The 114,058-nt window shown below is 72.3% G+C and carries 101 protein-coding genes and 1 pseudogene (1 of these 102 cut by a window edge); 47 read left to right on the top strand and 55 right to left on the bottom strand.

From position 1 onward, the window contains the following. Positions 1-234, top strand: the end of a protein-coding gene (hypD, locus tag ACZ404_RS08830) for a hydrogenase formation protein HypD (protein ID WP_468437410.1). The gene continues 912 nt to the left of window position 1, outside the view; 234 of the gene's 1,146 nt are visible here — the last part of the coding sequence; its start codon lies beyond the left edge, outside the window; the stop codon is at positions 232-234. Beyond that, the gene (gene hypE, locus ACZ404_RS08825) at positions 227-1,303 is read left to right on the top strand and encodes a hydrogenase expression/formation protein HypE (protein ID WP_468437408.1); all 1,077 of its coding nucleotides are present in this window, start codon (positions 227-229) and stop codon (positions 1,301-1,303) included. Before hypD ends, hypE begins: the two co-directional genes overlap by 8 nt. Positions 1,304-1,368: 65 nt before the next feature. Here hypE and hypA read toward each other — a convergent pair whose 3' ends face one another. The 9 genes from hypA to ACZ404_RS08780 are packed head-to-tail and all read right to left on the bottom strand — an operon-like array spanning position 1,369 to position 8,724. Next, the gene (hypA, locus tag ACZ404_RS08820) at positions 1,369-1,716 is read right to left on the bottom strand and encodes a hydrogenase maturation nickel metallochaperone HypA (protein WP_468437406.1); all 348 of its coding nucleotides are present in this window, start codon (positions 1,714-1,716) and stop codon (positions 1,369-1,371) included. 7 nt (positions 1,717-1,723) lie between these two features. After that, a complete protein-coding gene (locus tag ACZ404_RS08815; RefSeq protein ID WP_468437404.1) occupies positions 1,724-1,936 on the bottom strand; it encodes a hypothetical protein in 213 nt (70 codons plus the stop codon). An 11-nt stretch (positions 1,937-1,947) separates the two neighbouring features. Next, positions 1,948-2,154, bottom strand: coding sequence for a hypothetical protein (locus ACZ404_RS08810; RefSeq protein ID WP_468437402.1), 207 nt, complete (start codon positions 2,152-2,154; stop codon positions 1,948-1,950). Between the two features lie 21 nt (positions 2,155-2,175). Then, positions 2,176-2,772, bottom strand: a complete 597-nt coding sequence (locus ACZ404_RS08805) for a DUF5947 family protein (RefSeq protein WP_468437400.1) — start codon at positions 2,770-2,772, stop codon at positions 2,176-2,178. Then, the gene (locus tag ACZ404_RS08800; RefSeq protein ID WP_468437398.1) at positions 2,769-3,332 is read right to left on the bottom strand and encodes a NifU family protein; all 564 of its coding nucleotides are present in this window, start codon (positions 3,330-3,332) and stop codon (positions 2,769-2,771) included. The genes ACZ404_RS08805 and ACZ404_RS08800 overlap by 4 nt, the downstream gene beginning before the upstream one ends. Then, positions 3,325-5,118 (bottom strand): nickel-dependent hydrogenase large subunit, encoded by a 1,794-nt coding sequence (locus ACZ404_RS08795; RefSeq protein ID WP_468437396.1) that lies wholly within the window; start codon positions 5,116-5,118, stop codon positions 3,325-3,327. The genes ACZ404_RS08800 and ACZ404_RS08795 overlap by 8 nt, the downstream gene beginning before the upstream one ends. Before the next feature lie 60 nt (positions 5,119-5,178). Further along, a complete protein-coding gene (locus ACZ404_RS08790) occupies positions 5,179-6,267 on the bottom strand; it encodes an NADH-quinone oxidoreductase subunit B family protein (protein WP_468437394.1) in 1,089 nt (362 codons plus the stop codon). Next, the gene (locus ACZ404_RS08785) at positions 6,264-6,809 is read right to left on the bottom strand and encodes a hemerythrin domain-containing protein (protein ID WP_468437392.1); all 546 of its coding nucleotides are present in this window, start codon (positions 6,807-6,809) and stop codon (positions 6,264-6,266) included. The genes ACZ404_RS08790 and ACZ404_RS08785 overlap by 4 nt, the downstream gene beginning before the upstream one ends. Further along, entirely contained in the window at positions 6,796-8,724 is a 1,929-nt protein-coding gene (locus tag ACZ404_RS08780; protein WP_468437390.1) for a hypothetical protein, read from the bottom strand. Before ACZ404_RS08780 ends, ACZ404_RS08785 begins: the two co-directional genes overlap by 14 nt. Positions 8,725-8,990: 266 nt before the next feature. Here ACZ404_RS08780 and ACZ404_RS08775 point away from each other — a divergent pair, with 266 nt between their 5' ends. Continuing rightward, complete coding sequence (locus ACZ404_RS08775; protein ID WP_468437388.1) at positions 8,991-9,959, top strand: extracellular catalytic domain type 1 short-chain-length polyhydroxyalkanoate depolymerase; 969 nt, start codon at positions 8,991-8,993, stop codon at positions 9,957-9,959. A gap of 12 nt (positions 9,960-9,971) precedes the next feature. Here the strand turns inward: ACZ404_RS08775 and ACZ404_RS08770 are convergent, their stop codons facing one another. Then, entirely contained in the window at positions 9,972-10,622 is a 651-nt protein-coding gene (locus ACZ404_RS08770) for a DedA family protein (RefSeq protein WP_468438128.1), read from the bottom strand. Positions 10,623-10,874: 252 nt separating this feature from the next. On the opposite strand from ACZ404_RS08770, the gene ACZ404_RS08765 reads away from it, so the two are divergent. Then, on the top strand, positions 10,875-12,437 hold the full coding sequence (locus ACZ404_RS08765) for a hypothetical protein (RefSeq protein ID WP_468437387.1): 1,563 nt from the start codon (positions 10,875-10,877) through the stop codon (positions 12,435-12,437). 149 nt (positions 12,438-12,586) lie between these two features. On the opposite strand, the gene ACZ404_RS08760 is transcribed toward ACZ404_RS08765, so the two are convergent. The 14 genes from ACZ404_RS08760 to ACZ404_RS08695 form a co-directional block, all read right to left on the bottom strand. Next, positions 12,587-13,384 carry an enoyl-CoA hydratase/isomerase family protein gene (locus tag ACZ404_RS08760; RefSeq protein WP_468437385.1) on the bottom strand — a complete coding sequence of 266 codons (798 nt, stop codon included), beginning with the start codon at positions 13,382-13,384 and terminating at the stop codon, positions 12,587-12,589. Continuing rightward, on the bottom strand, positions 13,381-14,628 hold the full coding sequence (locus ACZ404_RS08755; RefSeq protein WP_468437383.1) for a cytochrome P450: 1,248 nt from the start codon (positions 14,626-14,628) through the stop codon (positions 13,381-13,383). Before ACZ404_RS08755 ends, ACZ404_RS08760 begins: the two co-directional genes overlap by 4 nt. Before the next feature lie 95 nt (positions 14,629-14,723). After that, positions 14,724-16,085 (bottom strand): cytochrome P450 family protein, encoded by a 1,362-nt coding sequence (locus ACZ404_RS08750; protein WP_468437381.1) that lies wholly within the window; start codon positions 16,083-16,085, stop codon positions 14,724-14,726. A 13-nt stretch (positions 16,086-16,098) separates the two neighbouring features. Further along, positions 16,099-16,659 carry a GTP-binding protein gene (locus ACZ404_RS08745; protein WP_468437379.1) on the bottom strand — a complete coding sequence of 187 codons (561 nt, stop codon included), beginning with the start codon at positions 16,657-16,659 and terminating at the stop codon, positions 16,099-16,101. Positions 16,660-16,662: 3 nt separating this feature from the next. After that, positions 16,663-17,046 (bottom strand): DUF742 domain-containing protein, encoded by a 384-nt coding sequence (locus ACZ404_RS08740; protein ID WP_468437377.1) that lies wholly within the window; start codon positions 17,044-17,046, stop codon positions 16,663-16,665. After that, the gene (locus tag ACZ404_RS08735; RefSeq protein WP_468437375.1) at positions 17,043-17,888 is read right to left on the bottom strand and encodes a roadblock/LC7 domain-containing protein; all 846 of its coding nucleotides are present in this window, start codon (positions 17,886-17,888) and stop codon (positions 17,043-17,045) included. Before ACZ404_RS08735 ends, ACZ404_RS08740 begins: the two co-directional genes overlap by 4 nt. Continuing rightward, positions 17,885-19,066: an ATP-binding protein gene (locus ACZ404_RS08730; protein WP_468437373.1), complete on the bottom strand. Its 1,182-nt coding sequence runs from the start codon at positions 19,064-19,066 to the stop codon at positions 17,885-17,887. Before ACZ404_RS08730 ends, ACZ404_RS08735 begins: the two co-directional genes overlap by 4 nt. A gap of 389 nt (positions 19,067-19,455) precedes the next feature. Further along, positions 19,456-19,731, bottom strand: coding sequence for a DUF4190 domain-containing protein (locus ACZ404_RS08725; protein ID WP_468437371.1), 276 nt, complete (start codon positions 19,729-19,731; stop codon positions 19,456-19,458). A 3-nt stretch (positions 19,732-19,734) separates the two neighbouring features. Further along, entirely contained in the window at positions 19,735-19,947 is a 213-nt protein-coding gene (locus tag ACZ404_RS08720; RefSeq protein WP_468437369.1) for a hypothetical protein, read from the bottom strand. Positions 19,948-20,293: 346 nt separating this feature from the next. Further along, positions 20,294-20,494 carry a response regulator transcription factor gene (locus ACZ404_RS08715; RefSeq protein ID WP_468437367.1) on the bottom strand — a complete coding sequence of 67 codons (201 nt, stop codon included), beginning with the start codon at positions 20,492-20,494 and terminating at the stop codon, positions 20,294-20,296. Positions 20,495-20,635: 141 nt separating this feature from the next. Further along, entirely contained in the window at positions 20,636-21,328 is a 693-nt protein-coding gene (locus ACZ404_RS08710) for a GAF and ANTAR domain-containing protein (RefSeq protein WP_468437365.1), read from the bottom strand. Between the two features lie 104 nt (positions 21,329-21,432). Beyond that, complete coding sequence (locus ACZ404_RS08705) at positions 21,433-22,107, bottom strand: DUF6215 domain-containing protein (RefSeq protein ID WP_468437363.1); 675 nt, start codon at positions 22,105-22,107, stop codon at positions 21,433-21,435. 86 nt (positions 22,108-22,193) lie between these two features. Further along, positions 22,194-23,672 (bottom strand): glutamate-cysteine ligase family protein, encoded by a 1,479-nt coding sequence (locus ACZ404_RS08700; protein ID WP_468437361.1) that lies wholly within the window; start codon positions 23,670-23,672, stop codon positions 22,194-22,196. A gap of 85 nt (positions 23,673-23,757) precedes the next feature. Next, positions 23,758-25,824 carry a SpoIIE family protein phosphatase gene (locus ACZ404_RS08695; RefSeq protein WP_468437359.1) on the bottom strand — a complete coding sequence of 689 codons (2,067 nt, stop codon included), beginning with the start codon at positions 25,822-25,824 and terminating at the stop codon, positions 23,758-23,760. Between the two features lie 174 nt (positions 25,825-25,998). On the opposite strand from ACZ404_RS08695, the gene ACZ404_RS08690 reads away from it, so the two are divergent. Then, complete coding sequence (locus ACZ404_RS08690) at positions 25,999-28,473, top strand: SpoIIE family protein phosphatase (RefSeq protein ID WP_468437357.1); 2,475 nt, start codon at positions 25,999-26,001, stop codon at positions 28,471-28,473. A gap of 322 nt (positions 28,474-28,795) precedes the next feature. Here the strand turns inward: ACZ404_RS08690 and ACZ404_RS08685 are convergent, their stop codons facing one another. Continuing rightward, the gene (locus ACZ404_RS08685) at positions 28,796-29,617 is read right to left on the bottom strand and encodes an NAD(P)H-binding protein (RefSeq protein WP_468437355.1); all 822 of its coding nucleotides are present in this window, start codon (positions 29,615-29,617) and stop codon (positions 28,796-28,798) included. An 84-nt stretch (positions 29,618-29,701) separates the two neighbouring features. Between ACZ404_RS08685 and ACZ404_RS08680 the strand changes: the two genes are divergently transcribed. Further along, positions 29,702-30,280, top strand: coding sequence for a TetR/AcrR family transcriptional regulator (locus ACZ404_RS08680; protein ID WP_468437353.1), 579 nt, complete (start codon positions 29,702-29,704; stop codon positions 30,278-30,280). 3 nt (positions 30,281-30,283) lie between these two features. Here the strand turns inward: ACZ404_RS08680 and ACZ404_RS08675 are convergent, their stop codons facing one another. Beyond that, positions 30,284-32,140, bottom strand: a complete 1,857-nt coding sequence (locus ACZ404_RS08675; RefSeq protein ID WP_468437351.1) for an acyl-CoA dehydrogenase family protein — start codon at positions 32,138-32,140, stop codon at positions 30,284-30,286. 396 nt (positions 32,141-32,536) lie between these two features. Between ACZ404_RS08675 and ACZ404_RS08670 the strand changes: the two genes are divergently transcribed. The 6 genes from ACZ404_RS08670 to ACZ404_RS08645 all read left to right on the top strand — a co-directional run bounded on the left by ACZ404_RS08670 (position 32,537) and on the right by ACZ404_RS08645 (position 37,899). Then, complete coding sequence (locus tag ACZ404_RS08670) at positions 32,537-33,220, top strand: ScbR family autoregulator-binding transcription factor (RefSeq protein WP_468437349.1); 684 nt, start codon at positions 32,537-32,539, stop codon at positions 33,218-33,220. A gap of 117 nt (positions 33,221-33,337) precedes the next feature. Continuing rightward, complete coding sequence (locus tag ACZ404_RS08665; RefSeq protein WP_468437347.1) at positions 33,338-34,576, top strand: cytochrome P450 family protein; 1,239 nt, start codon at positions 33,338-33,340, stop codon at positions 34,574-34,576. A 259-nt stretch (positions 34,577-34,835) separates the two neighbouring features. Continuing rightward, the gene (locus tag ACZ404_RS08660) at positions 34,836-35,465 is read left to right on the top strand and encodes a ScbR family autoregulator-binding transcription factor (protein WP_468437345.1); all 630 of its coding nucleotides are present in this window, start codon (positions 34,836-34,838) and stop codon (positions 35,463-35,465) included. Positions 35,466-35,562: 97 nt separating this feature from the next. Further along, complete coding sequence (locus ACZ404_RS08655; protein ID WP_468437343.1) at positions 35,563-36,267, top strand: sigma factor-like helix-turn-helix DNA-binding protein; 705 nt, start codon at positions 35,563-35,565, stop codon at positions 36,265-36,267. Between the two features lie 105 nt (positions 36,268-36,372). Then, positions 36,373-36,771, top strand: coding sequence for an ACT domain-containing protein (locus ACZ404_RS08650; protein WP_468437341.1), 399 nt, complete (start codon positions 36,373-36,375; stop codon positions 36,769-36,771). Positions 36,772-36,828: 57 nt separating this feature from the next. After that, the gene (locus tag ACZ404_RS08645) at positions 36,829-37,899 is read left to right on the top strand and encodes a YihY/virulence factor BrkB family protein (protein WP_468437339.1); all 1,071 of its coding nucleotides are present in this window, start codon (positions 36,829-36,831) and stop codon (positions 37,897-37,899) included. Between the two features lie 28 nt (positions 37,900-37,927). Here the strand turns inward: ACZ404_RS08645 and ACZ404_RS08640 are convergent, their stop codons facing one another. Beyond that, on the bottom strand, positions 37,928-39,154 hold the full coding sequence (locus tag ACZ404_RS08640) for a cytochrome P450 (protein ID WP_468437337.1): 1,227 nt from the start codon (positions 39,152-39,154) through the stop codon (positions 37,928-37,930). 214 nt (positions 39,155-39,368) lie between these two features. Between ACZ404_RS08640 and ACZ404_RS08635 the strand changes: the two genes are divergently transcribed. After that, a complete protein-coding gene (locus ACZ404_RS08635) occupies positions 39,369-40,730 on the top strand; it encodes a tannase/feruloyl esterase family alpha/beta hydrolase (RefSeq protein ID WP_468437335.1) in 1,362 nt (453 codons plus the stop codon). Here ACZ404_RS08635 and ACZ404_RS08630 read toward each other — a convergent pair. Beyond that, the gene (locus ACZ404_RS08630; RefSeq protein ID WP_468437333.1) at positions 40,708-42,294 is read right to left on the bottom strand and encodes a glycerol-3-phosphate dehydrogenase/oxidase; all 1,587 of its coding nucleotides are present in this window, start codon (positions 42,292-42,294) and stop codon (positions 40,708-40,710) included. The genes ACZ404_RS08635 and ACZ404_RS08630 overlap by 23 nt on opposite strands. After that, positions 42,291-42,890: a TetR/AcrR family transcriptional regulator gene (locus ACZ404_RS08625; RefSeq protein ID WP_468437332.1), complete on the bottom strand. Its 600-nt coding sequence runs from the start codon at positions 42,888-42,890 to the stop codon at positions 42,291-42,293. Before ACZ404_RS08625 ends, ACZ404_RS08630 begins: the two co-directional genes overlap by 4 nt. 83 nt (positions 42,891-42,973) lie before the next feature. Between ACZ404_RS08625 and ACZ404_RS08620 the strand changes: the two genes are divergently transcribed. Beyond that, positions 42,974-44,566, top strand: a complete 1,593-nt coding sequence (locus tag ACZ404_RS08620) for an FAD-binding oxidoreductase (protein ID WP_468437330.1) — start codon at positions 42,974-42,976, stop codon at positions 44,564-44,566. Positions 44,567-44,599: 33 nt separating this feature from the next. Further along, entirely contained in the window at positions 44,600-45,499 is a 900-nt protein-coding gene (locus tag ACZ404_RS08615; RefSeq protein WP_468437328.1) for a YegS/Rv2252/BmrU family lipid kinase, read from the top strand. A 15-nt stretch (positions 45,500-45,514) separates the two neighbouring features. On the opposite strand, the gene ACZ404_RS08610 is transcribed toward ACZ404_RS08615, so the two are convergent. Further along, on the bottom strand, positions 45,515-45,739 hold the full coding sequence (locus tag ACZ404_RS08610; protein WP_468437326.1) for a hypothetical protein: 225 nt from the start codon (positions 45,737-45,739) through the stop codon (positions 45,515-45,517). Positions 45,740-46,214: 475 nt separating this feature from the next. On the opposite strand from ACZ404_RS08610, the gene ACZ404_RS08605 reads away from it, so the two are divergent. Together ACZ404_RS08605 and ACZ404_RS08600 are read left to right on the top strand one after the other, a co-directional pair. After that, positions 46,215-46,703, top strand: coding sequence for an MSMEG_6728 family protein (locus ACZ404_RS08605; protein ID WP_468437324.1), 489 nt, complete (start codon positions 46,215-46,217; stop codon positions 46,701-46,703). A gap of 41 nt (positions 46,704-46,744) precedes the next feature. After that, complete coding sequence (locus ACZ404_RS08600) at positions 46,745-47,599, top strand: oxygenase MpaB family protein (RefSeq protein ID WP_468437323.1); 855 nt, start codon at positions 46,745-46,747, stop codon at positions 47,597-47,599. 7 nt (positions 47,600-47,606) lie between these two features. Here the strand turns inward: ACZ404_RS08600 and ACZ404_RS08595 are convergent, their stop codons facing one another. Further along, positions 47,607-48,386 carry a DUF1206 domain-containing protein gene (locus ACZ404_RS08595; RefSeq protein ID WP_468437321.1) on the bottom strand — a complete coding sequence of 260 codons (780 nt, stop codon included), beginning with the start codon at positions 48,384-48,386 and terminating at the stop codon, positions 47,607-47,609. 128 nt (positions 48,387-48,514) lie between these two features. Further along, on the bottom strand, positions 48,515-48,928 hold the full coding sequence (locus tag ACZ404_RS08590) for an SRPBCC family protein (RefSeq protein ID WP_468437319.1): 414 nt from the start codon (positions 48,926-48,928) through the stop codon (positions 48,515-48,517). Positions 48,929-49,572: 644 nt separating this feature from the next. Between ACZ404_RS08590 and ACZ404_RS08585 the strand changes: the two are divergent. The 4 genes and pseudogenes from ACZ404_RS08585 to ACZ404_RS08570 form a co-directional block, all read left to right on the top strand. After that, positions 49,573-49,968 (top strand): annotated as a pseudogene (locus tag ACZ404_RS08585) (peroxidase family protein); the annotation flags it as partial. A 13-nt stretch (positions 49,969-49,981) separates the two neighbouring features. After that, the gene (locus ACZ404_RS08580; RefSeq protein WP_468437316.1) at positions 49,982-51,355 is read left to right on the top strand and encodes a hypothetical protein; all 1,374 of its coding nucleotides are present in this window, start codon (positions 49,982-49,984) and stop codon (positions 51,353-51,355) included. A 44-nt stretch (positions 51,356-51,399) separates the two neighbouring features. Beyond that, positions 51,400-53,124, top strand: a complete 1,725-nt coding sequence (locus ACZ404_RS08575; protein WP_468437315.1) for a thiamine pyrophosphate-binding protein — start codon at positions 51,400-51,402, stop codon at positions 53,122-53,124. A gap of 11 nt (positions 53,125-53,135) precedes the next feature. Further along, complete coding sequence (locus ACZ404_RS08570; protein ID WP_468437313.1) at positions 53,136-54,845, top strand: thiamine pyrophosphate-binding protein; 1,710 nt, start codon at positions 53,136-53,138, stop codon at positions 54,843-54,845. On the opposite strand, the gene ACZ404_RS08565 is transcribed toward ACZ404_RS08570, so the two are convergent. Then, positions 54,776-55,342 (bottom strand): hypothetical protein, encoded by a 567-nt coding sequence (locus ACZ404_RS08565; protein ID WP_468437311.1) that lies wholly within the window; start codon positions 55,340-55,342, stop codon positions 54,776-54,778. The two genes, ACZ404_RS08570 and ACZ404_RS08565, sit on opposite strands and share 70 nt — an antisense overlap. Before the next feature lie 533 nt (positions 55,343-55,875). On the opposite strand from ACZ404_RS08565, the gene ACZ404_RS08560 reads away from it, so the two are divergent. After that, complete coding sequence (locus tag ACZ404_RS08560; RefSeq protein ID WP_468437309.1) at positions 55,876-57,576, top strand: LCP family protein; 1,701 nt, start codon at positions 55,876-55,878, stop codon at positions 57,574-57,576. 26 nt (positions 57,577-57,602) lie between these two features. Here the strand turns inward: ACZ404_RS08560 and ACZ404_RS08555 are convergent, their stop codons facing one another. The 4 genes from ACZ404_RS08555 to ACZ404_RS08540 form a co-directional block, all read right to left on the bottom strand. Then, positions 57,603-60,086 carry an ATP-binding protein gene (locus tag ACZ404_RS08555; protein WP_468437307.1) on the bottom strand — a complete coding sequence of 828 codons (2,484 nt, stop codon included), beginning with the start codon at positions 60,084-60,086 and terminating at the stop codon, positions 57,603-57,605. Positions 60,087-60,199: 113 nt separating this feature from the next. Then, a complete protein-coding gene (locus tag ACZ404_RS08550; protein ID WP_468437305.1) occupies positions 60,200-60,979 on the bottom strand; it encodes an intradiol ring-cleavage dioxygenase in 780 nt (259 codons plus the stop codon). A gap of 97 nt (positions 60,980-61,076) precedes the next feature. After that, on the bottom strand, positions 61,077-61,910 hold the full coding sequence (locus ACZ404_RS08545; protein WP_468437303.1) for a CAP domain-containing protein: 834 nt from the start codon (positions 61,908-61,910) through the stop codon (positions 61,077-61,079). Between the two features lie 452 nt (positions 61,911-62,362). After that, positions 62,363-62,917: a TetR/AcrR family transcriptional regulator gene (locus tag ACZ404_RS08540; RefSeq protein ID WP_468437301.1), complete on the bottom strand. Its 555-nt coding sequence runs from the start codon at positions 62,915-62,917 to the stop codon at positions 62,363-62,365. A gap of 388 nt (positions 62,918-63,305) precedes the next feature. On the opposite strand from ACZ404_RS08540, the gene ACZ404_RS08535 reads away from it, so the two are divergent. Next, positions 63,306-64,157, top strand: a complete 852-nt coding sequence (locus tag ACZ404_RS08535; protein WP_468437299.1) for an SGNH/GDSL hydrolase family protein — start codon at positions 63,306-63,308, stop codon at positions 64,155-64,157. Between the two features lie 41 nt (positions 64,158-64,198). Here ACZ404_RS08535 and ACZ404_RS08530 read toward each other — a convergent pair whose 3' ends face one another. Together ACZ404_RS08530 and ACZ404_RS08525 are read right to left on the bottom strand one after the other, a co-directional pair. Continuing rightward, a complete protein-coding gene (locus tag ACZ404_RS08530; RefSeq protein WP_468437297.1) occupies positions 64,199-64,372 on the bottom strand; it encodes a hypothetical protein in 174 nt (57 codons plus the stop codon). A 34-nt stretch (positions 64,373-64,406) separates the two neighbouring features. Beyond that, positions 64,407-64,763, bottom strand: a complete 357-nt coding sequence (locus ACZ404_RS08525; protein WP_468437295.1) for a PRC-barrel domain-containing protein — start codon at positions 64,761-64,763, stop codon at positions 64,407-64,409. A 147-nt stretch (positions 64,764-64,910) separates the two neighbouring features. Here ACZ404_RS08525 and ACZ404_RS08520 point away from each other — a divergent pair, with 147 nt between their 5' ends. Both ACZ404_RS08520 and ACZ404_RS08515 read left to right on the top strand, forming a co-directional pair. Next, on the top strand, positions 64,911-65,117 hold the full coding sequence (locus ACZ404_RS08520; protein WP_468437293.1) for a hypothetical protein: 207 nt from the start codon (positions 64,911-64,913) through the stop codon (positions 65,115-65,117). A 142-nt stretch (positions 65,118-65,259) separates the two neighbouring features. Next, a complete protein-coding gene (locus ACZ404_RS08515; protein ID WP_468437291.1) occupies positions 65,260-66,711 on the top strand; it encodes a WGR domain-containing protein in 1,452 nt (483 codons plus the stop codon). A gap of 26 nt (positions 66,712-66,737) precedes the next feature. Here the strand turns inward: ACZ404_RS08515 and gap are convergent, their stop codons facing one another. Continuing rightward, positions 66,738-67,736, bottom strand: coding sequence for a type I glyceraldehyde-3-phosphate dehydrogenase (gene gap / locus ACZ404_RS08510; RefSeq protein WP_468437289.1), 999 nt, complete (start codon positions 67,734-67,736; stop codon positions 66,738-66,740). A 105-nt stretch (positions 67,737-67,841) separates the two neighbouring features. Further along, complete coding sequence (locus ACZ404_RS08505) at positions 67,842-68,798, bottom strand: GlxA family transcriptional regulator (RefSeq protein ID WP_468437287.1); 957 nt, start codon at positions 68,796-68,798, stop codon at positions 67,842-67,844. 85 nt (positions 68,799-68,883) lie between these two features. Here ACZ404_RS08505 and ACZ404_RS08500 point away from each other — a divergent pair, with 85 nt between their 5' ends. From ACZ404_RS08500 to ACZ404_RS08475, 6 genes are all read left to right on the top strand, one after another. Beyond that, a complete protein-coding gene (locus tag ACZ404_RS08500) occupies positions 68,884-69,750 on the top strand; it encodes a class II glutamine amidotransferase (protein ID WP_468437285.1) in 867 nt (288 codons plus the stop codon). A gap of 155 nt (positions 69,751-69,905) precedes the next feature. Further along, on the top strand, positions 69,906-70,862 hold the full coding sequence (locus ACZ404_RS08495) for a hypothetical protein (protein ID WP_468437283.1): 957 nt from the start codon (positions 69,906-69,908) through the stop codon (positions 70,860-70,862). Between the two features lie 57 nt (positions 70,863-70,919). Beyond that, positions 70,920-71,555, top strand: coding sequence for a hypothetical protein (locus tag ACZ404_RS08490; protein ID WP_468437281.1), 636 nt, complete (start codon positions 70,920-70,922; stop codon positions 71,553-71,555). Positions 71,556-71,580: 25 nt separating this feature from the next. Further along, positions 71,581-71,952, top strand: a complete 372-nt coding sequence (locus tag ACZ404_RS08485) for a PP2C family protein-serine/threonine phosphatase (RefSeq protein WP_468438126.1) — start codon at positions 71,581-71,583, stop codon at positions 71,950-71,952. Positions 71,953-72,023: 71 nt separating this feature from the next. Beyond that, the gene (locus tag ACZ404_RS08480; RefSeq protein WP_468437279.1) at positions 72,024-74,804 is read left to right on the top strand and encodes a SpoIIE family protein phosphatase; all 2,781 of its coding nucleotides are present in this window, start codon (positions 72,024-72,026) and stop codon (positions 74,802-74,804) included. Between the two features lie 197 nt (positions 74,805-75,001). Beyond that, complete coding sequence (locus tag ACZ404_RS08475; protein ID WP_468437277.1) at positions 75,002-76,156, top strand: glutathione-independent formaldehyde dehydrogenase; 1,155 nt, start codon at positions 75,002-75,004, stop codon at positions 76,154-76,156. Between the two features lie 48 nt (positions 76,157-76,204). Here ACZ404_RS08475 and ACZ404_RS08470 read toward each other — a convergent pair whose 3' ends face one another. The 5 genes from ACZ404_RS08470 to ACZ404_RS08450 all read right to left on the bottom strand — a co-directional run bounded on the left by ACZ404_RS08470 (position 76,205) and on the right by ACZ404_RS08450 (position 84,289). After that, entirely contained in the window at positions 76,205-77,617 is a 1,413-nt protein-coding gene (locus ACZ404_RS08470) for an FAD-binding oxidoreductase (RefSeq protein WP_468437275.1), read from the bottom strand. 64 nt (positions 77,618-77,681) lie between these two features. Next, complete coding sequence (locus ACZ404_RS08465) at positions 77,682-80,903, bottom strand: BTAD domain-containing putative transcriptional regulator (protein ID WP_468437273.1); 3,222 nt, start codon at positions 80,901-80,903, stop codon at positions 77,682-77,684. A 67-nt stretch (positions 80,904-80,970) separates the two neighbouring features. Further along, on the bottom strand, positions 80,971-82,140 hold the full coding sequence (locus ACZ404_RS08460) for a PP2C family protein-serine/threonine phosphatase (RefSeq protein ID WP_468437271.1): 1,170 nt from the start codon (positions 82,138-82,140) through the stop codon (positions 80,971-80,973). A 230-nt stretch (positions 82,141-82,370) separates the two neighbouring features. After that, positions 82,371-83,156: a maleylpyruvate isomerase family mycothiol-dependent enzyme gene (locus ACZ404_RS08455; RefSeq protein WP_468437269.1), complete on the bottom strand. Its 786-nt coding sequence runs from the start codon at positions 83,154-83,156 to the stop codon at positions 82,371-82,373. An 83-nt stretch (positions 83,157-83,239) separates the two neighbouring features. After that, the gene (locus ACZ404_RS08450) at positions 83,240-84,289 is read right to left on the bottom strand and encodes a LacI family DNA-binding transcriptional regulator (protein ID WP_468437267.1); all 1,050 of its coding nucleotides are present in this window, start codon (positions 84,287-84,289) and stop codon (positions 83,240-83,242) included. A 342-nt stretch (positions 84,290-84,631) separates the two neighbouring features. On the opposite strand from ACZ404_RS08450, the gene ACZ404_RS08445 reads away from it, so the two are divergent. The 5 genes from ACZ404_RS08445 (at position 84,632) to ACZ404_RS08425 (ending at position 90,010) form a co-directional block, all read left to right on the top strand. Further along, the gene (locus tag ACZ404_RS08445) at positions 84,632-85,930 is read left to right on the top strand and encodes an ABC transporter substrate-binding protein (RefSeq protein WP_468437265.1); all 1,299 of its coding nucleotides are present in this window, start codon (positions 84,632-84,634) and stop codon (positions 85,928-85,930) included. A gap of 11 nt (positions 85,931-85,941) precedes the next feature. Then, positions 85,942-86,991: a carbohydrate ABC transporter permease gene (locus ACZ404_RS08440; protein WP_468437263.1), complete on the top strand. Its 1,050-nt coding sequence runs from the start codon at positions 85,942-85,944 to the stop codon at positions 86,989-86,991. Further along, complete coding sequence (locus ACZ404_RS08435) at positions 86,988-87,821, top strand: carbohydrate ABC transporter permease (RefSeq protein WP_468437261.1); 834 nt, start codon at positions 86,988-86,990, stop codon at positions 87,819-87,821. Before ACZ404_RS08440 ends, ACZ404_RS08435 begins: the two co-directional genes overlap by 4 nt. Before the next feature lie 37 nt (positions 87,822-87,858). Beyond that, a complete protein-coding gene (locus ACZ404_RS08430; RefSeq protein WP_468437259.1) occupies positions 87,859-89,532 on the top strand; it encodes a glycoside hydrolase family 13 protein in 1,674 nt (557 codons plus the stop codon). Positions 89,533-89,626: 94 nt separating this feature from the next. Continuing rightward, on the top strand, positions 89,627-90,010 hold the full coding sequence (locus ACZ404_RS08425) for a VOC family protein (protein WP_468437257.1): 384 nt from the start codon (positions 89,627-89,629) through the stop codon (positions 90,008-90,010). A gap of 26 nt (positions 90,011-90,036) precedes the next feature. Here ACZ404_RS08425 and ACZ404_RS08420 read toward each other — a convergent pair whose 3' ends face one another. After that, complete coding sequence (locus tag ACZ404_RS08420; RefSeq protein ID WP_468437255.1) at positions 90,037-91,704, bottom strand: amidohydrolase; 1,668 nt, start codon at positions 91,702-91,704, stop codon at positions 90,037-90,039. Between the two features lie 22 nt (positions 91,705-91,726). Further along, entirely contained in the window at positions 91,727-93,256 is a 1,530-nt protein-coding gene (locus ACZ404_RS08415) for an APC family permease (RefSeq protein ID WP_468437253.1), read from the bottom strand. 158 nt (positions 93,257-93,414) lie between these two features. Here ACZ404_RS08415 and ACZ404_RS08410 point away from each other — a divergent pair, with 158 nt between their 5' ends. The 3 genes from ACZ404_RS08410 to ACZ404_RS08400 all read left to right on the top strand — a co-directional run bounded on the left by ACZ404_RS08410 (position 93,415) and on the right by ACZ404_RS08400 (position 95,993). Further along, positions 93,415-94,170 (top strand): TetR/AcrR family transcriptional regulator, encoded by a 756-nt coding sequence (locus tag ACZ404_RS08410; protein ID WP_468437251.1) that lies wholly within the window; start codon positions 93,415-93,417, stop codon positions 94,168-94,170. A 117-nt stretch (positions 94,171-94,287) separates the two neighbouring features. Further along, positions 94,288-94,683 (top strand): hypothetical protein, encoded by a 396-nt coding sequence (locus ACZ404_RS08405; RefSeq protein WP_468437249.1) that lies wholly within the window; start codon positions 94,288-94,290, stop codon positions 94,681-94,683. 125 nt (positions 94,684-94,808) lie between these two features. Continuing rightward, complete coding sequence (locus ACZ404_RS08400) at positions 94,809-95,993, top strand: beta-ketoacyl-[acyl-carrier-protein] synthase family protein (protein WP_468437247.1); 1,185 nt, start codon at positions 94,809-94,811, stop codon at positions 95,991-95,993. A 30-nt stretch (positions 95,994-96,023) separates the two neighbouring features. Here the strand turns inward: ACZ404_RS08400 and ACZ404_RS08395 are convergent, their stop codons facing one another. Together ACZ404_RS08395 and ACZ404_RS08390 are read right to left on the bottom strand one after the other, a co-directional pair. Next, entirely contained in the window at positions 96,024-98,216 is a 2,193-nt protein-coding gene (locus tag ACZ404_RS08395) for a SpoIIE family protein phosphatase (protein WP_468437245.1), read from the bottom strand. 230 nt (positions 98,217-98,446) lie between these two features. After that, positions 98,447-99,331: a winged helix-turn-helix transcriptional regulator gene (locus ACZ404_RS08390; protein ID WP_468437243.1), complete on the bottom strand. Its 885-nt coding sequence runs from the start codon at positions 99,329-99,331 to the stop codon at positions 98,447-98,449. A gap of 52 nt (positions 99,332-99,383) precedes the next feature. On the opposite strand from ACZ404_RS08390, the gene ACZ404_RS08385 reads away from it, so the two are divergent. The 6 genes from ACZ404_RS08385 to ACZ404_RS08360 all read left to right on the top strand — a co-directional run bounded on the left by ACZ404_RS08385 (position 99,384) and on the right by ACZ404_RS08360 (position 105,709). After that, positions 99,384-100,643, top strand: coding sequence for an MFS transporter (locus ACZ404_RS08385; protein ID WP_468437241.1), 1,260 nt, complete (start codon positions 99,384-99,386; stop codon positions 100,641-100,643). Between the two features lie 224 nt (positions 100,644-100,867). After that, complete coding sequence (locus tag ACZ404_RS08380; RefSeq protein WP_468437239.1) at positions 100,868-101,917, top strand: sugar ABC transporter substrate-binding protein; 1,050 nt, start codon at positions 100,868-100,870, stop codon at positions 101,915-101,917. Between the two features lie 255 nt (positions 101,918-102,172). Further along, positions 102,173-102,490, top strand: a complete 318-nt coding sequence (locus tag ACZ404_RS08375) for a hypothetical protein (protein ID WP_468437237.1) — start codon at positions 102,173-102,175, stop codon at positions 102,488-102,490. 1 nt (position 102,491) lies between these two features. Then, positions 102,492-103,466, top strand: a complete 975-nt coding sequence (locus tag ACZ404_RS08370) for a tyrosinase family protein (protein ID WP_468437235.1) — start codon at positions 102,492-102,494, stop codon at positions 103,464-103,466. 278 nt (positions 103,467-103,744) lie between these two features. After that, positions 103,745-104,986 carry a L,D-transpeptidase gene (locus ACZ404_RS08365; protein WP_468437233.1) on the top strand — a complete coding sequence of 414 codons (1,242 nt, stop codon included), beginning with the start codon at positions 103,745-103,747 and terminating at the stop codon, positions 104,984-104,986. Between the two features lie 162 nt (positions 104,987-105,148). After that, entirely contained in the window at positions 105,149-105,709 is a 561-nt protein-coding gene (locus ACZ404_RS08360; RefSeq protein WP_468437231.1) for a GNAT family N-acetyltransferase, read from the top strand. Positions 105,710-105,721: 12 nt separating this feature from the next. Here the strand turns inward: ACZ404_RS08360 and ACZ404_RS08355 are convergent, their stop codons facing one another. The 3 genes from ACZ404_RS08355 to ACZ404_RS08345 are packed head-to-tail and all read right to left on the bottom strand — an operon-like array spanning position 105,722 to position 107,184. Continuing rightward, positions 105,722-106,387, bottom strand: coding sequence for a formylglycine-generating enzyme family protein (locus ACZ404_RS08355; protein WP_468438124.1), 666 nt, complete (start codon positions 106,385-106,387; stop codon positions 105,722-105,724). 54 nt (positions 106,388-106,441) lie between these two features. Then, positions 106,442-106,699, bottom strand: coding sequence for a helix-turn-helix domain-containing protein (locus ACZ404_RS08350; protein WP_468437229.1), 258 nt, complete (start codon positions 106,697-106,699; stop codon positions 106,442-106,444). Further along, positions 106,699-107,184 (bottom strand): DUF2975 domain-containing protein, encoded by a 486-nt coding sequence (locus ACZ404_RS08345; RefSeq protein WP_468437227.1) that lies wholly within the window; start codon positions 107,182-107,184, stop codon positions 106,699-106,701. The genes ACZ404_RS08350 and ACZ404_RS08345 overlap by 1 nt, the downstream gene beginning before the upstream one ends. A 1,345-nt stretch (positions 107,185-108,529) precedes the next feature. Here ACZ404_RS08345 and ACZ404_RS08340 point away from each other — a divergent pair. Then, positions 108,530-109,816 (top strand): SGNH/GDSL hydrolase family protein, encoded by a 1,287-nt coding sequence (locus ACZ404_RS08340; RefSeq protein WP_468437225.1) that lies wholly within the window; start codon positions 108,530-108,532, stop codon positions 109,814-109,816. A gap of 229 nt (positions 109,817-110,045) precedes the next feature. Next, the gene (locus ACZ404_RS08335; RefSeq protein ID WP_468437223.1) at positions 110,046-111,785 is read left to right on the top strand and encodes a SpoIIE family protein phosphatase; all 1,740 of its coding nucleotides are present in this window, start codon (positions 110,046-110,048) and stop codon (positions 111,783-111,785) included. Positions 111,786-111,912: 127 nt separating this feature from the next. On the opposite strand, the gene ACZ404_RS08330 is transcribed toward ACZ404_RS08335, so the two are convergent. After that, positions 111,913-112,833, bottom strand: a complete 921-nt coding sequence (locus ACZ404_RS08330; RefSeq protein WP_468437221.1) for a DMT family transporter — start codon at positions 112,831-112,833, stop codon at positions 111,913-111,915. 270 nt (positions 112,834-113,103) lie between these two features. After that, on the bottom strand, positions 113,104-113,892 hold the full coding sequence (locus ACZ404_RS08325; protein ID WP_468437219.1) for a ferritin-like domain-containing protein: 789 nt from the start codon (positions 113,890-113,892) through the stop codon (positions 113,104-113,106). Positions 113,893-114,058 lie beyond the last annotated feature (166 nt).

Raw genomic sequence — 114,058 nt, 5'->3', positions numbered from 1 at the left:
ATCCGCACCGAGGAACCCGCCGTGTGCCGGGCCGGCGAGGTGCTGCAGGGCCTGATCAAGCCCACCGAGTGCGAGGCGTTCGGCAAGGCCTGCACCCCGCGCACCCCGCTCGGCGCCACCATGGTCTCCAACGAGGGCGCCTGCGCGGCCTACTACCTGTACCGCCGGATGAACGAGGGCACCCCGGCACAGGGTTCCCGCGTCCCGCAGGAGGAGATGAACCCCGTTGGCTGACCTCGCGACCCCCGGCACGGCCGTCGACCCGACGAACTGGACCTGCCCGGCACCCCTGCGCGACCAGCCGGTCGTCGTCATGGGCCACGGCGGAGGCGGCGCCCTGTCCGCCGAGCTGATCGAGCAGGTCTTCGCCCCGGCCTACGGCAACCCCACCCTGGCCGCCCTCACCGACTCCGCCGTCCTGGAACTGGGCGGGGCCCGGCTGGCCTTCTCCACCGACTCCTACGTCGTGCGGCCGCTGTTCTTCCCCGGCGGCAGCCTCGGCGACCTTGCCGTCAACGGCACCGTCAACGACCTGGCGATGAGCGGGGCGAGACCGGCGTACCTGTCCACCGCCTTCGTCCTGGAGGAGGGCGTCCAGCTCGCCGTCGTCGAGCGGATCGCCCGCGCCATCGGGACCGCCGCCGAGGCGGCCGGCGTCACCGTGGCCACCGGCGACACCAAGGTCGTGGAGTCCGGGCACGGCGACGGCGTCTACGTCACCACCGCCGGCGTCGGCCTCGTCCCCGACGGCGTCGACATCCGCCCGCAGCGCGCCCGGCCGGGCGACGCCGTCATCGTCAGCGGCCCGATCGGCCTGCACGGCGTGGCGATCATGAGCGTGCGGGAGGGCCTGGAGTTCGGGGTCGAGATCGCCTCCGACACCGCACCACTGGCCGGCCTCGTCGCGGCCATGCTGGCGGTCACCCCGGACCTGCACGTCCTGCGCGACCCCACCCGGGGCGGCCTGGGCGCGTCGCTCAACGAGATCGCCCGCGCCTCGGGCACCGGCGTCCGGCTGCGCGAGCGCGCCATCCCGGTGCCCGAGGAGGTCGCCAACGCCTGCGGATTCCTCGGCCTGGACCCGCTGTACGTCGCCAACGAGGGCCGGCTCGTCGCCTTCGTGCCGCCCGAGCACGCCGAGGCCGTACTGGCGGCGATGCACGCCCATCCGCAGGGCGCCGGCGCCGCCGTCATCGGCGAGTGCGTGCCGGACCACCCGGGCATGGTCGTCGTCGCCACCGGTCTGGGCGGCACCCGGGTGGTGGACCTGCCGCTGGGCGAGCAGCTGCCGCGCATCTGCTGACCGGGCCCCGACGACGAACCGGCCCCCCGCTCCGAAGGGCGGGGGGCCGGTTCACCGTGCTGTGGTCACGCCGCCGCTTCGACGCCCGTGATCTCCAGCTCCCGGCCGCTGCGCAGCTCCTGCGAGGGCCGGTCGCAGCGCGGGCACCAGAAGAACGGCGGCATGCCCACCGCGAACTCCTCGGCGCACGGCGCGCACCAGGCGTGCGCGGTCACCTGCTCCACGACGAGGTCGGCACCGGCCAGTGCCGTACCGTCCCGGGCCACCTCGAACGCGAAGTGCAGGGCGTCCGGCACCACGCCCGCCAGCTCGCCGACCCGGACGGTCACCGACGAGACGCCGCCCGCGCCGTCCGCGCGGGCGATCGCCTCGGCCTGCTCCACGATCGCGGTCGCGATCGACAGCTCGTGCACGGCCGGCTCACGGGTAGCGGCGGGCCGCGCGCATGCCCCCGGTCAGGCGGTAGATCTTCAGCTCCCGCGTGATGCCGGGCAGCTCCTTCACGAACAGCGCCAGCATCAGCCCGCCCATCAGGGCGGCCTGCGCCATCAGCAGCCGGCGCCCGGACATCGTCGGCACCGCGGTCCTTCCTCTGCGGCCCGAGACCATGGCCCTCAGTCGGTGCTCCTTCATGGCGTGCCCTCTCATCCCGGCGAGATGTTCGGCATGACCTTCAGCAGGGCGTCATGCCGCTTCCAGTGGATCCCCGTGGAGCGGCGCGCGTCGGAGGTGCCGTCCTCGTGGTGTCCGCTCTGATGCTTGTAGGGGCCCTTGTTGCCCTGGTGCAGGCCGGGCACGTGGGTGGGCGTGTCGGGCCTTGCCTGGGGGCGGCCCACTCTGATGTTGCCCATGACTGTTCTCCTTCCAGGCCTTCACGGCCGCTCGGTGAGCTCCGCGAAGAACCGTTCGACGGCCGGCCAGACGTCACCGCCGCCGGACAGGCCCCGCCACACGCGGCGGACGAGGGCGACCATCCGGTAGCAGTCGTCGATCGGCACGATCCAGTGCTCGTCGTGGCCGCGCACCGTGTTCACCAGCAGCGCCTCCACGTCGAGTGCCACGGAAGCGAGCGGCGGACACATCGCGGCCAGCCGCTGCCAGGCGCCGGCGTCCACCTCCCACCGCATGGCCCCGGCCGGGCTCGGCCCCTGGGCGGTCACCGTGCCGTCGGAGCGCGGCACGAAGAAGACCAGGCCCACCGGTACGCCCAGCACGCCCGTGTCGACCGGCGCCAGCCGCACCCGGCGCCGGGGCACGAGCCGGTAGCGGCCCTCGCCCGCTCCGTCCCCGGCGAACAGCACCGAGCACGGGCCGCACACGCAGCGCACCTCGGCGGCGCCGGTGTCGTACAGATGCGGGTGCTCCTCGGCCACGCGGGCGGCGCACAGCTCGCAGACCTCGGCCTCGGCCGCCGCGGCGCGGTCGGCGGCGGACCGGATGACCCGGGCCAGGGCGCCGTCCACGCTCACCGCGCCTCCCCCGCCGCGGGCCGCCGCGTGAGCGTGCTCAGGGGGACGAAGGCGGCGGCCGGCCGCCGCCCGGCCGGGACCTGCTCCACCGCCTGCAGCTCCGGAGCGGCGGCCAGCACCGCCGCGCGGACGGCCTCGGTGACATCGGCGGAGCCGCCGCCGCACCCGGAACCGCAGCCGCCACCGGTGCTCACCCGGACCCGTGCCACCTGCCCGTCCACGCCGGCCCACTCCAGGTCCCCGCCGCGCTCGCGCACGGCCGGACGCAGCTTCGCCACCGCCCGGGCCGCACGGCGCTCCGGGGGCTCGGGGTGGACGTCGTGCAGCACCAGCAGGTGCCCCACCAGCTCGTCGTCCGCCAGCCGCTCGCGCAGCCGGTCGTCGGCGTGGTCCATGACCCGGGCGAGCGCCTCGCCGTAGACCTCCGTCAGCACGCTCACCGCCGCCAGCGCCTCGCGCGCCGACGGCCCGGCAGCGGACTCCAGCGCCGCGAGCAACGCGTCGAGGCGGGCGAGCCGCGCCTCCACCTCGGGGTCCGCGAGCCGTCCGGCGTCAGGCATGGCCGGCCCCGTAGGTCGGCGAGTGCACGGTGGTCAGCGTCTTGCCCTTGCCCATGTACATGTGCACCCCGCACGGCAGACAGGGGTCGAAACTGCGCACGGTGCGCATGATGTCGACGCCCTTGAAGTCGTCGGGACCGTTCTCCTCGAAGATGGGCTGTCCCTGGACGGCGTCCTCGTACGGTCCCGGGGTGCCGTAGATGTCGCGGGGGCTGGCGTTCCACGGGGTGGGCGGGTACGGGTGGTAGTTGGCGATCTTCTTGTCCCTGATCACCAGGTGGTGGGAGAGCACACCCCGCACCGCCTCGTGGAAGCCGCAGCCGATCGCGTCGTCGGGGACCTCGAAGTTCTCGAACACCTTGGTGTCCCCGGAGCGCAGCAACTGCATCGCCTCCTCCAGGAACTGCAGGGCCATCGCGGCTGCGTAGGCGACGAAGTAGGGACGGGCGCGGTCCCGCTCGATGGTGTTGCTCCACTTCGGGATGTGCCACTCCAGGGTCGTCTCCGGCAGCGAGTCGCCCTTCGGCAGCGAGATGCGCACACTGCTGCCGGTGGCCTTGACGTACGGCGTGTCGACCAGGCCGCTGAGCGCGGTGGACCACAGCCGGGCGAGGGGGCCGCCGCCGGTGTCGAGGGCGAGGTGCTGACCCGATTCCGGGTGGTACCAGCGCGGGCTCATCACCCAGCTGTAGTTGCCGTCGAAGTCCCGCTTCTGCGGGACCGGGACGGTCGTCTGGTTCCACGGGTGGCGCATGTCGACGGGGTTGCCGAGCGGGTCGTGGGTGACGAACGGCTGCTCGTTGACCCAGTCCTCGTAGAAGGAGCTGCCCAGCATGATGCGCAGACCGAGGTTGATGTCGATCAGGTTGTTGGTGACCAGCTTGCCGTCGACGATGATGCCCGGGGTGACGTACATCGCCTTGCCCCAGCGGTTCATGTTCTCGTAGCGGTAGTCGACCACGTCCGGGTTCTGCCAGGCGCCCCAGCAGCCCAGCAGGACGCGCCGCCTGCCGACCTCCTCGTAGCCGGGCAGGGCCTCGTAGAAGAAGTCGAAGACGTCGTCGTTCATCGCCACCGCCTTCTTCACGAAGTCGATGACGCGCATCAGCCGGGCGAGGTAGTCGGTGAAGGTGTTCGGCTGCGGCATCGTGCCGACGCCGCCCGGGTACAGCGTGGAGGGGTGGACGTGCCGCCCCTCCATGAGGCAGAACATCTCCCGGGTGACCCGGCTGACCTTCAGCGCCTCCTTGTAGACCTCGCCCTCGAAGGGGTTGAAGGCCTTCATGATGTCGGCGATGGTCCGGTAGCCGTGAATGTCACCGCGGGGTGCGTCCGTGCGCTCGGCGCGGGCCAGGACACCGGGGTTGGTGGCCTTGACCATCGCCTCGCAGAAGTCCACGAAGACCAGGTTGTCCTGGAAGATCGTGTGGTCGAACATGTACTCGGCCGCTTCGCCGAGATTGGTGATGTGCTCGGCCAGCCTCGGCGGCTTGACGCCGTAGGCCATCTGCTGGGCGTAGTTGGAGCAGGTGGTGTGGTTGTCGCCGCAGATGCCGCAGATCCGGGACGTGATGAAACCGGCGTCGCGCGGGTCCTTGCCCTTCATGAAGACCGAGTAGCCCCGGAAGAGCGACGAGGTGCTGCGGCAGTCCACGACCTCCTGGTTGGCGAAGTCGATCTTCGTGTAGATGCCGAGGTTGCCGATGATCCGGGTGATCGGATCCCAGGACATGTCGACGATCTGGGCAGGTTTGCGCTCTCTGGGTCTGGACTCGGTGGTGGTCATCTGCGGTGTCGTCCCTCGCTGTTCGGGTCGGGCGGGTCGGTGGGGAGGCGGGACGTGCGGTCACGCACGCCAGTGCGGGTCGTAACCGCTGGTCAGCTTCTGCTTGTTGTGCCGCCACTTGGGCTCGTGGTTCACCATGACGTTGGTCAGGCCGCGCAGCCGGCGCACGACGGCTCCGTACGGCTTGATGACCATCGACGACAAGGTGCCGCCGGGGGGTTCGTCCATGAACGGCATGAACGCGTCCGGGAAGCCGGGCATCGTGCAGCCGATGCAGATGCCGCCGACGTTCGGGCAGCCGCCGATGCCGGCCATCCAGCCGCGCTTGGGCACGTTGCAGTTGACCACCGGACCCCAGCACCCCGTCTTGACCAGGCACTTGGGGGAGTTGTAGTCGACGCCGAAGTCGGCCTGCTCGTAGTACGAACCCCGGTCGCAGCCCTCGTGCACGGTCTTGCCGAACAGCCACTGCGGACGCAGCATGTGGTCCAGCGGGGGCGGCGGCGCGGCACCGGCGGCGTGCTGGAGCACCCAGACCAGGGTCTCCATGAAGTTCTCCGGCTGGATGGGGCAGCCGGGGACGTTGACCACCGGCAGGCCCGCCGTCGACTTGAAGTCCCAGCCCAGGTAGTCCGCGAGTCCCATGCAGCCGGTCGGGTTGCCGGCCATCGCGTGGATGCCGCCGTACGTCGCACAGGTGCCGGCGGCGACCACCGCCCAGGCCTTCGGCGCCAGTTGGTCGATCCACCAGTTGAGCGTCTGCGGCTCTCCGGTGTCCGGGTCGTTGCCGAACGACGTCCAGTAGCCGCCGCCCTCGATGATGTTCTGGTTCGGGATGGATCCCTCGATGACGAGGATGAACGGGGACAGTTCACCTCGCGCGGCCGCTCGGTACGGTGCGAGGAAGTCCTCGCCGCCCAGGCTCGGGGAGAGCACCTTGTTGACCAGGTTCACCTTGGGCAGGCCGGGGATGAGACCCAGCACCACGTCCTCGATGGAGGGCTGGCCGGCGGCGGTCAGCGACACGGTGTCGCCGTCGCAGCTCATGCCCTCGGAGATCCAGAGGATGTGGATCTCGTCCAGTCCCTTGCGCTCCTCGGACCGGCTGGTCTCGCCGCGCACCTCGGTGGTACCGCTCTGAGTGGTCATGTCGTCGGCCTCCGCTGCAATCGGTCTCGGAGTCGGTCGTAGGCCGCGGCCACCGGGGCCGCGAGGGTGAGTGCGGGTGGCTGGACGGGGGCGTGCGGGTGCGGCCGGGTCGGCGCGCCGCGCTTGGCCCGGCCGATCAACTGGCCGAGCTCGTCCAGGTCCTGCGGGGAGACGGCCTCCCGCAGACGGGGCATCAGGACGCCCTCCTCCTCCCGGATGTGCTCCGTGACCTCGCGCTGCAGCTCGGCCACGAGGTCGTCGGCTCGCCGGTCGCCCTCGCCGAGCCGGTCGAGTTCGACCAGCGTCTTCTTCACCGCCATGTGCTCGTTCAGGTGCTCGTCGATCTCCCGCTCACCGTCCGGGAGCACCTTCTTGGCCAGGGGGTAGAGGAGCATCTCCTCCAGGGCGGCGTGCTTGGACAGCTCGCGCACCAGCAGTTCCACCACGCCGCGGCGCTGCCGGTCGGAAGCGGCGGCGTCGTAGTCGCGGAACAGCTGCTCCACCATCCGGTGGTCGTGCGCCAGCACCTCAAGGGCGTCCATAGGGCCGTCCCTCCTCCGGCCTGCCGGCCGGCCATCGGGGCCGCGGGGACTGCGGCCGGGGTTCGTGCACCGGGCCCGGCGCGTCCGCGGACGACAGCGGTTCGAGCTCGTCGGGCCGGAAGTAGTGGAAACGGCCGTACCAGCCGTGCAGTTCGGCGGCGGGATCGTCGTCGACGGTCACCGCGAGGTGCACGCTGCCGTCCACGTCGTGGAACACCCCGGCCACCCGGGCCGACCGCCCCGCCAGGAACATGTCCTGGGCATCGGCACCCCGGGCCCGCGGCCGCAACCGGACCCGTGCACCGCGCCCGACGGCCACCCCGCCGACCACCACCGTGTCGGACACCGGCGACAGCCCGTCGTCACCACCCTCCGCCCACCATGCGGACCGCTCCGGCGCGGGGGGCTGCTGGGGGGCGGCTGTCGCGGGAACCACGCAGGCCGCCCGCGCATCGCGGCTCACGTCGACCACGCGGGACGCGCCGGCTGCGGGGGCCACGGGGATCGCGGTGGCGTCGTGGGTCGCTGATGCCCCGCCCGGCCCGGCGGCTTCGCAGCCCGCGGATGCCGTGGGCGTCGCGGGGGCCTTGCGGGGCGTGGGGGCTTCGGGTGCCTCGGCGGTCGCGGCGGCCCCGGGGGCCGGCGACGCCTTGCGCGGCCCGTGGGTTTCGCAGGCCGCGACCGTCGCCAAGGCCGTCAGGGCCTCACGGGGCGCGTCGGCTTCGGGGACCTCGGCCGCCGGTGTCGCGTGCGTCTCGGGAGTCGTGGAGATCGGGGTGTTCTCGGGTGTCGCCGGGGTGAGGGAGCGGATGGCGCCGTGCAGGCGGGCGAAGACCTCTCGGGGCATGGTGTCGACGCGGTCGAGGATCTGCGCGGCCCGCGGGTCGGTGGCGCGGGCCTCGGCCTTCTCCTCGTCCGTCAGCAGCATCGTGCGCAGCGTCAGGATCTCGTCGATCTCCGCCGCGTCGTGCAGGTCGCCCGGGCTCTCCGGGGCCACCTGCGGACGGTCCGGGAGGATGATCGGCGCGGAGAGCACCACGGGACCGGTCCCGCCCGTCTCCTGGGCCCCGCCGCCGAGCACCGGGAACGTGAACGCGTTGCGGCAGCCGCGCACGTGCTCCGCCAGCGCGGCGGGCGGATCGATCAGCGAGACGAACTCCACCCCGTCACCGCCGATCAGCGTGTGGGCGGCCAGCAGCGCCTGCCCCAGCACCTCGCCCCGAGGACCGTGGGGGTCCTGGGCGCGCCCGGTGTTCTCCGTGCGCACCCGCAGCCGGCACAGGTCGTCGGTGATCCGCTCGGCCACGACCGTGGTCCGCGCCCGGACCTCCGCACGCCGCCGCACGACCCGCCCGGCGCCGCCGGGCAGCAGCTCGGTCTCCGCCCCGGCCGGCGCCCCGGCGTCGGCGCCGCACGCGCCGCGCAGCAACTCCTCCAGCGGCCACTCCAGGGCGACTTCGTGCGGGACCGCCTCCTCGAAGGTGAGATGGGCCGTGCCGTCGTCCGTCCGCAGGGACTCCACCGGTTCGTACCGGCCGTCCGCACCGGCCGCCTCCACCTGCTTGTACTGCAGTTGCAGGTAGCGCACCCGCACCCGGACGACCGCGCCGGGCCGCCGGACCCGTACCGGGCACTCGGTCTGCTGGTACCAGGAGTCCGCGGAGCCGGACACCCCCGGGACGACGGGCCCGTCCGCCTCCGCCCGGTTCCGGGGCAGCAGTACCCCGAACTGCCAGCGGACGCGGTTCTTGGCGGAGGACCGGCGGTACGGGTACAGCAGATACCCCTCGTACAGGACCGCGTCGGCCACGCCGCTCATGCGCGCGAAGTCGTCGCCGGACGCCTCGTCCGCCGCCGCTGCCTCGCCCGCCACGGCAGCGCACGCCGTACCGCTGCCGCCGCCCGTCTCGGCCATTCCGCCTCCTCACACCGGTGCACCGCGCCATCCCTTCCACCACGGTCACACCCATCACGCCCGCTCGCCCCTCCGGCGGACCGCCATTGGGCCGCTCAGGGGACGGGAGGGGGAAGGAGAGCGGACATCTGCGTGCGCCCGTGCCGCCCGAGCCTGAGCGACCGTCACCCGCGGAGGCCGGCCGCCGGCCCCGCACCATGGCCCGGCGGCGCATTGTGGGGCCCGGGCCCATGTCGCCGGGCCGCCCGCTCCCTCACCATCCCGGCATGCAGACCTCAGCCGCACGTCTGACCGCCGTCCTGGTGGCCCTCGTGGCCGCCCTCACCGCCGGTCTCCTCACACCCCCTGCGGCGGCCGCGGCCGCCACGCTGACCGAAGTCACCGCCTTCGGCACCAACCCCGGCGCCCTGCGCATGTTCCGCCACGACCCCCCGGACCTGCCGGCGAACGCCCCCGTCGTCGTCGTGCTGCACGGCTGCACCCAGAACGCCGGGTACGCCGTCGACAGCGGCTGGACCGCGCTCGCGGACCGCTGGCACTTCTCCGTGGTGGCCCCGCAGCAGAGCACGGCCAACAACCTCGGCGCATGCTTCGACTGGTTCCAGCCCGGTGACATCGAGCGCGGCGACGGCGAGGCCGCCTCGATCGCCCAGATGGTCGACCGCCAGCTCGCCGACGTCCACGGCGACCCCTCCCGCGTCTTCGTCACCGGCCTGTCCGCCGGCGGCGGGATGACGGCGGTGATGATGGCGACGTACCCGGAGCGGTTCCGGGCGGCGGGCATCGTCGCCGGGCTGCCCTACGACTGCGCCGCCGCGGCCGGGGGCCCGTACCCGTGCATGTACGGCTGGGCGCGCCAGGCACCCGGCCAGTGGGGCGACCGCGTCCGCACCGCCCGCCCCGGTTACACCGGCCCCTGGCCCGCTCTCACCGTCTTCCAGGGCACCGCGGACGGCACCGTGAAGCCGTCGAACATGACGGACCTGGTCGCCCAGTGGACCGACGTCCAGGGCGCCGACCAGCACGCGGACCTCTCCGACACCGTGGCCGGATACCCGCACCAGGTCTACGACGACCCCGCCGGGCGGCCCGTGGTGGAGACGTACGGCATCACCGGCATGGGCCACGGCCAGCCCGTCGACCCGGCGACCGGCTGCGGCACGACCGGCCCGTACCTCCTCGACGTCCACCTGTGCGCCGCCTACCGGCTCGGCCACGCCTGGGGTCTCGGCTGACCGTGCCGGACGTCAGCCGCCGTCCCCACCCGAGCGGTCCCGCCGGGCGCGCCGCGTCCGGCGGGCCTCCGCCAGCAGCGGCAGCAGCGAGAGCACGACGATCACCGCGACCAGCGGCAGCAGATAGTCGTCCACGTGGGAGACCGAGGAGCCGAGCAGGTACCCGGCGAGCACGAGGCTCTGGGACCACAGCACGCCGCCCACGGACTGCCACACGGTGAACGGCCGCGCCGGCACCCCGAGCGCACCGGCCGCCGGGTGCAGCACGGTCCGCACCATCGGGATGAAGCGCCCCAGGACGAGCGCCTTGCCGTAGCCGTAGCGGGCCAGGAGCCGCTCGGCCCGCGCCGCGCCCTTCCTCACCCGCGGGCTCGAGGTGCGGCCGAGGAGGGCCCGCCCGCCGTGCCGCCCCAGCAGATACCCCACCTGCCCCCCGGCCACCGCGCCCACGGCCGCGCACAGCAGTACCTGCCACAGCTCGAGCCGCGCCGGCTGGCCGGAGCTCGTGGCGCACAGCACACCCGCCGGGAACAGCAGCGTGTCGCCGGGCAGGAAGAAGCCGACGACCAGCAGACCGGACTCGGCGAAGAGCACCACCAGGACGCCCAGCGCGCCGAAGGCAGCGAGCAGCGAGGCGCTGTCCGTCGGATTGACGGCGATCACCACCCTCGCCTCCCGCCCCAGCTCGCCGGCCGCTGCCCCTCAAGTGTCCCGTGCCCCGGCCCCCGGCGCCCGCAGACCCTCACGGCGGCGGGGCTCCGGGCCCTGCGCAACCCCTGGGGCGTCCGTGCCTTGCGGATACCCGCCGTGGTGCCCCGGTTCTCCGGACACCCACTGTCGGGGCCGCCCGTACGGGCCGTACACTGGCCGATCCGCAGGTACACGGGGGCAGTTGAAATCGGGGGGGAGCCCGTCATGTCTGGTTATCCGTACGGTCCGAATCCGGCGTTCGTGCCGCCGATGCCGTCCGCACCGCCGCCGGCGCCGCCGGACGGGCTCCGGGCCGCCGCGGTCGCGGTGGCGAACCTGAGCGGTCTCGGGCTCGGGTACGCGCTGGTGCGAAGATGGATCCCGATGGCCGCCTGCTGGGTGGCGACCGTCGTCCTGCTGCTCGTCGCCCTGCCCGCCGACGCCGACGGCGTCCCGGGGATCGCGCTCGTCGTCTACGCCCTGCTGCTGCTGCTCGCCGCCGTGCACGGCGCGACCGTCGGACTGCGCACCCGGCTGACCTGGCCCGGCCGGGCACCCCTCGCCCTCGTGCTCGGCGTGCTGCTGCTCGCCGTGCCGGCGGGCGGCGCGGTGTGGTACGACGACGCGCACGAGGAAGCCGTGCAGCAGGCGCTGCTGGACCGCCTGGAGAAGGCCGACCACATGGTGACGGCGGCCGGACGGCACCGGTTCGCCACCGCCCAGTCCGACTACCGCGACGCCCTGGACGTCTACCGGGACCTCGCCGTCCACCATGCCGGTTCCCGCGCGGCCGACCAGGTGCCCGACCGCATGCGGACGTACTACACCACGGTCGCCGCCGCCTACGGCCACCGGCAGTACTGCGACGCCATCGAGCCGCTCAAGTACCTGCGCACGGTGCCCGGCACCATGCCGGAGAAGGACCTCGGATCGCTGTCCCGGTGGCCCGACGACCGCCTGGCCACCTCGCTGTACGAGTGCGGTTCGGCCGGGCTCGACGCCGGCGGCAAGGACTGGGTCACGCGCTTCGGCGACCTGCTCACCACCTTCCCCCGGTCCGAGTCCGCGACCAGGGTCGCACCCGCCGTCGACGCACAGGTGAAGAAGGCCGAGAAGGCCGTGTCCGGCGGCGACCCCTGCAGCGCCGTCGAGCAGCTGCGCAGCCTGAGCAGCAGCATCGGCGACCTGTCCCGGAACGCGGGCGACACCGCGGGCGACCTGACGAAGTCCGCCGACCGGGCGGGCCGCAGCTCGGACGCGGGGGAGTACGCCTGCGGCGTCGACCAGTACAAGGACGGCGACTTCGACGCCGCCCAGCAGACCATGGAGAGCTACGTCTCCGACAACAAGCACGGCAGGAACCGGGACCGCGCCAAGAAGATCGCCATCGGCGCCGAGGTGGCCCAGACCCTGCCGGGCGCCGGGAAGAAGCTGCCCACCACCGCCTCCGGCGGCAGCATCTCCGTCACGGTCAAGAACGACAGCCCGCACGACGTGACCGTCCTCTACACCGGCCCGGTCACCGGCAGCTTCACCCTCAAGGGCTGCGGCAGCTGCCGGTCGTACTCGCTGGCGGACACGCTCCGCATCGGCTTCAAGCCGTGCAACTCCAGCAGCAAGAACTATCCGCAGCGCACGCTGAGCCTGCCCGTCGGCACCACGTACTTCCTGCACAAGCCGCACGGCGACAGCACCGCCACCCCGGCGTCGGACACGGCCAAGCTCCGGCCGGGATACATCTACACCGAGTGCGCGTACACGACGCAGACGCTGGGCTCCAGCTACTGACCGCGCACGCGGGACATGCACGGCGGGGCGGCCCTTTCGAGCCCGCCCCGCCGGGGAGCTGCTCGGGGACGCGCCTCGGTGCCCTTCGTTCGGTTCACGCCGGGCTCGCGAGCCCGCTCCCTGATCCGGCCTGATCCGAACGAAAGACCCTAGGAGGGGTCCGCCACCTGGTGCGGGCGGGGCCGGTTGAGCTGGGCGGTCAGGAGATGGGCGTCCAGGAGGGCCACGTCGGCGGTGCGGGCGGCGCGGGAGTGGCCCGCGAACATGCGCTTGGTGAGGATGAGCGCTTCGGGGGAGCGGCGGACGAGGGGTCTGACCCAGGCGGCCACGGTCGCGTCCAGCTGGTCCAGCGGCGCCACCTTGTGCAGGAGCCCGATGCGGTGAGCGGTGGCCGCGTCGAACGTCTCGCAGGTCAGCATGAGTTCACGGATGCGGGCGGCGCCGCCCTCCACGATCAGCCGGCCCATGGCGCCGCCCCACGCGGGCGGCAGGCCGATGCCGATCTCGGGCATCCGGAAGCGGCAGGTGTCGGCCCCGGCGCGCAGGTCGCAGAAGGAGGCCAGCGCGAGGCCGGCGCCGATGACCCTGCCGTGCAGCCGGGCGATGGTGACCGCGTGCGTGTTCTCCAGGGCGTCGCAGACGCGGTACGCCTTGTCGGCGATCCGGCGCATGGCGGCGCCGGTCGGGTCCTCCGCCAGCGCGGCCCGGTACTCCTCCCGGTCGGCGCCGAGGCAGAAGTCCTCGCCGGCGGCGGACAGCAGCAGCACCCGGATGTCGGGGCGGTCGTGAAGACTGTGCAGCAGGGCGGCCAGGTCGTCGAGGGCGGCGACGGTCAGCGTGGCGTCCTGCGCCGAGGGGGTGAACCGTACCCGGAGCACCGGCCCGTCGTGTTCGACGTGCAGGGCCTTGTACGGGAAGTGGGGGGAGGGGGTGACGAGGTCGGTCATGACAGGGCGACGTCCAGGTTGAGCAGGCGCCGGAAGGCCACTCGGGGGGCCCACGACGGCCGGCGTACGAGGGTGAGGCGGGGGAAGCGCCGCACCAGCTGGCGGAGCAGGGTCTGGGCCTCCAGGCGGGCCAGGGGCGCGCCGAGGCAGTAGTGGATGCCCCCGCTGAAGGCGAGGTGGGCCGGCTTGCGGTGCAGGTTGAACAGCTCCGGGTCCTCGTGCCGGGCCGGGTCGCGGTGCGCGGCGCCCACCATGAGGTGGACCATCTCGTCCTTGCGGACATCGATGTCGCCGAGCACGCAGTCCTGTGAGGCGACGCGGCTGATCACATGGGTCGGCGGGTCGTAGCGCAACGTTTCTTCCACCGCGGCGGGCACCAGGTCGGGGTGGACGGTGAGCCACTCCCACTGCCGGGGGTGTTCGAGCAGCAGTAAGGTCATGGTCGACAGCAGCGTGGAGGTGGTCTCCAACGCCGCCAGCAGGACGAACAGCGTCAGGAAGTAGACGGCCTCGTCGGCCCTGTCCCGGTCGCTCTCCATGCCGTCCCACACCCCGATCCACCGTGAGACGGGGTCGTCGCCGGGGCGGGTCCGCCGGTGGCGCACGAGGTCCATGAAGTAGTCGCGCAGCTCCGCGGTGGCCGCGTCGGACAGCGCCAACTGGCTGGCGGAGGGCAGCAGTTCCTGGGTGAAGACCTGGTCGTGGGTGAGCTCGCGCAGCCGCGGGAAGTCGGCGGCCGGCAGCCCGAGCCAGTGCCCGATCGCGGCGACCGGCAGCTCCTCGCTGACCAGGGCGTTGAAGTCGGCCTCGCCGCCGTGCAGTTGCTCGGCGAGGGAGTCGAGGAGCCTGCCGGTGATGCGCTCCAGGGTGCCGCCGATCTCCTCCAGGGAGGCGCGGTCGAACATGCCCGCCGACCGGCGCACCACGGTGTGGACCGGAGGGTTGAGCGCGGGCAGGGTCCGGCTCATCTCGCGCGAGGAGAGGGCCGTCCAGCGGGTGCCGTCCCCCTGCCCCTCGCGCCAGCGGGCGTCCGGTTCCAGCCAGTCACGGCTGCGCAGGATCTGGTCGCACAGGTCGAAGCCGGTGATGAGCTGCCCTCCCCACGGGGCTGCCACCACCGGACCCCTCGACCTCAACTCCGCGTATATCGGAAAGGGGTTGGACTGGCCCTGGGCAGTGCGCAGCCGCGCGAGGAGCGAGACGGCGAATCGTCTGTCCGAGGGCGGAGTTATCGCAGTCTCCACGACGTCTCCTCATGATCTTCTGTGTCAGCCGCCATGCATACCCCTCCCGCGACTGACACATACAAGATGACTATTCGTCGGGAGAGTTGCCTACGTCACTCTCCTCGCGTCCACGCCAGGAAGCGGCTGAACAGTCCCGGTTTGGGCTTGGGCGCGGCATGGTGCGCCGTGCCGCCCGGCGCCCGGTGCTGCGGGGCGGGCTGCGGCTCGGGCTGCGGCGCCGGTGCCGGCGCGGGTGCCGGCGCCGCCGCGCGCGGCGTGAACCGGACCGGCAGTGCCACCAGAGACCGGCTCCACGGGGCCGGCACCCAGCTCAAGTCCTTGAAGGGCACCCGGACTTCGACGTCCGGCAGCCGGTTGAGCAGGGTCTCGACGGCCGTGACGGCGATCACGAACGCCGGGTCCTTGGCGGGGCAGGCGTGCGGCCCGGCCCCGAAGGCCAGATGGGCCTTGGCGCTGAGCTGCTCGCGGTGTTCGGCCAGCCGCGGATCGGTGTTGGCCGCCGCGAAGGAGATCACCACGGGGTCGTCGGCCCGCAGGATCCTGCCGCCCAGCTCCACGTCGTGCGTGGGGTAGTGGGCCGCGTAGTTGGCGATCGGCGCGTAGTTCCACAGCGCCTGGGTGACCGCGTCCTCGACCGGCAGCCCGGTCTGCCACTCCTCGCCGAGGATCAGCGCGCTGCTGGTGCCGATCGTCGCCGACAGCGGCGCGGTGCCACCGGAGAGCAGCGTCACCAACTGGTGCAGCACCTCCTCGTCGGAGAGCTGCGCGGAGTGCTCCATCAGGCGGGTCGTCAGATCCGAGCCGGGACGGCGCCGCTTGAGCGCGATCAGCTCGCCGAGCGCCTCGCCGAGCACCTGGTCCGCGCCGGCCGTGCCGTCGAAGATGCCGCTGATGCCGACGATGACCCGGTCACCGATCTCCGGCGGGCAGCCGAACAGCTCGCTGAAGACCAGCAGCGGCAGCGGCTGGGCGTACTCGGCCATCAGCTCGGCCTGCCCGAGCCGGTCCGAACTGAACCGGCTGATCAGGTAGTCGGCGGACTGCTGGGTCTGCCGCACCAGCTGGAGCTCGTTGACGGTCGCCAGACTGTCGGTGACCGCCTGGCGCAGGCGGGCGTGCGCCGCCCCGTCGCTGAACAGCGCGTTGGGCCGGTAGCCCATCATGGGCAGCGCGGGGCTGTCCTCCGGGACGCGTCCCTCGTTCAGCGCGCGCCAGCGCCGCGAGTCCCGGACGAACGAAGCGGGGTTCTGCAGGATGTACAGGGCGGCGTCGTAGCTGGTGACCAACTCGACCTCCACCCCGGGGGCGATGTCGACCGGCGCGCTCGGACCGAGGCCGCGCAGGTGTGCGTAGTGGGCGTCGGGATCGGAGCCGAACTGCGGGCCGTAGAGCTGGACGTTGCCGTGGGCGGGGCAGCCGGGCGGTGGCCCTGCTATGCCGGGACGCTGCTGCATGCGGGGGAGGCTCCTAGTCGAGAAGGGACAGTAGGTGGTGGACGAGGGTGATGAGGGCCTGCGCCGACGACTGCTGGTCCCGCACGTCGCAGGCCACGACGGGCGTCCGGTCGGACAGGTTCAGCGCCTCACGGATCTCCGCGAGCGGGTAGTCGGTCGTGCCGTCGAAGTGGTTGACGCCGATGGCGTACGTCAGCCCGAACCGCTCGACCAGGTCCAGGACCGGGAAGGACTCCGACAGCCGCTCGGGGTCCACGAGGACGAGCGCGCCCAGTGCCCCCCGGGACAGCTCCTCCCACATCTCCTTGAAGCGCTCCTGGCCGGGCGTGCCGAAGAGGTAGAGCACCACCTCGTCGCTGATGGTCAGGCGGCCGAAGTCCATGGCGACCGTGGTGGTGGTCTTGTCCGGGGTCCCCGACAGGTCGTCGAACCCCACACTGGCTTCGGTGATCTCTTCCTCGGTCTGCAGCGGCTCGATCTCGGAGATGCTGCCGATGCACGTGGTCTTCCCGACCCCGAAGTGCCCCACCACGAGGATCTTCACCGCGGTGAGGACACCTGAATCCAGGTACACGAATCACGCTCCGAATCGGGCTTTGAGGCCGTCGAGTACGGCGTTGAGCACTTCCCGGTCGACCCGTTCGGCGCGGGGCACCGGCTTCCGCGCGATGATCAGACCGCTCTCCTCCATCTGCGCCAGGAGAATCCGCACGATCCCCAGCGGCAGATGCGTGTGGGCGGCCACTTCGGCGACGGAGAGAAAACCGTCCGTGACCAGCTCCAGAACCTGACCGGCCTCCGGGGAAAGCGTCCGGGCCGCGGCACCGGCGTCCTCGTGGGCGGACACCAGGGTCGTCCGCTCATACGCGTGTTCCGGGGGCAGGCCCCGCCCGTTCGTGATCACGAAGAGCGGTACTAATGCGGAGGTCAGCTCCAGTTCCTCGTCCGGCTCGTCATTCACGTGACGCTCGCCTCCCCGCGTGGTACCAGATATGCACTCAACCGGGGCACCACCTGATGCAACCGGGTGGTGAACTCCTCGATATCCGCGTCGTGTTCGGCGGCCGCGGCCAGAAATGCGCCATGCCCGGCCGAGATCAGGAAGATCCAGCCGTGCTGGAACTCGATGACCGTCTGCCGCCACTGCGTGTTCGCAGCCGCGCCGGCGAACTGCGACGTCGCACGGCTGTAGGCGTGAATGCCCGTCATCGCCGCGGAGATGGTGTCCGCCAGGTCCTGGCTCATTCCCGTGGTCGCGCCGCGGGGCAGTCCGTCCCCGCCGAGCAGCACGGCGTGCCGGGCGCCCCGCACGTCACCGACCACCTCGTCCAGGTCCGCCAGGGGGATGCCGGTGCTGCCCGCGGCCGCCTGCTGCGCCCGGCCCCGGCCGGGGTGCCCGTCGGCGCCCTCCGCGTTCACCCGGGGCGGCGAGGTGAGGTTGTTGCCGAGCCGCGCGACCAGCCGGTGCATGCGGAAGGAGATCTGCTGCATGTCGACGTCGGGCGCCGCCGCTGCCGCGAGATAGGCGCCCTGCCCCGCTCCGATGAGGAAGATCCACCCGTGCGAGAACTCGATGACCGTCTGGTTCCACTGCCTGTCCTCCCCCGGCCCGGCGAAGTGCGAGGTCGCCCGGCTGAGCGACTGCATGCCCGCCATGGCGGCGGAGATCGTCCGCACGTCCTTGGCGTCCAGGCCCTCGGTCGCCCCGCGGGGAAGGCCGTCCGCGGACAGCAGGACAGCGTGGCGTGCCCGCGGCACGTTGTGCACGATGTCCTCGAGCATCCACGACAGGTCTGTGGTCATGCGTCATCGGACCCTTCGGACGGCGCCGAGGCGAGGTTGCGGCCCGAGAGCGTGCCCCGCTGGAAGGCTCCGAGGCTGCGGGCCGCGGCGCGGCCGGCGTCCTCCGGGGCCGCGGACGGCGACGCCGCGGGATCCCGGTCGGGGACACTGGCGATGGGTACCTGGCGGGCTCCCCGGCGCGGCAGGCCGCCCGCGGTGCGGGCCACCGGCTCGGGACGGGCGCCGGCGTCACGGATGCTGCTGATCTGGGAGTCCCCGGCCGGTGCCGTCTCCTCCACGGTCCACAGCTCCTCCGGCAGCAGGACGACCGCGCGGACACCGCCGTACCGGGAGACACCGGTGACGTCGACGCGGAATCCGTACTGCTGCGCCAGCAGCGCGATGACCGGGAAACCGAACTTCGGCTGGTTCCCGAGATGCGACAGCCGTGGGCGGTAGTCGCCGGAGAGCAGCGCGGAGGCCCTCTGCCGCTCCTCGTCGTTCATGCCGACACCGGCATCGTCGATGACGATGCACAGGTTCTTCTGCACCCGCTGGAAAGTGACCTCGATGGGCGAACCCTGCTGCGAGAAACTGGCAGCGTTGTCAAGCAGTTCGGCGACGGCGAGGGCGACCGGGGAAACGGCGGACGCCTTCAGCGCAAAACCGGTCTGCTGCATGATTTCGACGCGCCGGAAATTACGGATCTGGCCCTGCGCGCTGCGCACCACGTCATAAACGCTCGCCGGTTTGTTGCGGCGGCCCAGCGGCGCACCGCACATGACGGCAATGCCCTGCGCCTTGCGCGCCATCTGTGCATTGGCGTGGCTGACTTCCAGCAGATCGCCGAGTACGGTATGACCGCCGTACTTCCGCTGGATTTCCTCCAGCAGCGTCAACTGTTCGGCGGCGAGGCTCTGCAGAAAGCGCGCGGAACCCTTGAGAACGGCCTTGGTGCTCTCCTCCGCCGCCTCTTCCGCGTCTTGGATGGTCTTGGCGTGTTCGGCCTTGTGCTGGTGCAACTCACCTCTTAAGGTGGCGAGTTGGCTGTCGGCCTCGCTCAGCCGCTGGGTGAGGGTGGCCTCGACCTGCTGCCTCTTCGCCGCTATGGCCTTGTTGCGACGACTGAGCACCAGGGCCGCGCCGACGGCGATCGCCGCCACCGCAACCAGGCACCACACGAGTGCGTCTCGATTCATGGGAACCTTTCCTATGTGTAGCCTGCAGCCATCGGCGGAGGGCCTCGTAGGAATCCGTGGCACAACCGCTCAGAACGACTCGGACGCCGGTGAGTTGAGAACGGGGGCGATCTCAGAACGGCAACCGGGCCGGTGGGGACCAAGGTCGCAGACGCGGGGATGCTATCACTGACATAGGGGAGCCAACGCACCACGGAGCGGTCCCAACGGGCTTGCTGCGCACGTGGGTTGCTCCTCTTTTGCGGCCCTGCGGGTTCCGATGAGCGAGCCGGTTCGGAAGGGTTCGACCGGCCGACCGGGAAAAGTTGGCCGGTCGTCATTTTCCCGACATCATGCCGGACTCATTGTCCTTTGTCGGACTTGAGTCCGGCGGTGTGTGCGGCCGGGTGTCAGCCGCCCTGGATCCACCAGGACGCCCCCGAGTGCGCGGCCATCACGACGGCGAGCACGACCAGATCGGCGATGCCGAGCCCCAGGCCGAGCAGCGCGCGGAACCGGCGCGGGGTGCCCCGGCGCAGGGCGATGAGGGCCAGCACGATGGCGATGGGGCCGAGGACGATGTTGAGGACGAGCAGTCCGACGAGTCCGAGCACGAAGGAGGCCACGGCCATGCCCTCGGTGTCCCGGCGACCCGTGTACCGGGAGGCGGGTGCGGTGAGTCGCATCGGCTACGCCCTCCCCGCCCGGCGCCGGCGCCGTTCACGGCCCGCGAAGACGAGCAGCCAGACGGCGATGAGCGAGCCGAGGACCAGCGTGACGGGCCAGGGCAGAGAGGCGGCCGCTCCCACGACGATGCCGAGCAGGAGCAGGGCGACGACGAGAAAGAGCACGGTCACCTCCCCGGCCCGGTGAGGGCGGTCGGGGACGGTTGTTGCTGCCACGGCTTCTTCGGCTTCTTGGTCAACGCGTTCATGACACCGCGGGTTACCCGCGAGTCGACTCTCACGCGGCCCGCTTTCGGCCGGGCCGGGACAGCGGCCGGCGACCACCGGCATCCACCGCCCGGCCCGGCCCGCACCGCGAGGCGGGCCGCGTCGGCGCAGGCCGCGACGCGGCCCAGGCGTTCACCAGTGAGCAGGACGGCCGCCTCGAAGTGCCGCAGGCTCCCTGGCCAGGGGGCCCGGCTTCGCCGGCCTGCTCGCCGGCGAGCACGACGGTCTGCGCCTGGTTCCGTGCCACGGTGTCCCGCTCGCCCTCGTCCTGCCCGGGTGAGTACTGCCCGGCCGCTCACAGCCCCAGGGCGACCGCCACCCGCGTCAGCTCCGCCGTGCTGCTGATGTTGAACTTGGCCCGGATCCGGCGCAGGTAGGCGTCGACGGTGTGCTGCGAGAGCCCCATGTACCGGGCCGTCTGCAGATACGTCCGACCGGCGGCGATGTGCCGCAGTGTCTCCCGCTCACGCGGAGCCAGCTCGGGAGTGGCGCTCATGGGGGTGTCTCCTCCGACGGACCGATGGCGACTGTCCGATTGGTTCGTTTCGCCCTGGTTTCACCAGATTGGCAGCCCGACTTCACCACCCTGTCCGCCGACTGTCACAGCGCTGTCACAGGGGAGAGCCCGGGGGAGTGGTCAGCCCGGTGTCGGGCGGTCGGTCCGTACCCGTTGGGCCACGTCGCGGAGTTTGACGTTGTGGTCCTGGGAGATGCGGCGCAGGACGTTGAAGGCGTCCTCCTCGGTCAGGCGGTGGCGTTCCATGAGGATGCCCATCGCCTCGCCGATGGCGTGCCGGCTCTCCAGACCGTGTTCGAGCTGGTCGATGGTGCGGGCGCCGGCCAGGGCCACGGCGGCGTGCGAGGCCAGCAGCCAGGCCGCCGTCTCGATGTCCTCGCCGAACGATCCGGGACGGCTGGAGTAGAGGTTCAGCGCGCCGAAGTCCTCGTTCTCCGCGTACAGCAGCACGCCGGTCATGCTGCCCACCCCCAGGTCACGGGCTCCCGCGGCGAAGTCCTCCCAGGCCGGCTGGGGGTCGGTCAGGTCCGGGATGCGGTAGACGCGGTCACCGCTGTTGCGGCGGACGAGATCGAAGCAGGGCCCCTCGCAGAGCTCGCCCTGCAGCTTGTCGCACTGGGCGACGACGTCCCCGCACGCGGCGAGCGTCACCGTCCGGCCCTTGCGGACGGTGAGAATCCCGGCCGCCTCGCAGCCGGCGACGAGCCGCACCGCCGACGCCGCGATCTCGTCCAGCGTCGCCTGCACCGAATCCTGCTCGAGCAGATGCCGCGCGAGCCGGGCCATCTCCTCGGCGTACTCCCGCCACTCCATCCGCCACCACCCGCCTCGTCGCCCCGTGCGGCCACACTACCGCCGCACCCCCTCGGACGGTTCGCCGTAGGCACCCGTGCCCGCGCACGGCGGACGTGCGCACCTCAGCCGGCGCTCCAGCCCGGCACCGTCGGCAGAACCCGTCCGGCGATGCGGAACAGGGCCGTCTCGTCCGGCGGCACGTCGTCCTGGCGCCAGACGGCGAGCTCGTAGGCACCGCCGCCGTCCTTCGGGTCCCGGGCGACGAGCAGATGGCGGGCGAGACCGCCCGTGCCGGTGTTCACCTTGCCGCCACCGAAGGTGAGGGCGAGGGTGTGGTCGGTGAACAGGATCGCCGTGCGGCCCAGCACCTTCCTCCGCCGCACGGACGGACCGAGCAGATCCGCCATCTCCCCGACCGTCAGGTCGTCGTACGAGGCGGACAGCTTCACCGAGTACGTCGCCGTGGAGACCTCGGCCTCGGGGGTGACGATCTTCACGCCGCCGGCGAGCCTCGTCGTACTGACCGAGCCGTCGGCGCTCTCCGCGCGTTCCCTCGGCGCCCCGAGCAGCACCGGCAGGTCCGGCCGGTTCAGCGCCTCGCACAGCCGCGCGCCCGACACGCGGCCGGACCGCGCGCTCCCGTGCCCGGCCGAGCAGGCCGCCGGCCCCGGGTCACCGGCGCCGCCCATCTCGGCCTGGACCCACAGGCCGCCGGCCAGTACCGCGGCCACGGCCACCGCCGCGAACGCCTGGAGCCCCGGTCTCGGGCCCTTCTGCGGCGCGCCGACCTCGGACATGCGCTCCCCCTCCGCTGCGCTGCTCCCCGACGAGCGCCGGGGGAGCCTATCCGGTGATCGTCACCTTCCGCAGCCGGAATGTCGGCTCAGTCGACCGGCCAGGTGTGCACCGGGGCGTTGAGGTGCATGTAGTCGATGTACAGCTGCGTCATCCGCCGCAGTGCCTCATGGCGGCCGGCCCGGGTCGTGTCCTCGATGCGGTGGAACATCTCCTTCTGCCACACCGCCCCGTTGCGGGCCGTCACACAGCGCTGCTCGATGATGCCGAGCAGCGGCTCGCGCCAGGCCGCGTCCATCCCCGACTGCTCCAGGCCCCGGTGCGCCAGCGGCAGCAGCCGCCTGAGCACCAGCTCGGGCACCGGCACCTCGCCCATCCCCGGCCAGTACAGCCGCGCCTCGATGCCGTGCCGGGCCGCCGTGTGCAGGTTCTCCTCGGCGGCGGCGAACGACATCCGCGACCACACGGGCCGGTCCTCCTCCACCAGGGCGCGGGTGAGCCCGTAGTAGAACGCGCCGTTGGCGAGGGTGTCGGCGACGGTCGGCCCGGCGGGCAGCACCCGGTTCTCCACCCGGACGTGCGGCTTGTCGTGGGCGACGGCGTACACCGGCCGGTTCCAGCGGTAGATCGTGCCGTTGTGCAAAGTGAGCTCCGACAGCTCCGGGACGTCCCCGCGGTCCAGGGTCTCCACCGGGTCCTGCTCGTCGCACAGGGGCAGCAGCGCCGGGAAGTAGCGCAGGTTCTCCTCGAACAGGTCGAAGACGCTGTTGATCCACCGCTCGCCGAACCACACCCGGGGCCGCACCCCCTGGACCCTGATCTCCTCGGGCCGGGTGTCGGTCGCCTGCTCGAACAGCGGGATGCGGGTCTCGTGCCACAGCTCCTTGCCGAACAGGAACGGCGAGTTGGCCGACAGCCCGACCTGGATCCCGGCGATGGCCTGCGCCGCGTTCCAGTAGTCGGCGAAGCTCTCCGGCGACACCTGCAGATGGAACTGGGTGCTGGTGCACGCCGCCTCCGGAGTGATCGTGTCCGCGTAGGTCCGCAGCCGGTCGACGCCGTCCACCTCGATCCGCAGGTCCTCGCCCCGGGCCGCGAACACCTGGTCGTTCAGCAGCCGGTAGCGCGGGTTCTCCGACAGCGTCCCCTCCCCGATGTCGTCCTGCCGGAGCGTGGGCAGGATGCCGATGATCACCAGCCGGGCGCCCACCGACCTCGCCCGCCCCTCGGCGTGGTTCAGCGCGGAGCGGATCTCGGACTCCCACGCGTCGGGGCCGCCGGTCGTCAGCCCCCGGGGCGGCACGTTGATCTCGAGGTTGAACCGGCCCAGCTCCGTCGACCACGCCGGGTCGGCGATCGCCTCCAGCACATCGGTGTTGCGCATCACCGGCTCGGCCTCGTCGTCCACCAGGTTCAGCTCGATCTCCAGGCCGACCTGCGGCCGTTCCGACTCGAACTGCTGCTCGCGCAGCATCTGCGCGAACGCCTCGAGGCACTCCTGCATCTTGATCCGGTACCGGCGGCGGTCCTCGCGGGTGAAGACGAGCGCCGGGACGTCACGTCCCATCGGCCCTCCTGGGTTCCGCTCCTCGGACACCTCTCCACCCAGCGTCGCACCACCGGGCGAGGCCCACCAAGCGGGCGGCCGGCACCTACAGGGCGCGCGCGACGAGCAGCGCCACGTCGTCGTGGTCCTCGGGATGGCGCAGCCCGTACAGCAGGAGGTCGCAGGTCTCCTCCAGCGGCCGGCCCGGCGCGTCCAGGAAGCTCAGCAGCACGTTCAGGCGGTCGTCGATCGGATGCTGCCGGGTCTCCACCAGGCCGTCCGTGTACAGCACCAGCAGGTCGCCGGGGAGCAGCTCGGTGGTGGTGGCCTCGAACGGTACGCCGCCGACCCCGAGCGGCGCCGCGGGCGGCAGGTCCAGCAGCACGGGCGCGGCACCGGGCCGGGCCAGGGCGGGCGGCATGTGGCCCGCGTTGGCGATGGTGCACCGGCGGGTGTGCGGGTCGTAGACCGCGTAGAGACAGGTGACGATGTAGTGCTCCAGATCGCAGGTGATCTTGTCCAGGTGCTGCAGCACCGCGCCCGGCACCAGGTCCAGGTCCGCGTACGCGCAGGTGGCGGTGCGCAGCCGGCCCATGGTGGCGGCCGCGTCGATGCCGTTGCCCATGACGTCCCCCACCACCAGGGCGGTCTTCTCCCCGGCCAGCGGAATGACGTCGTACCAGTCGCCGCCCACCTCGCTGGTGGACTGGGCGGGCTGGTACCGGGAGGCGAGCTCCAGGCCCGTGTGGTGCGGCGAGTGGTCGGGCAGCAGGCTGCGCTGGAGGGTCAGCGCGGTGTTGCGCACGCTCTGGAACCAGCGGGCGTTGTCGATGGCCACCGCGGCGCGGCTGGCCAGCTCACTGGCGAGGACGACGTCGTCCTCGTCGAACGGCTCCGGGTTCAGGGTGCGCTTGAGGTCGAGCGCGCCGAGCACCTCACCGTGCGCGATGAGCGGCACGGCCAGATACGAGTGGACCCCCGCGCGGGCCAGCAGCTCGCCCGCCTCCGCGTTCCGCGCGATGCGCGGCAGGTCCCGCTCGCCGACCTGGCGGACCATCACCGGCCGGCCCGTGTGCACGCACAGGGTGACCAGCCGGTCCCCTTCGTAGGCGGCCAGGTCGCCGGGCGGGTCGGCGGCGCGCAGCGCCTCGGTGGGGTGGGTCGCCTTGAGGGCGAGGGCACGGAAGAGCTCCGGCCCGTTGTCCGGCCGGCGCACCCGGCGGCAGGACAGCGCAGAGTCCAGCACGTCCACCGCGACCACGTCCGCGAGCACCGGTGCGGCGATGTCGGCCAGCTCGCGGGCGGTCTGCTCCACCTCCAGCGAGGTGCCCACCCGGGTGGAGGCGTCCGCGATGAGCGCCAGCCGCCGCCGGGCCCGGTCGGCCTCGGCGGCAGCGCGGTGCCGCTCGGTGACGTCGACGACCGACGCGGCCGCGCCCAGCACCCGCCCGCCGGGGTCCTCCAGCCGGTAGAAGGACAGCGACCAGGCGTGGTCGTGGTCGGGGTCGGACGGGGGCCGGCCCACGTGGTACTGGTCCAGCAGGGGAGTACCGGTGGCCAGCACCTGACGCAGACACGACTCCACGGTGTCGACGTCGAAGAAGGGCAGCGTCTGACGCAGCCGGCGGCCGATGTGGTCCTCGGCCGGGATCCCGTCGATCCGCTCCAGCGCGGGGTTGACCAGGATGTAGTGCAGGTCGGGGTCCAGCAGGGCCAGCCCGATCGGGGACTGGTTGATCAGCCGTTCGCACAGGGCCAGATCCGTCTCCACCCGCTGCAGCAGCGTGTGGTCGGCGGCGATGCCCAGCGCGTACACGTCCCCCAGATCGTCCAGCAGCCGCATGGTGCGGAACTCCGTCAGGCGGCTGCTGCCGTCCTTGTGCCGGACGGGAAAGGCACCGGCCCAGCCCCGCCCGGTCTCCAGCACCTCGGTGAACAGCCCCACCACGGCCTGCAGGTGCTCGGGACGGATGAGCACCCGCGCCGCGAACTTGCCGAGGACGTCCTGCGCCGTGTACCCGAACAGATCCTCGGCCTGCGGGCTCCAGAAGACGATGCGCCCGCTGGTGTCCAGCGCCACCGCGGCCACACTGAGCACGTCCAGCAGGCCCGTCGGCCGGAACTGCTCGGAACTGTGCTCGTCGTCGCCGGCGCGGAAGGAATCCACTGCCATGCCAGGTCCTCCTCCACCGGCCGGGGCCGTCGGTGCCGGTACGGCCGCACGTCCGGACGCCGCGGACCGGTACCTCCATGCTGCCCCCGCCACTCCCGCCGGCCCAACCCCAGGGCCGGGCCGTGCACAACCGGCGGACTGGCAGCACCATGGTGGAGACGGAGGATGGAACCGATGGAACCTGCGGACAAGGGTTTCACCCCGTCCACGTCCGTGGAACCGCGTGAGCTGCTGGACGCGTCCACCGACGCGGCGGCGGTGATCTCGGCCGACGGCGTCGTGGCCGGCTGGACCCGGGGCGCCGAAGCGCTGCTCGGACATCCCGCGCCGGAGGTCGTGGGTCGGCCCGCCGCGCGCCTGCTGGCCATGCCCGAGGACCCCGTCCGGGCCTCCTGCATCGCCGAGCGCTGCCGCAGCGGCATGGGCTGGAACGGCCTCGTCCCGCTCCGGCACCGCGACGGCCGCCGGCTCGAGGCCGACCTGCGGGTCTCGGCGTCCTTCCGGATCGGCGGCCAGGAGTGCTTCCTGGTCTCCGCGCGTGAACAGCGCCCGCAGTGGGCGGTGGGCCAGTCCGTCCTCGACGGCTTCCTCACCCGCTCACCGGTCGGCATGGCCGTGATGGACCTGGACCTGCGCTATGTGTGGCTGAACGACACGCTGGAACGGTTCGGCGGTGTGCCCCGCGAGCAGCGGCTCGGGCGCCGGCTGGGTGAGCTGCTGCCCGGGCTGCAGGCGGACGCCCTCGAAGGGCTCATGCGCAAGGTGCTGTCCACGGGGGAGCCGGTCACCGACTACGAGTACGTCGGCTGGAGCTGGGCCGACCCGCACCGTCAGCACGCCTACTCCACCTCCTTCTTCCCCCTGGTGGACGCCGAGGGCACCATCACCGGCGTCTGCTACATGGTCCTGGACGTCACCGAGCGCTGGAACGCCCGCCAGCTGCTGTCCCTGGTCAACGAGGCCGGCACCAGCATCGGCAAGACCCTCGACGTGTGGCGGACCGCGCAGGAACTCGCCGACTTCACCGTCCCCCGCTTCGCCGACTTCGTCATCGTCGACCTGCTGGAGCCCGTGCTCAGCACCGAGGGCCACGGCGCCTGGCTCACCGACGCCGGACCCGTCTCCGCCCGCCCCGCGATGCGCCGCGCAGGCATGCGGTCGGTGCGCGAGGGCTGCCCCGAGGCGGTGGCCCGGGTCGGCGACAGCGTGGACTTCCTGCCCCCGCCCAACGACGTGAACCTGCTCATCAGCGGGGAGCCGTTCCTCGTCCAGGCACTCGACCCGTCCGACCCCGTGTGGGCCGCCGAACAGCCCGAGCGCGCGGCCCGTATCCGCGAGTTCGGCCTGCACACCCTGCTGTCCGTGCCGATGCGGGCCCGGAACACCGCGCTCGGCCTCACCACCTTCGCCCGCACGCTCAACCCGGCACCCTTCGGCCCCGACGACGTCCTGCTCGCCCGGGAACTGGTGGCCCGCGCGGCGGTCTGCGTCGACAACGCCCGCCGCTACACCCGCGAGCACACCGCCGCGGTCACCCTCCAGCGCAACCTCCTGCCGCACGCCCTGACCGGCGGCACCGCGCTCGAGGTCGCCTCCTCCTACCTCCCGGCCGACGCCACGGGCGGCGTCGGCGGCGACTGGTTCGACGTGATCCCGCTGTCCGGCAGCCGCATGGGGCTCGTCGTCGGCGACGTCGTCGGCCACGGCATCACCGCCGCGGCCAGCATGGGCCGGCTGCGCACGGCGGTGCAGACCCTCGCCGACATGGAGCTGCCGCCCGACGAACTGCTCGCCCATCTCGACGACCTCGTGCTGCGGCTCAGCGACGAGGAGACCGACCGCGACCCGGACAGCCGGAGCACGGCCACCTTCATCGGCGCGACCTGCCTCTACGCCGTGTACGACCCGGTCACCCGGTGCTGCGCCATGGCCCGCGCCGGGCACCCGCCGCCCGTCGTCGTCGCCCCCGACGGGCACGCGTACTTCCCGGAGATACCGGCCGGACCCCCGCTCGGGCTGGGCGGCATGGCCTTCGAGGTCGCCGAGATCGAGCTGGCGGAGAACAGCCTCCTCGGCCTCTACACCAACGGCCTCATCGAGGGCCTCGACCAGGACGTGGAGTCGGGCATGACCCGGCTCGGCACGGTGCTCTCGCGCACCGCCACCGACCTCGGCACCCTGTGCGCCTGCGCCGTACAGGAACTGGTGCCGGCGCCGCAGCCCGACGACATCGCCCTGCTGCTCGCCCGCACCCATGCCCTCGGCACGGACCGGGTCGCCTCCTGGGACGTCCCCACGAACCCGGCCGCCGTCGCCCGCGTCCGGGCCGAGGCGACGCGCCGGGTGGCGGACTGGGGCCTCGAGGACCTCGCCATGACGACGGAGCTCGTCGTCAGCGAACTGGTCACCAACGCCATCCGCTACGCCGAGCCCCCCATCCGGCTGCGGCTCCTCCGCGACACCCGGCTCACCTGCGAGGTCGCCGACGCCAGCAGCACCGCGCCCCGGCTCCGGCACGCCCGCAGCACGGACGAGGGCGGCCGCGGCCTGTTCCTGGTGGCCCAGCTCGCCCACCGCTGGGGAGCGCGGTACACCGCGGAAGGAAAGATCATCTGGGCGGAACTGGAAATCGACCAGGGAATCCCGTGAGGCCGGCTTCCACGGCTCGCACGGCCGCGACGGAGAGCGGATCGCCCGCGCGGCCGGCAGGGCACTGCGCCTTGCATGCCGCCGCGCGTTCGGATGTGGGTGCCGGTGGGCGGGGTGCCGTGGGGTGAGCGCGTTCGGCGGCCTGAACGTGCGGCCGGTGAGCGGCTTGCTCCGGTGGCCGGCGGAGCACGGCCCGCGTTGCGCGGCCCCCGCGGCCCGCACGCGGGTGCCGCCGGGCGGATCGACGGCGCGGTGAGTGCATCGCCGGGGCGGTGCGTGCTCTTGGGAGGTCCGGGCGTTGCCGGCGAGATGGACCTGGCCGTCAGCGGAACGCCGGTGCGTTGCGGGTCGCCCAAGCCGTGAAGGGGGTCGCCGGGCGTCCCAGGATCCGCTCCACGTCCGGGCTGACCGCCCGCTCCTCGGCGGTCGGCGCACCGAGGACGGCGAGGGTTCCCTCCAGTACGGCGCTCGGCATGAACGCGGCCATCTGCGCACGGGCCTCCTCGGGACTCTGCTCGACGAACGTCACCGGCTCGCCGAGGGCATGGGCGAGGGCGGCGGCCCGCTCGCGCGGCGTGGTCGCCGCGGGGCCGGTCAGCGCATAGGTGGCACCGTCGTGTCCGTCCTCGCGCAGGACGGTGGCGGCGACCGCGGCGACGTCGTCCGGATCGACGAACGGCAGGGCCACGTCGGCGAAGGGCGCCGCCACGGTGCGATGGCGACGGACCGGCTCGGCCCAGGCGAGCGCGTTGGAGGCCATCCCGCCCGAGCGCAGCACGGTGAAGGCCAGTCCCGACGCGGCGACGGCTGCCTCGAAGCGTGCCGCGTGCGCGTAGCTGACCGGCCGAGTGCCGACGCCCTGCGACGACAGCAGTACCGCCTTCCCGACTCCGGCCGCGGCGGCCTGCTGCAGCAGCGCCTCCGGCTCGTCCCCGGCCACCAGCAGGAACAGCGCGGCGGCCCCCTGCAGAGCGGGTGCGAGCTCCGCGGGCCGGCCGAGGTCGGCGGCAACGGTCCGCACGCCCGTAGGGACGTCCTCGGGCGCGATGTGCCGCGCCACGGCCGTGACGGCCACGCCCGCCTCGGCGAGCCGCGCGATCAGAGCCCGGCCAACGTTCCCCGTACCACCGGTTACGACGATCACGACATCTCTCCCCACGTATGAGTCAGTTGACTAACTGAGTCGCACGTTAGCCGTCTCCGCGCTGGTGTGTCTATCCTCAGTCAGGTGACTGACTCACCATCCCGGCGGCGCGACAAGCGGGAGCGCCTCGTCGAGGCCGCCGTCCAGGTCTTCCATCGGCAGGGCGTGGAGAAGACCACGCTCGCGGACATCGCGCGCGCCGCCGACGTCCCGCTCGGGAACGTGTACTACTACTTCAGGGCCAAGGACCTGCTGGTCGAGGCCGCCGTGGAGGCGCACCGCGACCGGCTCGCCGCGCTGACGAGCCGTCTGGACACCCTGCCCGGCCCGGCCGCCCGGCTGAAGTCCCTGATCGACGGCTGGGTCGACGAGCGCGAGACGGCGGCACGTTTCGGCTGCCCCTTCGGCACCCTGGCCACCGAGCTCGACAAGCGCGACGACGGTCTGGACCTCGCCGCGGCCAAGGTCATGCGGGTGCTGCTCGACTGGGTCGAGCGCCAGTTCACCGAGCTGGGCCGGTCCGACGCCCCGGACCTCGCCGTCGAACTCGTCGCCGCCTACCAGGGCATGTGCGTCCTCACCCAGACGCTGCGCGACCCCGACCTGATGGCCGCCCAGGGCGCACGGCTCCAGTCCTGGATCGACGGCCTCGCGGGCCGCTGACCGTCAGTCGGCCTCGACGGCGTAGTCCGCGAGCGAGACGCAGCCGGAGTTGGCCAGCGGGATGCCGTCCAGGTAGGCGGCGGGCAGGTCGAAGCCCTCGACCAGGTCCGTCATGTGCGGGGCGAGGCCGCGCAGCACGTCGTCCAGCAACTCGGGCAGCGCGCGGACCTGCTCGGCGGACAGATGACCGTCGGCCAGCAGATCACCGGTGTGCTCGCCGATCTGCTCCAGCAGGAACAACAGGCAGAGCCGTTGCAGCAGTTCACGGGTCTCCCGGCTGTCCGCACGGGCGGCCGCGTCCAGGAAGGCGTCGGCCGCCCGCAGCCGGGCGTGCACCGCGACCATCTCCAGGGCGGCGCCGGACGCGCCGTTCCACCGTTCCACCGGGTCACCGGAGGGCCCCCGGCGCAGCGCGGCCCGGGCCCGGTCCTGCCAGACGGCCTCGGCCCGGGCCAGCAGCCCGCGCAGATGCCGGGGGTCCGTCAATCGCTCGACGGGACCCGGCGGTTCGGGGCTCTGCCGGGCCGGCTGGTGCTCGAAGAGCATCTCGGCGGCTGCCTTCACCCAGATGACCAGGTTGTCGCCCTCGGCGGTGACGGTGCCCTCGATGTACTGCGGGAACTCGGACAGCCCGTTGGCGGCGAACAGGGCCTGTGCACCGCAGCGTTCCCGGCACTCGACGGCGATGTCCCGCGCCTGCCACGTGATCCAGCCCTTGGCCACGGCGATGAGCCGCTCGGCCTCCGCCCGCCGCCCGGCGTCCCGGCCGTTGCGCTCGGCCGTCCAGCGGGCCAGTACGGAGCGGTGCAGGAAGGTCATGGCGTACGCGGTGGCGAGCCCCTTCAAGAGCCGTCCGTGGTGCGGGCGATGGGCGTTGACCGGTATGCGCTCGCTCGCCCGGGGCCCGCTGACCCGCCGGTTGTCGCCGTAGCGGACGGCTATGGCGAGCGCGGCCCGGGTGGCGCCGACGGCGGCGCCGCTCATGCACAGCTTGCCCATCGTGACCCGCCCGATGGACTGCAGGAACCGCTTGCGCCGGTTGCCGAGGCTGCTGTGGAACCGGCCCTCGGCGTCCAGCCGGCCGTACGCGGACTCCAGCAGGGCCTCGCGGGGCAGCCGCACCCGGTCGAACGCGGTCAGGCAGTGGTCCAGCGGGGCACCGGTGCGCAGCGGCAGCCGGCGCACCCGCACTCCGGGCAGCAGGCCCCGCTCGTCGCTCAGCGGCGTCAGGAACAGGAACACGCCCTCGTCCCGCCCCTCGACCAGGAGCCGGGCGGCCACCACGGCGCTCTTGGGGCCGCCGGTCGTGCTGGTGTTGGGCATGAACTTCTGGGCGCCCGGACGCGGCGTGTGCAGCACGAACTCACCCGTGGCGGAATCCCATTCGGCGGTGGTCTCCAGGGCCGAGGCGTCGTTGCCGTGCTCCAGCTCGGTGCACAGGAACGTGCCGGTGCGGCGCAGCGAGGTGAAGTCGGACAGGTCGCGGCGCTCGGCGCCCCCGTGGTCGAGCAGACTGCCGAGGAACAGGTTGTAGTGGATGCTCGCCACGGTGCACAGGCCCCCGCCGCCGTCCACGATCGCCGCCCACTCGTGCAGCGAGGCCAGCAGCGACGGGTCGTCGGCGAGTTGCTCGGCGGCTCCCGCCGTGTCGTTCACCAGGCGCAGCCACTCGTAGGACAGCGCGGCCCGTTCGTCGGCGCTCAGCCCGGGGCGGTGCCGGAACGTCTCCTTGGCGATCAGGTCGCGCCACATGCCGTGGACGTGCTCCCGGTCGTCGCCGTCGAAGAGGAGCCGCGCCAGCTCCTGTCCGGTCGTCTCCGGCACAGAGGGCAGGTGTACCTGGTGTGTCAGAAGGGTCATGGGCCCTCTCCCGTAGTCGCAGATCCGGAAGGCTGGGACGCGCAGAGACAGAAGATACGGACCTCCCGGTTTGCTTATCAAGCCAAATTTCTGCCAACGGTGGCCGAACGCCGGTGTGTTGTGGGCGTTTTCCGGCACGGCGAGTGAGCGTCCGGTCTCAACTCCGCTCACCCGACCCGGATTCCGGCCGTGCAGGACAGAGCCTGCTCGGACGTTGAGATACCGGGCGACAGGTTTTATCGTGGCGGTCAGCGACGGCCCCGGGGGTCCCGCGCACGGGGTGAGGAGGGGGACATTCGTATGCTTGAAAGCCCATCTTCCGGGGTGGCAGGATACGAACCTGTCGGTTTCTTTTTGTGACCGACCGGTCCGTGAAGCCAGTGCGGAGGATGTGCCGTGGCCCTGCAGGAACGAGCGATCAGGACGAGGCGCAGCATCCTGGTGGCCGCCGCCGAGGTGTTCGCCGACGTCGGGTACGAGGCCGCGACCATCTCGGAGATCCTCCAGCGGGCGAACGTCACCAAGGGAGCCCTCTACTTCCACTTCGCCTCCAAGGAGCAGCTCGCCCAGGCGGTGCTGACCGACCAGCTCAACTCGGTGCCGCAGTCCCCGCCGCGCGAACTGGTGCTCCAGGAAGGGCTGGACGCCGGTTTCCTCCTGGCCCATCTGCTCGGCTCGGGCGATCCCGTGGTGCGCGGCAGCATCCGGCTGACCGTGGACCAGGGCTCACCGCACGACGGGCTGGACCGGCGGGTGCCGATGGCCTCCTGGGTCGACCACAACGCCAAGCTGCTCGAACGGGCCAAGGCGAACGGGGAGGTGCTGCCCCAGGTCGACGTCGACGCGGCGGCGAAGGCGTTCGTGGCCGCGTTCACCGGAGCCCAGGTGCTGTCCAAGATAATGAACGACCATGCCGACCTCATGGAGCGGGTGGTCGACCTCTACCGGCACCTGATGACCGGCATCGCGGTCCCCGCCGTGCTCGTGCGACTGGACATGTCGCTCGACCGGGGCAGGCGCGTCCACGAAGAGGTCATGGAGCTGCGCCGGGAGGCGCAGGAGGCTCCGGCCGCCGGCTGAGCGGCGCCGCTTCGCCGGCCGCGGTCGCCGGCACCGCCCCCGCGGGGGAGCGGACCACCTCCATGGGCCCGTCGCAACGCCACACCGTGATGCAGAACCGACCCAGGGAGCACACCGATGGACAAGACCGCCTGCCCGTACGCCGTGGACCTCACCGGCCAGGACCACATGGGGGAGGCCGCGATGCTGCGCGGCCAGGGCCCCGCGGTCCAGGTGGAGTTGCCGGGCGGCGTCCTCGCCTGGGCCGTCGTCCGGCAGACCTACGTGGAACGCCTGCTGACCGACCCACGGGTCTCGCGCAGCGCCCGCCTGCACTGGCCGCCCTTCATCGAGGGCACGATAACCGAGGAGTGGCCGCTCTACCCGTGGGTGGCCAACGAGAACATGCTCTTCGCCTACGGGGAGCACCACACCCGGCTGCGCCGGCTGATGGCCGGGGCGTTCACCGCCCGGCGCTCGGAGGCGCTGCGCCCCCGCGTGGAGGAACTGTCGGCCGAACTCCTCGGCACCCTGGCCGCCCTCCCGCCCGGCACCCCCGTCGACCTGCGCACCTCGTACGCGGAGGTGCTTCCGCTGCGGGTGATCTGCGAGCTGTTCGGCGTGGAGCGCGGCGCCGAGACGGACGCCCTGTCGGCGGCGCTGAGCACGGTGTTCAGCTCCACCGTGAGCGGCGCGGAGATGGAGGCCGCGCGGCTGGAGGCCTTCGGCCGGCTCGCCGCCCTGGTGAAGGACAAGCGGGAGCGGCCGGGTGACGACCTCACCAGCGCGCTGATCGCCGCCCGGGACGACGGCGACCGCCTCACCGAGGAGGAACTGCTCGGCTCCCTCTTCATGTTCATCGCCGCCGGCCAGGACACCACCGCCACCCTCATCACCAACGCGGCCGGCGCCCTGCTGACCCACCCCGAGCAACTGGAGCACGTCCGGGCCGGCCGGGCGACCTGGGCGGACGTCGTCGCCGAGACCATGCGGGTGCACACGCCCGGGGCGTACGCGCCGATGCGGTTCGCGGTCGAGGACATCGACCTCGACGGGGTGAGGATCCGCAAGGGCGACTGCATCCTCGTCAACTTCGCGGCCGGAGGCCATGAAACCGAGCGGCACGGCCCGGACGCCCACCGGTTCGACGTACTGCGCACCACCGACCGCGACCTCCTCGGCTTCGGCCACGGACCGCACCGCTGCCTCGGCGCACCGCTCGGGGAGATCGAGGCGGCCTCGGCGCTCTCCCGGCTCTTCGAGGGCTTCCCGGACGTACGACTGGCCTGCGCGCCCGAGGAGTTGGCGCCACTGCCGACGTTCATGCTGAACGGGTACCGGTCGCTGCCCGTGGTGCTGGGCCCGTCGGCGTCCTGAGCGCACGCCGGCGCGCAACCACGAACTCGAGGTCGTCCCGCCCTCAACGGCCAAACCAGGCACGCGGTTTGCCCGGTGGCCGACGGGGCGGGCGGCTGCCCGGGGCGGGGGGTGTGCGACGTGCAGACGTCGGTGTTTTGGCCATGGCCGGGCATCGGGGCTTGCCGCCCCAAGGACAGGTAAACATACTGAACACGCGGTTTTACCGGGCTGAGGGGCATGAGGGCTCGCTTCCGCGCAGATCCTGGAGGAGGGCGTCATGGTCAAGCAGGTTCGAGCGGTTCGCACCCGGCAGGCCCTTCTCCAGGCGGCGGCGGAGGCCTTCGCCCGCGACGGATACGCACGCGCCTCCTTGCCCGCGATCAGCAGAAAGGCCGGAGTGAGCGCCGGCGCCCTGCACTTCCACTTCCCGAGCAAGGACGCCCTCGCCGGCGAGATCGAGAGCGCGGCGGCACGCACGGTCGAGGAGATGGCCGAGCGCTTCCGCTCCACGGGAGGCAGCGCGCTCGGCATGCTCGTGTCCGCCATCCGCCAACTGGTGGTCGCGTTCGCCGCCGACCCGGTGATGCGGGCCGGCTTCGCGCTCAGCGGCGACCCCACGCGGGACGGCGGGGCGGTGGTGCTGGACTCCTGGCACGGCTGGGTGCGCGAGATGGCCGGCCAGGCCCAGGAGGCGGGCGAACTGACGGACGGTGTCTCGCCCGAGTGCGTGGCCATGGCCGTGGTGGCCGCGACCGTCGGCTTCGAGGTGCTCGGCAGCCGCGACCCGGCCTGGCTGTCCGACGAGCGCATGATGGAGTTCTGGACCGGCCTGCTGCCCCGCCTGGCGGCGGTACCCGGCCGCACCGCAGAGGTCGGGGCGAACAGGCCTTCGGTTCCCGCCGGTTGACGTGTGGTGGATCACAGGGCGCCGGTTGAGTTCCGGGGCGGGGCTCGCCGCGTACCGAGTCATGACGGCGAAGGCCCGGATGCGAGGATGGGGCGCCATGACGGCAGGGTGGTGTTCTCGCACGGTACGGGCCGCGGTGTTCGCGGCCGTGTGCGTGCTGCTCGCCGCCCTGGGCCACGTCCTGATGTCGGGTCAGCACGTGCCCGCCGGCGTGCTGGCCGCGGGACTGGCCGTCACCGGCACTGCCGGCTGGTGCCTGGCGGGCCGTGAGCGGGGGCCGGGACTCGTCGTGACGGTCGTGGTCGTCGCCCAGACGATGCTCCACGAGGCGTTCTCCCTCACCGGGCCGCCGACGGCCGGCATGAACTCCATGGGCAGGAACGTCATGGGCGTGGACACCATGGACATGGGCTCCATGACCGGTTTGAGTCGCCTGGACATGGGCCACACAGTCATGAGCCACATGGGCCCCGGCCCCATGGTCATGCGGCACATGGACGGTGGCCCCATGGACAGGAGCCACATGGGGACCGGCCACACGTTCATCGGTCCCATGGGGCCCCTGGATCCCCTGCCCTGGGGCTCCTCGTTCGGAATGCTCGCGGCCCACCTGCTCGCCGCCCTGCCGGGCGAGCGCCGCGAGGCCTTCGTCCTGACCCATTTGGCCGGTCTGCCGTACGCGGAGGCCGCCGCGGCCGGCGGCTGTCCGGTCGGCACGGTCCGCTCCCGGGTGGCGCGGGCCCGCGCGACGCTGATCGGCCTGCTCGACGAGGCGGAGAAACAGCCCGCCGTCGCGGCCTGACCCCGCACGCCGAGGGCTCCCGCACGGCGCCCTCGGCCCGCGCATCCGGCGGAAGGCCCCCGCGCCTCGGACGGCACCGGGCCCACGTCCCGTAACGTGGTGATCATGGCCGGCGAGAGAGACCTGCGGACGCTGCTCGGCGGCATGCGCCCCGAGCTGAACCCGGGCCGCTACGTGTTCACCACCGTCGAGGGCCGGGTGCCCTCCGGCATCACCCCGGTGGTCACCGTCGCCGAGCAGGAGGGCCTGACCCTGGTGGCGCGGCTGGAGGAGGCGGACGCGGCGGGGCTGGCGTACGACTACGTGGCCGGGTGGATCACCCTGCGCGTGCACTCCGCGCTCGAGGCGGTGGGCCTGACCGCGGCGGTCGCTCGGGAACTCGCCGACGCCGGCCTCAGCTGCAATGTCGTCGCCGGGTTCCACCACGACCACCTCTTCGTGCCGTACGAGCACGCCGAACAGGCCGTGGCCGTCCTGCGCGCTCTGGCCGAGCGCTCCGCCTGAGCCCGCGCGGCGTCACCTCGCCCGCGTAACCGCGCGTCGGCGGGTTACCCGACGGACATGGCGAAGTTGCATCTTCCGGGGCACGGAAGCAGACACGGCAGCGACGAGACCCCCGCGCGCGAGGTACCGGCGCCGCACGAGACCGGGCCCGGCCCCGAGGTCGAGCGGCGCGCCCCCGAGACGCCGGCCAAGCTGCCGAAGCGGGCCTGGGGCGATGTCCTGAAGGGTTCGCTGCGCGAGTTCAAGGACGACGACCTGACCGACCGCGCCGCCGCGCTGACCTACTACGGCGTGCTGGCCCTCTTCCCCGCGCTGCTGGTGCTGATCTCCCTGCTGGGCATCACCGGCAAGGCCGCCACGGACACGGTGCTGAACAACCTCAAGAAGCTCACGCCCGGCCCCGCCCGCGACATCCTCACGCGCGCGGTGGAGCAACTGCAGGGTCACGCGGGCACCGGCTCGGTCATGGCGGTCGTCGGCATCGTGGTCGCGATCTGGTCGGCCTCCGGCTATGTGGCCGCCTTCATCCGCGCCGCCAACGCCGTCTACGACGTCCCCGAGGGCCGGCCGATCTGGAAGATCCTCCCCGTGCGTCTCGGCGTCACGGTCGTCCTGATGGTGCTCGCGGTGATCAGTTCGCTGATCGTGGTGTTCACCGGCGGCCTCGCCCGTCACGTCGGCCAGGCGCTCGGCATCGGCGACACCGCGCTGACGGCCTGGTCGATCGCCAAGTGGCCGGTCCTGGTCCTCCTCGTCACGGTGATGATCGCGATCCTGTACTGGGCGACCCCCAACGCCAAGGTGAAGGGCTTCCGCTGGATCACCCCGGGGAGCCTCCTGGCACTGTTCATCTGGCTGGTCGCCTCCGCCGGGTTCGCGTTGTACGTCGCCGGTTTCGCCTCGTACAACAAGACCTACGGCGCCATGGCCGGCGTCATCGTCTTCCTGGTCTGGCTGTGGATCAGCAACCTGGCGATCCTGCTGGGCCTGGAGTTCGACGCGGAGACCGTACGCCAGCGGGCGATCGCCGGCGGCTATCCGCCGGACGCGGAGCCCTACGTCGAACCGCGGGACACCCGCGCCTGGGACGAGGACGACGTCCGCCGCCTCGGCGACGGCGACGCGTGACCGGCCGGGGAGAGGGCCGCTGCCGCCGCTACCAGGTGACCGGCAGCGTGCGCGGCCCCCGGATGAGGCCCTCGCGCTGGAACTCGACGTCCTCGGCGGGCACTGCGAGCCGGACGCCGGGGAAGCGGTCCAGCACCGCCTTGATCATCACCTCGGCCTCCATCCGGGCCATGAGGGCCGCCAGGCAGAAGTGCGGTCCGTGCCCGAAGGCCAGATGCGCGGCCCCGTCCCGGCCGAGGTCCAGGACGTCCGGCTCCGGGAAGACCTCGGGATCGCGGTTGGCGGCGACGTAGGCGTTGTAGACGACCTCGCCCCTGCGGATGAGCCTGCCGCCGACCTCCACGTCCTCGGTGGCGATGCGCGGAATGCCGACCCCGTTGCGGTGCGGGACGAACCGGTACAGCTCCTCCACCGCCCGGGTCAGCAGCTCCGGCTCCCGGCGCAGCCGCGCGAGCTGCTCCGGGTGGGTCAGCAGCGCGTACATCATGGAGCCGCTGTTGTTGCGTACGGCGTGACCGCCGCTGACGTAGACGGCCATGGCGAGCGAGACCGCCTCGTCGTCGGTGATCTCGCCGGCGGCGGCCGCCTGTGCCAGGACTCCGGCGAGGTCCTCCCCGGGCTCCTCGCGGCGGCGCCGCAGCAGGTCCACGACCCGGCCGCGGGTCGCCGCGCGCGCCGACTGGTTGCGCTCACCGCCGGCCGGGGCCTTGGAAAGCAGCGCCTCGGAGTTCCCGGCCCAGTCGCGCCAGTCGTCCTCGTCCGCGCCGAGGAACATGCACACCACGGCGATCGGGAACGGCGTGTGCAGATGCTCCATCAGATCGGCCGGGGGGCCGGCCCGCTCCATGCCGTCGAGCATCCCGTGGGCGGTGCGCTCCGCCGGCACCCGCAGCCGCTCCATGCTCCGCGCGGTGAACGCCCGGGCGACCACTCTGCGCAGCCAGGTGTGCCGGGGCGGGTCGATGTACTGCAGGCCCGCGGTCTGGGAGGCCACCGCCTGCGGCGCCATGCTGGTCACCGGCCGCCCGACGACCTGCTCCCGGGAGAAGCGGGGGTCGGAGGTGACGAAGCGGACGTCCTCGTAGCGGGTGACCAGCCAGGCGTGCCCGGAGCCGTACGGCAGCGTGATCCGGGTGACCGGTTCCTCCCGCAGCACCTCGTCCAGGAAGGGGTCGGGATCCAGGGCGGGCAGGTCGTCGACCGGCCAGGGCCGCACCCGGGGAGCGCGCGACGCGGACGCGGGGTCTGAGGTCATGACGCATCACTCCTGGCTCTCCCGGGTCACGCTCTGTCCTGGCTGTGGATCTCTCTGCAGGGTGCCGCAGGCACCCGCCACCCGCACGCCGGGAACCCCGCGCGCACCGCCGTCCGGACCAGGACCACATGTGCCTGGCCACCACCGGAGACGCTGCCGTAGTGTGCGCACCGCCCATGGCCCGGTCGGTGCGCCGTCGCCAACCATGACCCGCATGCGCCCCAGTCGACGAACCACACTCCTGTCCGCCGCCCTGCTCGCCGTCGCGGCGGCCACTCCCGCCACCGAGGCCCGGGCCGACGGCGGCCGGGCCGCGCGGCGCCGGATCACCGTGCCCGGCGCCGTACGACAGCGGCTCTCCCGCCACGCGGACCTGACGACCAGCGCCCTCACCGGCACGCCCTACAGCGACCCCGCCGACTGGGCGGGACTCGCCGCACGCGGCACCCACAACCCCTCCGGCGTGCCCGGCGCGCAGATCGACGGCTGCTTCCGCGACTCCTCCCACCTGAACACCGCGCACGGATGGCACCACGACGCCCAGTTCGTCCTCCGGCTGCCCGACGACTGGAACGGCAAGCTGGTCGTCACCGGCGCCCCCGGCGTGCGCAGGCAGTACGCGATGGACACCCTCGTCTCCGACTGGGTGCTGGCCCAGGGCTACGCGTTCGCCGCCACCGACAAGGGCAACACCGGCCCGGACTTCTACACCGACGGCCGCCGCCCCGGCGACGCCCTCGCCGAGTGGAACCGGCGCACCACCCAGCTGACCCGCGCCGCCAAGGCCGTCGTCGCCCAGTACTACGGACACGCCCCGCGCCGCACGTACATGACCGGGATCTCCAACAGCGGCTACCTCACCCGCTGGCAACTGGAGAACCACCCCGAGCTGTACGACGGCGGGGTCGACTGGGAGGGCCCGCTGTGGCGGCCCGACGGCCCCCACCTGCTGACCTTCCTGCCCGTCGCGGTCGCCCGGCAGCTCGGCAGGGCGAGTGACGAGGACATGTACGCGGCCGGCTTCGCGCGGGGCTCGGAGTTCCTGTGGCCGTACCACGAGAAGGCGTACTGGGGCCTGACCCAGAAGACCTACCGCGCGGCTCTGGACCCCGGCTACGACCGGGACTGCCCGGGCGCCTCGGCCGGTACGACGCCGGAGGAGATCTTCGCGCCCTGCCCCTCCGACGCCGCGTACGACTACGCGGCACGGCCCCGCGCGGTCCATGACGCCGTCGCCCGGATCTCGCTCACCGGCCGGATCGGCAAACCCATGATCACCCTGCACGGCACCCTGGACGCCCTGCTGCCCCTGCGCGTCCAGTCCGACGTCTACGCGCGGATGATCGCCGAGCGGGGCCGCTCGGGGCTGCACCGCTACTACCGGATCGAGGGCGGCACCCACGTCGACAGCCTCTACGACACCTACCCGGACCGGCTGCGGCCGATCCTGCCCTGCTACCGGGCCGCCTTCACCGCGCTGACGGCCTGGGTGGAGCGGGGCGAGGAACCGCCGGCGAGCGGCACGGTCCCGCGCCCCGCCACGGGCGATCTGGTCAACTCCGGCTCTCTGACGTGACCTCGGCGGCCGCGCGCGCCAGCAGTTCCCCCGCCGCGGCGAGCGCCGCGGCGCGGTCCTCGGGCACGAGACCGATCCGGGTGCGCCGGTCCAGCAGGTCCGAGGCGTCCAGGGCGCCCTCGTGGCGGGCGGCCCACAGGAGTTCGGCCCGGGTGACCGGATGCCCCGGCACCACCGGTGCGGCCAGGGAGGGATCCCGCTGCGCCAGGGCGTGCACGGCGGGGGCCTCGGTGCCGTAGCGGCGGACCAGCCGGCGCGGTGCGGCCAGGGCACGCAGCCGGGCGGGGGCGGCGGCACCGGTCAGCGGCAGCGCGGCGGTGGGGGAGGGGGGCGCGGACAGCCCCCGGGCCCCGACCGCGGCGTCCACGGCGTCCTGCGCCATCCGCCGGTAGGTGGTGAGCTTGCCACCGACGACCGTGGTCACACCGTCGGGCGAGGTCAGCACGGCGTGCCGGCGGGAGATGTCGGCGGTGCGCGCCGGGCTGCCCTCCTCGGAGGTGTCCAGCAGCGGCCGCAGTCCGGCGAAGGCGCCGACGACCTCCTCCCGCTGCACCGGCGCGTCCAGGACGGAGCCGAGCACGTCCAGCAGGAAGCCGATGTCGGTCTCGGGCACCTCCGGCACGTCCGGGACCGGGCCCTCGACCGGCTCGTCGGTGAGGCCGACGTAGACCCGCCCGTCGCCCTGGGGCAGGACCAGCACGAAGCGGTTGGTCTCGCCCGGGATCGGGATGTGCAGCCCGGCCGGCAGGATGCCGAGCCGCTCCGAGCGCAGCACCAGGTGGGTGCCGCGGGAGGGACGGATCCGTATCCCGCCGGTCAGGTCACCGGCCCACACACCGGCCGCGTTGATCACGGCGCGGGCCCGTATCTCGCCCTCCTCGCCGGTGAGTTCGTCCCGGACGCGGGCGCCCCTGCCGGTCAGCTCCAGGACCCTGAGCCGGGTGAGCACCCGGGCGCCGTGCGCGGCGGCGGTCCGGGCGAGGGCGGTCACCAGGCGGGCGTCGTCGGTCACCTTGCCGTCCCAGGACAGCAGCCCGCCGCGCAGCCCGTCCGGGCGCACCGGGGGCGCCAGATGACGGGCCTCCGTGGCCGGCAGCCGGCGCGGTGCGGGCAGGGCCTGCCGCGGGGTCCGGGCGGCCAGCCGCAGCATGTCGCCGGCCCGGAACCCGGCCCAGGCCAGCGAGGCCTGCGCCCGCGACACCAGCGGGGTCAGCGGCAGGACGAACGGCTGCGCGGCCACCAGGTGCGGGGCGGTGCGGGTCATCAGCACCCCGCGCTCGACCGCGCTCTCGTGCGCGACGTCGAACTGCGCGGAGGCCAGGTAGCGCAGCCCGCCGTGGATCAGCTTCGAGCTCCAGCGGGAGGTGCCGAAGGCCAGGTCGTGGGCGTCCACGGCGACGACGTCCAGCCCCCGGGCGGCCGCGTCCAGGGCGGCGCCGGCGCCCGTCGCGCCGAGCCCGACGACCAGGACGTCGGCCACTCGGCCGTCCGTCGCCTCGGCCAGTTCCCGGATGCGCCGGCCCGCGCTGAGGGACGAGCCTCGTACGGCCTCGGTGTGGCTCATGGCGTCAGGGTCCTCTCCAGAAGGATGCGCAACTCGGCCAGCAGAGCGGCGGAGTCGAGGCCGGGATCGTCCTCGTCGGTCATCGTGCGCAGGGACAGGGCGAAGGACTGCACGATCAGCAGCAGCGCGCGGGCCTGCCGCTCGGTGTGGGCGACACGCACCGAGCCGTCCGCGTGGCCCTCGCGCAGCGCGTCGGCCAGCAGCGCCAGCAGCGCCTCCTGGCTCGCCCCGCGCCGGTCCAGGACGTAGGGCAGCAGCAGCTCGGGGTCGACGTCGACGATCTTCCGGAACAGCGGGTGCGCGCGGAACGCAGCCACCCCCGCCACCAGCCCCTCCACGATCCGGGCGCGGGTGTGCGTGCCCGCCGACGGCTCGGGTATCGCGTGGGTCGCCACGTCGATCCACTCACGGGTCATCAGGTCGCCGACCAGGGTGCGCAGGTCCGGCCAGCGTCGGTACAGCGTCATCCGGGAGACGCCGGCGCGGCGTGCCACGTCGGCGAGGGTGGTGCGGCGGACGCCGACGGCCAGCACGCAGTCGCGCACCGCGTCGAGCACATGATCGTTGTCCGAGCCGTTGTGACGAATAGGCGTCATGTGTCACAGTGTAACGCGCCGGGGCCGGGCGGACGACGCCGCCGCGCCAACCGAGCACACCGACCTGTGAGGACGACCCTTCGATGGACATGCTGTGGAACGGCTGGGGCGACCCGGCCAAGGCCGCCCCGCTGCCCGACGCGGTGACCGGACTGCTGCGCGACCTGCTCGGCGTCAAGCCCAGCCCGGCACCCGCGCCCGCCCTGGAGGAGCTCCGCCTGCCCGAGCCCACCGCCGAACCCGCCGCGCTGCGCGCCCTGGCGCGGGCCGTCGGCGGCGAGGAACACGTCCGCACGGACGCGGAGAGCCGCATCCGGCACACCCGCGGCAAGTCCACGCCCGACCTGCTCCGACTGCGCGCCGGCGACCTCACCGACGTCCCGCAGGCCGTGGTCCTGCCCGCCTCCCACGACGACGTCCTCGCCGTGCTGAAGGCCTGCGCCGCACACGGCCTGGCCGTCGTCCCCTTCGGCGGCGGCACCTCGGTGGTCGGCGGACTCGCCCCCCGGCGCAGTTCCTTCGTCGCCCTCGACCTGCGCCGCATGAACGGCCTGCTCGATCTGGACCCCGTCTCCCGCACCGCCGTCCTCCAGCCCGGCCTGCGCGCCCCCGAGGCCGAAGCCCTGCTGGCCGAGCACGGCTTCACCCTCGGCCACTTCCCGCAGTCCTTCGAGTGGGCCACCATCGGCGGCTTCGCCGCCGCCCGTTCCAGCGGCCAGGCCTCCGCCGGCTACGGCCGCTTCGACGACATGGTCCTCGGCCTCACCCTCGCCACGCCCGAGGGCACCCTCGAGGCGGGCCGCGCCCCGCGCTCCGCCGCCGGACCCGACCTGCGCCAGCTCGTCCTCGGCTCCGAGGGTGCCTTCGGCGTGATCACCTCCGTCACGGTGCGGATCCGCCCGCTGCCCGAGGTGCGCGTCTACGAAGGCTGGCGCTTCGCCTCCTTCGAGGAGGGAGCCACGGCCCTGCGCCGCCTCGCCCAGGACGGGCCCCGCCCGACCGTGCTGCGCCTGTCCGACGAGACCGAGACCCTCATCGGCCTCGCCCAGCCCGACGCCATCGGGGCGGGAGCGGCGCGGAGCGACGCCGGATGCCTCGCCATCACCGGCTACGAGGGCACCGCCGAGGACACCGCACACCGCCGCGAACAGGCCGCGGCCGTCCTCGCCGCCTGCGGCGGCACCCCGCTCGGCGCCGAACCGGGCGAGCGCTGGGCGCACGGCCGCTACTCCGCGCCCTACCTGCGCGACGCCCTGCTCGACGCCGGGGCCTTCGCGGAGACACTGGAGACGGCGGCCTTCTGGTCCGCCGTCCCCGGCCTCTACACCGGCGTGCGCACCGCCCTCACCGACACCCTCACCCGGGCCGGGACCCCACCCCTGGTGATGTGCCACATCTCGCACGTGTACGAGAACGGCGCCTCGCTCTACTTCACCGTCGTCAGCGCCCAGGGCGACGACCCGGTCGCCCACTGGGCACCCGCCAAGCACGCCGCCAACGACGCCGTCCTCGCCGCCGGCGGCACCATCACCCACCACCACGGCGTGGGCACCGACCACCGCGACTGGTACGTCCGGGAGGCCGGACCGCTCGGCGTGGCCGCCCTGCGCGCCGTCAAACGGCGCCTGGACCCCGAGGAGATCCTCAACCCCGGCGTCCTGCTCCCCACCGACTGACCCCACCGGACCGCTTGCCCCGGAGGCACACCGATGCGACAGTTCACCGCCGTCGTCAACCCCACCGCGGGCGACTCGACCGGGGCGGCGGCGCTGCTCCACGTGGCCCGCCTGCTCCGCGAGGCCGGGGCCGGGCTGGAGACGGAGTACAGCCACAGCCTCGCCCACGCCCAGGAGATCGCCCGGAGCGCCGGTGAGCGCGGCCGGGTGGTCCTCGCGGTCGGCGGTGACGGCATGGCCGGCGGTATCGGCGGAGCGCTCAGCGGCACCGGCAGCGTCCTCGGGCTCGTCCCCGCCGGCCGGGGCAACGACTTCGCCCGGGCCCTCGGCCTGCCCCGCGACCCCGCCGCGCTCGCCGAGGTCCTGCTGCACGCCGAGCCCCGGCCCGTCGACACCATCGAGGTGGAGTCGGCCGTCCACCACCGCACCGTCGTCCTGGGCAGTGTGTACGCGGGCGTCGACGCGCTGGCCAACCGGTACGCGAACGACGCCCGGCTGCTGCGCGGCGCCGCCTCCTACTACGCGGGCGGCCTGCGCGCGGTGAGCCGGTGGCGGCCGGCCGACTACCGGGTCACGGTCGACGGCGAGGAGCACCCGCACCGCGGCTACACGGTCGTCGCCGCCAACTCGCCCTACTACGGCTCCGGCCGCCTCATCGCCCCCGGCGCGCGGGTCGACGACGGTCTGCTCGACGTCGTCCTGATCCGCGAGGCGCCGCGCCGGCTGTTCTTCGCCCTGATGAACGAGCTGAAGACCGGCGCCCACCTGCGCCGCCCCGAGGTCCGGGTGCTGCGCGGCAGGGAACTGCGCATCGAGGCGACGCGGCCCGTCCCGTACGGCGCCGACGGCGAGGTCGAGGCCACCTTGCCGGTGACCCTGCGGGTGCGGCCCGCCGACCTGCCCGTGCTGTACCGGCCGGACGCCGGCGCCTGAGGCTGCCCTCCGGGGTCAGGTCCGGGTCTCGGCCTCCCAGCGGTCGGGCCCCACGCCGCGCCAGTCGATGAGCGGCGAGTCGGCCACGTCCTCCGGCTCGATCTCCAGGCCGGCCCGGCGCAGGAACTCGACGAGGTCCCGCACGCTGTGCGCGAGGCCGAGGATCTCGCCGTCCACCCGCACCCGGCGCCCGCCCGTCGGGGACGGCAGGTGCACGATCACGGGGCGCTTCCCGGTCATGGCTCCAGCATCGGCCGGAACGGCGGCCCCCGCACCCGGGACGCCCGAATCACCCCGGTGGCACACGGCGATACCCGCCCGGCACACGCCGCCCGCACGGCACGCGGCGACACGGCACTCCGCACCGGCTCCCGCACGGCACGCGGCGACACGGCACTCCGCACCGGCTCCCGCACGGCACGCGGCGACACGGCACTCTGCACCGGCTCCCGGAGGGTACGTGGCGGCAACGGCACTCTGCACCGGCTCCCGGAGGGTACGTGGCGGCAACGGCACTCTGCACCGGCTCCCGGGCGGTACGTGGCGGCAACGGCACTCTGCACCGGCTCCCGGACGGTACGTGGCGGCAACGGCACCCCGGCACCGGCTCCCGGACGGCACGCGGCACGGGGTTCGGCCCCTGCCGCCCGGGCACTCGGCCAGGACGACCGACCCCGCCCGGACGGTGACGCCGCGAGGCACCAGGAGGGCCGTCATGCAGACATTCCTGCCCGACCCCGACTTCCGCCGGTCGGCCCTGCTGCTCGACCGCCGGCGCCTGGGCAAACAGCGGGTCGAGGCGCTCCAAATCCTGCGCGGCCTGACCGTACCGGGATACGGCTGGCGCCGGCATCCGGCCGTACGCATGTGGACCGGGTACGAGGAGGCCCTCGTCCGCTACGGGCTGGAGATCTGCCGGGTCTGGCGGGAGCAGGGACACCAGGACAGCTGCGCCGCCTCCCTCGTCGCCGGACTGGCCGGAGTCCGCCCGGGCGTTCCCGTGCGCGACCAGCAGGCCCTCGCGGCCGCCGGGGAACTGCCGCCCTGGCTCGGCGACGAGGCCTTCCACCGCAGCCACCGGTCGGCGCTCGTCCGCAAGGACCGGGACACCTACGCCCAGGCCTTCCCGGGCACACCCGACGACCTGCCCTATGTGTGGCCGCGGTCCGACCGGGAAGGAGAGGAGGTGCCCGCCCGCCGCTGAGTGGCGGTGGCGGCGGGCGGGGCAAGAGACGGGAGAGGCCCGTGCTGCCGGACGTACGCGCCCAACTGGGCGCGCTGCTCTTCCGCCGGGTGGCCGGCCCGGACGGGCGCGCCACCCGCGCGCGCATCCACGACACACCGGGCCCCCGCTGGTTCGCGCCCGGCCGCCCCATCCGCCTCGTGCACGGCGACGCCGCGATGTTCGCCGGCGGAGTGAGCGCCCTCCTGCTGCAGTCCCTGCACCCCCTGGCCATGGCCGCAGTGGACGCACACTCCGGCTACCGCGGCGACCCCTGGGGGCGGCTCCAGCGCACCAGCGCCTTCCTGGCGGTGACCACCTACGGGACGGCGGACGACGCGCAGGCCGCCGTGGACCGGGTCCGGGGCATCCACGCGAAGGTCCGCGGCACCACACGGGACGGCGAGCCGTACTTCGCCGCCGACCCCTACCTGCTCGGCTGGGTCCACGCGGCCGAGACGGAGTGCTTCCTGCGGGCTCACCAGCGCTACGGCGCCCACCCGCTGGACCCGGCCGGCTACGACGCCTACGTCGCCGACACCGCGCGCGTCGCCGAGGCCCTGGGCGTCACCGATCCACCGCGCGACCGGCGTGCCTTGACCGACCGGCTGGAGGCCTACCGGCCCGAGCTCCGCGTGACCCCGGAAGCCCGGGCCGCGGCCCGCTTCCTGCTCCTCGACCCTCCGCTGCCCCTGCCCGTCCGTCCCCTGTACGGCACCCTGGCCGCTTCCGCCGTGACCCTGCTGCCCTCCTGGGCCCGGACGCTGCTGCGGCTGCCCCGCGTCCCCCTCGTCGAGGACCTCACGGTGCGCCCGGCCGGTCACCTGCTCACCCGGACCATCCGCTGGGCCATGTCCCCGCCCCCGCACACCAGCTGACGGGGCGTCACAGCCTGCGCCAGCGGGCCTCGCACCACGAGAAGACGCCGAACGCCGCCAGGCCGAGCGCGATCGCGGCGAGCAGCCAGGGCCCGGCCGGCAGGTCCCGGAACGCGCGCAGCGTGTCGTCCATGCCCTTGGCCCGGCCCGGCTGGTGCCGGACGGCCGCCACCAGGGCGAACACCCCGGCGACTGCGAACACGACCCCGCGGGCCGTGCCGCCGGTGACCCCGAAGACATCGGTGACCTTCCGGGCCCTCGGGGACATGTCCTCGATCCGCAGGTGCTTGCGGAACCTCGTGCGCACGGCCCGGACCGCGATCCACAGCCCGGCGACCACCACGGCCGCACCGGCGACGCCGACGATCCACTGCCCGCCCGGCTGCCCCAGGACCGTCGCGGTCACATCGTCGGTACGCCGGTCGGAGGAGCCACTGCCGCTGCCCTTGTCCCCGGCCGCGTACGAGAGCACCGACCAGGACACGACGGCGTAGAACACGAACCGGGCGGCGGCCATGGCCCGTTTGGACGGCGCGCCCCCGTCCGTGCCGGCGCCGCCGAGCGCGGCCTGCGACAGCCGCCACAGCGCCATGCCGGCGAGCGCGACGCCGACGATCCACAGCATCGCCGACCCGAACGGCCGCCGGGCCAGTTCGCTCAGTGCCCCGCCGCGGTCGGCCTGCCGGCCGTCGCCGTCGCCGCCGAAGGCGATCTGCAGGGCGATGACCCCCACCAGAAGATAGATCAGTCCCCGGGCGGCGAAGCCCGCGCGCGCCGCCGCGGCCATCGCCGTACTGTCGGCCGCCCGACGGGCCCGGCCCCGCCCCCGCACTGCCCATGCTTGTGCATTCATACTTCAGCCGATGCCCCCGGACTTCGGCCCGACACCTGCCGTGCGGCGCCGAGCCCCGGACGTCAGCCGGCCGCGTTGTCGACCCGCATCCGCACCTGCTCCTCCAGCCGCTGCAGACTGCGGTCGAGGGCGTCGCACACCTGCTGCTCGCCCGGGTCGTGGCTGTCGTCGAAGAAGGACAGGTGCACGGTCACCTCGCTGGCACCGCTGCCGATCCCCGCGACCTGCAGCCAGCCGGCGTAACCGCCCCGCTCACGGGTGCCCCACTCGAGCCGCATCTGGTCGTTCTCGGCCCGCAGCACGGCGGAGGTGTCCTCGTCCCGGCGGTCCTCGTGCACGGTCACGGCGGGCGGGTCCTCGACCCGGACGTGCAGGGCGTCCGGCAGCCAGGCGTCGAGTTGGCCGACGTTGGCCGCCTGATCGAAGACGTGTTCGGGCTGTGCGGGCATCGTGCGGGAACGCTCGTACTCGGACATCGCGACACCGCCCCTCGGTCGGAATCAGTACCTCGACCGCGTGCCCCTTTTCGCGCCCGCCGAAAAGCCCGGCCGAAAAGCCCTGCCGCGCAGCCCGACCGCACGGCCCGGGGCCGCTCAGCGGTCGTGGGAGAGCTCCAGCACCGCCGCAGCCGCGGTCGACCAGAGCTCGGGGGTGCGGAGGATGACCCCCGACGACGAGGCGCAGCCGACCAAGTGGACGTTCAGCGTCGGGGACCCCGGATTCGAGGCCGATCTCACGATCTCCCTGACCGTCGACAGATGACCGGCTCGGCATCCCCCATATGCTCCGCTCCACGCGACAGCGCCTCCGGTGTCCGCGAGTGTTGCGGACATGCGCGAGAACCAGCAGTACGAGCGGTACACCGGCGGCAGTCCGGAGGCCGAGCGTCTGATCTTCGAGCGGCTCGCAGCCGACCTGCTGGGCGTGCAGCTGAAGGCGAAGAAGCGCAGCGGCTCCGCCGCCCTCCAGCGGACGTTCCACGTCAAGGCGGTCCTCGGCGTGGCGAACGCCCGGCTGAGGTTCCACGACGACCTGCCCGCCGAACTGACCTCGGGTTTCGCGAGACCCGGAGCCGAGTATCCGGTCACGGTCCGGCTGTCCAACGCCGGCGGCGTCCGCCAAGCCGCGCATCCGGCGGTTCGAGGACCTCTCCTCCGACCCGGAGACGGTCGCCCGGCTGAAGGACGTGTACCGCTCGGTCGACGAGATCGACACCATGGTGGGGCTCTTCGCCGAGAACCCGCCCACCGGCTTCGGATTCAGCGACACCGCCTTCCGCGTCTTCATCCTGATGGCCAGCCGCCGTCTGCAGAGCGACCGCTTCCTCACCGTCGACTTCAGGCCCGAGGTCTACACCCCGCTGGGCATGGACTGGATCGACCGCAGTGGCATGGCGAGCGTTAGCCGGCGGCACTGCCCCGAGCTGGCGAGCCTCCTGCCGCGCACGGCCATCGCGTTCGCACCGTGGCGTGCCGTCCAGCCTGTGCGCAATCACGGCGACGCGTACCACGACTGATCGGAAGAAGGACATGTCGGTACAGCAGCGAGCCACGCACACCGGCCTCGAAGACCTCCTGGCCCGGCCCCTGTGGGAGAGCGTCTTCCGGCGGCGCACCCACCGGGTCAGCAGGGGCGCGTCCGTCGCGGCCAGGTCGATGAGCTATGACTCCCCCCACCGGCCGCAGCCCCTGGGCGAGCTGGAGGAAGCCGTGCTCATCGCCCTCACCGGCTGCTCCGGCCTCAGCATGCCCGACCGGCCCTTCGAGGACCCGCGCGACCACAAGCCCATCATGTCCAAGCCGAACCTGAACATGGTGGGACGTACGGCGGGCAGCCCCGACAACGCCCAGGGCACCCACTTCTTCATGATCAACGACAGCGGGACTTACTACCTGAGGAAGCTGCCCCCGTCGCCCAGGGCGGGATTCGACCCCGACACACTGCTCGAACGGGCCGGCCGGGCGAAGGTGAAGGTGCTGGACCGCCGCCTGGACGTGACCGAGGGCATGCGCGACTTCCCCGCCTACCTCGACTCCAACCGCTTCCTGTCCAACCTCGCGGGCACCACGGTCTTCCTGCCGGTCGTCGACCTCTCCCACCAGTACATCAACGCGCTGATGTACCTGCTGACCCAGCCCGACGGAGCCCGGCCCACCTTCGTCGACGACCGTAACTTCTACCGCCCGGCCGGGGTGCGCAAGTGGGTGCGCAACGGCTTCCTCAACCCCGACCTCAAGCTGCCGCTCGGCGCCCTGGGGCCGATGCGCACCCAGGTGGAAGCCGACCTGCTGCTGCAGAACATGATGCTGGTCGCCGACGCCATGGGACTCGGCGCCTGGATCCACGCGTCGATCAACCCTCAGATCATGCTGGGCGACCCGAAGTTCTCCCGCACCTACGGCCGCATGCTCGGCTTCGACTTCGTCACCCCGCGCTTCAAGCCCGCCGACCTCCTGCGCTGGCAGGTGCCGCTGCCGAAGTACGCGCCCCTGCGCGCCCACCCGGTGGGACTGCGGGCCGCCGACGAACACCTCATCAAAGGTGCCTGCCCGCCCAACTACCCTTCGATGGAGGCCGCCGTAGACGCGGTGGTGCAGAGCAAGTTCGGCAAGGGCGGCATCTACGAGGACAAGGACGTCTTCAGCCGCATCTACAAGGACGGGTACGCGACCCGCTACCTCGAAGAGGCGGGCGAGTACGACCCGCGGGTGATCGACTGCGCACGCGACGTCTGCGTGTACATCCACACCACCCACGGGCGCTTCCCGGCCCACACCGACGCCATCCACGTGCCCGGCATCTGGCTGCAGACGCACCACGTCGAAACCGAGTACTACGAGCGGTTCTTCCGGAACGGCCTGACCGACGCCCACCGCTCCCACGCCGCGCGCTGGAAGGAGTAGCCGACCCACCTGGGACCGGGAAGCACGCAACCGAAGGAAGCGCCATGCAGGTGTACGAAGCCATCGTCAAGGGGTTGGAGAGCGCGGGTGTCGACACCGCGTTCGGCGGCAACGGCGAGAACATAGCCAGTCTGGCCCTGGCACTGGAGAAGTCGCGGAAGATCCGGCCGATCATGACCCGGCACGAACAGGCCGCCTCGTTCATGGCGTGCGGCTACGCCATGTACACGGGTCGGCTCGGGGTCTGCTTTGCCACCGTCGGTCCCGGCGCGTTCAACCTCTTCTCCGGCCTCGCCGTCGCCCTGTCCGACTCCTACCCGGTGCTGGCCCTCACCGGTTTCGTCTCCCTCGACTGGCGCGGCCACGGCGCGGTGAACGACACGTCGGGGCGGGGCCGCACCCCCGACTCGCAGACGATGTTCGCCGCGACGACCAAGAAGTCCTTCCTGCTCACGGACATCGCCGCCACGTGCGACGTCCTCGATGAGGCCGTGAACACCGCCCTCGAGGGCCGGCCCGGCCCGGTGCACATCCACGTCCCGCAGAACCTCACCCACCGCGGCACGACCGTGGACAACTACCACGACGTCAGGCTGGACGTGGCGCCCGTGCGGCCCGATCCGGAGCGGGTCCAGACCATCGCCGGAGTGCTGGCCGACGCCCTGCGGGAGGGGCGCCGGATCGTCCTCCTGGCCGGCTTCGGCACGATCCGCAGTCACGCCGAGGCGGCGGTGCAGCGCTTCGTCGAGCGTTTCCAGATCCCCGTCGTCACCACGCTGGACGGCAAGGGCGTGATCCCTGAGACCCACCCGCTCGCCGCCGGGGTGTTCTCGGAGAGCGGCCACGCGAGTGCCTGGAAGGCGTTCCGTGAGGCTGACGTGGTCCTGGCCATCGGCAACTCGCTCAACCAGCACGCGACGTTCGGCCTGCGCGAGGACCTGTTCGACGGCAAAACGCTCATCCAGGTCAACATCGACGCAGGCGAAATGGGCAAACACTACCGGCCCGCTCACGCCCTCGTCTCCGACGCGCGTCTTGCGGTCGAGGCGCTCGGCGCGGCACTGGAGCAGAAGTCCGCTCCGGCCGGCCCCGTGCAGGTGCTCGGCCGGGACCACGAGACCCGGCACGTCCCCCACCTTCCCGGGGCGATCCATCCGGGGCGGCTGGCGCAGGCGATCGGCCGCATGCTGCCGGAGGACGCCGTGCTCCTCGCCGACGCCGGTGCCCACCTCGCCTGGCTTGGCTACTACGTCGACCTGGAGCAGGGCCAGAACTTCCGCAAGACGGGCACCTTCGGACCCATGTCCGCGCACGTGAACGGCGCGATCGGGGTGAAGCTCGCCCAGCCCCACCGGACCGTCGTCGTCGGATGCGGTGACGGCTGCTACTCGATGGCCGGCTTCGAGCTGATGACCGCCGTGGAGAACGACGTCCCGGTGATCTGGGTCATCTTCAACGATGACGAGTACAAGCTGGTCAAGCTCTACCAGCTCGCGACCTATGGGGAATCGGGGCTGGTGGAATTCAGGAACCCGGACTTCGCGATGTACGCGAAGGCCTGCGGTGCCGACGGCTACCACGTGGAGACGCTCGACGAGTTCGAGGCCGCGTTCCGGGCCGCCCTCACCTCGAACAGACCGACCGTGATCGACGTCAAGATCACCCGATGGGCGCTGCCCCACTACAGCACATCACCGGAAGGCGTCGTTCCCGGCATGTGGGAGGCGCTCGAGGACCGGCTCCGCCAGGGCGGACGGTCCGCGCGATGAGGGAGAAACCGATGAGAGTCTACGAGGCCATCGTCAAGGGGCTGGAAGGCGTCGGCGTGCGGGCCGCGTTCGGCGGCGCGGGGGAGAACGCCGCAGGTCTGATGCTGGCGCTGAAGCATTCCCGGCAGATCCGGCCGATCATCGCGCGGCACGAGCAGGCAGCGTCCTTCATGGCCTGCGGCTATGCCATGTACACCAACCGGCTGGGCTTCTGCTTCGCGACCGCCGGGCCCGGCGCGTTCAACCTGTTCTCCGGGCTGGCAGTGGCGATGTCCGACTCCTACCCGGTCCTCGCCGTCTCCGGGTACGCGTCACGGGAGTGGCAGGGATGGGGGTCGCTCAACGAAACGTCGGGCCTGAACCGCACGCCCGACTCCCGGGCGATGTTCGCAGCCACCACCAAGAAGTCCTTCCTGCTCACCGATGCCAACGACACCTGCGACGTCCTCGAGGAAGCGGTCAACATCGCCTTCGAGGGCCGGCCCGGGCCCGTGCACATCCACGTCCCCGAGGACCTCACCCACCATGGTGTCGAGGTCACGAACTTCCGGCCGGTCCGGCTCGACGTCGCCCCGGTCCTGCCCGACCCGGCGCGCGTGGACGAGATCGCGTCGGTGCTGGCCGACGCCCTGGCCCAGCGGAAACGGATCGTGGCCCTTGCCGGCTTCGGCGCGATCCGCAGCGGGGCGGGACCGCAGGTCAAGCGACTGATCGAGCGGTTCCAGATCCCCTTGCTCACCACGCTGGACGGCAAGGGCATCGTGTCCGAGCGACATCCGCTCGCCGTGGGCGTCTTCGCGGACAGCGGCCACTCCAGTGCCTGGAAGGCCTTCCGCGAGGCCGACATTGTGCTGTGCATCGGGAACTCCCTCAACCAGCACGCGACGTTCAACTACCGCGAGGACCTGTTCAAGGACAAGCTCCTCATCCACGTGAACATCTCCGAGACGGAGTTCCACAAGGCGTACCCGCCCGATCACGCGCTGCTGAGCGACGCCCGCCCGGCGGTGGAGGCCCTCGCCGACGCACTGGAGAAGAAGGTGCCCGGCGATGTGCCGGCGGCCGACGTCAAAAGCCGGGACTACGAAGCCCGGCACATCACCCACCTCACCGGGAAGATCCACCCCGGTCAGCTCGCGCAGTCGATTGGCCGGATGCTGCCGCCGCACGCCGTCCTCCTCGCGGACGCGGGGGCCCATCTGGCCTGGCTCGGCTACTACGTCGAGCTGGAGGAGGGACAGAACTTCCGCAAGGCCGGCTCCTTCGGGCCGATGGCCGGGCACGTCAACGGCGCCATCGGCCTGAAGGTCGCGCACCCGGAACGGACCGTCGTCGTCGGCTGCGGCGACGGCTGCTACTCCCTGGCCGGGTTCGAGCTGATGACTGCCGTCGAGAACGACATCCCCGTCATCTGGGTCATCTTCGACGACGAGGAGTTCAAGCTGATCAAGCTCTTCCAGCTCGCCACCTACCGGGAGAGTGCCCTGGTCGAGTTCCAGAACCCGGACTTCGCGGCGTACGCGCGCGCGTGCGGCGCCGACGGCTACCGCGTGGAGACACTCGACGAGTTCGAGGATGCCTTCCGCACGGCCCTCGCCTCCGGCCGGCCCACCGTCATCGACGCAAGGATCACCCGCTGGGCCGTCCCCCACTACAGCCCCTCACCCGACGGCGTGATCGACGCCCTCGTGGAAGCCGTTGAAAAACGCCTCCGCGACTGATCGACTGCACCCGACACCGGTCTCACCCAGGCCCCCGGCCGGTACCGGCGCACCGTCCGCCAGATGCCGGGCAAGCAGCCGCGGGCCATGGCGGGGGCGGTAACGACGATTTCCAGATGCATCTTCTCGGCGACTTCGGTGTAGGCGCCGATCTGGTCGGTGAGGTTGCGGGTGACGAAGTCGGCTGCTTCCAGCACGCTGGCGGTCTCGCGGTCGGTGCGCAGCTGGTGGAGGTGTTCTTCGATGGCGGGCAGGTAGGACGGGTCGGGGCGATAGAAGCCGCAGCCGGCGCACCGGAAGCGCAGCGGGCAGCTCTTCCCGCCGGCCTTGATGTTGGTCGGCTCAGTGCAGTTGCCGTAGGGCACGGCGACGGATCGAGCCTGGTAGGCGGTCGTCGAGGCCATGGGCGCGGGTTTCCCGGAGCGGTCGACGACCTGCAGACGCATGGTGGCCACGGCGGCGCGTTTGCGCTCCAGGGAGACCTTGTAATGGCCCATGGCGGTGTCGGGAAGACGCCCGCGGTGTCATAGAGCAGCAGCGGGGCGCCGTCGCGATCGAGGTTCCCGGAGTGCACCCCTCGAGCCGAGGCCCTCAGGCGCTCGGCCCGCGCAGGTGATCGGCGCCGAACGCAGCCCGGATGCCGGCGCGGTGAGGATGACGTGGACCGGCCGCTTCGCGGGGCGCGGGATCGCCGGTCGCAGGAGCGCTCCCATGATGCCGTGGCCCCAAGCCCGCCGACTGGACGGGCGACAGCGAGGGGAACCCCTGGTGCGGCGCGCTCACGGACCAGGAACGGGTCCCGCCGGCCACCGCTTCCGTTGCATCCGCAGACGCCGACAAGGTGCCATGAGATCCCTCACCTGTGAATTTGCCCAGGACCTGTGCTGTTTCGGCCATCGGTTTGTTAGATTGCGCAACTACGCAATCCAGGTGGAGCACGTGCCGCACTGCCTGCACGTACACCGCCTCGCAGGCCGGCCGGACCCCCGACGGCCGGTCTGCCGAGCCCGACCGTTCATGGGAGTGGGAGATGAGCGACCCGTGGGACGGCCCGGGCGGCCAGGCCACACGCAGCCGCACCGCCGGGGTGCCCGAACAGCGCACGGCCGAGCCTGACACGATACGTCCCGCGGGTGGCCGGGCCGCGGCCCGGCAGGCGGCCCGCTCGCGCCACGGCAAGGGGGCGCGCCGGGCCAGGCCGGTACGGCGCGGCAGGCGGGCGCTGAAGATCATCGGAGTGGGGCTGTCCGGCGCGATCGTCGTCACCGCCGGCGCCGGCTGGTGGTTCTACCAGCACCTCAACGGCAACATCCACAGCGTCTCGCTCGAGGGCAAGGGTGGTACCGAGAAGGCCGACGCCTTCGGGCGCACCCCGATCAACATCCTGGTCATGGGCTCGGACGGCCGCACCAGCAAAGCCGACTGCAAACTCGGTGGCGGCTGCTCGCAGACCGGCGTGCAGACCGGCAGCAACGCGGACGTGCAGATGGTGGTCCACATATCCGCCGACCGCTCCAACGCCACCGTGATGAGCATCCCGCGCGACACCATGACCGAGGTCCCGGCCTGCAAGGACCCCACCACCGGCAAAACCACCGCCGGCTACTACGGCCAGATCAACAGCGCCCTGCAGTACGGCCCCGCCTGCCAGGTGGCCACCGTCCACCAGCTCACCGGCATCCCCATCGACCACTTCGTCAAGCTGGACTTCTCCGGCGTGGTCAAGATGTCCGACGCGGTCGGCGGCGTCTCCGTGTGCGTCAGCAACGACGTGTACGACACCTACTCGCACCTGAAGCTGTCCAAGGGCACCCACACCCTCAAGGGGGTCGCGGCCCTGGAGTTCGTCCGGTCCCGGCACGGCTTCGGCGACGGCAGCGACCTCGGCCGCACCGTCTCCCAGCACATCTTCCTCAGCGCGATGATCCGCAAGTTCAAGAGCGCCGGCACCCTCACCGACCCCACCGCGGTCTACCACCTCGCCGACGCCGCCACCAAGGCGCTCACCGTCGACGACGGGCTCGGCACCGTCAAGAAGCTGATCGGGCTCGCCGCGGACGTGAACAAGGTCCCGGCGAACCGGATCACCTTCGCCACCATGCAGACCGCCGCCGACCCCGCCGACAAGAACCGGGTCGTCGTGGGCCAGGGCGCGAAGACGCTCTTCGCCACCATCGTCAAGGACCAATCCCTGACCACCGGCTCCGGCAAGAAGTCCGCCGCGGCCTCCGCGACCGCGAAGGCCACCGCCTCGGCCGTGCCGGCGTCCCGGATCGCCGTGACCGTCGAGAACGGCACCGGCATCACCGGCCGCGCCTCCAGCGTCGCCGGCGCGCTGACCGACCAGGGCTTCAGCTCCGGCACGACGACGGCCAACGCACCGAGCCCCGCGGCGACCACCACTCTCACCTACGGCACCGGCCAGAAGGCCGAGGCCAAGACCGTCGCCAAGGCTCTGGGCCTGCCCGGCTCGCACCTGAAGCAGGGCACCGGCAGCGGACTGACCCTGGTGGTCGGCAGCGACTGGCCGAGCGGCACCGGCTACCCCGGCGGCGCCTCCTCGCCCGCCGACACCAAGACCGCGGTGGGCGGCGCCCACGCCCAGACCGCCGACCAGGCCAAGGCCTGCGCCCAGGTCAGCCCGTACCGGACGGTCGAGCTGGGCGGCGTCTCGATGACCCCCACCGAGGCCTACGCCGAGGCCCGGAACAAGCCCGATTCCGACGACTGAGAGCCTGCCCCGGGCAGCGCCCGACCTCATCGCGGGGAGCCGTGCCCGCCCCCGGCCCGCGCGGCCACCCACAAGGCGATGTGCGTGCGGGAGCGAAGTCCCAGCTTGTCGCGGACCTTGTCCAGATGCGTCGCCACCGTGTGCACCGACAGCCCGAGCCGGTCCGCGATACCGCGGTTGGTCAGCCCCTCCGCGACGAGTTCCGCCACCATGAACTCCCGGGCGGTCAGCCCGGACAGAGGCAGTGGGCCCGCCGCCGGCCGGTGGTCGTCACCGCTGCGCGCGCGCAGGGCGTAGGCGACGAGCCGCTCCCCGCGCAGCCCGCGGGCGCCGACGACGGCCGCCTCCCTCGCGGCAGCCGGCAGCCGCGTCCTGGCCCGGGCCGCCGCCTGCTCCATCCTGTCCCGCCACGGAGCCTCGGGCTCGGTGTCCAGCCTGCGCCGTTCCGCGGCACTCGCCTCGTACAACCGCAGTGCCCGCTGCGGGTCGCCGCTCTCGGCGGCCACGAGCGCCAGGCCCTCGACGGGATACAGCGCGTGGAAACTCGACCCCGGCGCGATCCGCAGCACCTCGGCGAACAGCGCCTCGGCACCCGCCGGTTGCCCCAGAGCCAGCCGTACGGCACCCGCGGTGTGCAGCGCTGCCGCGATCCGCGGCCAGGGCGCATGTTCCCTGAGCACCGGCAGGCACCGTGCCATGAGCGCGTCCGCCTCGAGGGCCGCACCCGCCTGGAGCAGCGCCCAGGCGAGGTGATGCGTGCACCACGCCGTGTCCTGCGGCCTGCCGAGCGCGCCGACGACGTCCAGGCACGCCCGCAGATCCGCGACGGCTTCGGTGAACTCGCCGCGGCACAGCCGCGCCGCCGCCCGGGCGTCGAGGGCGTTGGCGAGTCCGGCGGCGTCGTGCCGCGACCGTTCCCGCCGCACCGCCAGCTCGCCCAGGCGCAGTGCTGCCGTCAGGTCGCCCTGCTGGCAGGCCACGCGCGCGGCGAGCGCCGGCACCTCTGCGCCGAGCGCGCCGCCGCCGTCCGGCAGAAGTCCGCTCAGCAGGGAACGGGCGGCCGACGGCTGCTCCTGTTGATAGTGCACCCGGGCCAGTTCCAGGGTCAGCCGGGTCCGCACGGCGTCCTCGTGGCCGGCGGTGGCGGCCAGGACCGAGGCGAGATTGTCCCGTTCCGCCGCGAGCGGGCTGCAGCCCTGGTCGGCGAAGACGTCCTCGCGGGCCCGGTCGGCCGTCCCGGCCAGCCACGCGAGCGCCCGTCGCAGGGTGGCCGGCATCTCGCCGGATGCGCGCAGACGGTCCAGGGCGTAGCCGCGGATGGCGCTCAGCTGCCGGAACCGCGCGGGTGCCGTCTGTGTCGGCAGCCGTACGATCAAGGACTTCGCCTCCAGGGCGCACAGGATCCGGAGCACCTGTCCCGGTGCGACGGCTCCGCCCGCGCACACCGTGCGCGCCGCAGTCACGTCGAACCCGCCGACGAGGACCGCGAGCCGCCGGAAGACGGCCCGCTCGGACGGATCCAGCAGCCGGTGGCTCCAGTCCACGGCGGCGGCCAGTCCGCTGTGGCGGTGCGGCCCGCTCCTGCTGCCGTCGGTGAGCAGGTCCAGTTGCGACAGCCGGTCGTCCAGCCCGGCCAGGATGTCGTCCGGGGAAAGGGCGCCGACCTGGCGGGCCGCCAGCTCGACGGCCAGGGTCAGCCCGTCCAGCCGACGGCAGATCTCGGCCACCGTACGGCCGTTGCCGCGGTGGAGCGTGAACCCGGGCGAACGGTTCGCGGCCCGGTCGACGAACAGCCGGACCGCGTCCGCGCGCAGCAGAGCCGCCACCTCCTCCCCGGCGCCGGCCGGCGGCAGGGAGAGCTCGCCGACGCGGAACACCGTCTCTCCGGGCACCCGCAGGGGCTCCCGGCTGGTGGCCAGGATCCGTAACCCGGCGCAGCGGCTCAGCAAGGTGGCGGCCAGCCGGGCGCACGGCTCGGCCAGATGCTCGCAGTTGTCCAGGACCAGCAGCCGCCTGGCGTCACCGATCGCCCGGACCAGTACCTCGACGCCCGTTCGGCCCGCTCCTTCGCCCACGCCGAGCGCGGCGGCCACGGAGTGCGTCAGCACGGTACCGTCCCGCAGCGCGTCCAGCTCGACGAGGTCGACCCGTCCCGAGCGCTGCGGCCACCGCCGGGCGAACTCCAGCGCCAGCCGGGTCTTGCCCACCCCGCCCGCCCCGGTCAGCGTGAGCAGGCGCGAGCTGCGCACCAGGGCGCGCAGGCGGGTCAGGTCCTGCTGCCGGCCGACGAAGGAGTCCAGCGCGAGGGGCAGGGGGCGGGAAGCCGCCGTGGTGGCCGGCGCCGCTCCGCCCGCCCCCGGCTGCGGCAGGCCGTCGGCGTCCCGGCTCGCCTGCCGCTGCCGGAACGCCCGCTGTCTGCAGGCAGCGCAGCAGTACCGGGCCGGCCGACCGCCGTTCGGCCGCACGGTCAGCGCTGCGCCGCACACCTCACACGTCCGACTCCGGCTCATCCACGATTCCTGGCCGCGCGATCCCGGGGCGAAACCCGCGCCTTCCGCCGTGTGCCGCTCCGGCCGCGGCCGAGCGGTGGCCGGGCCCGCCGGACACCGCTCGGCAAGGTGCGTCAGGGCGTGGCGGCGGGGTGTATCCCGAGCACGACCGTACCGGTCACGCCCTTGCCGACGTCGCTGCCCGGCTGAGTGACGGTCAGCAGCGTGGAGGAACCGCCGTTGCGGTAGATGCCGTCCCGGGCGTTGAGCGTGCGGGAGGCCGTGTTGTTCCGGTACGGGGACAGGGCGGCGATCTTGGTGTTGTACGTCTCCGGGAAGTAGAGCTGGCCCGTGTGGGACACGTGGCCCCCGTGGTACGTCCCGTTGGAGACGGTGCCGCCCGCGTGCGTCTTGACGTGGATGTGGAGGGCGCGGCCGACGTACCAGCCGGGGTAGACGGTGGTGAACTCGGCGACGCCGGAGGCGTCGGTGAGCTGCACCCCGCGCAGGAAGGTCGTGTCGGGGGTGGAGCCGCCGGCGACATAGCCGGAGTAGACGCCGAGCGCGTCGCAGTGCCAGATGTCGACGGCGGTGCCGGGCAGCGGGGCACAGGTCGTGGCGTCCACGACCGTCACCCGCAGGGTCAGCGGAACGCCGGCCTTCCCCTCGGTGATGTCCTTGCGGACCGTCTCCAGGTCCAGGTAGTAGGGCCCCTCGGTCTGTTCGGGTGTCAGGACACAGGCCGCCGCCGGCCCGACGGCGGGCCCGGCGACGGGGTGTGCCCCGGGGGCGGCGGTCGCCTGCGTGGCGGCGAGCCCCAGCGCGGCCACGCCGAGGGTGGCGCCGCCGAGGGCGGCGATGGCGGACCGGCGGGTGGGGCCGGCCGGTGCGTTGTCGTGGGAGGCGTCAGTCATGCTCCGACGATGACGCGCGGCGCGGCCCCTCGCATCGGCCGGACGACCCACCGGCCGGACGCGTGACGAAACCTCCCGGCCCCGTCCGGGCGCCGCCCTACCGGCTGGTCCCGAAGTCCTGCGTCCAGTAGCTGTTGGGCTGTGCGAGGCCGACGCCCAACTCCTTGAAGGAGCAGTTGAGTATGTTGGCGCGGTGGCCCGGGCTGGCCATCCAGCCCGCCATGACGTCCTCGGGCGTGGCATACCCGTAGGCGACGTTCTCGCCGTAGGCGCTCCAGGTGTAGCCGCCGCGGGTGAGACGGTCGCCGGGGGAGGAGCCGTCGGACCCGGTGTGCGACATGTTCTGATGGGCCGCCATGTCGTCGCTGTGCGCCTGCGCCACCTTGGACAGCGTCGCGTTCAGCGTCAGGGCCGAGCAGCCGACCTTGCTGCGCTCGGCGTTGACCAGCTGCAGGATGCGCGCGGCGACCGAGGACGCCGTGGCGGTGGGCTTGGGGGTGCTGGGCGCGGGCGCGGTGGCGGTGGCGGTGGGCCTGGGGGTGCTCGGCGGGGGTGCGGAGGCGGTGGCGGTGGGCCTGGGGGTGCTCGGCGCGGGCGTGCCGGTGACCGGCGTGCTCGGCTTCACCACTCTGTGCGTGGCGGCCTTGTGGTGATGGTGGCGGTGGTGATGGCGATGCGTGCCGTACCACCAGGCCCCGGTCGTGGACGGCGTCGGGGCGGCGCCGGTGGCGGGTGGTGCCGTGAATGCCGCCTCCGCGGCGCTGGAGGGGGGCGCCGCCGTGTACGCCGCCTCCGCGGCGCTGGAGGGCTGAGTCTCGCTGTCCGGCCAGTCGCCACAGGCCATGGCGATCGACGGCACGCCCACGGTGCTCAGGGCGACAGCGGCGATGACGACCCGACGGTAGTGCTGCTGCTTGCGGTGCTTCCCCATGCGTGACCTCACTCGGAATTCGCCGAGCGTCGTTGCGCGGCTTGCTTTGGGCAGACTCCGCTTCCGAGCTGCGGAGATGCCTTGCGGGCCGTCATTGTGTGGACGGCCCGAGAGGGTACGCAAAGGGCCTTTCTACTAGCCTGCTTCGTAGTCGAGGACCCCTCTTGCCAAGCGCGTGGGGACGTGCAGATCCGGCGGTAGGCAGCCGGGCCGGTGCCTGACATTCCGTCAGGACTCCTCTGCTCCGGTACGACAGGGCGAAAAGGTCGAACGGTGGGTCTGCCCCGGGATCCGGCGGGGCGGTCGCCCCCGCCAAGACGGACAAATCCCTTATGTCGTCGGACGCGCACCTACTATCCGGCACCCCTAGATCGGGACGAGGTGTGGCAGATGTCACGGAACCATCGGCTCCGATTTCGGCGTCCGCCCCTCGGGTGTCGGACGCGAGACGCTCACATGCTCGGGGTCAGGGCCTCCTGGAGGAGCGCGCCGTAGCGCCGGATGAGGTCCTTGCGGTCGGCCCGGAGCAGGGCCTCGTCCCTCGTCACCCACAGCGCGTACAGCAGGCCCGCGGCCATCGAGGCCGCCAGTCGTGCCCGCAGGTCGGCGTCGGGTCCCGGCAGCCGGTCGCGCAGGGGTTCGATCAGCACCTGCTCGTGGGTCTCCCGCAGCCGGTCGAGGATCCGCGGCTCGTTGCTGCCGCGCACCAGGGCCAGGAAGACCCCCCGCGAGGACCCGTCGAGGTCGAGGAGGAGTTCGGCGAGCCGCTCTCCGAGCTGCTCCAGCGCGACGTCGACGAGGGGGGCCCGGTCGACGGTGAGGCGCATGGTCTCCAGGAACAGCAGCTCTTTGCTCCGGAAATGGCGGATCACCAGCGCCGGATCGGTCCCGGCGTCGGCCGCGATCCGGCGGACGGTGGTCCTGGCGAACCCGTGGTCCCGGAACAGCCGGGCGGCGGCGGTCCGGATGGCGTCGCGGGTGGCCGTACCGGCTCCGGTCTGCGGCATGCGGCACAGCATAGGCGGCGGTTCGTCCGCCTTCGGTCGTTCGTCTCAACTCGCCGTCCGCAAGGGCGCATAGGCGCCATCGGCGGGCCTCGGACCCCGGGCTCGTGAGCGTTTCAAGAAGTTCGGTCAACAATGTTGACTCGGTGTTCCGGCGGCCGCACATTACCTATCAGTAGGACCGCACGGTCACCCCGCACCCGGTCCGTCACGGCCGTGACGTGTGCCGCCCCGCCCACGCCCGCCGGCCGCCACCCCCCCTCTGCGCACGAGCCGCCGCACTCTCACGAACCAGCACCCCGTGGGCGCCGTCATGCCCCGGGCCCCGCATCAGCCGCGCACCCTTCCCGAGAAGAGGGAGCACCCACCCATGCCCGCACTGACTCGTGTCATGACCGCGACAGCAGCCGCCGTCGGTGCCCTGACCCTGAGCCTCACCGCCCCCGGCGCCCCCGCCCACGCCACCGAACCGCTCGCCTACGCGGCCCTCGGCGACAGCTACAGCGCCGCCTCGGGCGTCCTCCCCGTCGACCTGGGCAACCTCATCTGCCTGCGCTCCACGGCCAACTACCCCCACGTCCTCGCCGCCCGTACGGGCGCCCGCCTGACCGACGTCACCTGCGGCGCCGCCCAGACCAAGGACTTCACCACCGCCCAGTACCCCGGAGTCGCCCCGCAGGTCGACGCGGTCACCGGCGACACCGATCTGGTGACCATGACGATCGGCGGCAACGACAACGGCACCTTCATCAACGCCATCCTCGCCTGCGGCACCGCGGGCGTCCTCAGCGGCGGCCGGGGCAGCCCCTGCAAGGACACCTACGGCACCTCCTTCGACCAGGCGATCGAGACGAACACCTACCCCGCGCTGAAGAACGCCCTGCGCAGCGTCCGCGCCCGGGCCCCCGAGGCCCGGGTGGCCGTCCTCGGCTATCCGTGGATCACACCCGCCACGGCCGACCCGTCCTGCTTCGCCAAGCTGCCCCTCGCCTCCGGCGACGTGCCCTATGTCCACGCGCTGCAGGCCCACCTCAACGCCGTGGTCGAGCGGGCCGCGCAGGAGACGGGGGCGACGTACGTGGACTTCGCCCAGGCCTCCGAGGGGCACGACGCGTGCGCGCCCGCCGGCACCCGGTGGATCGAGCCGCTGCTCTTCGGGCAGAACATCGTCCCCGTGCATCCCAACGCCCTCGGCGAGCAGCGCATGGCCGAGCGCACCATGACCGTCCTCGGCCTCGGCTGACCGGGCGCCGCGCCGCCTCACCGGAGGCGGCGCGGACCGCGTCAGCGGGCGATGCGGTGCTTGCGGCCCCCGCGCCGGAAGCGCAGCGCGCCGTAGACCAGATCGACGACGAGGACGACGGCACCGATGATCAGCAGATAGAACAGGCCGTGAACGGCGAATCCGATGATCCCCAGGACGACGGCCACGAGGACCAGCAGCAGGAACAGGATCATGAGATCTCCCGGCGGCTTCGGCGGCTTCGGTGCATCAGCGGCGGGCCAGGCGTCGCTCGCCGCCGACGCCCGGGGCGTAGTCCAACTGGTAGTGAGCGAAGATCTCGGGCTCGTCCGCCGCGCGCAGCTCGCCGTCGGTGTCGATCGCCGGGGCCTTTCTCACCACGTCCTTGCTGTGGGCGACCTTGAGATAGCCCGGTCCCACCGTCGCACCGGGCAACGGGACGAACGCCAGCCGGCGACGCGTGGGCAGGCCCACCGTCACCGTGGCGAAGAAGGGCCGGTCGGTGGCGGTGTCCACGTACACCGACTCCAGAACGCCGATCTTGTGGCCGCCCGGGTCCACCACGTCGTGACCGCGCCACTCCCGGATATCGCCTGCCTCGAACATCTGAACCTCCGCACAAGGGGTACCCCCGTTCACGCTCCTGATGTCATCCTCATGCCCCGCGCGGCGCCTGTCCCGCAGAGGTGGGGCGTTCGCGCGAACGGGCCCGCCCGGAGTGCGTCGCGACATGTGCCGGGCGAGGGTGGCGCCATGCCCCAGGTGATCGTGTACCCGCCCGCACCGGACGGTGGCCGCCGCGTCCGCGTCGCCGACTCCTTCGCCGGGCTGGCGTACACGATCATCGACCTCGTCGAGTTCCTGCGCCGCGCCGGCCTCGGCGACGTGGAGCCGGAGGACGTGGTCGGCGCCGACTGGATCGAGTGGCGCGGCGGCGGTCCGGACGACTGGCCCCGCTGAGGACGGCTCCCGGCACCTTCCCGTGGGCGCGTCCGCCCCACCGGTGCGGTGATCCGCAGGCGTTGTCAGTGGCCGCTCGTATGGTTCGGGTCATGGGACCTGCCGGACAAGGCCGCGGGTCCGTCCTGGGGAGGGGACTGCCATGACTGCCGGGTCCGCGGTGTCGACGACGTATCTGGAGCTGTCGCAGGAGGGCGGCGGCGCGCACAAGTTCTACGAAGTGGCCGTCGACGGCCAGGTGGTGACGGTGCGCTACGGCCGGATCGGCGCCGCCGGGCAGACGCAGACGACCACGTTCCCCTCACCGGAGAAGGCGCGGGCCGCCGCCGCGAAGAAGGTGGGGGAGAAGGTCCGCAAGGGATACGCCCCGGCCGTGGCCGGCCAGCGCGCACCCCGTCCGGTGACCCGGCGTCAGGTGACCTCGGCGCCGTCCACCGCGCGCGCCGTGGCCCCGGTGCTGTGGCGGTTCCGCACGGGGTCGGCGGCGTTCGGCATCCACGTCGACGACGAGCGCTGCTGGGTGGGCAACCAGGCCGGTGACGTCTACACCCTGGACCACGACGGCGGCGTCCTGGCCCGCTTCAGCCTGCCGGACGGCGTGAAGTGCCTGGTCGCCGACGACTTCTGGATCTACGCCGGCTGTGACGACGGCAAGGTCTACGACCTGTCCTCCAAGCTGCCCTTCGCCGCCTACGACATCGCCGCGGACGTCGACATCTTCTGGCTGGACATCCACGAGGGCATCCTGAACGTCTCGGACCGCGAGGGCCGGCTCACCGTGATCGACCACGAGGACGAACACCAGTGGGCCCGCCGCAGCCAAGGCGAGCACGCCTGGCTGGTCCGGGCCGACGACCGGGCCGTCTACCACGGCCATCACCGCGGCGTCACCGCCTACGCCCCGGACGGCGGCGGGGAGTTGTGGCACACCACCACCCGGGGCAGCGTCCTGTTCGGCTGGCAGGAGGACGACGCGGTGTACGCGGGCACCGGGCACCGCGTCGTGCAGCGACTGGCCAAGACCGACGGCGCCATCGAGGCCACCTACGCCTGTGACAGCGCGGTCTACTCGTGCGCCACGTCGCCCGGGGGCCGGTTCGTCTTCGCCGGGGACTCCGCGTCCTCGGTCTACTGCTTCGACGAGGACGGCAGGCGCCTGTGGAAGCTCGGGACCGGCGGCGGCTCCGCGCTGTCGATGCAGTACCGCGACGAGCGGCTCTACCTGGTGACCACCGACGGCTCACTGGTGTGCGTGGACGCGAGCGAGACGGCGATCACCGCCGCCCAGCAGGGCTCCGTGCCGGTCGCGCGCGACATCAAGCTCGCCGCGGCCCTGCCGACGTACGCCCCGGCCACCGCCGTCGCCGAGGTCGCCACGGTGGCGCAGGCCCCCGCCGGGGCGGTCGTCGTCGAGTGCGTCCAGGACAACGGCCGCCTGCGGGTGCACGTGATCTCCCAGGGCTACGAGACCTCATGGAACGTCCAGTTCCCGCGCGCCATACGCGAACCCGGGGCGCGCTACGTCGTGGACGCCCTGCACCCGGCGGCCGGCGGCTTCTACCGGGTGCGCGGAGACATCCGCAGGCTGCTGTGAGCCCGGCGCCCGCACCGGGCGCCCGGTCAGCCGGCCGCGAGGAGCTCCAGCGTGTCGATCACACGGTTCGAGAAGCCCCACTCGTTGTCGTACCAGGCGACCACCTTCACATGGCGGCCGTCGACACGGGTGAGGGCCGAGTCGAAGATCGACGAGGCCGGGTTGCCGGTGATGTCCGACGACACCAGCGGGTCCTCCGAGTACTCCAGCACCCCGGCCAGCGGACCCTCGGCCGCCGCCCGGTAGGCCGCCAGCACGTCCTCGCGCGTCACGTCCCGGGCGACGGTCGTGTTGAGCTCGACGATCGAGCCCACCGGGACCGGCACCCGGATCGAGTCGCCCGACAGCTTCCCGTCGAGGTTGGGCAGCACCAGCCCGATCGCCTTCGCGGCGCCGGTCGTGGTCGGCACGATGTTCACCCCGGCGGCACGGGCGCGGCGGGCGTCGCGGTGCGGACCGTCCTGCAGGTTCTGCTCCTGCGTGTAGGCGTGCACCGTCGTCATGAAACCGTGCTCGATACCGGCGAGTTCGTCGAGCACCGCGGCCAGCGGCGCGAGTGCGTTCGTCGTGCAGGAGGCGTTGGAGACGATCGTGTGCAGCTCCGGGTCGTAGGCACCGGTGTTGACACCGAACGCGAGCGTGACGTCGGCGCCGTCCGACGGCGCGCTGACCAGCACCTTCCTCGCGCCCGCGTCGAGGTGGGCGCGGGCGGCCTTCGCCGAGGTGAAACGGCCGGTCGCCTCCAGCACGATGTCGACGCCCAGCTCCGCCCAGGGAAGCTGCGCCGGCTCGCGCTCGGCGAGCACCGCGATGCGCCGGCCGTCGACCACGAGGGCGTCGCCGTCGACGGTCACCGGGCGGCCGAGCCGGCCGGCCGTCGTGTCGTAGGCGAGCAGCCGGGCCAGGGTGGCGGGCTCGGTGAGGTCGTTGACGGCGACCACCTCGAGGTCGCCGCCCCGTTCGAGCAGGGCGCGCAGCACATTGCGTCCGATACGGCCGAATCCGTTGATGGCGATGCGAGTCATCTGTGGTGTCCCTTCGTCTTCCCCACCAGGTTCGCGGGCCGTGCCCGTCCGGGACAGCGGCGCGATCGCCATGGTCCGCAAGGATCGCGCCATCCGACGGGCGGGCTACTCGCCCCGTGTGAAGGTGCGCCGGTACTCGCTCGGCGTGGTGCCCAGAATCCGCTGGAAGTGCAGCCGCAGGTTGGAGCCGGTGCCGAGACCGACGTCGGCGGCGATCTGCTCGACGCTGCGCTCCGAGCGCTCCAGCAGCTCACGGGCCCGGTCGATGCGGGCGCGCATGACCCACTGCATCGGCGTGTAGCCGGTGTCCTCGACGAAGCGCCGCGAGAAGGTGCGCGCCGACACCCCCGCGTGCCGGGCGAGCCCCTCCAGGGTGAGGGGCTCGCCGAGCCGGTGCAGCGCCCACTCCCGGGTCACGGCGAACCGCTCGCCCAGCGGCTCCGGCACGCTGCGCGGCACGTACTGCGCCTGACCACCGCTGCGGTACGGCGCCGCGACCAGGCGCCGGGCGGCGTGGTTGGACGCGGCCACCCCGAGGTCGCCGCGCAGGATGTGCAGGCACAGGTCGATGCCCGAGGCGGCGCCGGCCGAGGTCAGCACGCTGCCCTCGTCCACGAACAGGACGTTCTCGTCGACCCGGACCAGCGGGTGCTTCGCGGCGAGCGCCCGCGCGTAGTGCCAGTGCGTGGTGGCCCGCCTGCCGTCGAGCAGACCGGTGGCGGCCAGGGCGAACGCGCCGGTCGAGATCGCGGCCAGCCGCGCGCCCCGGTCGTGGGCGGCGATCAGCGCCTCCACCACGGCCCGCGGCGGATCGTCCCGGTCGGGGAACCGGTAGCCGGGGATGAACACGATGTCGGCCCACTCCAGCGCGCCGAGGTCGTGGGCGACGTGGTACGACAGCCCGTCGCCGCCGGTGACGAGCCCGGTCGCCGCGCCGCACACGCGCACCTCGTACGGCATGCTCGCGCGGGTCGTGAAGACCTGTGCCGGGATGCCGACATCGAGCGGCTTGGCCCCCTCCAGCACGACGACGGCGACACGATGGAGACGCGAGACAGCCACGGGAGCAGGCTACGCGCGGACACCGGTGGTCCCCGCGGGGTACCCGTAGGTGTCCGACAGGGGTCTCGCCCAGGGGAGGAAGCCCATGTGCCGACTGTTCGGGCTCAGCAGCGCACCGCAGCGCACCCGCGCGACGTTCTGGCTGCTGGACGCCCCCGACAGCCTCAGCAGCCAGAGCCACCGGGACCCGGACGGCACCGGCCTGGCCTACTTCGACGCCGACGGCACCCCCGTGGTGCACAAGGACCCCATCGCCGCCTACGAGGACCGGGCCTTCGCCGCCGAGGCACGGCAGGCCGAGTCCGCCACCTTCCTCGCGCACATCCGCTACGCCTCCACCGGGGGCCTGGAGTTGCGCAACACCCACCCCTTCGAACAGGACGGCCGGCTCTTCGCGCACAACGGCGTCATCGAGGGACTCGACCTCCTCGACACCCACCTCGGCGCCGACCTCGCCCTGGTGCAGGGCGACACCGACTCCGAGCGCTTCTTCGCCCTGATCACCCGGGAGATCCGGCGCCACGGGGACGTCGGCACCGGCATCGAAGAGGCCGCGCGGTGGGTCGCCCGCAACCTGCCCGTCTTAGCGCTCAACCTCGTCCTCATCACGCCAGAGGATCTCTGGGCCCTGCGCTACCCCGCGACGCACGACCTCCACGTCCTGCGGCGTCCGTCCGGCGGCCAGCACGGCGGCAGGCACCTGGACCACAGCGGAACGCACGGGCACCTGCGCGTCCACTCCCAGCACCTGGCCGTCCACCCCGCCGTCGTGGTCGCCAGTGAACGCATGGACGACCACCCGCAGTGGCACCGGATGGCACCGGGAGAACTGCTGCACGTCGGCCCCGGCCTGCGCACCACGCGCCGCGTGGTCCTGCCCGACCCGCCCACCCACCTCCTCGGTCTGCAGGACCTGCGCCCCGACGCCGCGGCGTCCCAGCAGTCCGCCTGACCGCCCCCGGGCCGGCCCACCTCGCACCGGAACGCGCCGCCACCGCCGGCTCCTGTTTCTCGCCATACGAGCCGGTAACCGCAGCTGAGTCGTGTATTCAGTAACGATCTTGGCTGAAACCTTGTGTGAATCCCCGTGCCCTCTAGCCTCCCGGCATGGCATTCCTTTCAAGTCGCCGCAGAAGGTCACGTCTCGCCCCGGAGCTGGACGACCAGGACCTGGGCAGGCTCCTGAAGTCCCTGGTGGCGACCACCAGGACGGGGACGATCGCCACCCTCGACCTGTGCGTGGCGCAGATCTCCCGCCTCCTGGACCAGGACGCGCGCGACTGGGACCGCCGCACCCACCGCCTCGGCGTCCTGGCCGACTACCTGACCGAGACCCACCTGCCGCGCTCCTGGGCCGCCCGCGAGCCGCGCAACGCGAACGCACTGGTGCTGCACGCCTGGACCCAGGTGGCACGCGCCCGCGGCCAGGGCTCCCCGGAGGACTCGGCAGGAACCGTCGACAGCTGCCTGCGGGCCGCCGAGCTCGCGCCGGAGGACCCCGTTCCGTGGGTGGTCCTGCTGGAGCTGGCCCGCCTCGAACGCCGCCCGCAGTCCCAGGTGTTCGGCGTGTGGAACGAGGTGCTGGCCCGCGACCGGTGGAACCGCGAGGCCTACCTGAGCATGCTCGGCTATCTCAGCCCGGAGGAGGCGGGCTCCCGCGTCCAGGTACTGGAGTTCGTGGACAGTCTGGGCGCCCGGATGCCCGCGAACGTGCCTTGCGCGGCGACCGAGCTCACCGCCCAGGTCCTGCAGTACCACACCCTGCTCGGCCGGGGCGGGGTCGAGGCGCTGGTGGCCCGCAACCACTGGTCCCACGCGATGGCCACCCAGGCCCTAGACCGGGTGGCCCACACCTGGGTGCAGCCGGGATTCCTCCGCCACGCCAAGGCCCTCGCCGACCTCAACACCCTCGCCTACGCGCTGACGGCCGCGGACCGGCGGCACGAGGCCCACGCGGTCTTCGAGGCGCTCGGCGGTGTCGTCACCCCCTGGCCCTGGCAGGCCGGCGGTGACCCACTGACCGAGTTCGGCCAGGCGCAGCGCCGCGCCGGCGCCGGGCAGTGAGCACACCGGCCGGCCCCGCCGACGACCCCTGACCGGGCGTGCCGCAGCGGGTGGTACGTGGCGCGAGGGGTGTGGCACTCCGCGGGCGGGGCCCGCGCCGTCTCCTGGGAGCGGGTCAGCGCCGTGCGCCGGACCGCCGGTCCCGGCGCTGCCCCCGAGATGCCGCCGGAGCAGCTCGACGCCGCACTGGCCGAGGTCATGCAGCACACCCGCGCGTCCCCGGGCCTGCTCCACCTGCGCGCCGGGGACGGGCGGGCGCTGCGCCTGGCCATGGTCTCGGGCGCTCCCCGCAGCTCGCGGCGCCCTGGGCCCGGATGGACCTGGACGCCCCCCGTCCCGGTGGTCGACGCCCTGCGCGAGCGGCGCCTGGTGCGGCCGGCCGGCCAGGAGGAGATCGCCCGCCCGTACCCGCGGCTGGGCATCGTCCTGCCCTCCGACTTCATGCCGGCCGCCGCCCCGCTCGTGAGCGACAGCCGGGCGTGGGGCGGCTTCGTGCTGCTGTGGTCCGTCTGGCACCCCCGCACCTCAGTGCCGCCGAGCGAGCAGCGAACGTCGACTGCTGCCGCCGCACCGGCCGGCTCCTGCAGCGGGCCGCCGACGCGGGACGCCCCCTGCCGCCCCCGGACGAGCCGCGCGTGCTGCCCTCGCGGCACCACGGCGAGGCCTACCCGGCCCGGGCACTGGCCGCGCTGAGGTTCACCGAGCGCCTGCCCGTCGGCTGCTGCGCCCCCGCTCCTGCCCGTCGGCTGCTGCGCTCCCGCCCCTGCTGCGCCGTCCCGACGGCCGCACGGACGTGCTCCGCGTCCCGCCCGGACTGCTGCTCGGCATCGACCCCGGCGCCGACCACCCGGACACCGACCTCCCCCTGGAGGTCGGATCCGTGCTCGTCCTCTATACCGACGGACTGGTCGAGACTCCGGGCACGGACATCGACGACGCCACCGCCGACCTCGCCGCCCACCTCACGCGCACACCGGACAGGGATCTCGACGGCCTCGACGACGCCCTCGTCGAGCACGCCGGACGGTACGGCCCCCGCAACGACGACATCGCCCTGCTGCTCCTGCGGCCCCGGCCCGTGCGGAACTGATCCACCGGCCCGCCGGCGCCCCGGAACGGCAGCGGTCGCCGAGCGCGGAGCCACAGTGTTACAAAAGGGTCATGAGCGGACGTTCCCGCTGGCCCTGGGGGAGAGCGGCGCCGCCCGGCACACGGTGGTCCTCCGGACCGTCGTCCCGCCCCGGCCCCCGGCCGGCACCGGGACGCCTGGCGCGTCCCCTGAGCGTCCGCACCCTCGCCGCACAGGTCTTCCTGCTGCAGGCCCTCATCATGCTCGTGCTCGTCGCGGTCGCCGCCGCCGCGTTGGTGGTCCAGGGCCGCTACGACGCCGAGCACAACGCCCGCAACCGGTCCCTGGCCGCCGCCGAGGCCTTCGCCCACGCCCCCGGCACCGCGCTCGCGCTGCGCTCACCGCACCCGACGGCCCATCTGCAGCCGGCGGCGGAGCGGGCGCGGCGCGGCTCCGGCGTCGACTTCGTCACCGTCCTGGACACCCACGGCGTGCGCCTGACCGACCCCGTCCCCGCGCTCATCGGCACCCGGGCCGAGGACGTCGGCCGGGCCGCCGCGGGCGAGGCGTTCACCCAGACCTTCCACGGCAAGCCCACCAACGCCGTCCGCGCGGTCGTCCCCGTGATGGACTCCAGCCGGCGCGTGGTCGGCATCGTCACCACAGGGATCCAGTTCGCGACCCTGGGCCACCTGCTGAACCGGCAACTGCCGATGCTGATCGGCGCCGCCTCGGCGGCCCTCGCCCTCGCGACCGGCGGCACGGCCCTGGTCAGCCGACGGCTGCTGCGCCAGACCCACGGACTCGGCCCGGCCGAGATGACCCGGATGTACGAGCACCACGACGCCGTCCTGCACGCCGTGCGCGAGGGCGTCCTGATCGTCGGCGGCGACGGGCACCTGCTGCTCGCCAACGACGAGGCACGCCGCCTGCTGGCCCTGCCCGAGGACGCCGACCAGCGGCACGTGAGCGACCTGGGGCTGGGGCGCGGCCTGACCCGGCTGCTGGACTCCGGCCGGGCCGCCTCCGACCAGGTGATCCCGGTCGGCGACCGACTGGTGGCGGTGAACACCCGGCTCACCGCGCCCTACGGCGGAGAACAGGGCCTGGTCGCCACCGTCCGCGACACCACGGAACTGACGGCCCTGTCCGGCCAGGCCGAGGTGGCGCGGGGCCGTCTGTCGTACCTGTACGAGGCCGGCATGCGCATCGGCACCACCCTCGACGTCCGGCGCACCGCCGAGGAACTGTCCGAGGTGGCCGTCCCGCGCATGGCGGACTTCGTCACCGTGGAACTCCTCGACGCCGTGCTGCGCGGCGAGGAACCCACGGGCGCCGTGCACCGGATGCGCCGCACGGCGCTGCGCGAGGTGCGGGCGGGGCACCCGCTGCAACCGGTCGGCGACCTGATCCGTTTCGTCGTCGCCGACACCCCGATGGTGGCCGCCCTGAACCGCGGCAAGGCCGTCCTGGTGCCCGACCTGCACACCGCCGAGGACTGGCGGGCCCACGACCCCGAGGGCGCGGAGCGGGCCCTGGGATTCGGCATCCACTCGCTCATCACCGTCCCGCTGCGCGCCCGGGGCATCGTCCTCGGCATGGTCAACTTCTGGCGCGGCTCCGGCTCCCGGCGCTTCGAGGAGGAGGACGTCGCGGTGGCCGAGGAACTGGTCGCCCGGGCCGCCGTCGCCATCGACAACGCCCGCCGGTACGCGCGCGAACACGCCATGGCCGACACCCTGCAGCGCAGCCTGCTGCCCGTCGACCTGCCGGACCAGGACGTCCTGGAGATCGCCTCCCGCTACCTGCCCGCGCAGTCCGGCGTCGGCGGCGACTGGTTCGACGTCATCCCGCTGCCCGGCTTCCGGGTGGCCCTCGTCGTCGGCGACATCGTGGGACACGGGCTGCACGCCGCCGTGACCATGGGACGGCTGCGCACCGCCGTGCTGAACTTCTCCTCCCTGGACCTGGCCCCCGACGAACTGCTCGGCCACCTCGACGAGATGGTCAACCGCCTCGACAGCCACACCGCGAGCGCCGACGACGACCGCGCCCCGCTCACCGGCGCCACCTGCCTCTACGCCGTCTACGACCCGGTCGGGGGGCGCTGCACAATCTCCCGCGCCGGGCACGTCGCCCCTGCCGTGGTGGACGACCGGGGCCGGGTCACCTTCCCCGACCTCCCCCTCTCGCCGCCCCTCGGCGTCGGCGGGCACCCCTTCGAGGCCGGTGAACTGGACCTGCCGGAGGGCAGCCGGCTCGTCCTGTTCACCGACGGTCTCGTCGAGGACCGCGGACGGGACATCGACGAGGGCCTGGAGGCGCTCCGCTCGGCCCTCGCCCAGGCGGGGCGGACACCGGAGGAGACCTGCCGCGCCCTGGTGGAGCGGATGCTGCCCGCGCACCCCAGCGACGACGTGGCACTCCTGGTCGCCCGCACCCGGCTGCTGGACCCCTCCCATGTCGCGGTCTGGGACGTGCCGTCCGACGTGCGCGCCGTCTCCCGGGTGCGGGCGGAGGTGAGCGGCCGGCTGGACGAATGGGGACTGCAGGACACGGCGTTCACCACCGAGCTGATCCTCAGCGAGCTCCTCACCAATGCCATCCGCTACGGCGCACCGCCCGTGCGGGTCAGGATCCTGCACGGGCGCACCCTGGTCTGCGAGGTGTCGGACGGCAGCAACACCTCACCCCGGCTCCGGCGCGCCGCCACCACCGACGAGGGCGGCCGCGGCCTGTTCCTGGTCTCCCGGTTCGCACAGCGCTGGGGCACCCGCTACGCGGCGCAGGGCAAGGTGATCTGGGCCGAACAGACTCTGGACCGCCGCCCCGAACCCGATCCCGCCGTGCTGTTCGACGCCCTGGCGCGGTGACATCGCGCGGCCGCGGACCGCCGCGCCGACGTGGGTTGCGGTCCCTGCCGCAGGGGCGTTACCTGGAAGTACCGGCGGTGAAGCGATCGCACGTCGGGCCACGGCACAGTCGCAGGGCCCGGATCCCTGCTGTGCGTCCCCCGGCCGCCGTTCTCCCTCGCCGCCGTCATCCAGCGCTCGCCGCGGAGGTGACACAGGTGAAAGCCGTCGTTTATGAAAAGCCCTTCAGCGTCACGGTGAGGGACGTCGACGATCCGCAGATACAGCACCCGAACGACGTGATCGTACGCGTCACGTCGACCGCGATCTGCGGATCCGACCTGCACATGTACGAGGGCCGTACGGCCGCCGAGGCGGGCATCGTGTTCGGCCACGAGAACCTCGGCATCATCGAGGAGGTCGGAGACGGCGTGACCGCCCTCTCCGAGGGCGACCGGGTCGTGATGCCGTTCAACGTCGCCTGCGGATTCTGCAAGAACTGCCTGGCCGGCAAGACGGGCTTCTGCCTCACGGTGAACCCCGGATTCGCCGGCGGAGCCTACGGATACGTGGCCATGGGCCCCTTCCTCGGTGGCCAGGCGGAGCGGATACGCGTGCCGTACGCCGACTTCAACTGCCTGAAACTGCCACAAGGAGAGGAGTTCGAGACCGACTTCGTGCTGCTCGCCGACATCTTCCCGACCGGGTACCACGGCTGCGAGCTGGCGGAGGTGACGCCCGGTGAGTCCGTGGCCGTCTTCGGCGCCGGACCGGTCGGCCTGATGGCCGCCTACTCGGCGCTCCTGCGCGGCGCGTCCAAGGTGTTCTCGGTGGACCGGGTGCCGGAGCGGCTGGCCAAGGCGGAGGAGATCGGGGCCATCCCGATCGACTTCACCCAGGGCGACCCGGCCGAGCAGATCAAGGAGAAGACGAACGGCGAGGGCACCGACAAGGGCGTGGACGCCGTGGGCTACCAGGCGCAGTCCCACCAGGACACGAGCCACGAGGAACCCGCAGTCGTCCTCAACACGCTCGTGGAGACGGTACGCCCCACCGGCAAGCTCGGTGTACCGGGCCTGTACGTGCCGTCCGACCCGGGCGGCCCCGACGAGCACGCCAAGCACGGCCAACTGCTGGTCTCCATCGGCCGGATGTTCGAGAAGGGTCAGCAGATGGGCACCGGCCAGTGCAACGTCAAGCGGTACAACCGCCAGTTGCGCGACATGATCATCGCCGGGCGGGCCAAGCCCAGCTTCGTGGTCTCCCACGAGCTTCCGCTGGAACAGGCACCCCAGGCGTACGAGAAGTTCGACAAGCGCATCGAGGGCTACACCAAGGTCGTCCTGCACCCCGGTCACGCACTCGCCGCCTGAGCCAGGGGTCCGGGCACGCACGCGTACCCGGACCTCCGCTCACCTCGCTCACACCGCGGCCGAGGGCCGGATGTTCTGGTTGAGCCGGAACAGGTTCGTCGGATCGTAGGCGTCCTTGACCCGGACCAGCCGCTCGTGCACCGCGTCGGGGTAGGACGCACGCACCTTGTCCTCGGCCGCGTCACCGGTGAAGTTGACGTACATCGCCCCGCGGCCGTGCCGCGCGATCTCCTCGCGGGCCCCGCGGGCCCAGGCCACGTGGGCGTCGAAGCCCGCCGCATCCGGGGAGCGCGCGATCACGTTGCACAGCACGCGCGGCGTGCGCTGGCTGAACGCCGTGGCCCCGGCCGGCACCCGGGCGAACGCACCGCCCAGCTGGTGCAGATGCACCTCGCTGAACGGCGTCGGGGTCGCCCGGTGCTGCCTGAGGACGGCGTCCAGCGCGGCGTCGGACGGCTCGATGAACGCCGACGTGAAGTAGTTGTGCGCGCCGGCCGTCCACAGCGGGTCGAGCAGCGACTGCATGGCCGTGTACGGCATCGGCCCCATCAGATCGGCCAGCGGCGTCCCCAGCGTGCGCAGCGGCGCGACGGCCTCCTCCCCGGCCGCCGGGTCACCCGCGTACATGCCGGCCAGCACCACGACCCGCGTGCCGTGGACATCCGGCGGCAGGAACGGCAGGGGAGGGGCCGTCGTGAGGCTGACGAGCGTCGTCATCTCGTCGGGCATCCGCCCGGTCAGCTCCCGCCAGCCGGTGACCACCTGCCGGGCCTGCTCCAGCGGATACACGATCAAACCCCCGAGGATCTGCGGCCCGACCGGGTGCAGCCGGTACTCGAACGACGTCACCACCCCGAAGTTGCCGCCGCCTCCCCGCAGCGCCCAGAACAGCTCGGCGTGCTGCCGGTCGTCCGCGCGCACCACCCGGCCGTCCGCCGTCACGACCTCGGCCGCGGTCAGGTTGTCGGAGGCCAGGCCGTGCCGCCGCAGCAGCCAGCCCACCCCGCCGCCGAGCGTGAAACCGGCGATACCCGTCGAGGACACCAGGCCACCGGTCACCGCGAGACCGAAGGCCTGCGTCTCGTGGTCGAGGTCGGCCCACGTCAGGCCGGCCTGGGCGACCACCCGGCGCGCAACCGGATCGACGAGGGCGCCCTTCATGGGCGACAGGTCGATCACTATGCCGTCGTCGCAGGTCGAGAATCCGGCGATGCTGTGGGCGCCGCCGCGCACCGCGACCAGCAGGTCCTGGCTGCGGGCGAACTCGACGGCGCGGACCACGTCCGCGGTGCCGGCGCAGCGCACGACGAGGGCCGGATGCCTGTCGTGCGCCGCGTTCCAGACCGCGCGGGCCTCGTCGTAGCCGTCGTCACCGGGACGTACGACGCTGCCGCGCAGCCCGGCCTCCAGTTCGGCGATGGTGGCGTCCCCCAGGACGCCCCGTGCCGTGTCGATCGACATGGTCGGCTCCTTGGTGTGAGTGCGTGCTCCGACGTCCAGGACGCTAGGCGGCGCCTCTTAGCACTCACTCAGCGGCGGCTTTGCCGGGGCTGTCGAGGGGCACCGTGCGCCGCAGCACGGCCGGGCCGCGCAGGTCGCCGAGGCGCCGGAACAGCTCACCGGCCCGGGCGGCGGCCGCCCCGGCCGCCCGCCGGTCGCCCGCCTCCCACAGCAGCCGCGCCCGCATGAGGGCGACCCAGCCCGAGGCGGCGGGCGACCCGGCGACCTGATCCAGGCGCTGGGCGTCGGCCAGCAGGCTCCGGGCCCGCGCCGGGTCCCCGGCGGCCCGGGCCACGAGCCCCAGGTGCAGCACGCCGTTGACGGCGCCGGGGATGTCGTCGATCTCCTCGAAGCGGGCGAGGACACCGGCGAGCGTCGCCCGCGCCCCGTCGGTGTCCCCTCCGGCCAGCCGCAGCAGGCCGAGGCAGCCGAGAGAGACGCCCTCCTCCCGGCGGTCACCGAGTGCCCGCCTGATGGCCAGCGCCGCATCGAGGCACGTCCGGGCCGCGTCCAGGTCGCCCCGGCTGCGGTGGATGTTGCCGAGGGTGTTCAGGGCCAGGGATTCCCCGTGCGGGTCGCCGAGCGCCCGGAAGCGCTCGGCACCGTCTGCGGCCGCCGCCACGGCGGCGGTGAGGTCACCGTCGAGGCGGTGCGCCCACGCCAGATTCACCAGGGCGTAGCCGCGTGCCCGGGCCGGGCCGACCGTGCGGCCGGCGAGCACCGTCTCCTCGAAGAACAGGGACACCGCCTCGCCCTCCTCGACCGTGTAACCCGGCGTCAGGACGGGGAAGAACGGCCCGTTTCCCGCCTCGACGCCGGCCAGCAGCCGCAGACACTCCGCGCAGGCCGCTTCGGCCGCCCGGCCGTCGCCCCGGCAGACGGCCCAGACGCCCTCCAGGTGGGCGGCGACGGCGAGCGCCGCGGGGGCGTGCACCTCGCGGGCCAGGGCGCGGGCCCGGTCCAGGGCGCCGGCGGCGCTCTCCCAGGTGCCGCGCATCCACAGCAGGATCGCCTGCTGGCAGTGGGCGTACGCGAGGGCCGCCGGGTCCTCGCTGCGCTGCTGGATCCCGACGATCTGCTCCGCGATGTCCTCCAGCGGCGAGCCGTCCCCGAGCCGGATCGCCAGTACGGCCCGCGCCATGAGCGCCCGGGCCCGCTGCGGGGTCGGCTCCGGAGCCGCGGCGAGCGTGTCCTCCAGCCACCGCCGGCCCTCGGCCAGCCGCCCCCGCTCCGGCCAGAACGACCGCAGCGCCACGGCCAGCCGCAGCGCGCCGTCCGGCTCATGGCGCAGGCAGGAGCGCAGGGCGGCCCGGAGGTTGTCGTAATCGGCCTCCAGCTCCAGCGAGGCCGCCCCCGAGACCCCGGTCGGCGCCTCGCGGTCCCGGGCCTCGGCGAGCGCCACGTAGAAACGCCGGTGCCGCGCCTCCGTGCCCGCCAGTTCCCCGGCGGCCCGCAGACGGTCCGTGGCGTACTGCCGGATCGTCTCCAGCAGCCGGTAACGGACCTCGTCCTCCCGGGGCTCCACCCCCACCAGCGACTTGTCGACGAGCCGGCCGAGCACGTCGAGCACCGGGCTGCCGTCCGTGCCGTCCTCGCACACCTCCTCCGCCGCGGCCAGCGAGAACCCGCCGGCGAACACCGCCAGCCGCCGGAAGACGCGCCGTTCCTCCTCGTCGAGCAGCCGGTGACTCCACTCCAGGGTGGCCAGCAGCGTCTCCTGCCGGGTCGCGCCGTGCCGGCTGCCCCGGCCCAGCAGGGCCGGCGCGTCGTCGAGGCGTTCGGCGATCTGACGCGGCGCCAGCACCGTGACCCGGGCCGCCGCCAGCTCCAGGGCCAGCGGCATCCCGTCGAGCCGGAAGCAGATCTGCGCCACCGCCGCCGCGTTCTGCGCGGTCAGCCGGAATCCCGGGGCCGCGTCGGCGGCCCGCTCCACGAACAACCGCACCGAAGGAAAGCGGCCCAGCTCCGCCAGGGGCGGCAGCCGGCGCGGATCCGGCAGGCCGAGCGAGGGCACCCGGTAGGTCCGCTCCCCGTAGCTGCGCAACGGCTCCCGGCTGGTGGCGAGCAGCAGCACGCCCGGACAGCGGGCCAGCACCTCGGAGGCCAGCGCGGCGCACGCGTCGATCAGGTGCTCGCAGTTGTCCAGCACCAGCAGCAACTCCCGGCCGCCGAGCTGGGCGATCAGCGCCTCGCGGGCACCGCCGGACGGCGGCAGGTGCAGCCCGAGCGCCGCGGCCACCGCCTCCGGCACCAGGTGCGGCTCCGCCAGCCCGGCGAGGGGCACGAACCACGCCCCGTCCCGGTGGCCGTCGCCCCGGCGGTGGGCCACGGCCAGCGCGAGCCGGGTCTTGCCGCAGCCGCCGGCGCCGGTGAGGGTGAGCAGCCGGCTCCGCCCGAGCAGCCCCTCCACCTCGGCCACGTCCCGCTCCCGGCCGATCAGCGCCGTCGCCGGGGCCGGCAGACCGTGCCGCGGGACCGCCGGCCGCGGCTCGGGTGCCTCGACCGAGTCGGCCAGCAGCACACGGAAGAGACGGCGCGTCTGCGGATCCGGGTCGGCGCCGCTGTCCCGCCCGAGCGCGTCCCGCAACCCTTCGTAGACGGCCAGTGCCTCCCGGCGCCGCCCGGCCTCGGCCAGCACCCGCATCAGCGCCCGGGTGGCGGGCTCGTGCAGCGGGTCCTGGGCGATCAGTTCCCGCAGCACTCCGGCCGCCTCGTCCGCGTGGTGCTCGCGCTCCAGCGTCTCGCCGAGCCCCAGCAGGAGGGCCGTGCGCCGCACCCGAAGCGCCTCCTGCGCCTCGGCGGCCCAGGGCTCGTACCGGTCCTCGGGCAGCAGCCCGGGCGCGGCCAGCGCCAGCGCGGCCCGGTAGTCGGCACTCCCGCCGCCGTCCGACGCCCGCCGCGCCGCGTCCTCGAACGCGTCGAGATCGGTGCGCACCCCACCGTCGGGCCCGAGCAGCACCATGTCGTCGCGGAGCACGACGACCTCGCCGGGCGTGCCCGCCGAGGCCAGCGCGCGCCGCACGGCGTGCAGCACCTGGTGCAAGTTGTTGGCGGCGGCCGCCCGGTCGAGGTCCGGCCACAGCAGGTCGTAGAGCCGCTCCCGGTGCATCCGGCGGCCCGGTGCGAGGCACAGCAGCTTCAGCAGGCTCCGGGCCTTGCGCAGCCGCCACGCCCCGGCGGGCACCGCGCGGTCCTGAACCGCCACGGCGAAGCCGCCGAGCAGCCGGATGTGTACGTCATCGGCCATGACTGCCCTCACGAGCAGGCTACCGTCCGACCGCCTCCCGGACCCGCCGCCCGATGCCCGCCCGGCGTCAGCGGGTCTCGGCCGGCGAGGGTCCGTCGGCGAGCAGACAGGCGGCCAGCGCGGCCGTGTCGTCCTGCAGTCCACTGCGGCTGAAGGCCAGCAGATCGTCGTGCAGCCGCGCCAGCAGCTCCCGGGGCGGCAGCGGCCCCCAGGAGCGCAGCCGCTGGAGCAGGGGGTAGAACGAGCCGCCGGGGTCGCGGGTCTCGGTGATGCCGTCCGTGTACAGCAGGAGCTGGTCTCCGGGCAGGAAGGGATAGACGTCGACGTGGTACGGGTCGTCGACGAGCATGCCGAGGTTCAGCGGCGGGGCCGAGCGCCCGCTGTCCAGCTCCCGCACCTCGCCGGGGCGGATGAGGACCGGGGGAGGGTGGCCGCAGTTGACGACGCGGACGAGCCGCCGGTCGGCGGACACCTCGGCGAAGACCGCGGTGACGAACCGTTCGCCCAGTTCGCTCCCGCCGAGCTGGGTGGCCCTGCGGCTCATGCTCGTCTCCACCCGGCCCGCCAGCGCGGCCAGGTCGGCTTCGTCGTGGGCGGCCTCACGGAACGCGCCGAGCAGCGCGGCGGCGGTCTCCACCGCGAGCAGGCCCTTGCCGCGGACGTCGCCGATGAGCAGCCGCACCCCGTAGGCCGTCGGCACCGCCTCGTAGAGGTCGCCGCCGATGCGCGCCTCCGCGGCGGCGGAGAGATACAGGCTCTCCAGCAGCAGGCTGCCGATCCGGTGCGGGGCCGGCCGCAGCAGGACGCGCTGCGCGACCTCCGCGACGAAGCGGACGTCGGCGAGCGTGCGTTCCCGCCGGATGCGGTGTGCGGCGAGGACGGCGCCGAGGCCACCCACCAGTGCCGTACAGATGTACGACGCCACGTAGTGCCGGTCCCACAGATAGCCGACCGACCGGCCGGCACAGCACGGGGTGCCGGCCAGCACCCCTTCGAAGACGACGGCGAACACGGTGGCGGCGCCCACCAGGACGGGGCCGTGGGCGAAGGCCGCCACCAGCGGCACCGCGATCAGCAGGAAGCTGACCGGCCAGTCGACGGGTGTGAGGGGTTCCAGCACCAGCACGCCCGCCACGTACAGGACCGGCAGCCGGCGCAGCCACGCCGGGGGAGCGGACAGCCGCAGCCCCACCGCCGTCCCGGCCTCCAACTCGCCGCTCGCACGCCGGTGCCTCATCCGACGCTCCCGCCCGCCGGCACCGCCGTCCCGGTCCGGCGGGCGCGGCGTGCGGGCGAACGACGCGCCTGACGGTTCGGCTTGCGCGGCCTTCGCACACCGGTCTCCTGTCACCCGACCTCGACGGGGTCCAGCCTGCTGCGCCGGGGCGCGGCGCACCGGCGATTGCTCCGGTCGGCGGCATGTTCCGCCGCCGTCTCCGGCGGGGCGGGCGGGACGGACGGGTGGGATCAGAACGCGGAGTTGGCGAACCAGAGCTCCAGCAGTTCCTCGTCCCCCTCCCGCGAGAAGACCTCCGCCTCGCGCCGCAGCCGCCCGTAGAGCAGGAGCAGCAGGTCCGCCGCGCTTCCCCGGACGGTGGCGTCGGCGTCGCCGGCCGCCTCGGGCGCGGCAACGAGGCCGAAGCCGTCGGACCGCAGCCGGACGAGCCAGTCGCCGTCGCCGTCGGTGGCCCGGAAGCGCAGGGTCCGGTCGGGGCCGCGCAGGTGGGCGACCTTGGGCGCGAAGAAGCCGGCGCGGGGCAGGTTGACGAGGAACTCGTCGATCCCGTCGACGGCGAGGGGGCGCTCGATCTCGGGCCGCCGGCCGAGCGCCAGGTCGGCGTCGGCCCGGTGCACCAGCGTCTCGAAGAGCATCCTGCGCGCCCAGAAGCGGGCGTGCTGGTCGACGCCCCAGGCCCACAGGGGCAGGTCCGGGTCGGTGGCGGCGAAGGCGTCCGCGGCCACGCTCGCGCTCTCGGCCAGCCAGTCGGGCAAGCCCGCGGGGCTGTCCGGGAGCCGCAGGTCCACGTCGCGGCTGCGCGGTGGCTCCTGGATGCGCGCGTGCAGCAGGGTGGAGAACCAGCGCTGGACGCTGCCGGTGTGCTGGATCAGGTCGGCCAGCGTCCACCCGGGGCAGCCGGGCACCGGGGTCGTGAGGTCGGCGTTCCTGACGGTGGCGACGAACCGGGCGGTCTCCGCCGCGACGGCGGCTCGGTGGTCGACCGGTACGGGCTGGGGGAGGTCCGAGGTGTTCACGTGGGTGCCTTCGGGAGGGGAGGATGCCGGGCTGCTTGAGAACCTGGAAATTTCAGGTACTCAAGTAATGAGGTGACTGTAGCCTACGGCTGCGCTCCTTCGTCCTGCGGTGGGGCCGGGGGCGTGGTGGTGGCACGGGGGATGAGGCGGACGGGCAGGACGACGTGCCGGGTGCGGTCCGTCTCGGAGTCGTCGAGGAGCTTCAGGGCCAGTTCGCCGGCCACTCGGCCCATGTCGGAGGGTGACTGGGCGATGGTGGTGAGGTCGAACCATTCGGCGATCTGGTGGTCGTCGAAGCCGATGACGGAGAGCTGCTCGGGCACCTGGATCCGGGCCTGGCGCAGAGTGTGGATGACGGCGACGGCGAGCTCGTCCTGTTCGGCGAAGAGAGCGGTGGGCGGCTCCCGCAGGCTCAGCAGCTGCCCGATCCCCGCGAGAAGGTCGCGCCTGTCGTCGAGGGCCATGGTGACGACCAGTTCGTCGTCGAGGGGGAGGCCCGCCTCGGTGAGGGCCTGCTGGTAGCCGAGGAGGCGTTCGCGCGAGCTGAAGCTGAACCCGCTGGCGCCCACGGTCGGCGCGAACGCGATCCGCCGGTGCCCGAGGTTGAGCAGGTGCCGGGTGGCCATCAGTGCCCCGGCCACGTCGTCGACGTACACGCTCGGCCGGCCCTCGGCGTGCTGGCTGACGTAGATGACCGGCATCCCCAGATCGTCCAGCCGCGCGGTCTCCTCGTCGGTGAGGTCGAAGCCGAAGACCAGCAGCGCGTCCGCGTTCCGGCGGGCCGGGAGGCGCTCGAAGAACGCGGTGCGCTCGGCCATGTCCGGGATGACGTAGACGTTCAACTCCCGTCCCGCCGCCCGCAGCAGGGGGCCCAGGCTGGAGAGCGCCGAGCCCATGAACCACGAGTTGAGCGTCGGCACGAGTACCGCCACGACGCCGGTCCTTCCCGTGACGAGGCTCGCGGCCTGGCGGGAGACCGCGAAGTTCAGCTCGCGGGCGGCCTGTTCGACCCGGGCGCGCACGTCCGGCGCGACGGTGGGCAGGCCGCGCAGGGTGCGGGAGACGGTGGACGTCGAGACGCCGGCCCGTTCGGCGACGTCGGCCATCGTGGGGTGCCGTTGAGCGGGTGACATGAGCGGGAAGTTAGCACAGCCCCGCGCCTCCCATCGCCATCTCGGGACAGCGCTGTCTCGGCGCGTGCAACTGACGAACCTGCACCCATATGCCCCGCTTGGGCGGTAAACAAGCTGCGCGTCGCACCTAGTTTTGTTCGAGCTACCGGCAAGTTACGGATTGACTTCACCCAGGTGCACTCCTAGCGTGCAAGCGTTGTCCCGGCCGGTCGGAAGCCGCCACCGCGCATCCTCGACTCGATGCCCCGACCTGCGCATGTCCGCAGCGAAGTGCCGTGACAGCACAGTCTCACCACCGGCGCCCCGGCGCGCCTTCGGTTTCGCACGACCAGGAGAGAGACAGTGAAGACACGGACCACCAGAGCCCTCCCGTGCGCGGCGACGCTCGTCGCCGCCGGCCTGCTGCTCACCGCCTGCGGCTCCTCCGGGGACAGCGGCCCCGGACAGCAGGCCGGGAGCACGTCCTTCGAGGGCCGTGGCCCCATCACCTACGTGGCCGGCAAGGACACCTCCGGCGTCGTGCAGAAGGTCATCGACCGCTGGAACAAGCTGCACCCCAAGGAGAAGGTCACCTTCGTTCAGCTGCCGACGGACGCGGACTCGCAGCGGCAGCAGATGATCCAGAACGCGGAGACGAAGTCCGACGCCTACACCGTGCTCTCCCTGGACGTCGTGTGGACGTCGGAGTTCGCCGCCCACCAGTGGATCGACCGCCTGCCCGAGCGGCAGTTCCCGCTGCAGAAGATGCTGGGACCCGTGGTGGAGACCGCCAAGTACCGCGGCGGCCTGTACGCGGCGCCGGCCAGCTCGGACGGCGGACTGCTGTACTACCGCAGCGACCTGCTGAAGAAGGCCGGCATCACCGGCCCGCCGGCCACCTGGGCCCGGATGACGGCCGACTGCGCCAAGGTCAAGAAGCTCCCCGAGGCCAAGGACATGTCCTGCTACGCCGGCCAGTTCCAGAAGTACGAGGGCCTGACCGTCAACTTCGCCGAGGCCGTGGACTCCGCGGGCGGCGTCGTCACCGACGCGAGCGGCAAGCCGGACGTCGACACCCCCGCGGCGAAGAAGGGCCTCGACTTCCTCGCCGGCGCCGTCAAGGACGGCACCATCCCCAAGGAGGCCATCACCTACCAGGAGGAGGACGGGCGCCAGGCGTTCCAGTCGGGCAAGCTGGTCTTCCTGCGCAACTGGCCCTACATGTACGCGCTGGCCGCAAAGAGCAAGGTCGCGGGCAAGTACGCGGTCGCCCCGCTGCCCGGTCTGAACGGCCCCGGCTCCTCCAGCCTGGGCGGCCACAACCTCGCCCTGTCCTCCTTCGCGAAGAACAAGGCCACGGCCCTGGACTTCATGAAGTTCTTCAGCGGCGAGGACAGCGCGAGCACGTTCCTGAAGGACGCCTCCCTCGCCCCGCCGTACACCCGGCTGTACGACGAGCCCTCACTGGTCAAGCAGTATCCCTACCTGCCGGTCCTGAAGCAGTCCATCCTGCACGCCGTTCCCCGCCCGCGGGTGGTGGGCTACGGCGACGTCACCTCCGCGATCCAGCAGGAGGCGTACGCCGCCCTGACCGGCAGCAAGAGCAGCTCCCAGGCACTGAAGGACCTGCAGAGCACCCTGCAGAAGCTGACGGCGCAGTGAGGAGCGGCGCCATGGCCGATACGACCCTCCCGCCCGGCACCCCACTGCGCGAACGAGGCAGCGGCAGCCCGGGCCCCTCCGCGCCGGACAACCCGCGCCGGCGCACCCGCACCCGGGCGACCGCCGGCTCGGCCCGCATGGCGGCGCTGCTGGTCTCCCCGACCCTCCTCGTCCTGACCGTCGTCGTGCTCTATCCGACGCTGATGGCGCTGCGGGAGTCACTGTACGGGCCCAAGGGACTGGACCCCAGCACCGGTTTCATCCGCACCACCGAGCCGTTCGTGGGCCTGCACAACTACGCCGCCGTCTTCGGCGAGGCCGGCGACCGGTTCTTCAACGCCTTCTGGAACACCACGTTCTTCACCGTCGTCACGGTGGCCCTGGAGACGGTGATCGGGACGGCGATGGCACTGATCATGCACCAGGCGTTCCGCGGAAGAGCCCTCGTGCGGGCCGGCATCCTCATCCCCTGGGCGGTTCCCACGGCCATCTCCGGCCTGCTGTGGCGGTGGATCTTCAACAGCAACGGCATCGCCAACGCCCTGCTCGGCCGCCAGATCCTGTGGACCACCGAAGGCTTCCACGCCAAGGTCGCGGTCATCGTCGCCGAGGTGTGGAAGACCGCGCCCTTCATCGGACTGCTGGTCCTGGCCGGCCTGCAGGTGATCCCGCAGGAGGTCTACGAGGCGGCCCGCATCGACGGAGCCGGAGCCCTGCGCCGGTTCTGGCACATCACGCTGCCGCTGGTGAAGCCGGCGCTGCTGGTGGCGGTGCTGTTCCGGTGCCTGGACGCGCTGCGGATGTTCGACCTGCCCTACATCCTCGTCGGCGCGCAGAAGAACTCGGTGGAGACCCTGTCGATGCTGGCGCAGAACGAGGCCTCCAACGTCCGCTTCGGACCCGCCTCCGCCTACGCGGTGCTCCTCTTCCTCTACGTCCTGCTCATCGCGCTCGCCTTCGTCCGGCTGCTGGGCGCGGACCTGGTCGGCGATCGCGGCCGCCGCACCCCCCGCGGAACACGGCGCTCGAGGATCCGCCGGCGCGCGGAGGTGACGGCATGACGCGCAAGGCGACATGGCGAAGCGGCCTGCTCTACGCGGGCGTGGCGGCGGTGGTGGCCTACTGCCTGGCACCGTTCTACTGGATGGTCGTCTCCAGCCTCCGGCGCACCTCCGACATCTTCGACACCTCACTCCTGCCGGCCCCGGTGTCGTTCGAGAACTACCGCGCGGTGTTCGACCCCTCGCAGGGTTTCACCCGCGCCCTGCTCAACAGCCTCGTCGTCGCGGGCGTCACCACCGCCCTGGCGCTGCTGCTGGCCACGTTCACCGCCTATGCGATGGCCCGGCTGGAGTTCCGCTTCAAGCGCCTGATCCTCACCCTGATCATCGCCACCTCCATGTTCCCGGTGGTGTCGATCGTGGTGCCGCTGCTGAAGCTGTTCACGGACATCGGCTGGATCAACACCTACCAGGCGATGATCGTGCCCAGCATGTCGTTCGCGCTGCCGCTGGCCGTGTGGAACCTGACCACGTTCTTCCGGCAGATGCCGGACGAACTGGAGCACGCCGCCATGATCGACGGCTGCAGCCGGGGCCAGGCCTTCCGCAGGATCATCGTCCCGCTCGCCGCACCGGGCATCTTCACCACCGCCATCATCACGTTCATCGCCGCCTGGAACGAGTTCCTCATCGCCCTGTCGATGACGAACAAGTCCACGATGCAGACGGCACCGGTGGCCATCTCCAAGTTCTCCGGCGCGACCCAGTTCGAGACCCCGTTCGGCAGCCAGATGGCCGCGGGCGTCCTGGTCACCGTGCCCCTGGTGGTCATGGTGCTGCTCTTCCAGCGCCGCATCGTCGCCGGACTCACCGCCGGCGCAGCCAAGTAGACACCGCACTCACCTCACGAAGGACCCACTCCACACCATGCCCCGCACCGCACCGTGGTGGCGCAGCGCCGTCATCTACCAGGTCTACATCCGCAGCTTCGCCGACGCAGACGGTGACGGCGTCGGCGACATCGCCGGCATCCGCTCCCGGCTGCCGTACCTCGCAGCGCTGGGCGTCGATGCCATCTGGATCAACCCGTGGTACAAGTCGCCGATGGCGGACCACGGTTACGACGTCGCCGACTACCGCCAGATCGACCCGCTGTTCGGCACCGTGGCCGAGGCCGAGCAGCTCATCGAGGAGGCGCACCGGCACGGCATCCGGGTCGTCCCCGACATCGTGCCGAACCACACCTCCGACCAGCACGCCTGGTTCCGGGCCGCCTTGGCCGCCGGCCCCGGCAGCCCGGAGCGCGAGCGGTACGTCTTCCGGCCCGGCCGGGGACCCGACGGTGACCGGCCGCCCAACGACTGGGTGTCCTGCTTCGGCGGGCCGGCCTGGACCCGGCTGCCCGACGGCGAGTGGTACCTCCACCTCTTCGCACCGCAGCAGCCCGACCTCAACTGGGAGCATCCCGAGGTCCGCGCGGAGTTCGAGTCGGTCCTGCGCTTCTGGTTCAGCCGGGGCGTGGACGGCTTCCGCATCGACGTCGCCCACGGACTCGTCAAGCACCCCGAACTGCCCGACCTGCCGCCCCGCCAGGACCCCGCGGTGCTGGGTCCGCTGACCGCGCGGGAGTCCGGCGGCACGGCCCCCCGGCAGCACGTCGACCACCCCCACTGGGACCGGGACGAGGTCCACGACATCTACCGCGCCTGGCGCAAGGTGGCCGACGAGTTCCCCGGCGACCGGTCGTTCGTCGCCGAGGCCTGGGCGGACACCCCCGAGCGGCTCGCCGCCTACGTCCGCGCGGACGGCCTGCACACCGCGTTCAACTTCGACTTCCTGATGTCGAGTTGGGACGCGAAGGACCTGCGCGCGGTGATCGACGACTCGCTGGCCATGCTGGGCGCGGTGGGCGCACCCGCCACCTGGGTGCTGTCCAACCACGACGTGATGCGCCATGTGAGCCGCTACGGCCGCCGGGCGGTGAGGCGCTGGACCGCCAACGAGCCCTACCGCCCCGACGGCCCCGCCGACCTGGAACTGGGCACCCGGCGCGCCCGCGCCGCCGCCCTGCTCATGCTCGCCCTGCCCGGCGGCGCCTACATCTACCAGGGCGAGGAACTGGGCCTGCCGGAGGTGGAGGACCTGCCCGAGGACGTGCTCCAGGACCCCGTCTGGGAACGCTCGGGCCACACCGACCGCGGCCGCGACGGCTGCCGCGTCCCCATCCCCTGGTCCGGGCAGAGCGCACCGTACGGCTTCAGCCCGCCCGCCGCGGCCACCGCGCCCTGGCTGCCGCAGCCGGCCGCGTGGGGCGAGCTGAGCGTCGAGGCGCAGACCGGCAACCCCTCCTCGATGCTGGAGCTCTACCGCAGCGCCCTGCGCCTGCGCCGCGAGCACCCGGCGCTGGGCGAAGGCACCCTGACCTGGCAGGAGGCCGCCGAGGGGGTCCTGGTGTTCCACCGCGACCCGGGCTTCGCGTGCGTCGTCAACCTCTCGGCCGGCCCGCACCCGCTGCCCGCTCACGCCTCGGTCCTGCTCGCCAGCGGCCCCCTCGAGGACGGCCTGCTCGGCACCGACCAGGCGGCCTGGCTGGCCTTGTAGCCACGCCCTTGCCCGAGGGCACCGCCGGCGGCGCGATGCCGGGGGTGCCCGGCCGCCACGACCGACTCCCCCTGTCTTTCGTACACTGCCGGGCATGGCATGCCGCATCAGTGAGCTGGTCCTCGACTGCGCCGACCCCGAGCGGCTCGCCGTGTTCTGGTGCGAGGTCCTCGGGTACGTCGAACTGGGACGGGAGGACGACGGAAGCATCGAGATCGGGCCGCCCGGCACCGGCTTCGGCGGCCCGCAGCCCACTCTCGTCCTCAGCCCCGGCAGCGACCCGCGGCCGGGCAAGCTCCGCCTGCACATCGACGTCAACGCCACCGACCGGGACCAGGACGCCGAGTTGGAGCGGCTGCTCGCGCTCGGCGCCAGGCCGGCCGACGTCGGCCAGACCGGCGCCGAGAACTGGCACGTCCTGGCCGATCCGGAGGGCAACGAGTTCTGCCTCCTGCACACCCGTCTGAGGCCTCTCTGATCACCTGCATGCCCTGGTGAGCGGGGTCAGGCGTCGTCGGCGGCGTGGACGCGCCGTCCTTCGACGAAGGTCTGCAGGACGCGGGTGGCGGCGATCTCCTCGGGCGGGCCCGCGAACGGGTCCCGGTCGAGGACGACGAGATCGGCCGACTTGCCGACGGTGATGCTGCCGGTGATGCCGTCGAGGTGGTTCACATGGGCGCTGCCCGCCGTGTACGCCGCGACGGCGGTGCCCAGGTCCAGGCGCTGCTCGGGGAGGAAGGCAGGGGTTGCCCCGGGAGCGTCGGGCGCGATCCGGTTGACGGCGACATGGAGGGCCTGGAGCGGGTCGGGGCTGCTGACCGGCCAGTCGCTGCCGGCGGCCAGGGTCGCGCCGGTGCGCAGAAGGTCGCCGAAGGGGTACTGCCGTGCGCCGCGTTCGGGGCCGAGGACGGGCAGGGTCAGTTCGTCCATCTGCGGTTCGTGCGCGGCCCACAGCATCTGCAGGTTGGCGCTCGCGCCGAGCGCGCGGAAGCGGGGGACGTCCTCGGGGTGGACGACCTGCAGGTGCGCCAGATGGTGCCGGGTGTCGCGCCACCCGTTGGCCGTACGGGCCGACTCCACGGCGTCCAAAGCCTCGCGCACCGCGCGGTCGCCGAGCGCGTGGAAGTGGACCTGGAAGCCGAGCGCGTCGAGTTCGGTGACGTACTTGCGCAGCTCTCCGGGCTCGACGAAGCTGATGCCGCTGTTGGCCGAGGCGCAGCCGCAACCGGTCAGGTACGGGTCGAGCATCGCTGCGGTGTGGTTCTCGGCGATGCCGTCCTGCATGATCTTCACGGTCGTGGCGCGGAACCGGCCCCGGCTCAACTCCTTTCGGCGCGCAGCGAGTTCGGGGATCTGCTCGGCGCCGCGCTCGCGGTCCCACCACAGCGCGCCGACCACCCGGGCGGTGAGCAGACCCCGCTCGAGGGCCGCGTGGTAGGTGGGCGCCGGGTCGGTCATGTTGGCGTACGTGCCGACGATGGCGTCCTGCCAGGCCGTGACGCCGTGGGAGTGCAGCACGGCCTGGGCGCGCAGCAGGGCGGCGAGCTGTTCCTCGGGCGTGGGCTGCGGCACGAGCCGGCCCACGAGGTGGACCGCGCCCTCCTGGAGCATGCCGGTGGGGTTGCCCTCGGCGTCGCGTTCGATCCGGCCGTCGGTGGGATCGGGGGTGCGGGCGTCGATGCCGGCGCGCAGCAGGGCCCGGCTGTTGACCCAGGCGCCGTGGTGGTCGCGGTTGGGCAGGAAGACGGGACGGTCGGGGACGATCGCGTCGAGCGCGGCGGCGGTGGGGGTGCCGCCGGGGAACGCCTCCAAGGACCAGCCGCCGCCGGTGATCCACTCGACGTCCGGGTGCTCGTCGGCGTAGGCCCTGATCCTGCGCAGGTACTCGGCCGGGTCGACCGTGTCGGCGAGGTGACACAGGCCGAGTTCGAGGCCCGCGCCCTGCGGGTGGACGTGGGCGTCCTGGAACCCGGGGAGCAGCAGCTTCCCGGCGAGGTCGACGACCTCGGTGCGCGGCCCGATCAGCTCGTGCACCTCGTCGTGGCCGACGGCCGCGATCCGCCCGCCGCGCACGGCCACGGCGGTGGCGCGGCTGCGGGCGGGATCGACGGTGTGCACGGGGCCGCCGGTCAGGACGAGGTCGGCGCTGCCCGCGGCCGTGGGGTGTGACATGGGGATGAGAACTCCTGGGAGGTCAGACCGCCGTGCGGTCCATCGGGAGGGTGAGGGCCTCGGCGTCGGTGCCGCGGCCCGTCGTGAAGTACGGCGCGTGCCGGACGTACTTGGCGACGGCGGCCATGCCGAGGCCGGCGAGGACGATCACAGCGGGCAGCGAGAACATGAACCAGCCGTTGTCCGGGCTCAGGGCGAAGTGATCACTCATGGTCAGGTAGGAGTATCCGAGGTAGCCACCGAGGCCCAGCAGGGCCAGGCCGGACGCGGCGGGCACGCCGACCGCGAGGAGCGCCTCGCGCGCCCCGGCACGAAGCGCCGAGCGGAACCGCACCGCGCAGGCGAGCGCGGTGAGCCCGTAGTAGAGGGCGACTATCAGCCCGCTCGCGTTGACCGCGGCCAGCAGCATGTCGCTCAGCCTGGGAATCGCGACGGCGAGCAGGGCGATCACGGCGGCGATCGACATCACGACGACGGTGCCGGCGGCGGGAGTTCCGTACCGCGGGTGGATCCGGGTCCACAGCGGCCCCATGGTGCGGTCGCGGCCCATCGCGAGCAGCCCGCGCGCCGTGGGGATCAGGGTGGCCTGCACGGAGGCGACCGCGGAGAACATCAGCGCGACCAGGGGCAGGGTGGCCCAGGGTTCGCCGGCCAGCTTCCGCCCGAGGTGGGGGAGGGCCTGGGGGCCGTTGCGCACCAGTTCCGCCAGGCTCATCTCCCGCTGGAAGGCGACCGACGCGAAGAGGAACAGGCCGAGCATGGCCAGCAGGGCGATGAAACCTCCCCGTGCGGAGTCACCGGGGCTCTTGGTCTCCTCGGTGACGCTGAACGCCGCGTCCCAGCCCCAGAAGAAGAACACCGCCAGAACCATCCCCTGGGCGAAGGCGGTGCCGTCGGAGATCTCGAAGGGGTTGAACCAGGACAGGGAGAAGGCCTGGTGACCGGTGACCAGCGCCCAGCCGCAGAAGGTCAGCAGAACCGCGTACTCGAAGACCAGCAGCGCGAACTGGAACCGGGTGGCCGCCCGCATCCCCGTCACCGCCAGGGCGGCGAGGGCGAGCAGAATCACCAGCCCGACGGCCGTGCTCACACCCGTGGACGCCGGATCCAGGGCGAGGCCGGCAACGCGGGACAGCCCGGCCTTGTTGGCGAAGGTCAGGACGACCGACCCCATGATCGCGCTGGTGTAGGCGCAGAAGATGAGCGAGCCGACCAGGGTGACCCAGCCGGTCAGAAACCCGGGCCAGGGCCCCAGGGACTTACCGACCCACACATAGCCGTTTCCGCAGTTGGGCTCCGAGCGGTTGAGGCGGGCATAGGCGGTGGCGATGCCGAGCACCGGCAAGAACGCCAGGATCAGCAGCGCCGGGGCCTGCAGGCCCACGATCGACGCGATCGTGCCCATGCCGATGGCGATGCTGGTGGTGGCCGCGGTGCTGGACGCGGCGAGCGCGACACCGTCGACGACACCGAGGGAACGGCGCAGAGCGGGGCGCCGCCCGGCGGACGGGTCCGGTGGCGAGGACGGGGACGGGGGCGGTGCGGACGACATGAAGGGCTCCTCGAGAGGGGCGGGGACGGGAAGAGCCGCGCGGGAATGCGATGGAACAGCCGACGTCAGCATTGCGTCAATCCTGTTGACGTAAGGCACCCGGGGGCGTTCACTGACGGCACCCGCACGCGGAAGTCCGACACGAGAGGAATCCGCGCATGTCCACCCGCGTCCCCCAGGAGCGCAGACGCCGGCGCCCCACCCGCTCCGGGGTCCTGCTCTCCGAGGACCTCATCGTGGAGACCGCTCTGCGGCTGATCGGCGAGCACGGCCCCGAAGCACTCAGCGTGCGCCGCCTGGGCACGGCACTGGGCTGCGACCCGACCGCTCTCTACCGCTACTTCCACGGCACCGACGACCTGGTGCTCGCCATCGCCGACCGGATCATCGGCGACGCGATGGCCGGGTTCGTGCCCGGGGACGACTGGGTGGCCTCCCTGCGCGAGATGGCCCTGCGGGTCCGCGCCGGCTACCTCGCCCATCCCCGGGCGGCCGCCATGGCAGCGCACCGGGTGACACGCCGCAGACATGAGATGCAGGCCGTGGAAACGGGAATCGGCCTGCTGCTCTCGGCCGGCTTCGAGCCCTCCCGTGCCGCGCGGCTCTACCTGGCCTTCATCGACACCGTCCTCAGCCACGCGGCCACCGACGCGGCCTTCCACGCCCTGCCGCGTCAGCAGCGCGAGGCCGATCACCGCGCATGGAGGGACGTCTACCAGGGTCTGGACCCGGCGGCGTACCCCGCGCTCACCGCGGTACGACCGGAGTTGCCTGCCATGGCGGAAAGCTCCTTCGAGGAGGCGGTGGACCTCCTGCTGGAGGCCCTGAGTGCCCGGGCTCCGGCGAAGCGGGCTCGCGCCCGCGGCCCGCGCTCGAGGAGGGGCGCGCCCGTTGCGGGCGCGCCCCTGGTGTGACGGCGGCAACCGCTACCGGAGCACAATGATCACGACACCTCCGTTGTCGAAGCGGTGGTCGAAACAGAACCTGGAGTGGTTGAAGCAGGACCCACGGTGGTCGAAACGGAACCCGCCGTGGACGAAGCAACGCCAGTCGTCGTGGCCGAAGCACCGATCGGTGGTCACTCGAGGGTGCACGGCAGGGGCGGCCGTGGCCGTGCCTGCTGCGCCGATCGCGGTGCCGCCGGCCATCAGAATGCCGACGGTGGACGCCACGGCGAGACGCCTCGCGCCTGGTGCTCGCATGGTGGACACACCTTTCCTTCCATCGTCTCGCGCGACTCTCTCTCCTTCCGATACGCGAACGGCGCCCTTTTGGATTGGCGAGCCGCCCCGCGTTCGCCGAGAACAGCGGCCGAGACGATCACCATCGAGGTCATGATCGCGGTGCCGGTCTTCGTGCGCCCTTCCGCCCGTCGCCATCACCCTTCCACCGACTTTCACAACTGCCTTGTCGCGCTCATCTTCTGAAACAGCCCAAGAACGGTCGAATGCGAAGTAGAGTGCGATGGCCGCAAGTTGGCATCGGTCTGCCGATATGGGCAGGTTTCGACCACTTCGCGTCGTTCCATGGGTTGTGGAAGAAGGTGCGTACCATGGGCGCCTATCTCTGTCCTCCGGCCGTGGTGCACGGCGAACACGCCGTGGAGACAGCCCAGATCCTGGCGGAGGTACGAAGCCGTCATCCGCGGGCGCCCTGGCTCCCGCGCATGGACGGCATCGCCGCGAGCACGGGCATAGTCTCCCGCGGGTGGATGCTGCCGCTGGAGACGGCCGTCGCGCCCAGCAGCGGCAGCGGCCTGCGAACTCCGGGCCCCGGCCCGGCTCGTGAGGCACTCACCCGCGGCGGGTTCACCGACCGGGAGGTGGACCGCGTCATCGCCGTCCTGGAGGCGATACCGGCGCCGCAGACCGTCCAGGAGCGCACCGCTCCGGCTTGGGCGGCCGTGCAGGCGTACGGGGAGCGCGCAGCGCGTAGGGCTCTCCACATCGCCGGACTGGACTGCACCGACGTCGACTGTCTGATCACCAGTCACTCCACCACCCCGGCGCTGCCGGGGCTGGACCTGTCGCTGTTCAACCACCTTCCGCTGCGCCGCGGCGTGCTGCTGCTGCCGGCCACCCAGTGGGCCTGCATCGCCGGCACCCGGTCGCTGGCGCTGGCGGCCGATCTGGTCGCCGCGGACCCCGGCCGGGTGGTGCTGGTCGTGATATCCGAGGCGCTGAGCACCACCTACCAGCCCGCCGACGACACCCTGGAATCCCTGATCGTACGGCTGCTGTTCGCGGACACCGCCGTCGCCGCGGTGGTCACGGGCCGCCCCAGGACCGAGTCGGTCCTGCGGCTCGACGCTGCCTGGCACCAGACACTGCCCGGCACCGCGGACCTGCACCGGCTGGACACCCGGGCCGACGGCACGCATTTCGTGATGGACCGCCGCGGGCCGCGGGCCGTGCAGACGACGGTTGCCGCCATGTGGGAGTGGTTGCGCGTGCGCCACCAGGACGAGGGACAGGCGTGGCATCCCGATCTGCTGCTCGCGCATCCGGGCGGGACGCGGGTGCTGGAGTACATGGAGCAGACGATGCCCGAGGGGTGGCCGTCGGGACTTCTCGCCTACAGCCGGGACAGCTACACGACCGGCAACCGCGGCGGCGCCGCCGTGCTCGACATCCTGCGGCGCGCATGCGACGCCGGTCAGAAGACGGGCAGCCGCACCGTGCTGTACGCGGCCGCGCCCGGGCTGACCGCGACGGCGGTCGAGGGGGAGTGGCTGTAGCCGAAGCCCGCCCCTGGCCCCGCAGACGCGCTATGTCTCCAGTTCCGCCCAGACGGCCTTGCCGACCTCGGTCCAGCGCACGCCCCAGCGTGCGGTGAGCTTGTGCACGACATGCAGACCGCGCCCGCTGTCGTCGAGCAGTTCACCGCGGCGCAGGCGGGGGCGGCCATTGCCGGTGTCGGCGACCTCGCACGACAGGCGGCCGCCGGCCCTCACCAGCCGCACCGTGACGGGCCCGGTGCCGAACCGGACGGCATTGGTGACCAGTTCGCTGATCACCAGCAACGCACTCTCGCGGGCCTGGTCGCCGATGTCCCATCGCCGCAGCAGCGGGAGGGCGAGGGCGCGGCCGCGGGCGGCGGCGTCGTCGCGGGCGGGCAGCTGCCAGGTCGCGCTGTCCCGGCTGCTGCGTCCCGCCATCCGGGCGAGCAGCAGGGTGACGTCGTCGCGCAGGCGGCCCGGCGGGGCCAGGGCGGTGGCCACGCGGCGCGCGGCCTGCTGCAGGTCGTCCCAGGGATGCACCTCGCGCACGACCTCCGTCAGCCGGCGTATGCCGTCGTCGATCGGCGCCCCCGGATCCTCCACCAGGCCGTCGGTGTAGAGGGCGAGCAGCGAGCCGGGCGGCGCGGCGAAGTCGTACACGTCGAACGGATCGCGCACGGCGAACTCGGCTCCCAGGCCCGGATGAGGGGGCGCCATGATCGTCCTGGCGGATCCGTCGGGTTCGACGAGGACCGGGGGCAGATGGCCGGCGTTGGACATCACCACTCGGTGGTCGACCGGGTCGTAGACCGCGATGCAGCACGTCGAGCCCAGCGCGCTGTAGCCGGCCGCCAAGCCCGCGTCGGTGTCGTCCAGGAGCGTGACCGTCTCGTCCAGACGCTCCAGCACCTCCCCGGGGCCCAGCCCCGCCGACAGCAGCGCGCGGGCTTCCATGCTCAGCTGGCCCATGGCAGCAGCGGCTCCCAGGCCATGTCCCACCACGTCACCGACCACCAGCGCGGTGCGGTCACCCGGCAGCGGGAAGCTGTTCACCCAGTCGCCGCCGACCCCCGCGCTGTCGGGGGCGGTGGGCTGGTAGACGCTGGCGACCTCGATGGTCTCGCCGCCGGCCTGCGGCAGCAGCCGGCGCTGCAGCGCGAGGACTTGCGCGTGCTCACGCTGGTGCTGGCGGGCCAGGTCCACGTGCCGGGCGGTCTTGGCCACGAGTTCCTGCAGGTCGAGCAGCTCGCTGTCGCGGAAGACGCGCTCCGGCCGCCGCCAGACCTCCGTCACGCCCAGCACCATGGGCCCTGGCGCGTTGTCCGGTCCTTCGACGACCAGCGGTATGCAGGCCACACTCACCGGCCGGTCGCCGGGCACCAGAGCGCGCACCAGCTTCGGATCGCCGAGTGCCCGCTCGATCGCCTCACGGTCGGGAAGGACGATGGCCCGGGGCACGTCGTCGCGCGCGACCGCACCGGCCAGCAGCCGGCTCGCCTCGCGGGGAAGGTTGTCCCCGACCGTCAGGTATCCCTCGGGCCAGGCCCGGCCCGGCACCAGGGCCGCCCGCCGCAGCCGGATGCGCTCGTGGGCCTGCTCGGTGACGGCCTCTCCCGTCCATACGGCGAAATCGAGATCCACGGCGGCCACGTCCCCCCAGGCCAGCAGGGACTGCGCCAGGGACTGCGCGGTCTCGCCGATGTCCAGGGACATCCCGATCGCGGCCGCCGACGCGTACAGGTGCAGCCGCCTGGCCATGGCGATCAGGGAGACCGTCAGCCCCTCCTGGGGTGGCGCGGCCGGCAGGATGCTCATCGAGACCACCAGCTCGCTCCCGTCGTCCCGCCGCAGCCGCTGCACCCGTGCGACATGCGCCTCCCGGGTCTCGACGACCTGCCGCAACCGCTGCGTGACCGTCGGTACGTCCTCGGGCGGCAGAAGACCGGCGAAGGCGTCCCCCGGCGCGACACTCACCCCTTCGAAAGGAGGAGCGTCCAGATTCCAGCTGGTGATCCGCAACTCCCGGTCGAGGTTCACGGCACCCAGAATCTGCTCCTGACCACCGGTCTCCCGGCCCGAACCCCCTGGCCGACAGGCATGGCGGCCGCCCGGCGAAGCGGCGGAACCCGAGCCCGCCGAACCCGCGGACCCCGTCCTTCCCTCCCTGGGGATGTAATGCCCCAGTGCGCCGCTGACCATGTCGAACGGCGAAGCAGAGGAAGACGAGGGTGTGGGGTCCATTCAGCTCACTCAACCCGCTGACTCCGGCATGCGCCGGAAAACATTCCCGAGTCCATGCGATCAAGCCCGAGATCCCTTGCGCACACCTCCTGAATAACACAAATACCCAGCTCATCGAAGCGGGAAAAGCGAGTGAAGAAAGGCAGGCACACAGTGACGGCGCTGCGGGCGGTGATCACCTTCCTGCCCGGCAGGCGCGCTGAGGTCCGCACGGCGGGCCGATACGTCTGTCACGCCCCGGCCAGCGAGTCGACGAGCGCCAGGGCGTCGTCGACGGAACCCGCCGGGTCGTTGAGCGGGTACAGCGTGCCGCGCACCGTGCGGGACGAGTCAAGGACGAGGGTGAGCCGCTTGAGCCTGTCCACACCCGCTGCACGGAAGGTGGGGAGCCGCAGTGCCGCGGCCAGTTGCAGGTCGGCGTCGGACAGCAGCGGGAACGCGATGCGCTCGTGCTCCGCGAAGGCGGCGAGCTGGTCGGGGCGTTGGGTGCTGACTCCGTGCACTGCCACGTCGCGCTCCGCGAAGGCCGCCATCCGATCGCGATAGGTGCACGATTCGAGCGTGCAGCCGCGGGCGCCCGGGATCTCGCCCCAGCCCGGCGGGTAGTCGTGCCCGCCGGGCGCGTAGGCCCCGGGGAAGCAGTACAGGACCGTCCACGCCCGGTCCCTGGAGACCGGGTCGACCCGCACGCCGCCCGGGCCGGACAGCTCCAGCTCGGGGAGCCGTCGCCCGACCAGGCCGTGCACGCGTCGGGTCTCGGCGGAGTCGGTCTCACTGGTGGCCGAGAGGACGCCGTCGCCCATGACATGGCGGGCGCCCCAGTCCTGGAGGGCGACGAGCACGGGCAGCAGGCCGCGTCCGGCCGGCGTCAGGTGGTACTCGTAGCGGGGAGGGTGCGGGCTGTAGAGGCGCTTCTCCAGCACTCCGTCCGCGACCAGGGACTTCAGACGCTCCGTCAGCACCTTGCGGCTGATGCCGAGCCCGTCCCGGAGCGCGTCGAACTGGTGCGTCCCGCCCGCGACGTCGCGGATGAGCAGCAGCGTCCACGGGTCGCCGACCACCGTCAGCGCCTGCGCGATGGCGCAGTCCGGATCCCCGAGCTCTGTGTACCGCATGATCCATGAGTATAGTGAGTTCCCTAAAGAGACTCACTCGCAGGGGGTAGGCATGGCGACAGCGACGCAGGGGCGGGAAGAGAAGGAGAAGCAGCCGGACAGCCCGTCACGTGCGGCGACGTTCTGGCGCTACTGGGGAGCGTCCACGGTGAGCGGGATCGGCGACGCCGTGACCGCGGTGGCCCTTCCGTTGCTCGCCGTACTCGTCCTGCACGCCTCGGCCTTCGAGGTCAGCCTGGTCACGGCCGCCTCCTTCGCTTCGTGGCTCCTGATCGGCCTCCCGGCGGGAGTGCTGGTGCACCGTCTGCCGCTGCGCGGCACGCAGGTGGCCATGGACCTGATCCGGGCCGCTGCCGTGGCCTCGGTACCGATGGCTGCCGCGCTCGGCGTCCTGAGCCTGCCGCAGCTGATCGTCGTGGCGCTGGTGGTCGGCCTGGCGTCCGTCGTCTTCGACGTCGGCAACTCCACCTTCCTGCCCTCCATCGTCAGCAAGGAGGAGCTCACCGCCCGCAACAGCCTCACCTCGGGCACCCGGGCGGCAACCCAACTCGGCGGCCCGTCCCTCGGCGGTGTGCTGGTCCAACTGCTCGGCGCGGCGACGTCGATCGTGGTCGACGCAGTGAGCTACCTCCTCTCGGCCGCGCTCATGGGCAGCCTGCCGCGGGTTGCGCACCCCGCGCAGGAGGGCCCGCGCCGCGGCATGGGCGAGATGATCCGCGAGGGCTGGCGGTACGTCACCCGCCACCCTGTCATCGGCCCCTGCACGGTGGACGCGACCGCCGTCAACTTCGTCTGCGGCGGCCTCATGGCGCTCACCCCGGTCTTCCTGGTCCGCACCCTCGACGCGCCGCCCGCCCTCGTCGGGCTGCTCATCGCGACCGACGGCCTCGGCACCCTGATCGGTGCGGCGCTGACGCCCCGGATCGTCGCACGCCTGGGCAGCGGCCGGGCGCTGCGCTGGGCTGCGGTGGTCTCCCCGTGCTTCGCGGCGCTGATGCCACTGGCCGGCCACTCCCTCGCGCTCGCCCTGTTCGCCCTGGGCAATGGCGGCTTCGCCGGGGCCGTGGTGGTGACGAGCATCGTGACCCGCACGTACCGGCAGACCGCCACACCGCCGGAACTGCTGCCGCGCGTGATGGCGACGGTCCGCTTCGTCTCCTGGGGCGCGATCCCGTTCGGCGCGCTGGCCGCGGGAGGCGTCGCCACCCTGTGGGGCACCCGCGCCTCCCTCGCCCTCATGGCCGTACTTTCCGTGGTCAGCCCGGCGGTCCTCCTCGCCAGCCCGGTCCGCCGGATGCGCGAGCTCGCCTGAACGGGGGACGGGCGCGGTGCTCTCGCGCCCCTTCCAGGTTCTGCGCGCACCGAGCGTTGTCGCATCGCTACAGAGGGCCTCAGAAGCGGTCCGGGAACGTGTGCCGCCACCGGAACTCGAACCCCGTGCGCCTTGAGCGGTAAATTGTTCATTCTGGGCATTACGGCGAAAGCCGGCCTCGTCCTGGGATCCCGACGCGGAACTGGCGTGAGGAAAAGCCTGCGATGAAATTCACCACCGTCCTCTGCTCCATGGTCTCTGCAGTGTCGGCCCTCACGCTGCTCAGTGCCTGCGGTGGTGTAGGTACCGGCGCCACGTCGCTGGTCGGAGTCGACTACCCGCGCTCCGACACCGACTTCTGGAAGGCGTACATCAAGTACACCCCGCAGTACAACAAGGAGTACGGACTGGATCTCAAGAGCAGCCACTCGCAGAACGACACCGCGCAGCTCATCGCCAATGTGCAGGCGTTCATCAGCCAGGGCGTCCAGGGAATCGCGATGGCGCCGCAGGACACCGCCACCATCGCTCCGACGCTGACGGAGCTCGAGGCGAAGAAGATCCCGGTCGTCACGGTGGACACCCGCCCCGACAGCGGCAAGGTCTTCATAGTGGTGCGGGCCGACAACCGGGCCTTCGGTGAGAAGGCGTGCCAGTACCTGGGCACCAAGCTCGGCGGCAAGGGCAAGGTCGTGATGCTGGAGGGCGACCTGGCCTCGATCAACGGCCGCGACCGCACCGAGGGCTTCAACGACTGCATGAAGAAGCACTACCCCGGCATCAGGGTGTTCGGTGAGGCCACCTACTGGGACGGCGCCATTGCCGCACAGAAGCTGCAGACGGACCTGACCGCCCATCCGGACGTCAAGGGCATCTACCTGCAGTCCAGCTTGGCGCTCGCCGGCACCCGGCAGACGCTCAAAAAGGAGGGTCTGCTGGTCGGCCCGAAGGACAAGAAGCACGTGTACGTCGTCTCCAACGACGGCATCCCCCAGGAACTCAGGGACATCGCCGCCGGCAAGATCGACGCCACGGTCTCCCAGCCGGCCGATCTCTACGCCAAGTACGCCCTGTACTACCTGAAGGCCGCGATCGACGGGAAGACGTTCAAGCCCGGCAAGACCGACCACGACAGCACCATCCTGCGGGTCCGTCCCGGTCTACTCGAAGACCAGCTCTCCGCCCCGCTCGTCACCGCCGACGGGGGAACCTACGGCGGCGTGTCCAGCGTGAGGGCCGACGACAAGTCTCTCTGGGGCAACAACCTCGACTGACGCCCCCAAGATCAGGCGGAACCGTACTGCCTGTCCACGACACGTGACTGTGGCAGCGGCCGCCGGCTGCGGTGCGCGCATGGAACACCTGTTTGCCGTACTCGACGTGCGGCCGGCCCGGGACGCTCGGAGACTCGCAGAGAAATCCGCGCACCGCCGGCCCCGAACGTCTGCTGCTCAGGAAGGACTCCCGTGACTCCCGAGGAACTAGCTGCGGCTGCCGATCCCCCTACCCTGGGAAACTACCTGGCGGAGTTGCCCCAGCATCCGCATCATCACGGCCCCCTGACCAGCACCCGTCAGGACGAGTTCCAGGGGCACCACATCGTCATCAAGACGACCTACGAGGTCACGGTGGACGGTGCGCCGCTCACCGCTCCTCTCACGGTGTCGAACGACGGCCACGTCCACTGTCACGCCCTGCCCACCTACGAGTTCCTGTCCGCGCTGGACACCATCCGGGCGCTGATCGAGAACTTCCCCGACGACTTCGCGGGCGGCGGCAGCCGTGGCGGCGGCGACAACGGAGGCCACCCGGATCACCACCCGCACCACCATGAGGGGAGCGTCTGACATGGCCGTCGTACGCAAGAACATCCTCACCGCTCCTGCCGCTCGGGACGCCTACATCGAAGGTGTCCGGCGCCTCAAGCGGGAGGACTCGACGCTCAAGACCACCGCATTCGGTATTCCCGGTCCGCCCGCGCCCGTACGGACCTATGACCTCTTTGTCATCTGGCACTTCATGGCGATGATGGCGCCCGTCCCCCCGACCGGGGATTCCAACATCCGCAACGCGGCGCACCGGGGACCGGTCTTCCTGCCGTGGCACCGGTTCATGCTGACCCTCCTGGAGGCGCACCTCCAACGCGTCCTGAACGACTCCGGCTTCGGACTTCCGTATTGGGACTGGTCGATCGACGGATCGCTGCCCGCCCCGGAGACCGCGCTGATCTGGAAGCCGGACTTCATGGGCGGGCAGGGCAATCCGGTGTCCGACGGGCCGTTCGCCTTCAACGCCGGCGACGCGAACAGTTTCCGGGTCCGGCTGGAAGTGGGCCCGAGCGTCACCCTCCGCCAGACGGACAGGGGCTTGCGCCGCTCTTTCGGAAGCGATTCCCCCACACTCCCCAACGCCCTCGACGTCGGGGCCGCCTTCAACACGCTGCCGGCACCGTTCGGCGACCCGGACCTCGCCACCTACGACTTCGCTCCCTGGCTCTTCAACTCGCGCGGGTTCCGCAGCCGGCTCGAGGGCTTCACCGGAACGGGGCTCCACAATCAGGTGCACCGGTGGATCGGTGGAGACATGGCGCCGGCCTCGTCACCGAACGATCCGGTCTTCTTCCTGCATCACGCCAACGTGGACCGGCTGTGGGAAGGCTGGATGAACCGTCACGGGCGAACCTACCTGCCCACGATGTCGGAACCGGCGGACCTGCTGGGCCACCGGATCGACGACCCCCTGATCTCACCGTTGGGCGCGGGTGCCACTCCCCGGACGACACTGGACAGCTCCGCCCTGTACACCTACGACATCGTCCCCTGAAGGCGGGCCTCGTCGAAGAACATCGTTCATCCTTGAAGCGGCGGATCGGGTGCGGGGTGGCAGACCCGCGTCGTGGTCGAACACCAGTAGCTCCACCGGCCGTCCCGCTCGGCGTCGCAGTGCCGGATCAGGCGACGGTCCGGTCCCTCGACAGCAGGTGGCCTTCACCACAATTTGTCCATTTCCGGCCGATCGGTGCGTATAAGTGATTCAAGGGGTAGCTGCACTGCTCAGGCAACAGCTCCACAGATTCCGGCACCAAGGGCAGGGAGAAGCGTTTGATTACGGCGCGTAAACGACGCACCAAGCTGGCGGCTTCGGCCGGCGTACTCGGCGGCGTGCTCGCAGTTACGGCCCTCGCCGGTACCAGCAATGCCGCCACCGGCGGCAATGGCACGGCAAGCCCCTCGGCAACGCAGGCTCCGGCGGATCGCACGGCCACCCAGGACGCTTCCGACGCCCGAATACAGATCACGCCCCGGCCAGGCGCCCACAACGTCGCGATCAACGATCCCGTCGCGGTCACCGTCAGCAACGGCAAGCTCACCAAGGTGACCATGACCGCCGTCGCGACCGGTGCCGAGATTCCGGGTACCTTCTCCGCGGACGGCACGTCCTGGCAGCCGGACGGCCCGCTGGAGCGGGCCACCAAGTACCAGATCGCCGCAGAGGGTGAGGATGCCCAGGGCCGCTCCGCCACCGAGAATGCGACGATCACCACGGTCTCCCCGGCCAACGACTTCATCGGGCACCTCTCGCCCGAGAACGGGTCGACCGTGGGCGTGGGCATGCCGGTGACGGTCAACTTCGGCACGGCGATCAGGAACAAGGCCGCTGTGGAGTCGGAGATCCAGGTCAGCTCCAGCAGCGGCCAGCGGGTCGTCGGTCACTGGTTCAACGCCGGCCGTCTGGACTTCCGCCCCGAGAACTACTGGAAGCCCGGCTCGACGGTCACCGTCAGGCTGAACCTCCACGGCGTCCAGAAGACGGTTTCGTTCAAGATCGGCCGGAGCCAGATCAGCACGGTCGACGCCGAGACGAAGCAGATGACCGTGGTACGGGACGGCAAGATCCTCAAGACCATCCCGATCTCGTCCGGCAGCCCCGAGCATCCGACGTACAACGGTCAGATGGTCATCTCCGAGAAGTTCCGGCACATCCGCATGAACGGCGCGAGCGTCAATCTCACGGAGAAGGACGGCAAGCCCGCGTACAACATCGAGGCCGTGCCGCACGCCATGCGCCTGACCGACTCGGGCACGTTCATCCACGGCAACTTCTGGGGTGCCGACTCGGTCTTCGGCAACGCCAACACCAGCCACGGCTGCGTGGGCCTGAAGGACGTCCAGGGCGGCGGCGACGGCACTCAGCCCGCCGCGTGGTTCTTCGACAACTCGATGATCGGCGACGTGGTCATCGTCAAGAACTCCCAGGACAAGACGATGCTGGCCCCCGACAACGGCCTCAGTGACTGGAACATGCCGTGGAACCAGTGGGTCGCGGGCAGCGCGCTCCGCTGACGCGAGGTCGCGTTCCACACCTCCTGAACATGACATCCTCTCCGCCGGGCGGCGGCCGACACCATGTCGGCCGCCGCCTCGCGCGTGGCGCCGCTGAGAAAAACCATTGCGAGTGACTCGCGTCGGAGGTCTGATGGGTCGGCCACCGACCGGGGAGGGAACATGAGGCCGTCGCTGCCCACACCCTCGTTGCGCACGCCTCGTCTTCGACTGCGTGCCTTCGAGGACGCGGATGCGAACGACCTCTTCACACTGCACAGCAGCGCCCACATCCTTCGGTACTGGGACTCGCCACCCTGGAACGAACGCTCGCGCGCCGAGCAGTTCATCGCTGCTTGCCGGCGGATGGAACAGGAGGGCACCGGGGTACGGTGGGCCGTGGATCGTGTCTCCGACGGGGCGTTCATCGGCTGGTGCACCCTGAACCGTTGGAATCCGGACTTCCGCAGCGCGTCGCTCGGCTACTGCTACGACGATGCGGCGTGGGGCCACGGCTACGCCACCGAGGCCGCGCGCGCTCTGCTCGGGTGGGCGTTCGACACGCTGGACCTGAATCGCGTCCAGGCCGAGGCCGATACGCGCAATGTGGCTTCTGCCCGCGTGCTGGAGAAGCTCGGCTTCGTGCGTGAGGGGACGTTGCGGGAGGACTGCGTCGTCAACGGCGACGTCTCCGACTCGTGGGTCTACGGGCTGCTCAGGCGGGAGTGGCAGCCGTCGTCCTAGCCGGTTCCACCCTCAGGCCCGCAACGCCGGTGTGCGCGCGATGCGGAATCCGACGTCGTCGATACGGAAGGTCGGGTGGCTGCGACGGCGCACGGAGGCCCGGCAGCTCCAGTGCTCGTCGGCCCATCCGCCGCCGCGGAGTACGCGGTAGGTGCCATACACCTCGGCGTCGTAGATGTCCCAGCACCAGTCCCACACATTCCCCAGCATGTCGTGCAGGCCCCAGTCGTTGGGCTGCTTGATGCCCACGGGACGGATGTGCCCGTCCGAGTTGCCCTCGTACCAAGCGATCTCGTCAAGCCGGCCATGACGAGGGCCGGTGGTGCCCGCGCGGCATGCGTGCTCCCACTCGGCCTCGGTCGGCAGCCGGTACCCGTCGGCAGAGGCGTTCCATTCGACTGCCTCATCACCGGCACCGCCGGCATGGAGGTGATAGGCGGGCGTCAGCCCCTCACGGCGGGACAACGCGTTGCAGAACCGGACGGCGTCCCACCATGAAACGCCCTCAACCGGCAGCCGCTCGCCGCGGGCAGTGCTTGGCTGCCGACCGGTGACCTGTGCGTACAGCAACTGGGTGACCGGCACGGCTGCCATCCGGAACGGTGCGACCTCGACCGTCCAGCTCCTCTGCGTCCGTCGGTCCGACAGCGTCACCCGCCCCGGTGGGACGGCAACCATCTCGTTCTCTGCCCCCGCATCCACCGGACCACCCTACCGGCGCAACGCGCCGTGTCACGGGCCGGTGTTTTCGCATTCGCTCTCCTGGAGGTCGTCCGCTGCGGCGCTCTCGGGTTCCCAACGCAGCAGGTCGCCCGGTTGGCATGTGAGTACCTCGCAGAGTGCGGCGAGCGTGGTGAAGCGCACTGCCTTGGCGCGGCCGTTCTTGAGTACGGCCAGGTTGGCGGGTGTGATTCCGATGCGGTCGGCGAGTTCGCCCACGGACATCTTCCGCTTGGCCAGCATCACGTCGATGTCGACGGCGATCGGCATCAGATCACCTCGTTCAACTCGGCCTGCATGTGCGCCGCTTCGGCGTCGCGTGCGACGGCTTGGGCGAGCAGCATCCGCAGCAGGAGCACGATGAGCGCGACTCCCAGGATGGCCACGCCGATGCCGGCCATGATGAGGGTGACGCCGGGGTCGGCCCGCTGGCCGGGTGCGTTGAGGGCCGTGATCGCGAACCACGTGAGGGCGGCCGCCACGATCGCGCCGATCACCCCGTCCACGTAGCGGAAGGCGGCGTGGGAGAACACGGTTCCGCGTCGCACCATCGTCACCAGCCGCCCTACGCAGACCCCGGCGACCTGGACCGCCACCATGCCCAGGATCGTGCACACCCGCAGCGGCGTCAGCGGGAGCGACCCGTCCTCCGGGTCGGTGGCCAACGCCCACACCATCAAAACCTGTACGAACACGGTGCCGGCGAGCACCACCACGAGCACGGCGCGCAGCGCACCCACTGTCAGCCTTCCCATGACCCACCCTTCCATCGAATCGCGATGGGAATCTATCGAATTTCGATAGATGGGACAAGGCTTGGAACAGGCTCTGTCGAGGTCGAGAGGTCCGCCCGGAGCGGCGGGGCACGGCCGCCCTCGACTTCGTCGCCCGGCTCGGGGAGGAGTCCGAGGCGCCGTTGCGCGCGTCACCGGGGCGCCCCGGCGCCGAGCGGGCCGCGCTCGTGCGCCCGGGACGAGCATGCCCGGACCTCGTCCCCCGTCCGCCGTCCGCCGTTCTTCCTGTTTCCCACCGCCCGGACCTGCGTACTCAGGTACGTGCACAGACACAGACACAGACACAGACACAGGCACCGGGGATCGGGAGGTAGGCATGTCGGGACCACCTACTAGCGAGCGGCGGACGGTGTGGTCCGTCACCATCGCCACGGTGCAGGGAGGCCCGAGGCACATGTACCAGATCGACGCCGCCACGGCCGAGATCCTGGACAGTCGCACCGTCCCGTCGAGCTCCACCATCCCCAGCGAGCCGGCCGGCCTGTCCGCTTCCCCTTCCCAGAGCCCCGGATGAGGTGATTCGCCGTGGACGTCGTATCCGCTGTCCGCATCACATGGGGAACCATCCTCACCGTGGCTCCCGGCGCCGTGCTCCATCGCTGCCCTCGGACGCCGACGAGCACGGCCGCGGACACCGTGGTACGGGTGCTGGGCGGCCGCCACCTCGTACAGGGGGTCGCCACGGCTGCGGGAGTGATACCGGCCGGCTGTGGAGCCGTGCCGGACGCCCTGCACGCCGCCACGATGGCCGGCCTGGCGCTGCGCAGTAAACGGTGGCGGACGGCCGCGTGGATGGATTTCGCCGCCGCGGGCGCCTTCGCGGCGGGTGGAGCGTCCGCCCGGTCTTCCCGCCGGCCGAGTGGAAACGGCCGTCGACTGCTCGCTGCTTCACGGGCACGGCCGCCGCGCCTCTCGTGAGCGGCCGTTGCGTCACCCGCCGATGCCGCTCTGGCCGCGGAGCTGCTGGGCGCTGGGGTCGCCAAGTGTCGGGCATCAGCCGTGGTGGTACCGGTGTGGCGCGGATATGGCGGACGCATGCGGGAACCCGCCGTCCCGTCAGCGCCGACCCGCCGGAAGTGATCGGACGGGCGGGGTGCCAGGGTGGGCACGTGGTCCTCCCGTGCCCAGGGGCAGCCGAATCCGCGGTACGCAGGAGGCGCGGTTGACCAGACGGAGGAGATGGCTGCGAGGCCGGTCGAGCGGGAGCCGGCGCCGGGCAGGCGTCGCAGTCCTGTATGCACTCGGTCTCTCAGCACTGGCTCTGGGCGCGATATGGCCGGCGGTCCGCCTCACTCCGCTGCAGACCGTGTCCGTGGCCGGCCAGACCGTCGAGGTGGGTGCCGTCCCACCCGGCTGGAGCATGTCGGGCCCCGGCGAGCTCGATCTCTTCGGCCAGTCCCTGCCGACCAAGGCTGATTTCCCCGGACCGATACGTCCTCGCCTGAAACTGACGCACATCACGGAGAGCGATCAAGTAGCGCAGTTGCTGCGGTCCGGCAACCATCATCAGCTCAAGCTCACGGTGGGACACCAACTGGCAGGCGGATGGCTGGTCTACGGGCTGTGGGAGACGGCGGTGGCCGCCGGACTGACCGTGCTCGTGCTGCTGGCCTGGACGGGACTGCGCCGCCTGGCCCTGCGCCGCACGCTCGCCGTGCTGGCCTGCGGTGTCGCCCTGGCCCTCACCGCCAACGCCATCGGCTTCTATCTGCTGGCGGCACGGACCCCCCGGACGCTCCGCCATGTACGGTCCCTGTCCGACCTGGTGGGCCGCAGTCCTACAGCGGCGGTCCCGCAGGCCGAGGGACCGCCGCTGACCGACGTGACGGTCGTGGTCCTCGGTGACTCCACTGCCGCCGGCACCGGGAATCGGCCCCTCCGGAACCCGGACGCCCTCGACACGGCCTGCCACCGCAGCGCCGACTCCTACGCCCGCGTCCTCGCCCGCGCCGATCACCGGAAGGTGCTGAACCTTGCCTGCGCCGGGGCCACCGTCCGCGATGGCATCCTCGGAGTGCAGATTCTCGGCGACAGTGTGGCACCCCCACAGCTCGCCGAGGCCCAGCGAGCGACCCACGCCACTGCCGTGCTCGTCAGCGTCGGCGCCAATGACGTGCGCTGGGCAGACCTGGTCAAGCTCTGTGCCAGGGCACCATCCTGCGACGACAAGGCCTCGACCGCGTTCTTCCAGAAACGGCTCGGTCGCTTCACCCTCGACTACCGCACCCTCCTCACGCGCCTGGACCAACTGCCGCAGCACCCGAAGATCGTGATCAACCAGTACTACGACCCCTTCGGCCCCGACGTCTCGTGCCTGCGGGACGAAGGCCTCACCGCGCAGAAGGCACAGGTGCTGCGCGCCCGGCTGGCGGCGCTGAACGACGTCCTGCGGAAGGGAGCGAAGAGCCGGGGCTTCACGACGGTGCGACCGGACTTCACCGGCCACGGGCTGTGCAGCGACCAGCCCTATGTGCAGGGGCCGACCGACCGCGCCCCGCTGCATCCGACGGCCGCCGGGGAACTGGCCATCGCCGTCGCCGACCAGCACGCATTGCCGCGAGACGGTGCAGGCCACGCCGTCTCACCGCCGTGACCCTCCGAATGCCACCGGAGCGGGCTTCGTGTCCGAGGCTTGCCTCTGCACGGCGACCGAAGGAGCGCACGGGTGTCCAGCCCATGCGGCGGATGCGCAACCTGCACGGGTGCGGCCGGGTCGCTGGTCCTTCTGACAGCGGGGCATACGGGTAGAAGTCGTGGGCACCCCGTACGCACGCAGAAGCGGTGCCAAGCGTAAAGAGCGAGATCCTGAGGAAGGCGCCGAGATGGTGGGACGTGAGAGCACGCAGACCCGGCAGAAGCAGTCCGCGGCAGAGCCCTGCCCTCGTCTCACCGCGGCACTGGAGGCCATCGGGGCGCCGGCCTACGTCGTGGACGAGCAGGGCTACATCGTCGCCGTCAACAGCCGCACCCCTGACCTGCTGGGCCGCCGCGTCGACGAACTCGTGGGGCAGGACGCCCACAACCTTCTGCACCGCGGGCCGCAGGGCCAGCCGATGCCCGCGACACAGTGCGCCATGCGGCAAGCTTTCCACGCGGGGAGACCGGCACAGGGCGGCGACGCGTACTTCGCCCGTGGTGACGGCTCCCTGCTGCCCGTCTGCTGGATGATGACGCCCTACGACATCGGCGACCGACCCGCAGGCACGCTCGTCGTCTTCCACACTCGCCGGCACGAAGCGGAGACCGGACCGCGTCCGGAAGAGGCATCCGGGACGCTGACCGACTTCGAGCGACTTGCCCTGCTCGCCGAGACCACCACCCAGCTGACCTCCACCCTCGACGTCGAGGAGACGCTGCGCCGGCTGACGGCCCTGGTCCTGCCACGCCTGGCGGACTGGGCGATCATCGACCTGATCGTCGAGCACGACGAGGTGTGGCGCACCGCCGTGGTCCAGGCTGTCGGCAACACGCTGGTCCGCCACGAGGACCTTCAAGGGCCGATGCCGCCAGTGCCCGAGGAGTCCCTGATGCCGATGTCGAAGGCACTGCGCGGTGTCGCCCCCGCCCTGGCAGGCCCCGACACCTACCTGTGCGCCCCGGATTCCGGCATCACGGCCGAGCAGCACCTCCTGTTCGAGGCAACCGGCATTCGCTCCGCGGCCATGGCACCCCTGCGGAGCACCCGCGACGTCCTCGGAGTCCTGACCCTCGGCCGCGCCGACCACCCGGGCGATTTCACCGCTGCCGACCTGCCGCTGCTGGAGGACATCGCCCGACGCGCCGGCCTGGCCCTGGACAACGCCCGCCTCTACCAGCGCCAGCGCAAGATCGCCGAGACCATGCAGAACCATCTGCTGCCGCAGATGCCGCGCGTGCCCGGCCTGCAGATGACCGTCCGCTACCAGCCGGCCCCCGACGCCTCACAGGTCGGCGGCGACTGGTACGACGCCTTCACTCTGCCGGACGGCGCCACGGCGCTCGCCATCGGCGACGTCGTCGGCCACGACCTGGAGGCCGCCGCCGGCATGGCCCAGCTGCGCAACATGCTCCGCGCATACGCCTGGTCCCAGCAGAAACCCCCCAGTCGGATCGTCGAACGCCTGGATGAGGCGATCATGCCGATCACGGACGTTGCCATGGCCACCCTCGTCATCGCCCGGGTGGCCAAGACCGGTGACGGGCAGTGGCAGCTGTCCTGGACCAACGCGGGCCACCCCCCGCCGCTCCTGATCACCCGTGACGGGCTGGCCCACTACCTCACCGACGGCCACGGCATGCTGCTCGGCACCGGAGTCCATGCACCCCGCCCCGACGCCACCGTCCTCCTGCCCCCGGGTTGCACCCTCCTGCTGTACACCGACGGCCTCGTCGAAGCACCCGGCCACACCCTTGACGAGGGCTTGGACCGGCTGCGCCAACACGCGGCCGCCCTCGCCCACCGACCGCTGCCGTCCTTCATCGACCAACTCCTGCGCCGCGTCCACCCGCCCGGCCACGACGACGTCGCGCTCCTCGCCCTGCGGACACCCGGACGAGAGGGCAGCAGCCCAGACCCGTGCTGAGGGCGGCGACCGCCACCTGGACGTCGTCCCGCCGTGGATCTCCCGCAGGGTCGCGAGGTGCGGCTCGCTGCATGCCGTGATGAGCCGTTTCCTGGGCCGTGCCCGACCGTCGAGTGCCAGGGCGGCTTCACGGTGCGCCGCCGCGGGGCCCCGAGCCGGCGGCTTCCTCACGCCCCGACGCATCGGCGTCTTCTCGTCCACCGCCTTCACCGCTCAGCAGCGGGGAGCGCGACAGGACCATCACCGCTGTCGCCACGGCCGCGGCGGCCAGTACCGCCAGCAGGATGAACAGGCCGCCGCGGACCTCCTCATGGAAGATCAGCACTCCCCACAGGATGGCCACCACCGGGTCCGCCATGGTCAGGCCGGGCTGCGTGGCCAGGAGTCTGCCCGCGTTCATCGCCGACTGCAGGAGGAACATGGCGCCCGCACCCACGATGATCATCGCCCACAGCTGCCAGCTGGTGAACACGCTGAGCAGGCCGTGGGAAAAGCTGTCCGTCATCCCCTTCATCAGCGCTGCGGTCATTCCGAAGGCGCAGCCGGTGGTCGCACCCAGGACCGCGGCTCGTCGCGCCCCCGACGTACGGCGCCCCCACAGGACGCCGGCCGCGATCAGTGACAGGTTGGCGCCACAGCCGATCACCCACCCCCACCAGGCCACAGACGACGTCGTGCCGCTGTTCGGTCCCAGCGTGATGAGCAGCCCGGCCAGGCCCACCACCATGACCGCCGACGCTCCCCACTCACGTCGGCCCAGCCGGCTGCCGAAGAAGAAGCCGGAAAAGATCAGCGCCGCGGGCAGCTCCAGGATGAGAATCGGCTGCACCACGGAGAGCTGGCCATTGCCCAGGGCGACAGCCTGCAGCAGGAATCCCGCGATCACCGACGCGATCCCGCCGAACCACACCGGACGGTGCAGCAGGTGCAGGATCAGGCGAAGGCTCAGGTTCTCCTCCTCCGGCTCCTCACGGGCAGCCTTGCGCTGCAGCGCCGAGGCCAGGGCGTTGGCGACGGCTGCCAGCACAGCCAGCAGGGGGCTAAGCACAGCACCTGACAGAAGCCGGCAGCACCGGTCGGTGCAGCGGCCTGATCAACGAGACGGTAAGCACCCTGTCCCTGTAGCCGCATTCCGGCACATGACACCTCAAGCCCGGATGAAAGGTGCACCGACGGAGCGCAGGCTGCGGCTTCGCGGGCCCGGAGCGGGTGTGGTTCTGGCAACGGTGTGCTCGGCCCGACCGCGGAGCAGCCGCGCATCACCGCGCTCCGGCGCGCGCGTGTCCGGCCCGGCAAGGGCGGCGGGGCGGGGTGGGTCTTACATGAAATTGCGGGTGTGCAGTGCCGAGAGGGCCGCCGCTTCGTCGTCGGGGAAGCCCAGCCGTGACAGCCGGTGGCGTCGTCCTTCGTCCATGTCGCCCCTCAGCCGTTGCACGGCGCGCCGGCCACGCTCGATTCCTCCGGGTGTCCAGCAGCCCGCCGCAAGGATCACCAGGGCGTCGAACACGTCCTCGTTCAGTCCGGCAGTGTGGACCAGGAGATCGTGACGGCGTTCCACGGCGGCCCGGAGCCGGGCTCTCAGCCGGGGATCGACGGTACTGCGGTGCTCGAGGTGGCCCAGGCCGAAAGCGACGTGCCGCGCCTCGTCCCGGCGGACGAGTTGGCTGATCCGGCGGGTCACGGGATCGGGTGCGTGCCGCTCGAGGAACGCGAGGAGGTTCAGGAAGCTGCCCTCCCCGAGGACGGAGAGCAGAAAGGAGGCGATGGAAAAGTCAGGCTCGCTCCGCAAGGTCGCCAGCGAGGCTCGGCCACCCACCGAGGACGTCCCCATCCGGCCGCCCCTGAGCAGGGCCCGCCGGATGAAGACCTCCACGTGCCGGGCCTCGTCCGCGGCCTGAACGGCGAGGAGTTGCAGCACCTCACGGAAGTGCGGGTGGACCTGGGTGAGCAGCCGCCCGGGCACCACCAGGGCGGCCTGCTCGTTCTCCACCAGGTACGTCATCACCTGGACCACGGCGCCCTCGACGTCGTCGGGCAGGGTGAAGGGGGTGTCCCAGGGAATCGCGGTGTGCGGATTCCACTGGGCGGCGGTGGCCTGCCGGTACAACCGCGGGGCCAGGTCCGTCCAGGCCGTGTCCCGGGGGGGGGGGGGGGGGGGGGGGGGGTTCCCCCCCTCCCCCCCCCCCGGGGACCCAAAAGGTCAGGTTGGAACCCAAAGGGGGGGCCTTTCCCAGAACCCAAACCCCCCCCCCTTGGCCCCCCTTGTTGGATCC

The organism is Streptomyces sp. NPDC030798 (assembly GCF_055572275.1).
This window is presented reverse-complemented; position numbering and strand designations above follow the sequence as displayed.

Coding starts and splice junctions, on each gene's coding strand:
- ACZ404_RS08815 (WP_468437404.1), bottom strand. CDS start 1,936: ATGAAGGAGCACCGACTGAGGGCCATGGTCTCGGGCCGCAGAGGAAGG.
- ACZ404_RS08810 (WP_468437402.1), bottom strand. CDS start 2,154: ATGGGCAACATCAGAGTGGGCCGCCCCCAGGCAAGGCCCGACACGCCC.
- ACZ404_RS08800 (WP_468437398.1), bottom strand. CDS start 3,332: ATGCCTGACGCCGGACGGCTCGCGGACCCCGAGGTGGAGGCGCGGCTC.
- ACZ404_RS08795 (WP_468437396.1), bottom strand. CDS start 5,118: ATGACCACCACCGAGTCCAGACCCAGAGAGCGCAAACCTGCCCAGATC.
- ACZ404_RS08790 (WP_468437394.1), bottom strand. CDS start 6,267: ATGACCACTCAGAGCGGTACCACCGAGGTGCGCGGCGAGACCAGCCGG.
- ACZ404_RS08785 (WP_468437392.1), bottom strand. CDS start 6,809: ATGGACGCCCTTGAGGTGCTGGCGCACGACCACCGGATGGTGGAGCAG.
- ACZ404_RS08780 (WP_468437390.1), bottom strand. CDS start 8,724: ATGGCCGAGACGGGCGGCGGCAGCGGTACGGCGTGCGCTGCCGTGGCG.
- ACZ404_RS08775 (WP_468437388.1), top strand. CDS start 8,991: ATGCAGACCTCAGCCGCACGTCTGACCGCCGTCCTGGTGGCCCTCGTG.
- ACZ404_RS08765 (WP_468437387.1), top strand. CDS start 10,875: ATGTCTGGTTATCCGTACGGTCCGAATCCGGCGTTCGTGCCGCCGATG.
- ACZ404_RS08760 (WP_468437385.1), bottom strand. CDS start 13,384: ATGACCGACCTCGTCACCCCCTCCCCCCACTTCCCGTACAAGGCCCTG.
- ACZ404_RS08750 (WP_468437381.1), bottom strand. CDS start 16,085: ATGCAGCAGCGTCCCGGCATAGCAGGGCCACCGCCCGGCTGCCCCGCC.
- ACZ404_RS08735 (WP_468437375.1), bottom strand. CDS start 17,888: ATGACCACAGACCTGTCGTGGATGCTCGAGGACATCGTGCACAACGTG.
- ACZ404_RS08730 (WP_468437373.1), bottom strand. CDS start 19,066: ATGAATCGAGACGCACTCGTGTGGTGCCTGGTTGCGGTGGCGGCGATC.
- ACZ404_RS08725 (WP_468437371.1), bottom strand. CDS start 19,731: ATGCGACTCACCGCACCCGCCTCCCGGTACACGGGTCGCCGGGACACC.
- ACZ404_RS08715 (WP_468437367.1), bottom strand. CDS start 20,494: ATGAGCGCCACTCCCGAGCTGGCTCCGCGTGAGCGGGAGACACTGCGG.
- ACZ404_RS08710 (WP_468437365.1), bottom strand. CDS start 21,328: ATGGAGTGGCGGGAGTACGCCGAGGAGATGGCCCGGCTCGCGCGGCAT.
- ACZ404_RS08705 (WP_468437363.1), bottom strand. CDS start 22,107: ATGTCCGAGGTCGGCGCGCCGCAGAAGGGCCCGAGACCGGGGCTCCAG.
- ACZ404_RS08700 (WP_468437361.1), bottom strand. CDS start 23,672: ATGGGACGTGACGTCCCGGCGCTCGTCTTCACCCGCGAGGACCGCCGC.
- ACZ404_RS08695 (WP_468437359.1), bottom strand. CDS start 25,824: ATGGCAGTGGATTCCTTCCGCGCCGGCGACGACGAGCACAGTTCCGAG.
- ACZ404_RS08690 (WP_468437357.1), top strand. CDS start 25,999: ATGGAACCTGCGGACAAGGGTTTCACCCCGTCCACGTCCGTGGAACCG.
- ACZ404_RS08675 (WP_468437351.1), bottom strand. CDS start 32,140: ATGACCCTTCTGACACACCAGGTACACCTGCCCTCTGTGCCGGAGACG.
- ACZ404_RS08665 (WP_468437347.1), top strand. CDS start 33,338: ATGGACAAGACCGCCTGCCCGTACGCCGTGGACCTCACCGGCCAGGAC.
- ACZ404_RS08660 (WP_468437345.1), top strand. CDS start 34,836: ATGGTCAAGCAGGTTCGAGCGGTTCGCACCCGGCAGGCCCTTCTCCAG.
- ACZ404_RS08655 (WP_468437343.1), top strand. CDS start 35,563: ATGACGGCAGGGTGGTGTTCTCGCACGGTACGGGCCGCGGTGTTCGCG.
- ACZ404_RS08650 (WP_468437341.1), top strand. CDS start 36,373: ATGGCCGGCGAGAGAGACCTGCGGACGCTGCTCGGCGGCATGCGCCCC.
- ACZ404_RS08645 (WP_468437339.1), top strand. CDS start 36,829: ATGGCGAAGTTGCATCTTCCGGGGCACGGAAGCAGACACGGCAGCGAC.
- ACZ404_RS08640 (WP_468437337.1), bottom strand. CDS start 39,154: ATGACCTCAGACCCCGCGTCCGCGTCGCGCGCTCCCCGGGTGCGGCCC.
- ACZ404_RS08635 (WP_468437335.1), top strand. CDS start 39,369: ATGCGCCCCAGTCGACGAACCACACTCCTGTCCGCCGCCCTGCTCGCC.
- ACZ404_RS08630 (WP_468437333.1), bottom strand. CDS start 42,294: ATGAGCCACACCGAGGCCGTACGAGGCTCGTCCCTCAGCGCGGGCCGG.
- ACZ404_RS08625 (WP_468437332.1), bottom strand. CDS start 42,890: ATGACGCCTATTCGTCACAACGGCTCGGACAACGATCATGTGCTCGAC.
- ACZ404_RS08620 (WP_468437330.1), top strand. CDS start 42,974: ATGGACATGCTGTGGAACGGCTGGGGCGACCCGGCCAAGGCCGCCCCG.
- ACZ404_RS08615 (WP_468437328.1), top strand. CDS start 44,600: ATGCGACAGTTCACCGCCGTCGTCAACCCCACCGCGGGCGACTCGACC.
- ACZ404_RS08610 (WP_468437326.1), bottom strand. CDS start 45,739: ATGACCGGGAAGCGCCCCGTGATCGTGCACCTGCCGTCCCCGACGGGC.
- ACZ404_RS08605 (WP_468437324.1), top strand. CDS start 46,215: ATGCAGACATTCCTGCCCGACCCCGACTTCCGCCGGTCGGCCCTGCTG.
- ACZ404_RS08595 (WP_468437321.1), bottom strand. CDS start 48,386: ATGGCCGCGGCGGCGCGCGCGGGCTTCGCCGCCCGGGGACTGATCTAT.
- ACZ404_RS08590 (WP_468437319.1), bottom strand. CDS start 48,928: ATGTCCGAGTACGAGCGTTCCCGCACGATGCCCGCACAGCCCGAACAC.
- ACZ404_RS08580 (WP_468437316.1), top strand. CDS start 49,982: ATGTCGGTACAGCAGCGAGCCACGCACACCGGCCTCGAAGACCTCCTG.
- ACZ404_RS08575 (WP_468437315.1), top strand. CDS start 51,400: ATGCAGGTGTACGAAGCCATCGTCAAGGGGTTGGAGAGCGCGGGTGTC.
- ACZ404_RS08570 (WP_468437313.1), top strand. CDS start 53,136: ATGAGAGTCTACGAGGCCATCGTCAAGGGGCTGGAAGGCGTCGGCGTG.
- ACZ404_RS08565 (WP_468437311.1), bottom strand. CDS start 55,342: ATGGGCCATTACAAGGTCTCCCTGGAGCGCAAACGCGCCGCCGTGGCC.
- ACZ404_RS08560 (WP_468437309.1), top strand. CDS start 55,876: ATGAGCGACCCGTGGGACGGCCCGGGCGGCCAGGCCACACGCAGCCGC.
- ACZ404_RS08555 (WP_468437307.1), bottom strand. CDS start 60,086: ATGAGCCGGAGTCGGACGTGTGAGGTGTGCGGCGCAGCGCTGACCGTG.
- ACZ404_RS08550 (WP_468437305.1), bottom strand. CDS start 60,979: ATGACTGACGCCTCCCACGACAACGCACCGGCCGGCCCCACCCGCCGG.
- ACZ404_RS08545 (WP_468437303.1), bottom strand. CDS start 61,910: ATGGGGAAGCACCGCAAGCAGCAGCACTACCGTCGGGTCGTCATCGCC.
- ACZ404_RS08540 (WP_468437301.1), bottom strand. CDS start 62,917: ATGCCGCAGACCGGAGCCGGTACGGCCACCCGCGACGCCATCCGGACC.
- ACZ404_RS08535 (WP_468437299.1), top strand. CDS start 63,306: ATGACCGCGACAGCAGCCGCCGTCGGTGCCCTGACCCTGAGCCTCACC.
- ACZ404_RS08530 (WP_468437297.1), bottom strand. CDS start 64,372: ATGATCCTGTTCCTGCTGCTGGTCCTCGTGGCCGTCGTCCTGGGGATC.
- ACZ404_RS08525 (WP_468437295.1), bottom strand. CDS start 64,763: ATGTTCGAGGCAGGCGATATCCGGGAGTGGCGCGGTCACGACGTGGTG.
- ACZ404_RS08520 (WP_468437293.1), top strand. CDS start 64,911: ATGCCCCAGGTGATCGTGTACCCGCCCGCACCGGACGGTGGCCGCCGC.
- ACZ404_RS08515 (WP_468437291.1), top strand. CDS start 65,260: ATGACTGCCGGGTCCGCGGTGTCGACGACGTATCTGGAGCTGTCGCAG.
- gap (WP_468437289.1), bottom strand. CDS start 67,736: ATGACTCGCATCGCCATCAACGGATTCGGCCGTATCGGACGCAATGTG.
- ACZ404_RS08500 (WP_468437285.1), top strand. CDS start 68,884: ATGTGCCGACTGTTCGGGCTCAGCAGCGCACCGCAGCGCACCCGCGCG.
- ACZ404_RS08495 (WP_468437283.1), top strand. CDS start 69,906: ATGGCATTCCTTTCAAGTCGCCGCAGAAGGTCACGTCTCGCCCCGGAG.
- ACZ404_RS08480 (WP_468437279.1), top strand. CDS start 72,024: ATGAGCGGACGTTCCCGCTGGCCCTGGGGGAGAGCGGCGCCGCCCGGC.
- ACZ404_RS08470 (WP_468437275.1), bottom strand. CDS start 77,617: ATGTCGATCGACACGGCACGGGGCGTCCTGGGGGACGCCACCATCGCC.
- ACZ404_RS08465 (WP_468437273.1), bottom strand. CDS start 80,903: ATGGCCGATGACGTACACATCCGGCTGCTCGGCGGCTTCGCCGTGGCG.
- ACZ404_RS08460 (WP_468437271.1), bottom strand. CDS start 82,140: ATGAGGCACCGGCGTGCGAGCGGCGAGTTGGAGGCCGGGACGGCGGTG.
- ACZ404_RS08450 (WP_468437267.1), bottom strand. CDS start 84,289: ATGTCACCCGCTCAACGGCACCCCACGATGGCCGACGTCGCCGAACGG.
- ACZ404_RS08440 (WP_468437263.1), top strand. CDS start 85,942: ATGGCCGATACGACCCTCCCGCCCGGCACCCCACTGCGCGAACGAGGC.
- ACZ404_RS08435 (WP_468437261.1), top strand. CDS start 86,988: ATGACGCGCAAGGCGACATGGCGAAGCGGCCTGCTCTACGCGGGCGTG.
- ACZ404_RS08430 (WP_468437259.1), top strand. CDS start 87,859: ATGCCCCGCACCGCACCGTGGTGGCGCAGCGCCGTCATCTACCAGGTC.
- ACZ404_RS08425 (WP_468437257.1), top strand. CDS start 89,627: ATGGCATGCCGCATCAGTGAGCTGGTCCTCGACTGCGCCGACCCCGAG.
- ACZ404_RS08420 (WP_468437255.1), bottom strand. CDS start 91,704: ATGTCACACCCCACGGCCGCGGGCAGCGCCGACCTCGTCCTGACCGGC.
- ACZ404_RS08415 (WP_468437253.1), bottom strand. CDS start 93,256: ATGTCGTCCGCACCGCCCCCGTCCCCGTCCTCGCCACCGGACCCGTCC.
- ACZ404_RS08410 (WP_468437251.1), top strand. CDS start 93,415: ATGTCCACCCGCGTCCCCCAGGAGCGCAGACGCCGGCGCCCCACCCGC.
- ACZ404_RS08400 (WP_468437247.1), top strand. CDS start 94,809: ATGGGCGCCTATCTCTGTCCTCCGGCCGTGGTGCACGGCGAACACGCC.
- ACZ404_RS08395 (WP_468437245.1), bottom strand. CDS start 98,216: ATGGACCCCACACCCTCGTCTTCCTCTGCTTCGCCGTTCGACATGGTC.
- ACZ404_RS08390 (WP_468437243.1), bottom strand. CDS start 99,331: ATGCGGTACACAGAGCTCGGGGATCCGGACTGCGCCATCGCGCAGGCG.
- ACZ404_RS08385 (WP_468437241.1), top strand. CDS start 99,384: ATGGCGACAGCGACGCAGGGGCGGGAAGAGAAGGAGAAGCAGCCGGAC.
- ACZ404_RS08380 (WP_468437239.1), top strand. CDS start 100,868: ATGAAATTCACCACCGTCCTCTGCTCCATGGTCTCTGCAGTGTCGGCC.
- ACZ404_RS08370 (WP_468437235.1), top strand. CDS start 102,492: ATGGCCGTCGTACGCAAGAACATCCTCACCGCTCCTGCCGCTCGGGAC.
- ACZ404_RS08360 (WP_468437231.1), top strand. CDS start 105,149: ATGAGGCCGTCGCTGCCCACACCCTCGTTGCGCACGCCTCGTCTTCGA.
- ACZ404_RS08355 (WP_468438124.1), bottom strand. CDS start 106,387: ATGGTTGCCGTCCCACCGGGGCGGGTGACGCTGTCGGACCGACGGACG.
- ACZ404_RS08350 (WP_468437229.1), bottom strand. CDS start 106,699: ATGCCGATCGCCGTCGACATCGACGTGATGCTGGCCAAGCGGAAGATG.
- ACZ404_RS08345 (WP_468437227.1), bottom strand. CDS start 107,184: ATGGGAAGGCTGACAGTGGGTGCGCTGCGCGCCGTGCTCGTGGTGGTG.
- ACZ404_RS08335 (WP_468437223.1), top strand. CDS start 110,046: ATGGTGGGACGTGAGAGCACGCAGACCCGGCAGAAGCAGTCCGCGGCA.